Origin of the sequence: Streptomyces sp. NPDC005706, from assembly GCF_040631045.1 — a bacterium.
In the GTDB taxonomy this organism is placed as follows: Bacteria; Actinomycetota; Actinomycetes; order Streptomycetales; family Streptomycetaceae; genus Streptomyces.
Window position 1 is genome coordinate 57,672 of record NZ_JBEXYS010000003.1, and the last position, 115,034, is coordinate 172,705.

At 70.6% G+C, this 115,034-nt stretch carries 93 protein-coding genes, 1 tRNA gene and 6 pseudogenes (1 of these 100 only partly in view); 46 read left to right on the forward strand and 54 right to left on the reverse strand.

Annotated elements, in window-relative coordinates; translation table 11 throughout:
* A protein-coding gene (locus tag ABZ478_RS06820; protein ID WP_359545997.1) for a restriction endonuclease fold toxin-2 domain-containing protein crosses the window boundary here: on the forward strand, positions 1 to 234 show its 3' portion. It extends 1,407 nt beyond the left edge of the window; only the last 234 of its 1,641 coding nucleotides appear in the window; its start codon lies beyond the left edge, outside the window; its stop codon occupies positions 232 to 234.
* Between the two features lie 15 nt (positions 235 to 249).
* Positions 250 to 705 carry a hypothetical protein gene (locus ABZ478_RS06825; RefSeq protein WP_359545999.1) on the forward strand — a complete coding sequence of 152 codons (456 nt, stop codon included), beginning with the start codon at positions 250 to 252 and terminating at the stop codon, positions 703 to 705.
* Positions 706 to 843: 138 nt separating this feature from the next.
* Here ABZ478_RS06825 and ABZ478_RS06830 read toward each other — a convergent pair whose 3' ends face one another.
* On the reverse strand, positions 844 to 1,242 hold the full coding sequence (locus tag ABZ478_RS06830; protein ID WP_359546001.1) for a hypothetical protein: 399 nt from the start codon (positions 1,240 to 1,242) through the stop codon (positions 844 to 846).
* Between the two features lie 468 nt (positions 1,243 to 1,710).
* On the opposite strand from ABZ478_RS06830, the gene ABZ478_RS06835 reads away from it, so the two are divergent.
* The 3 genes and pseudogenes from ABZ478_RS06835 to ABZ478_RS06845 all read left to right on the forward strand — a co-directional run bounded on the left by ABZ478_RS06835 (position 1,711) and on the right by ABZ478_RS06845 (position 4,733).
* Positions 1,711 to 3,507 carry an AAA family ATPase gene (locus ABZ478_RS06835; protein WP_359546003.1) on the forward strand — a complete coding sequence of 599 codons (1,797 nt, stop codon included), beginning with the start codon at positions 1,711 to 1,713 and terminating at the stop codon, positions 3,505 to 3,507.
* A pseudogene (locus ABZ478_RS06840) lies at positions 3,500 to 4,072 on the forward strand (PE-PGRS family protein); the annotation flags it as partial. The gene ABZ478_RS06835 and the pseudogene ABZ478_RS06840, both read left to right, overlap by 8 nt.
* Positions 4,073 to 4,130: 58 nt before the next feature.
* On the forward strand, positions 4,131 to 4,733 hold the full coding sequence (locus tag ABZ478_RS06845) for a hypothetical protein (protein ID WP_359546005.1): 603 nt from the start codon (positions 4,131 to 4,133) through the stop codon (positions 4,731 to 4,733).
* Positions 4,734 to 4,784: 51 nt separating this feature from the next.
* On the opposite strand, the gene ABZ478_RS06850 is transcribed toward ABZ478_RS06845, so the two are convergent.
* Complete coding sequence (locus ABZ478_RS06850; RefSeq protein ID WP_359546007.1) at positions 4,785 to 5,351, reverse strand: tellurium resistance protein; 567 nt, start codon at positions 5,349 to 5,351, stop codon at positions 4,785 to 4,787.
* A 326-nt stretch (positions 5,352 to 5,677) separates the two neighbouring features.
* On the opposite strand from ABZ478_RS06850, the gene ABZ478_RS06855 reads away from it, so the two are divergent.
* From ABZ478_RS06855 to ABZ478_RS06890, 8 genes are all read left to right on the forward strand, one after another.
* Positions 5,678 to 7,168 carry a hypothetical protein gene (locus tag ABZ478_RS06855; RefSeq protein ID WP_359546009.1) on the forward strand — a complete coding sequence of 497 codons (1,491 nt, stop codon included), beginning with the start codon at positions 5,678 to 5,680 and terminating at the stop codon, positions 7,166 to 7,168.
* Positions 7,165 to 7,659 (forward strand): hypothetical protein, encoded by a 495-nt coding sequence (locus ABZ478_RS06860; protein WP_359546011.1) that lies wholly within the window; start codon positions 7,165 to 7,167, stop codon positions 7,657 to 7,659. The genes ABZ478_RS06855 and ABZ478_RS06860 overlap by 4 nt, the downstream gene beginning before the upstream one ends.
* Positions 7,660 to 7,704: 45 nt before the next feature.
* The gene (locus ABZ478_RS06865) at positions 7,705 to 8,370 is read left to right on the forward strand and encodes a VWA domain-containing protein (protein ID WP_359546013.1); all 666 of its coding nucleotides are present in this window, start codon (positions 7,705 to 7,707) and stop codon (positions 8,368 to 8,370) included.
* A 242-nt stretch (positions 8,371 to 8,612) separates the two neighbouring features.
* Positions 8,613 to 9,395 (forward strand): protein phosphatase 2C domain-containing protein, encoded by a 783-nt coding sequence (locus ABZ478_RS06870; protein ID WP_359546014.1) that lies wholly within the window; start codon positions 8,613 to 8,615, stop codon positions 9,393 to 9,395.
* Positions 9,392 to 10,345, forward strand: coding sequence for a hypothetical protein (locus ABZ478_RS06875; RefSeq protein ID WP_359546016.1), 954 nt, complete (start codon positions 9,392 to 9,394; stop codon positions 10,343 to 10,345). The genes ABZ478_RS06870 and ABZ478_RS06875 overlap by 4 nt, the downstream gene beginning before the upstream one ends.
* A 90-nt stretch (positions 10,346 to 10,435) precedes the next feature.
* Positions 10,436 to 12,253, forward strand: a complete 1,818-nt coding sequence (locus ABZ478_RS06880; protein ID WP_359546018.1) for a DUF4357 domain-containing protein — start codon at positions 10,436 to 10,438, stop codon at positions 12,251 to 12,253.
* Positions 12,250 to 13,461: a restriction endonuclease gene (locus tag ABZ478_RS06885; RefSeq protein WP_359546019.1), complete on the forward strand. Its 1,212-nt coding sequence runs from the start codon at positions 12,250 to 12,252 to the stop codon at positions 13,459 to 13,461. Before ABZ478_RS06880 ends, ABZ478_RS06885 begins: the two co-directional genes overlap by 4 nt.
* A 40-nt stretch (positions 13,462 to 13,501) precedes the next feature.
* On the forward strand, positions 13,502 to 15,637 hold the full coding sequence (locus ABZ478_RS06890; RefSeq protein WP_359546021.1) for a UvrD-helicase domain-containing protein: 2,136 nt from the start codon (positions 13,502 to 13,504) through the stop codon (positions 15,635 to 15,637).
* 14 nt (positions 15,638 to 15,651) lie between these two features.
* Here ABZ478_RS06890 and ABZ478_RS06895 read toward each other — a convergent pair whose 3' ends face one another.
* The 13 genes from ABZ478_RS06895 to ABZ478_RS06955 all read right to left on the reverse strand — a co-directional run bounded on the left by ABZ478_RS06895 (position 15,652) and on the right by ABZ478_RS06955 (position 35,378).
* Positions 15,652 to 17,331 (reverse strand): N-6 DNA methylase, encoded by a 1,680-nt coding sequence (locus tag ABZ478_RS06895; RefSeq protein WP_359546023.1) that lies wholly within the window; start codon positions 17,329 to 17,331, stop codon positions 15,652 to 15,654.
* A gap of 320 nt (positions 17,332 to 17,651) precedes the next feature.
* Positions 17,652 to 18,269 carry a hypothetical protein gene (locus ABZ478_RS06900; RefSeq protein ID WP_359546024.1) on the reverse strand — a complete coding sequence of 206 codons (618 nt, stop codon included), beginning with the start codon at positions 18,267 to 18,269 and terminating at the stop codon, positions 17,652 to 17,654.
* A 1,166-nt stretch (positions 18,270 to 19,435) separates the two neighbouring features.
* Positions 19,436 to 22,642 (reverse strand): RHS repeat-associated core domain-containing protein, encoded by a 3,207-nt coding sequence (locus ABZ478_RS06905; RefSeq protein WP_359546724.1) that lies wholly within the window; start codon positions 22,640 to 22,642, stop codon positions 19,436 to 19,438.
* Positions 22,643 to 23,237: 595 nt separating this feature from the next.
* Positions 23,238 to 23,669 (reverse strand): hypothetical protein, encoded by a 432-nt coding sequence (locus ABZ478_RS06910; RefSeq protein WP_359546755.1) that lies wholly within the window; start codon positions 23,667 to 23,669, stop codon positions 23,238 to 23,240.
* A complete protein-coding gene (locus ABZ478_RS06915) occupies positions 23,666 to 24,205 on the reverse strand; it encodes a hypothetical protein (RefSeq protein ID WP_359546026.1) in 540 nt (179 codons plus the stop codon). The genes ABZ478_RS06910 and ABZ478_RS06915 overlap by 4 nt, the downstream gene beginning before the upstream one ends.
* A complete protein-coding gene (locus ABZ478_RS06920; RefSeq protein ID WP_359546028.1) occupies positions 24,202 to 26,511 on the reverse strand; it encodes a DUF6571 family protein in 2,310 nt (769 codons plus the stop codon). Before ABZ478_RS06920 ends, ABZ478_RS06915 begins: the two co-directional genes overlap by 4 nt.
* Positions 26,512 to 26,522: 11 nt before the next feature.
* The gene (locus tag ABZ478_RS06925) at positions 26,523 to 26,981 is read right to left on the reverse strand and encodes a hypothetical protein (RefSeq protein WP_359546030.1); all 459 of its coding nucleotides are present in this window, start codon (positions 26,979 to 26,981) and stop codon (positions 26,523 to 26,525) included.
* Positions 26,982 to 27,270: 289 nt separating this feature from the next.
* The gene (locus ABZ478_RS06930) at positions 27,271 to 28,575 is read right to left on the reverse strand and encodes an Ig-like domain-containing protein (protein ID WP_359546032.1); all 1,305 of its coding nucleotides are present in this window, start codon (positions 28,573 to 28,575) and stop codon (positions 27,271 to 27,273) included.
* A 218-nt stretch (positions 28,576 to 28,793) separates the two neighbouring features.
* On the reverse strand, positions 28,794 to 30,671 hold the full coding sequence (locus ABZ478_RS06935) for a discoidin domain-containing protein (protein WP_359546034.1): 1,878 nt from the start codon (positions 30,669 to 30,671) through the stop codon (positions 28,794 to 28,796).
* A gap of 135 nt (positions 30,672 to 30,806) precedes the next feature.
* Positions 30,807 to 32,204 (reverse strand): GH1 family beta-glucosidase, encoded by a 1,398-nt coding sequence (locus ABZ478_RS06940; RefSeq protein WP_359546035.1) that lies wholly within the window; start codon positions 32,202 to 32,204, stop codon positions 30,807 to 30,809.
* The gene (locus ABZ478_RS06945) at positions 32,201 to 33,040 is read right to left on the reverse strand and encodes a carbohydrate ABC transporter permease (RefSeq protein ID WP_359546726.1); all 840 of its coding nucleotides are present in this window, start codon (positions 33,038 to 33,040) and stop codon (positions 32,201 to 32,203) included. Before ABZ478_RS06945 ends, ABZ478_RS06940 begins: the two co-directional genes overlap by 4 nt.
* Positions 33,041 to 33,068: 28 nt before the next feature.
* A complete protein-coding gene (locus ABZ478_RS06950) occupies positions 33,069 to 34,055 on the reverse strand; it encodes a sugar ABC transporter permease (RefSeq protein ID WP_359546037.1) in 987 nt (328 codons plus the stop codon).
* Between the two features lie 6 nt (positions 34,056 to 34,061).
* Positions 34,062 to 35,378: a sugar ABC transporter substrate-binding protein gene (locus tag ABZ478_RS06955; protein ID WP_359546039.1), complete on the reverse strand. Its 1,317-nt coding sequence runs from the start codon at positions 35,376 to 35,378 to the stop codon at positions 34,062 to 34,064.
* Positions 35,379 to 35,573: 195 nt separating this feature from the next.
* Here ABZ478_RS06955 and ABZ478_RS06960 point away from each other — a divergent pair, with 195 nt between their 5' ends.
* The gene (locus tag ABZ478_RS06960; protein WP_359546041.1) at positions 35,574 to 36,863 is read left to right on the forward strand and encodes an ROK family protein; all 1,290 of its coding nucleotides are present in this window, start codon (positions 35,574 to 35,576) and stop codon (positions 36,861 to 36,863) included.
* 139 nt (positions 36,864 to 37,002) lie between these two features.
* Here the strand turns inward: ABZ478_RS06960 and ABZ478_RS06965 are convergent, their stop codons facing one another.
* The 7 genes from ABZ478_RS06965 to ABZ478_RS06995 all read right to left on the reverse strand — a co-directional run bounded on the left by ABZ478_RS06965 (position 37,003) and on the right by ABZ478_RS06995 (position 44,649).
* On the reverse strand, positions 37,003 to 37,836 hold the full coding sequence (locus ABZ478_RS06965; protein ID WP_359546043.1) for a class II glutamine amidotransferase: 834 nt from the start codon (positions 37,834 to 37,836) through the stop codon (positions 37,003 to 37,005).
* Positions 37,837 to 38,233: 397 nt separating this feature from the next.
* Entirely contained in the window at positions 38,234 to 40,291 is a 2,058-nt protein-coding gene (gene fusA, locus ABZ478_RS06970) for an elongation factor G (protein WP_359546045.1), read from the reverse strand.
* Positions 40,292 to 40,789: 498 nt separating this feature from the next.
* Complete coding sequence (locus ABZ478_RS06975) at positions 40,790 to 41,119, reverse strand: deoxyxylulose-5-phosphate synthase (protein WP_359546047.1); 330 nt, start codon at positions 41,117 to 41,119, stop codon at positions 40,790 to 40,792.
* Between the two features lie 100 nt (positions 41,120 to 41,219).
* Positions 41,220 to 42,050, reverse strand: coding sequence for an SAM-dependent methyltransferase (locus ABZ478_RS06980; protein WP_359546049.1), 831 nt, complete (start codon positions 42,048 to 42,050; stop codon positions 41,220 to 41,222).
* Positions 42,051 to 42,194: 144 nt separating this feature from the next.
* Positions 42,195 to 42,986, reverse strand: a complete 792-nt coding sequence (locus ABZ478_RS06985; protein WP_359546051.1) for an ABC transporter permease — start codon at positions 42,984 to 42,986, stop codon at positions 42,195 to 42,197.
* Entirely contained in the window at positions 42,983 to 43,945 is a 963-nt protein-coding gene (locus tag ABZ478_RS06990; RefSeq protein WP_359546053.1) for an ATP-binding cassette domain-containing protein, read from the reverse strand. The genes ABZ478_RS06985 and ABZ478_RS06990 overlap by 4 nt, the downstream gene beginning before the upstream one ends.
* A 32-nt stretch (positions 43,946 to 43,977) precedes the next feature.
* A complete protein-coding gene (locus ABZ478_RS06995) occupies positions 43,978 to 44,649 on the reverse strand; it encodes a DUF4097 family beta strand repeat-containing protein (protein ID WP_359546054.1) in 672 nt (223 codons plus the stop codon).
* Positions 44,650 to 44,893: 244 nt separating this feature from the next.
* On the opposite strand from ABZ478_RS06995, the gene ABZ478_RS07000 reads away from it, so the two are divergent.
* Positions 44,894 to 45,646 carry a helix-turn-helix domain-containing protein gene (locus ABZ478_RS07000; RefSeq protein WP_359546056.1) on the forward strand — a complete coding sequence of 251 codons (753 nt, stop codon included), beginning with the start codon at positions 44,894 to 44,896 and terminating at the stop codon, positions 45,644 to 45,646.
* Between the two features lie 547 nt (positions 45,647 to 46,193).
* Here ABZ478_RS07000 and ABZ478_RS07005 read toward each other — a convergent pair.
* From ABZ478_RS07005 to ABZ478_RS07015, 3 genes and pseudogenes are all read right to left on the reverse strand, one after another.
* Positions 46,194 to 46,784, reverse strand: coding sequence for a DsbA family protein (locus tag ABZ478_RS07005; RefSeq protein ID WP_359546057.1), 591 nt, complete (start codon positions 46,782 to 46,784; stop codon positions 46,194 to 46,196).
* A 313-nt stretch (positions 46,785 to 47,097) separates the two neighbouring features.
* Positions 47,098 to 47,316: pseudogene (locus tag ABZ478_RS07010) on the reverse strand (DUF2267 domain-containing protein); the annotation flags it as partial.
* Positions 47,317 to 47,483: 167 nt separating this feature from the next.
* On the reverse strand, positions 47,484 to 47,696 hold the full coding sequence (locus ABZ478_RS07015; RefSeq protein ID WP_359546059.1) for a hypothetical protein: 213 nt from the start codon (positions 47,694 to 47,696) through the stop codon (positions 47,484 to 47,486).
* A 158-nt stretch (positions 47,697 to 47,854) separates the two neighbouring features.
* On the opposite strand from ABZ478_RS07015, the gene ABZ478_RS07020 reads away from it, so the two are divergent.
* Positions 47,855 to 48,109: a DUF2795 domain-containing protein gene (locus tag ABZ478_RS07020; protein ID WP_359546061.1), complete on the forward strand. Its 255-nt coding sequence runs from the start codon at positions 47,855 to 47,857 to the stop codon at positions 48,107 to 48,109.
* A gap of 90 nt (positions 48,110 to 48,199) precedes the next feature.
* A complete protein-coding gene (locus ABZ478_RS07025; RefSeq protein ID WP_359546063.1) occupies positions 48,200 to 48,766 on the forward strand; it encodes a hypothetical protein in 567 nt (188 codons plus the stop codon).
* A gap of 61 nt (positions 48,767 to 48,827) precedes the next feature.
* Here the strand turns inward: ABZ478_RS07025 and ABZ478_RS07030 are convergent, their stop codons facing one another.
* Complete coding sequence (locus tag ABZ478_RS07030; protein ID WP_359546064.1) at positions 48,828 to 49,526, reverse strand: HAD family hydrolase; 699 nt, start codon at positions 49,524 to 49,526, stop codon at positions 48,828 to 48,830.
* Between the two features lie 1,726 nt (positions 49,527 to 51,252).
* Between ABZ478_RS07030 and ABZ478_RS07035 the strand changes: the two genes are divergently transcribed.
* From ABZ478_RS07035 to ABZ478_RS07050, 4 genes are read left to right on the forward strand one after another with little or no spacing between them, the layout of a single operon-like run.
* Positions 51,253 to 53,178: an MFS transporter gene (locus ABZ478_RS07035; protein WP_359546066.1), complete on the forward strand. Its 1,926-nt coding sequence runs from the start codon at positions 51,253 to 51,255 to the stop codon at positions 53,176 to 53,178.
* A 15-nt stretch (positions 53,179 to 53,193) separates the two neighbouring features.
* Entirely contained in the window at positions 53,194 to 53,613 is a 420-nt protein-coding gene (locus tag ABZ478_RS07040; protein ID WP_359546068.1) for an aromatic acid exporter family protein, read from the forward strand.
* 27 nt (positions 53,614 to 53,640) lie between these two features.
* Positions 53,641 to 54,300, forward strand: a complete 660-nt coding sequence (locus ABZ478_RS07045; RefSeq protein ID WP_359546070.1) for a hypothetical protein — start codon at positions 53,641 to 53,643, stop codon at positions 54,298 to 54,300.
* 29 nt (positions 54,301 to 54,329) lie between these two features.
* On the forward strand, positions 54,330 to 54,692 hold the full coding sequence (locus ABZ478_RS07050) for a hypothetical protein (RefSeq protein ID WP_359546072.1): 363 nt from the start codon (positions 54,330 to 54,332) through the stop codon (positions 54,690 to 54,692).
* A gap of 219 nt (positions 54,693 to 54,911) precedes the next feature.
* On the opposite strand, the gene ABZ478_RS07055 is transcribed toward ABZ478_RS07050, so the two are convergent.
* Entirely contained in the window at positions 54,912 to 55,076 is a 165-nt protein-coding gene (locus ABZ478_RS07055; protein ID WP_359546074.1) for a hypothetical protein, read from the reverse strand.
* A 216-nt stretch (positions 55,077 to 55,292) separates the two neighbouring features.
* Here ABZ478_RS07055 and ABZ478_RS07060 point away from each other — a divergent pair, with 216 nt between their 5' ends.
* A complete protein-coding gene (locus tag ABZ478_RS07060) occupies positions 55,293 to 55,553 on the forward strand; it encodes a zinc ribbon domain-containing protein (RefSeq protein WP_359546728.1) in 261 nt (86 codons plus the stop codon).
* Positions 55,554 to 55,614: 61 nt separating this feature from the next.
* Here the strand turns inward: ABZ478_RS07060 and ABZ478_RS07065 are convergent.
* From ABZ478_RS07065 to sucC, 4 genes and pseudogenes are all read right to left on the reverse strand, one after another.
* Positions 55,615 to 55,699: transfer RNA gene (locus tag ABZ478_RS07065), tRNA-Leu, on the reverse strand.
* Between the two features lie 175 nt (positions 55,700 to 55,874).
* A complete protein-coding gene (locus ABZ478_RS07070) occupies positions 55,875 to 57,416 on the reverse strand; it encodes an aldehyde dehydrogenase family protein (protein WP_359546076.1) in 1,542 nt (513 codons plus the stop codon).
* A gap of 292 nt (positions 57,417 to 57,708) precedes the next feature.
* Positions 57,709 to 58,593: a succinate--CoA ligase subunit alpha gene (gene sucD, locus ABZ478_RS07075; RefSeq protein WP_359546078.1), complete on the reverse strand. Its 885-nt coding sequence runs from the start codon at positions 58,591 to 58,593 to the stop codon at positions 57,709 to 57,711.
* 11 nt (positions 58,594 to 58,604) lie between these two features.
* Positions 58,605 to 59,734: pseudogene (gene sucC / locus ABZ478_RS07080) on the reverse strand (ADP-forming succinate--CoA ligase subunit beta).
* 179 nt (positions 59,735 to 59,913) lie between these two features.
* Here sucC and ABZ478_RS07085 point away from each other — a divergent pair.
* The 5 genes from ABZ478_RS07085 (at position 59,914) to ABZ478_RS07105 (ending at position 67,922) form a co-directional block, all read left to right on the forward strand.
* Positions 59,914 to 61,596, forward strand: a complete 1,683-nt coding sequence (locus ABZ478_RS07085) for a thiamine pyrophosphate-binding protein (RefSeq protein ID WP_359546080.1) — start codon at positions 59,914 to 59,916, stop codon at positions 61,594 to 61,596.
* A gap of 10 nt (positions 61,597 to 61,606) precedes the next feature.
* Positions 61,607 to 62,839: a formyl-CoA transferase gene (gene frc, locus ABZ478_RS07090; protein ID WP_359546082.1), complete on the forward strand. Its 1,233-nt coding sequence runs from the start codon at positions 61,607 to 61,609 to the stop codon at positions 62,837 to 62,839.
* A gap of 4 nt (positions 62,840 to 62,843) precedes the next feature.
* On the forward strand, positions 62,844 to 64,976 hold the full coding sequence (locus ABZ478_RS07095) for an acetate--CoA ligase family protein (RefSeq protein WP_359546084.1): 2,133 nt from the start codon (positions 62,844 to 62,846) through the stop codon (positions 64,974 to 64,976).
* A gap of 161 nt (positions 64,977 to 65,137) precedes the next feature.
* Positions 65,138 to 66,508 (forward strand): MFS transporter, encoded by a 1,371-nt coding sequence (locus ABZ478_RS07100; RefSeq protein ID WP_359546085.1) that lies wholly within the window; start codon positions 65,138 to 65,140, stop codon positions 66,506 to 66,508.
* Between the two features lies 1 nt (position 66,509).
* A complete protein-coding gene (locus ABZ478_RS07105) occupies positions 66,510 to 67,922 on the forward strand; it encodes an OFA family MFS transporter (RefSeq protein WP_359546087.1) in 1,413 nt (470 codons plus the stop codon).
* 138 nt (positions 67,923 to 68,060) lie between these two features.
* Here the strand turns inward: ABZ478_RS07105 and ABZ478_RS07110 are convergent, their stop codons facing one another.
* The 4 genes from ABZ478_RS07110 to ABZ478_RS07125 form a co-directional block, all read right to left on the reverse strand.
* A complete protein-coding gene (locus ABZ478_RS07110) occupies positions 68,061 to 68,738 on the reverse strand; it encodes a GntR family transcriptional regulator (RefSeq protein WP_359546730.1) in 678 nt (225 codons plus the stop codon).
* A gap of 142 nt (positions 68,739 to 68,880) precedes the next feature.
* A complete protein-coding gene (locus tag ABZ478_RS07115) occupies positions 68,881 to 69,828 on the reverse strand; it encodes a beta-ketoacyl-ACP synthase III (RefSeq protein ID WP_359546089.1) in 948 nt (315 codons plus the stop codon).
* Between the two features lie 139 nt (positions 69,829 to 69,967).
* A complete protein-coding gene (locus ABZ478_RS07120) occupies positions 69,968 to 70,096 on the reverse strand; it encodes a hypothetical protein (RefSeq protein ID WP_358927917.1) in 129 nt (42 codons plus the stop codon).
* Positions 70,071 to 71,399 carry an OFA family MFS transporter gene (locus ABZ478_RS07125; RefSeq protein ID WP_358927915.1) on the reverse strand — a complete coding sequence of 443 codons (1,329 nt, stop codon included), beginning with the start codon at positions 71,397 to 71,399 and terminating at the stop codon, positions 70,071 to 70,073. The genes ABZ478_RS07120 and ABZ478_RS07125 overlap by 26 nt, the downstream gene beginning before the upstream one ends.
* Positions 71,400 to 71,630: 231 nt before the next feature.
* Between ABZ478_RS07125 and ABZ478_RS07130 the strand changes: the two genes are divergently transcribed.
* Genes ABZ478_RS07130 through fdhD form a run of 5 tightly spaced genes read left to right on the forward strand, consistent with a single transcriptional unit; the run spans position 71,631 to position 78,059 of the window.
* Positions 71,631 to 72,602 carry a 2-dehydropantoate 2-reductase gene (locus ABZ478_RS07130; RefSeq protein ID WP_359546091.1) on the forward strand — a complete coding sequence of 324 codons (972 nt, stop codon included), beginning with the start codon at positions 71,631 to 71,633 and terminating at the stop codon, positions 72,600 to 72,602.
* The gene (locus ABZ478_RS07135; RefSeq protein ID WP_359546093.1) at positions 72,599 to 74,518 is read left to right on the forward strand and encodes a molybdopterin-dependent oxidoreductase; all 1,920 of its coding nucleotides are present in this window, start codon (positions 72,599 to 72,601) and stop codon (positions 74,516 to 74,518) included. The genes ABZ478_RS07130 and ABZ478_RS07135 overlap by 4 nt, the downstream gene beginning before the upstream one ends.
* A gap of 4 nt (positions 74,519 to 74,522) precedes the next feature.
* Positions 74,523 to 76,346 (forward strand): NADH-ubiquinone oxidoreductase-F iron-sulfur binding region domain-containing protein, encoded by a 1,824-nt coding sequence (locus ABZ478_RS07140; RefSeq protein WP_359546095.1) that lies wholly within the window; start codon positions 74,523 to 74,525, stop codon positions 76,344 to 76,346.
* Entirely contained in the window at positions 76,343 to 77,203 is an 861-nt protein-coding gene (locus ABZ478_RS07145; RefSeq protein ID WP_359546096.1) for a 2Fe-2S iron-sulfur cluster-binding protein, read from the forward strand. The genes ABZ478_RS07140 and ABZ478_RS07145 overlap by 4 nt, the downstream gene beginning before the upstream one ends.
* Positions 77,204 to 77,210: 7 nt before the next feature.
* The gene (gene fdhD / locus ABZ478_RS07150; RefSeq protein WP_359546097.1) at positions 77,211 to 78,059 is read left to right on the forward strand and encodes a formate dehydrogenase accessory sulfurtransferase FdhD; all 849 of its coding nucleotides are present in this window, start codon (positions 77,211 to 77,213) and stop codon (positions 78,057 to 78,059) included.
* A gap of 228 nt (positions 78,060 to 78,287) precedes the next feature.
* Here the strand turns inward: fdhD and ABZ478_RS07155 are convergent, their stop codons facing one another.
* Positions 78,288 to 78,815: an isochorismatase family protein gene (locus ABZ478_RS07155; RefSeq protein ID WP_359546099.1), complete on the reverse strand. Its 528-nt coding sequence runs from the start codon at positions 78,813 to 78,815 to the stop codon at positions 78,288 to 78,290.
* A gap of 19 nt (positions 78,816 to 78,834) precedes the next feature.
* On the reverse strand, positions 78,835 to 79,272 hold the full coding sequence (locus ABZ478_RS07160; protein WP_359546101.1) for a MarR family transcriptional regulator: 438 nt from the start codon (positions 79,270 to 79,272) through the stop codon (positions 78,835 to 78,837).
* 123 nt (positions 79,273 to 79,395) lie between these two features.
* On the opposite strand from ABZ478_RS07160, the gene ABZ478_RS07165 reads away from it, so the two are divergent.
* Both ABZ478_RS07165 and ABZ478_RS07170 read left to right on the forward strand, forming a co-directional pair.
* Positions 79,396 to 80,313, forward strand: coding sequence for a zinc-binding dehydrogenase (locus tag ABZ478_RS07165; protein ID WP_359546102.1), 918 nt, complete (start codon positions 79,396 to 79,398; stop codon positions 80,311 to 80,313).
* 125 nt (positions 80,314 to 80,438) lie between these two features.
* Positions 80,439 to 82,337: a sialidase family protein gene (locus tag ABZ478_RS07170; RefSeq protein WP_359546103.1), complete on the forward strand. Its 1,899-nt coding sequence runs from the start codon at positions 80,439 to 80,441 to the stop codon at positions 82,335 to 82,337.
* Positions 82,338 to 82,477: 140 nt separating this feature from the next.
* Here the strand turns inward: ABZ478_RS07170 and ABZ478_RS07175 are convergent, their stop codons facing one another.
* The gene (locus tag ABZ478_RS07175; protein ID WP_359546732.1) at positions 82,478 to 83,485 is read right to left on the reverse strand and encodes a bile acid:sodium symporter family protein; all 1,008 of its coding nucleotides are present in this window, start codon (positions 83,483 to 83,485) and stop codon (positions 82,478 to 82,480) included.
* Positions 83,486 to 83,654: 169 nt separating this feature from the next.
* Here ABZ478_RS07175 and ABZ478_RS07180 point away from each other — a divergent pair, with 169 nt between their 5' ends.
* Positions 83,655 to 84,533 carry a LysR substrate-binding domain-containing protein gene (locus ABZ478_RS07180; protein ID WP_359546105.1) on the forward strand — a complete coding sequence of 293 codons (879 nt, stop codon included), beginning with the start codon at positions 83,655 to 83,657 and terminating at the stop codon, positions 84,531 to 84,533.
* Here the strand turns inward: ABZ478_RS07180 and ABZ478_RS07185 are convergent.
* A pseudogene (locus ABZ478_RS07185) lies at positions 84,515 to 85,036 on the reverse strand (Lrp/AsnC family transcriptional regulator); the annotation flags it as partial. The gene ABZ478_RS07180 and the pseudogene ABZ478_RS07185 sit on opposite strands and share 19 nt — an antisense overlap.
* A gap of 463 nt (positions 85,037 to 85,499) precedes the next feature.
* On the opposite strand from ABZ478_RS07185, the gene ABZ478_RS07190 reads away from it, so the two are divergent.
* Both ABZ478_RS07190 and ABZ478_RS07195 read left to right on the forward strand, forming a co-directional pair.
* Entirely contained in the window at positions 85,500 to 87,326 is a 1,827-nt protein-coding gene (locus ABZ478_RS07190; RefSeq protein WP_359546107.1) for an AMP-binding protein, read from the forward strand.
* 128 nt (positions 87,327 to 87,454) lie between these two features.
* The gene (locus ABZ478_RS07195; protein WP_359546109.1) at positions 87,455 to 88,291 is read left to right on the forward strand and encodes an aldo/keto reductase; all 837 of its coding nucleotides are present in this window, start codon (positions 87,455 to 87,457) and stop codon (positions 88,289 to 88,291) included.
* Positions 88,292 to 88,363: 72 nt separating this feature from the next.
* Here ABZ478_RS07195 and ABZ478_RS07200 read toward each other — a convergent pair whose 3' ends face one another.
* Positions 88,364 to 88,975: a hypothetical protein gene (locus ABZ478_RS07200; protein WP_359546111.1), complete on the reverse strand. Its 612-nt coding sequence runs from the start codon at positions 88,973 to 88,975 to the stop codon at positions 88,364 to 88,366.
* A 186-nt stretch (positions 88,976 to 89,161) separates the two neighbouring features.
* Between ABZ478_RS07200 and ABZ478_RS07205 the strand changes: the two genes are divergently transcribed.
* Positions 89,162 to 89,890 carry a glycoside hydrolase family 75 protein gene (locus ABZ478_RS07205; protein WP_359546113.1) on the forward strand — a complete coding sequence of 243 codons (729 nt, stop codon included), beginning with the start codon at positions 89,162 to 89,164 and terminating at the stop codon, positions 89,888 to 89,890.
* Positions 89,891 to 89,903: 13 nt separating this feature from the next.
* Here ABZ478_RS07205 and ABZ478_RS07210 read toward each other — a convergent pair whose 3' ends face one another.
* The 4 genes from ABZ478_RS07210 to ABZ478_RS07225 all read right to left on the reverse strand — a co-directional run bounded on the left by ABZ478_RS07210 (position 89,904) and on the right by ABZ478_RS07225 (position 95,032).
* Positions 89,904 to 90,605, reverse strand: coding sequence for an SDR family oxidoreductase (locus ABZ478_RS07210; RefSeq protein ID WP_359546114.1), 702 nt, complete (start codon positions 90,603 to 90,605; stop codon positions 89,904 to 89,906).
* A 90-nt stretch (positions 90,606 to 90,695) separates the two neighbouring features.
* Positions 90,696 to 91,592, reverse strand: a complete 897-nt coding sequence (locus ABZ478_RS07215) for a class I SAM-dependent methyltransferase (RefSeq protein ID WP_359546116.1) — start codon at positions 91,590 to 91,592, stop codon at positions 90,696 to 90,698.
* Positions 91,593 to 91,739: 147 nt separating this feature from the next.
* Positions 91,740 to 93,512 (reverse strand): glycoside hydrolase family 6 protein, encoded by a 1,773-nt coding sequence (locus ABZ478_RS07220; RefSeq protein WP_359546118.1) that lies wholly within the window; start codon positions 93,510 to 93,512, stop codon positions 91,740 to 91,742.
* Between the two features lie 29 nt (positions 93,513 to 93,541).
* Positions 93,542 to 95,032: a cellulase family glycosylhydrolase gene (locus tag ABZ478_RS07225; protein ID WP_359546120.1), complete on the reverse strand. Its 1,491-nt coding sequence runs from the start codon at positions 95,030 to 95,032 to the stop codon at positions 93,542 to 93,544.
* Between the two features lie 263 nt (positions 95,033 to 95,295).
* On the opposite strand from ABZ478_RS07225, the gene ABZ478_RS07230 reads away from it, so the two are divergent.
* The 4 genes and pseudogenes from ABZ478_RS07230 to ABZ478_RS07245 all read left to right on the forward strand — a co-directional run bounded on the left by ABZ478_RS07230 (position 95,296) and on the right by ABZ478_RS07245 (position 99,723).
* The gene (locus ABZ478_RS07230; protein WP_359546122.1) at positions 95,296 to 98,211 is read left to right on the forward strand and encodes a glycoside hydrolase family 48 protein; all 2,916 of its coding nucleotides are present in this window, start codon (positions 95,296 to 95,298) and stop codon (positions 98,209 to 98,211) included.
* Between the two features lie 143 nt (positions 98,212 to 98,354).
* Positions 98,355 to 98,722: pseudogene (locus ABZ478_RS07235) on the forward strand (xyloglucanase); the annotation flags it as partial.
* Between the two features lie 53 nt (positions 98,723 to 98,775).
* Positions 98,776 to 98,883 (forward strand): hypothetical protein, encoded by a 108-nt coding sequence (locus ABZ478_RS07240; RefSeq protein ID WP_359546734.1) that lies wholly within the window; start codon positions 98,776 to 98,778, stop codon positions 98,881 to 98,883.
* A 105-nt stretch (positions 98,884 to 98,988) separates the two neighbouring features.
* Positions 98,989 to 99,723 carry a ferritin-like domain-containing protein gene (locus ABZ478_RS07245; RefSeq protein WP_359546124.1) on the forward strand — a complete coding sequence of 245 codons (735 nt, stop codon included), beginning with the start codon at positions 98,989 to 98,991 and terminating at the stop codon, positions 99,721 to 99,723.
* Between the two features lie 22 nt (positions 99,724 to 99,745).
* Here ABZ478_RS07245 and ABZ478_RS07250 read toward each other — a convergent pair.
* From ABZ478_RS07250 to ABZ478_RS07260, 3 genes and pseudogenes are all read right to left on the reverse strand, one after another.
* Positions 99,746 to 101,534 (reverse strand): annotated as a pseudogene (locus tag ABZ478_RS07250) (rhamnogalacturonan lyase).
* A 181-nt stretch (positions 101,535 to 101,715) separates the two neighbouring features.
* Positions 101,716 to 102,465, reverse strand: coding sequence for a class I SAM-dependent methyltransferase (locus tag ABZ478_RS07255; RefSeq protein ID WP_359546126.1), 750 nt, complete (start codon positions 102,463 to 102,465; stop codon positions 101,716 to 101,718).
* Positions 102,466 to 102,469: 4 nt separating this feature from the next.
* Positions 102,470 to 102,775 (reverse strand): 4a-hydroxytetrahydrobiopterin dehydratase, encoded by a 306-nt coding sequence (locus ABZ478_RS07260; protein ID WP_359546127.1) that lies wholly within the window; start codon positions 102,773 to 102,775, stop codon positions 102,470 to 102,472.
* 236 nt (positions 102,776 to 103,011) lie between these two features.
* On the opposite strand from ABZ478_RS07260, the gene ABZ478_RS07265 reads away from it, so the two are divergent.
* Positions 103,012 to 103,845 carry a helix-turn-helix transcriptional regulator gene (locus ABZ478_RS07265; RefSeq protein WP_359546129.1) on the forward strand — a complete coding sequence of 278 codons (834 nt, stop codon included), beginning with the start codon at positions 103,012 to 103,014 and terminating at the stop codon, positions 103,843 to 103,845.
* A gap of 96 nt (positions 103,846 to 103,941) precedes the next feature.
* A complete protein-coding gene (locus tag ABZ478_RS07270; RefSeq protein ID WP_359546131.1) occupies positions 103,942 to 104,805 on the forward strand; it encodes a helix-turn-helix transcriptional regulator in 864 nt (287 codons plus the stop codon).
* Positions 104,806 to 104,820: 15 nt separating this feature from the next.
* Here the strand turns inward: ABZ478_RS07270 and dnaK are convergent, their stop codons facing one another.
* The 4 genes from dnaK to ABZ478_RS07290 form a co-directional block, all read right to left on the reverse strand.
* Positions 104,821 to 106,701: a molecular chaperone DnaK gene (dnaK, locus tag ABZ478_RS07275; RefSeq protein WP_359546133.1), complete on the reverse strand. Its 1,881-nt coding sequence runs from the start codon at positions 106,699 to 106,701 to the stop codon at positions 104,821 to 104,823.
* 178 nt (positions 106,702 to 106,879) lie between these two features.
* On the reverse strand, positions 106,880 to 107,305 hold the full coding sequence (locus ABZ478_RS07280; protein ID WP_358927860.1) for an OsmC family protein: 426 nt from the start codon (positions 107,303 to 107,305) through the stop codon (positions 106,880 to 106,882).
* Positions 107,306 to 107,410: 105 nt separating this feature from the next.
* Positions 107,411 to 109,489 carry a phage holin family protein gene (locus ABZ478_RS07285; RefSeq protein WP_359546135.1) on the reverse strand — a complete coding sequence of 693 codons (2,079 nt, stop codon included), beginning with the start codon at positions 109,487 to 109,489 and terminating at the stop codon, positions 107,411 to 107,413.
* Positions 109,490 to 109,608: 119 nt separating this feature from the next.
* Positions 109,609 to 110,040: a hypothetical protein gene (locus ABZ478_RS07290; RefSeq protein ID WP_359546137.1), complete on the reverse strand. Its 432-nt coding sequence runs from the start codon at positions 110,038 to 110,040 to the stop codon at positions 109,609 to 109,611.
* Positions 110,041 to 110,124: 84 nt separating this feature from the next.
* Between ABZ478_RS07290 and ABZ478_RS07295 the strand changes: the two genes are divergently transcribed.
* Complete coding sequence (locus ABZ478_RS07295; protein ID WP_359546736.1) at positions 110,125 to 110,898, forward strand: MBL fold metallo-hydrolase; 774 nt, start codon at positions 110,125 to 110,127, stop codon at positions 110,896 to 110,898.
* Complete coding sequence (locus ABZ478_RS07300) at positions 110,895 to 111,539, forward strand: VTT domain-containing protein (protein ID WP_359546139.1); 645 nt, start codon at positions 110,895 to 110,897, stop codon at positions 111,537 to 111,539. The genes ABZ478_RS07295 and ABZ478_RS07300 overlap by 4 nt, the downstream gene beginning before the upstream one ends.
* Positions 111,540 to 111,574: 35 nt before the next feature.
* Here ABZ478_RS07300 and ABZ478_RS07305 read toward each other — a convergent pair whose 3' ends face one another.
* The 3 genes from ABZ478_RS07305 to ABZ478_RS07315 all read right to left on the reverse strand — a co-directional run bounded on the left by ABZ478_RS07305 (position 111,575) and on the right by ABZ478_RS07315 (position 114,908).
* On the reverse strand, positions 111,575 to 112,735 hold the full coding sequence (locus ABZ478_RS07305) for an MBL fold metallo-hydrolase (RefSeq protein WP_359546141.1): 1,161 nt from the start codon (positions 112,733 to 112,735) through the stop codon (positions 111,575 to 111,577).
* Positions 112,732 to 113,988, reverse strand: a complete 1,257-nt coding sequence (locus ABZ478_RS07310) for an aminotransferase class I/II-fold pyridoxal phosphate-dependent enzyme (RefSeq protein ID WP_359546143.1) — start codon at positions 113,986 to 113,988, stop codon at positions 112,732 to 112,734. Before ABZ478_RS07310 ends, ABZ478_RS07305 begins: the two co-directional genes overlap by 4 nt.
* A 233-nt stretch (positions 113,989 to 114,221) precedes the next feature.
* On the reverse strand, positions 114,222 to 114,908 hold the full coding sequence (locus ABZ478_RS07315) for a hypothetical protein (RefSeq protein WP_359546145.1): 687 nt from the start codon (positions 114,906 to 114,908) through the stop codon (positions 114,222 to 114,224).
* Positions 114,909 to 115,034 lie beyond the last annotated feature (126 nt).

Below are 115,034 nucleotides of genomic sequence, written 5' to 3' on the forward strand. Positions count from 1 at the left end.
GCCAAGCCGGTGAAGGTCGACGACAAGGGGAGACTGAAGTTCGACCCGATGATCGACGGAATGTACGGCGGTGACGAGCGGGAGTTGCGCCGGTACAAGAGCGCAATGGCCAATCCCGCCAACTCGGAGATCCGTGGACTTGAGATCGTGACCAACGGCAAGGACAACGCCGTCTACTGGGAGTCGATGATCGCCATGAACGGTGTCAGCGGTTCCGCGCGATACGTACCCTGAGAGTGAAGGACTTCTGTGACAACCGAGTACAACCAGCGGTCGAACTTCGTCTTCGCTCCGCCCGCGGACAACCCGGCGGCCTGGCAGGCGAGCCTGGAAACCTTCCGTGACGCGCTGGAACGGGATTTCCCGGGCGCCTTCCTGGAGACGAATACCTCCGCCCTGCGCGACCTCCCGGTCCTGGACTTCGAGATCGAGGTGGCCCCGGAAATTTTCCTCACCGGTACGTCAGCAATGCCGACCGTCGACTACGCCTACATCAGCGTCATCGAGGCGACGCCCGAAGAAGCGGCTGCCTTTGCCGTGTGGCTCCGAGACTCATACGTCCCCTCACCTGCCAGTGTGCGTTTCATGAGCAGCTTCGTGATGGAGAACGGGGACGAGACGCCTTGGCGCCTGCCGGCGACAGGAGACACCACGGACATCGCTGATCTGATGCGCGAGCACCTGGCGGCCGCCGGAGCCGAGTGACCCGCGGCCCCACGGCGGGTGTGGCCCCTCAGCCAGTCACCGGCTCCCAGCGGTAGCCCTCGGACGTGAACTCACTGCTCGACGGGCGAGAGGTCTCGCGCCAGAGACCCGTCCCCCCGTCGCATCGGTCCCGTCGTCCTACAACCCCGCCCTCGCCAGCAGCACCGGCAATGCCTCGGGTTTCACCTTCTGCACCGACCTCACCTGCCCGAGTCCCAGTTCCGCCCGGCCGACCGGGCTGCCGCACAAGGCGTCGGTCGCCTCCGGCAGCAGGGTCACCTCGACCCGGTACGAGAAATCCGGGTCGTCGGGATCCTCGCGCGGCTTCTCGTCGACCTCGGCCAGCGCCGCCACGGCCGACTCCGGTTGGCTGAAGAAGAACCACAGGCGATCTCCGGGGCTCATACGGTTGCGTCGGCTGAGCCAGAGGTCGAGTTCGGGTTCTTCGTGGGCGAGGCGGCGGATGGTCTCCTTGGTGGAGGGTTCCCCGTCCAACGTGTCCTTGTTCGGGTTGAGGATGTAGATCCAGTCCTCCACGGCTCCCCCATCGCCTGAGTCGCTGACCTCCGCGGGTGCGGAGCTGGAGCTGCCTGCACTGCCTGCACCGGTCCATGGTGTCAGCCGACTCAGCCGGCCGCATACGAAGTACCAACACGGAACAGCGAGTTGTGGGCTTCCGGCATCATGGCGGCATGACAGGTGGGGTGGATGTGGGCACGGCGGCGGGCCAGTTCGATCGGACGGCCGTCGCGGAGATGGAGTCGGCCGCCGAGGCGGAGCGCGAACGGGTGCTCTCCCTCTTCCCTCCGGAGGGGTGGATGACGCTGCCGCTCGAGCGCTACGCCCTCGGGCAGCCCTCGCCCGCCGGGTCGGAACCGACGTACTGCCGGCTGCTCGAGTTCCTCACTCCGCACCTGGGCAGCATCAGGGGCGGCAGCGCCGCGAAGCACATCATGTTTCCGCCATCACTCGGGCGAGTGGCGCTTGGCAGCTCCTCTCCGTGGCATGGACCCGCAGGACGCCTGGAGGGAACTGCGGGCACAGTTCACGCAGGCTTTCGATGCTGTAGGGGCGGGCGACTTCGAGGCTCTGGACGACCTCGGCGCGCTGCGCTTCGGTCCGGCCTTGGTGACAAAGTCACTGGCGACCTACTTCCCTCAGCACTTCCTGCCCATCTACGCAGGAGAGCACCTACGCCGATTCATCATCCGGTTGGGCGGCTCCGCCCAGGGGGACGCACCGGCCTGGCGAAGCAATCGGCGCCTGCTCGAACTCGTTCGGTCCCGTGAGGAGTTCGAGGACTGGACGGGGCAGGAGGTGATGCACTTCCTGTACGAACGGTTCGACCCGCGACCCCGCAAGCCCATCGTCTGGAAGATCGCACCGGGTGAACGGGGCAGGCTGTGGGAGGAATGCCGGGAGGGCGGGTTCATCTGCGTCGGCTGGGATGAACTCGGGGACCTCGCCCTCTACCAGAGCGACACGGATCTGAAGCAGGCGCTGGACGCACATTGGCCTGGCAAGAGCGGGGGCAGTTTGACCCTGGCCCGTCGGCTGCTGGCCTTCCGTGACTTGGAAGAGGGCGACCGGATCGTGGCCAACAGAGGAGTCGACCAGGTCTTGGCCACGGGTACGGTCAACGGGAGTTACCGCTTTGAGGACTCGGGCACTCGCGAGGAGTTCCAGCACGTCGTTCCCGTCGACTGGGACGTCTCCCACGCGCAGAGGCTGTCCGAGCCTCAGCAGTGGCGGTCCACCTTCGCCAAGGTCAATCCCTCCCTCTTCGCAAGGATCATCAGCCACCGGGCTGACTCCGTGCCGGACAGGAATTCCGCGGAGTCAACCGCTCCCGTCGCCCTCCCCGAGGACGTTCAGGCAGTCCTGGACGCCCTCAAGCGCAAGGGGCAGGTCATCCTGCACGGGCCGCCCGGCACCGGCAAGACACGGCTCGCCCTCGGCGCAGCCCTCGCTCTGGCCGGCCGCGCCGACGTACTCGACGGTTCGGAACCGGAGCGACGTACGCAGGCGCAGGCCGAGGTGTTGAGTGGTGATCGGGTCCGGCTGGTCACCTTCCATCCTTCCTACGGATACGAGGACTTCGTCGAGGGCTTCAAGCCGGACCTCGACGCCAAGGGCTCCGGGTTGACCCTCGCCCTCTCGGACGGCTTGTTCCACACGCTCTGCAGCCGCGCCGCCGACCATCCCGACCAGGACTTTCTCCTCATCATCGATGAGATCAACCGCGGCGACCTGCCGAGGATCTTCGGCGAACTGATCACGCTCCTCGAACTCGACAAACGGAACTTGCCCGTCGACCTGCCGGTCAGCAAGCGCAGCTTCTCCGTGCCGCCGAACGTCCGGATCATCGGCACGATGAACACGGCCGACCGGAGCATCAGCCACCTGGACGCCGCGGTGCGCCGCCGCTTCGCCTTCCTGTCCGTGGGTCCCGACCCGGACGCCGTGTCGGGAACGGTCGGACCGCTCGACCTGGCGGCCTTCTTCGAGACTCTCAACAGCCGTATCGCGCACCACCTCGACTCCGATCACCAGATCGGGCACGCCTACCTGATGCGTGACGGGGAGCCGATCGCCACCGAGGAGGACCTGGCCGCCGCCTTCCACCACGAGGTGGTACCGCTCCTGGAGGACTACTGCCTCGGCCGCGCCGACCTGCTGCACCGCATCGTCGGCGGCCTGGTCGACCAGGACACCGGGCGCCCCGTGCTCATGTCCCCCCAGGACCTGGCCGACGCGCTGGCCACCGAGTTCACGAGCGACACGACGCGCCCTGATGCCTGACCGCCGCCCCGAGGTCCGGCTCGGCGAGTACAAGGCCGCTGAGCTGGGTCCTGACCAGCTCACCGCCCGGGATATCGACCGGCTGCACGCCCTGCAAGCACGCGGCTGCCTCACCCTGACCACGACCCGTGCGGGGTGGCGGCTCAAGGCCGAGGCCACCGTCGGCGTACTGCCCTTGGATCGGCTACGGCTCGTCCTCGAACCGAAGTTCGCCATCCCGGGCGAGCAGCTCATGACCTGGCTCGCCTACGCGCTCCACACTCCTGTCCCGACGTCGGTCAGACGCTGGTCCACCGCCCCTGACGGCTACGCCGACCTCCTGGCCGCCGCACTGCTGGAGGAGTGCGAGAGGCTCCTGCGGGAGGGGCTGCGTCGGGACTACGTCCGTCGCCAGAGCCTCGAGCCGGTGCTGCGGGGGCGCCTGGACATCGCCGCACAGGCCACCCGCCGCTTCGGGCAACTGGATCAGTTGCATGTCCGTACCTTCGACCGAGAGGCGGACGTCTGGGACAACCGCGCCCTGGGAACGGCACTGAAGGCCGCGCTCAGTCTGACGACCGACTCCGGACTCGCCCGCGGCCTGCACGACGTGGCCGACGCGTTCCGGCACGCCGGCCGCCGCGTTGCGCGCACTCGAGCGCACTCGGTACACGCGCCTCAATGCCCGCTACCGGCCTGCCCACACGTGGGCCCGCTTGCTGCTGCGCGGCGGAGGCGTGAGCGACCTGCTGACCGACGACGGCACTACGGCGGGCGGCCTCCTACTGGCCATGCCCGCGCTCTGGGAAGCCGTCGTCCGGCGGCTCGCCACCGAGGCAGCAGCCCCGTGCGGAGGCCGCCCGGTCCCCAGCAGCGGAGCGACCGGCATCACCGTGCGCGACGACCTCGGCAGCACCTCGACGTTCCGCCCCGACCTTCTGCTCAGCCTGCCCGACCCCGGCACGGACCAGCACACCCTGCTGCCCGTCGACGCCAAGTACAAGCGCTACGACCGCCACGGCGTGAGCGCGGGCGACATCCACCAGCTCCTGACCTATAGCGCTGGCTACACCCCCGCCGTCGCGCGTAGTGCGGTCATCGTGCATCCCCAGCCGGGAGGGTACGCCCAGCGCACCCTCCAGATCGGGAGCCCTCAGCGCGGCCTGGGCGTCATCCACGTGCTCGGCATCAACACACACGCCCCGCCGGAGCAAGCGGGTGCGTGGATGCGCGCGGCGCTGCGGTGAGCTGGGTGCTGCGACCGGATCGGTCAGAAGCCACACCGGACCGGCTCCAACTCACAACGGCGGCTTGCTCCCCGGCACCCACTCGAACCCGAAGCCGTACGCTTGGTCGATGAGCTGCTGGTTCGACAACCACGGCTGCGCGGTGAACCAGCGAACCTCGCGTCGGAGCTCGAGTGTGTCCTGCCCTGGGGTCAGCAGCGCGATGGCACACGCCGTGGCTCCGGCCGGGGAGTCGTCGAGGTGGATCCGCCAGGTGCTGCTCGGTGCGCTGACGGTGACGACGCCTCCGAGCTTTCGGAAGTCGGCCGAGCCCTCGTAGATGTACACATAGACGAGGAGCTTCCTGAACTTGCGGCGCTTCTCGAGGCTGATGCGAAGGGTCTCCCCGTCGGAGGTCTCGCCGGTCCGGTCGTCCTGGTCGATGCTGACATAGGGCCAGGCGTCCAGGCTTCCCCACTCCTGTCCGAGAGGCTGTACCGCGGTGCCCTTTCCACTGCGGGTGAGAACCATGCAGCCCAGATCGAGGTCGGCTTCCGCGGTGACCGACCAGTTGAGGTTCACCTGCAAGATACCCCGGCCGGTGATCTGGGCGTGCGGCGTCTGCTTGGTGAGGTCCACGGTGCGCGTCTGCGGTTCTCGTTCGCGTCGCGGCCCAAGCTCAGGTTGGACGGGCGCTGCTCCTCGGCCCAGCCGGATGACCCCCCGCTGCCTTCCGTCACCGCTCAACGCAGCCCTCCCCTTACATCACTGATCGATATCAATGGCTCTCAACACGCCACACCAGTCACGTGATTCTCGCCTATTGTTGCGCAAGCAGTGAAGAAGATGTGAACATTGTAGGCGCCATGTTTGTTACCACGCAGACGTGAGCATCGAGGCACCGCTGCGCTTGGTGTCACGTGGATCTGCACAGATGGCCCGGTATCGCCGGGCAGGGGTAGGGAATGTTCGCGGGGACTCAAATCGACAACGGGGTGGCGGCACGTCACCTCGACGACATGGCGCAGGAGCCGTTGCTCGCGCCGCGCGCCGACGAACTGCGCGCACTGGCCCAGGCACTGGACTCCAGTGACCCGGAGGCCCTCGACCCGTGGGCCGAACTGGATCTGATGGGGCATTTCGCACGGCCTGAGAGCATTGCCGAAACCTCGGAGGGGGGCCGCTGGGCGCGGTTCAACTCTTCGCTCGACTGGGCTCTCGGCGCCTTGGTCTTTCTGCCCCTGCTCTTCACGTGGTTCGGGCTCTGGCAGGCGTCGAGCGCCTACGGAGCACTCACCGGAGACGACCCCAAGGCGGCCGGCCGGCCGTTCCTCCAGCTGTGGCAGTCCGGGTTCGACGGGCACCTGGGCGACGTGTTCCGGTTCGGGCACGTCGCCGTGACCGGTTGCGTTGCACTGGGGATGTTGTTCGTCCTCACCGCGGTTCACGGCTACCGTCGCACCGCCACCGAACGTGGCGAGGAGCAGGCACGCAGTCGTGTCGAGGCGGTCCTCGCACGCCTGACCCCGGTTCTGACACGTGCGCAGCTCTGCCTCAACCGCCATCGTGTAGCTTCCCCTCAGCGCTTCGCGGTAGAGCTCAACTCGGCGGCGGGACGACTCCAGCGGATGCACTCCAAGGCCATCACCACGCAGGAGGAGCTCACTCGCGCCGCGGAACTCGTGAGCGAGGCCATGGACAAGGCGGAGCAGCGCCTCTCCCAGGCCGAGTCGTACGTGCGGCCGATCGAGCAAGTGGTGAGGCAGATCGAGGAAACCGTCCGGGACAGTGGTACGGCCATCCAAACCGCTGTTCGGAATCTCGCCGATCCGGTGACCCAGGCGGGACGACAGCTGGCCGACGCCGTCAGCGGGCAGACCAGCGTGCTCGACAAGGCGCTGGAAGACCTGCGAGCGGCCGGCGACGCGATGCGCGACGTCCTCGGTCGTGCCGCGGACCGGTTGGAGTCGGCGGTGGGTGACAACGGCGACCGTGTCCGCGGCGCACTGTCCGACGCGGCTCAGCAGGTCGAGGACTCCCTGACCGTGCTGGCCGCCTCTCAGCGTGGGTTCACCACGGGCATCGAGGTCGTCTCAGACGTCAACGGCCGGCTGCTCGACGACCTCGGCGCGGTCGCTGAGCGCTCCAGCGAAGCCGCGGAGGCCTCCCGGGAGGCGCTGCAAGGTATCGAGGCCCGCAGCCGTGCACTGCACGACGCTGCCGACCGCTTCGCGAGCGTCACCGACGCCTTGGCGCGGGCGCTCAGTGAGACGGAGACCGCACGAGCCGACGTGGCTTCGGCACGAGCGGACGCCGAGGCTGCGCGAGCCGAAGCGGAGGCAGCGCGAATCGGAGCCGAGGCAGCCCAGCGGCGCGCCGAGGATGAACTGCTGCTTGCGAAGGAAGAGCTGCAGCAAGCGAGGGAGCTGCAGGCCGGGATCGGATCGGCACGGTGAGCCCTCGCAAGCCGAGGTTCAGGTTCACCCCTCTGCACCTTGCCGGGTGGCTCTTCGCCGACATGCTGCTCGTCCTTGCGCTGGTGTCCATGGGCGACCGAGGGGATCCGCTGGCGGCCCGAGCCGCTGCGCTTCCTTCCCCGTCGGCCGACGCCAAGCCGTCGCCCAAGCCGAGCCCGACTCCGACGGGTCCGCGGTCGGTGGAGCGCAAGCCGGTCAAGCTCCATGTGACGGCCGCGACGGGTGACACCGCGCGGATGGTGAAGGAGCTGCGTGCCGCCACCGCTCGCTACAAGGAGCGCGACGCGGCCTTCGTGCTGACCTTCGGCCAGGCCCACGAACCCGCTGACGGTCAGGCGTACGCCCGCGATATCAACAAATCCCTGCACCAGGCGCGGCCGCGCATGTTCAGCGACGCCACGACACGGGACTTCTGGAACGGCGGCGCCTCCGGCGCGGCCGACCTGGAGATCTACTTCTACACCCGCTGACGGCCACGCCGTCACCACGCCGTCTTTTTGAGCTCAGGAGAGTCCATGCAGATCCTTCCCTTCTACATGGTGTGTGACGAATCCGGTTCCATGGCCGGAGGTGGCGTGGACGCCATCAACACAGCACTGCCCGAACTTCACCAGGAGATCAGCACAAATCCGAGTGTCGCGGACAAGACCCGATTCGCGCTGATCGGTTTTTCGACGCAGGCCTCGGTGCTTCAGCCGCTCGCCGACCTGAGCGAGCTGACACAACTGCCGTCCCTGTCGGCCGGCGGAGTCACCTCCTTCGGCTCCGCCTTCCGCCTGCTTAAGAGCACCATCGAGAAGGACGTTGCGAACCTGAAGGCCGAAGGCCACGACGTGTACCGGCCGGTGGTCTTCTTCCTGTCCGACGGCATCCCCACGGACGAGGGCTGGCAGACCGACCTGAAGGAACTGAATTCGTTCCGGTACGCCCCGAAGATCATCGCCTTCGGGATCAGCGACGCGGACACCGCGACCATCACGGAAGTGGCCAACTACAAAGCGTTCATTCAGCAGGACAATTCCATCTCCGCGGCCATGGCACTCCGCGAATTTGCCTCAAGTTTCACCCGGTCCATCGTCAACTCGGCCACCAGTATGGCTTCCAAAGGCGGCGAAGGCTTCGATCTCCAAGTGGACGACCACGTCCCCGGCTTCACCAGCCTCTCCCTGGACAAGCTGTGAGCGGCCCGGTGAGTCTCGAAAAGTCCGGCGACGCGGTGCAGGCAGATGAGTGGCCCGCACCCCAGGCTCCGGAGCGCCTTGTGACGACTCCGGATGTCAGGGCCGACACCCTACGCGGAGTACCCGATCACATCGGTATCCGTCCTCCCAGCTATCCGCCGCATCCCTTGTCACGCCCCTCCGTCCGGGACGGGGACGCGTTCGCGGCAGTCTCCCCTGCTGTCCTTCTGGATGGTGCCCGCGTGGGACCCATCACCGTGCGGGCCGCATCGGTGCGTGGTGACTCCCACAACTGGCAGGGAACCTGTCGCCAGGACGCCATGACCGTCACGCGGATCGGCCCACCGGATGCAGAGATGCTTCTACTGGCGGTCGCCGACGGGGTGGGCTCAGCGCGCTACTCGCATGTCGGGTCGCATCGGGCTACACGTCTCACAGCTGAATACCTGGACCACGAGGCCGAAAGCATCTACTCGGCGTTGTGTGCACAGAACGAGACCGAACTCTGCGGCCTCGCCAACAAAGTCATAACAGGGGTGGCTCACGCACTGCGAGCCGGCTGGCAGTCAGAGGCCCGTCGAGAAGATCGGATCCACAGTGACGCGGACTACGCCACCACCCTGCACGTTCTCCTCGTACCCACGGACCCTCGCGTCCGAGAGCGCGTCCTGTTCAGCGTGGGCGACGGTGGGCTTTTCGTCTTGGCGGAGGGCCGCTGGCACCACGTGACTCCAATGGATGACGGCGCCATTCTCCACACCCGCACCGAGGCGCTTCCGCATGCCTACAGCAGTGTGAAAGCGTCCCTGCTGCGCACCCTGCCGGGCGAAGTTCTCCTCCTCGGCACCGACGGCATCACCAACCCCCTGACCCAGAAGGATCCGGGGTTCGCCGACCACCTCGCCCACGCCTGGGGCGGCCCTGAGATTCCCTCGCTGTCCGACTTCCTTTGGCAGGCGCAGACACGAGCCAAGTCCTACGACGACGACCGGACAGTGATCTGCGTATGGGAGGAGGAAACGTGAGCGCGGAAGACGGCGCGGACGTCACACGCGCTTCGTTCATCCTGGGGGACCGGGTGGGCAGCGGCGGCCAGGGGGATGTGAGTGCTCTGGCCGACGGGTCCCTGCTCTACAAGGAGTACAAGGACCCGTCCAAGGTGAACGGCGGTGCCCTCGCCGATCTCGTCGCGTTCCGGCAGAGCCTAGGGCAGTCCGACTGCAGCCGCCTCGACTCCCTTGCCGCCTGGCCGCTGTGCCGGGTGGTCGAGGGTAACCGGGTACTCGGCTTCCTGATGCGGCGCGCCCCGGCCGACATGACGTGGCGCACCGCTGCCGGGACCATGAAGCTGATCGAGCTGCAGTACCTGATCAGGCCGCCCAAGGTGGCCTGGCAGGAAGTCCCGCAGCCAACACCGGAGCGGCGCAAAGCCCTGGCTCTGGCCTGCGCGGAAGCCATCGGTTGGTTCCACAGCGCCGGACTCGTGATCGGTGACATCTCCCAGGCCAACATCCTGTGGTCGCTCACACCGGAAGTCGCCGTTCACTTCCTGGACTGCGACGGCTTCCGCCGGGTGGGGCGTGCGGCGGTGCAGGCCCAGGCGGGCACTCCTGACTGGAATGATCCGCAGGTGCCGTCGACGGAGGCGTCCGTGGACACGGACGCCTACAAGACGGCCCTCGTGGCAGGGCGCATCCTCACCCAGGACCCCTACGTCACGCCCGGGACAGAGCTGAAGCTGATCGCCGGCTGCTTGAACGGCCGCCAAGAGGCCGCGGCTCGTAGGCTCTTCGCGCAGGCCGCCGGTGAGCGAGGCAGCCGTCCGCGGCCGAGCGAATGGCAGACCGCGCTGAGCGATCGAGGCACCATTACGCTGACCGCGGCCGCGCCGAGACCCCGGCCCGCCGTGGACCACTCGGTTCTGGACGGGGCACGTGTTCGGACGCCGATAAGCCTGCGCGCTCAGGGGCACTAGGGAGAGGCGTCCGCCGGGCCGGATGACGGAGTGTGTCGGTCGGAGGCATTACCTTGCATCCGGGTCCGGCTGTTGAGGGGAGCGATCGACGTGGACGATACGGACAAGGAGTACCCGGAGTTCCGCCTTCGGCTGCCCGGCGGGGGCCCTGAAGCCCGTGGGCGGTTGCTGACCGAGAAGGGGACCAACGGCAGCCAGAAGTTCGTCGTTCTGGCCGGGTCCCCCGCCCGTCCAGAGGTGGTCCCTTCCTTCCCTGTCCGGATGCCGTCGTCGTACCGACTGCGTCGGCGGCTGATCGACGAGGGCGTCATCACGGAGTCGGTCAGGTGGCCGGGCTGGCTGGAGGCTACGCGGGACGTCGAGTGCAACTCGCCGTCGGCCGCGGCCGAGATTCTCGTCGGCCGCAGCGCCAACGGATGGCTGGAGTGGAAGAGTGTCGACGGCCACCCGCTGTCAGACTATCTCGACCAGGTGTGGTGGGGGCCCAACCGGGCATGGCTGGTGCGGGGCTCCAATGTTTCAGGTCTCGACCTCGTCCGCCGGCTGTGGCTGCCCGAGGGACTGGTGACTTTGCAGGCCCGTCACCTGCGGCAGGTAGTCGATCAGGGCATCAGCAAGGACCGGCTACGGGCGGTCGTGGAGGAGGATTACGCCTCTACCGCCACGTACAACCAGAAGGTGCAGATGGTGGAGGAACTCCACATGTTCCTCTCCCGGATGAGGCCCGGGGACACCATGTGCACCATCTCCGGTGGGAGCCTCTACGTCGGCAAGATCACCGGCGAAGTCGAACGGACCGCCTCCGAGGGCGGGCGATCCGATCTGCGGCGGCCGGTGGACTGGGCGGAAGCGGGACATGCCTACGAGGACCTGCCCGAGACGCTCCAGCAGAAACTGTCCGCGCAGCACGATGTCGTCGACCTGACCAGTGTCAAGGATTTGATCGACGGTCTGGGTATCAGCGACGAGGATCTGATCGAGGAGGCCGAGGCCGCCGATCGAGATCCGACTCTGGAGCTTCCCGCCCTGACCGCCCGACGTGAACTCGAACTCCCCCAGCCGACCGAGGAGCTGGCCGCCGAGCTTCTCGTGCACGATGCGAGCTGGTTGCGCGAGGTGCGCGATCTGCTGTGGGACGAACGGCAGTTGGTGTTCTACGGGCCGCCCGGAACCGGAAAGACCTACCTCGCCCTCAAGCTCGCCGAGTTCCTCGGCGGCGGCCCCGAGCAGGTCAAGCTCGTGCAGTTCCATCCCTCCTACGCCTACGAGGACTTCTTCGAGGGATTCCGGCCCCAGGAGGACCCGCAGACTCGGGAGGTGGCATTCCGCCTCACCGCCGGGCCCCTGCGCGAGCTCGCCGACCTCGCCTCCCGTGAGGGCAACCGGCACATCCCGCATTTCCTGGTCATCGACGAGATCAACCGGGCCAACCTGGCGAAGGTCTTCGGCGAGCTGTACTTCCTGCTGGAGTACCGGAACAAGTCGGTCCGGCTGACCTACTCGGGCGACGACTTCGCACTTCCGCCGAACCTGTTCGTGATCGGCACGATGAACACGGCGGACAGATCCATCGCACTCGTCGACGCGGCCATGCGCCGGCGTTTCGCGTTCGTGGAGCTGTCGCCTCGTACCGAGCCGACGAGCGGGCTGCTGCGCCGATGGCTGGCCCGGGAGGGCAGGGGCGCCGAGCCCGCCGACCTCCTCGACGCCCTCAACGCGCGCGTCGCTGATGCCGACTTCCGCATCGGGCCTTCGTACTTGATGAAGAAGGGCGTCTACCGGGAAGGTGGCCTGGAGCGGACCTGGCGGACCAAGATCCTGCCGCTGCTGGAGGAACATCACTACGGCGAGGGCCTCGACGTCGAGAGGCGGTACGGGGTGGCCGCACTGCGGGAGTCGCTCGGGTGACACCGGTCGTCGAGGTCGTCGAGCACGCGCCGGCGGTCAGCTTCCCGCTGCCGGACGCCGTGGGCCGCGCGCTGGCCGCAGGTGACGTGCTGGACGCGGCCCCCGACCCGTACGCTGCGGGGCGCTGGTCGTTGCGGGCCGGCAGCAAGGTGGGCGCGGTGAGCGTCGCCGGGCCAGGCCTGGACGAGGCGTTCACCGTGCGGATCACCCCCAAGACGCCCGTCGCCCGGCTCTTCTTCCTGCTCGGTTACAGCCTCGACCCGGGCAGTGCCTGGCGAGACGGTGAAGTGGAGGTGGCCGAGCACCGAGACCTGCTGCCCGCGCTGGCCCACGTCGTGGAACGGCAGGTGGATCGGGCGCTGCGTCAGGGACCGCTGCAGGGTTACCGGGTCACGGAGGAGGCCGCCCTGGTCGTCCGGGGGCGGATCCGCGAGGCGGAGCAGATCCGGCGCCGTTTCGGTGCCACCCTGCCTGTGGAAGTGACGTACGACGAGTTCACCACCGACATCGCCGAGAACCGCATTCTGCGGGCGGCCGTCGAACGTCTGCTGCGGCTGCCCGGCCTGCCGCGTGATCTGCGCCGTAGGCTGCTGCACCAGAGGGGACGGCTGGCGGACGTGACCGCTCCTGTGCGAGGACGGCCGATCCCCGCATGGCGACCCACACGGCTCAACGCCCGCTATCACCCGGCCCTGCGGCTCGCCGGTGTGGTCCTGGACAACGCGTCCGCGGAGCACAGTCACGGAGGACTCGTCATTGACGGGTTCCTGTTCGACATGAACAAGCTCTTCGAGGACTTCGTGACCGTCGCCCTGAGGGAGGCTCTGCGCGGCTCGGGACGCACGTCACGACTACAGGACACGCATCATCTCGATGAGGCAGCCGCGGTCCGTATGCGTCCCGACTTCGTGCTGTACGGAGCGGACGGTGCTCCGGCAGCCGTCGCGGACGCCAAGTACAAGGTGGAGAGGAAGGGCGGCTTCCCTGAGGCCGACCTTTATCAAATGCTGGCCTACTGCACCGCGCTCGGGCTGCGTAAGGGCCACCTGGTGTATGCGAGGGGCAGCGCATCGCACGCGGCGCACCAGGTGCGGCACGCCGGAATTCTCATTCACCAACACGCACTGGACCTGGGCCAGCAGCCCGCCGGGCTGCTGGCGGACATCGCCACCATCGCCCGGCATATGGTTCCCGACCTGCGCGTATGATCATCGCGGAGGGGTCCGTTCAGGGGTGGGAGGGCGTCACGTGCCGCAGCTTGCGTTCACCAACGGTTTCTGGGAGAGCTACGACGTCCTGGAGAAGCCCGTCAAAGCAGGCGTTCGCAAAGCCATGGAGAAGTTCCAGCGGCTGACCGTGGCCGGCCTGCACGCGGACAAAGGGCTGCACCTGGAGTCCGTCGACAAGGCGCGCGATCCACGCATGCGCACCATCCGCATCAACGACTTCTGGCGGGGCGTCGTGCTGGCTCCCGACGATGGCAGCGATGTCTTCCTGCTGGTCAATGTCGTGCCCCACGACGACGCCTACACCTGGGCGGCCAAGCGGCTGTACACCACCAACTCCGCCACGCGCGGCCTCGAGGTACGCAACGTCGTCGCACTCGAACAGCTGACCCCGGCCCTGGAGAAGGCGGCCGCCACCGCCGAATCGCTCCTGTTCGCCAAGTACTCGGACACCGTCCTGCGTGAACTGGGCATCGACGAGCAGGTCCTGCGCGCGGTTCGGACCATCGTCGACAAGCCGCAGCTGCAGGCCTTCGAAACGCTTCTTCCGGAGGACCAGTGCGAGGTGCTCCAATACCTCGCCGAGGGATTCCCTCCCGAGGACGTGTACCGGGACGTGGTCGCGGTGCGCCGCCCGGTCGACGCGGGCCCCGACCCGGACGAGACTCTGGCCGTCGCCATCGCCAACACGACGAGCCGCATCACTCTGGTCACCGGACCGGAGGAGCTGGCGGACGTCCTGGAGAAGCCGTTCGCGGCCTGGCGCGTATTCCTGCACCCTTCGCAACGCAGAGTGGCCTATCGGGTGTCGTACGGCGGCCCGGTCCAGGTGACAGGCGGTCCGGGCACGGGCAAGACGGTGGCGGCCCTGCACCGTGTCAAGCATCTCCTCACCCGCTCCGGTGATGCCCGAGTTCTTCTGACCACGTACACCAACGCCCTCGCCGCCTCGCTGCGCGAGAACCTGTCGGTGCTGCTGGACGGAGATTCCTCGCTGCTCGACCGGGTCGACGTGACCACCGTGAACGCCTACGCACACGCCGTCGTGACGCGCCACGACGGCAAGGCTTCCTCGCCCCTCGGCGACCGCGACGAACGGCAGCTGTGGCAGAAGGTGGTGAAGCAGCTCGGACTGCCCTGGACGGAACAGTTCCTGGCGCAGGAGTACCGGCACGTGGTGCTGGCTCAGGACGTGCGCACCCTGGATGCCTATCGAGCCGTGTCCCGCCGTGGCCGCGGCTGCGCGCTGTCGCCCGCGGGACGGGAGCAACTGTGGCCGGCTGTAGAGCTGTTCGAGTCCCTACTGCGTGAGCGGAAGGCCACCACGCACCTCAAGATGTGCGCGCGTGCCGCTGATCTGCTGGCGGACTCCGCACCGACGCACGACCACGTGGTCGTCGATGAGGCGCAGGACCTGCACCCCGCTCAATGGCGGGTGCTGCGTCGGGCGGTGGCGGTCGGCAGCGACGACCTGTTCATCTCGGGCGACCCGCACCAGCGGATCTACGACGCGAAAGTCTCGCTAGGCTCCCTGGGCATACCGGTGACCGGCCGCACCCACCGGCTGCGGATCAACTACCGCAGCACAGAGGAGATCCTCGTCTGGTCGACGCGCATCCTCTCCCCGGTCTCCGTCGAGGATCTGGGCGGTGAGGGCAGCGACACCCTGGCGGGTTATCGCTCGCTTCTGCACGGCCGCAGACCGCACGTGGACGGGTACGGCTCGGAGCAGGCCGAGGTCGGGGCCCTGGTCGATCGTGTCCAGGACTGGATCGCTCAGGGCATAAGGCCGTCCGAGATCGGAGTCTGCGCCCGATTCAACGTGCTGCTGGACAAGGCCCACGACAGGCTGGTCGCGGCTGGTGTCCCTGTTGCCAGGGTCAAGGACCAGCCTGGGCCGGACGTGGAGGGCGTGCGGCTGGCCACTATGCACGCCATGAAGGGGTTGGAGTTCCGGTGCGTTGCGGTACTCGGTGTGACGGCCGGTGCGGTGCCCTTCGCCCGTGAGATCACGCCGGCGTCCGTGGACCCGCTTCAGCATGACTCCGACCTGCTGCGCGAGCGGTGTCTGCTGTTCGTGGCGTGCACGCGGGCGCGGGAGGCGCTGGCGGTGTCTTGGAGCGGGACGAGCAGCCCGTTCCTCTCACAGGAAGGCTGATCCGTGGGACGGGGCTACCTGGATTCGTCGTTACGTCCCCCCTCAGGTGCCAGCGCTCCGTTGCCAAGGCCGTCCCGGGCCAGTGCTGATATCTGCTTGCCAACCTCGGCCACGCGCAGCGACAGCTCCTCGAACTGCTGAAGGGCGCGAAACGCGGCCCCGTACCGTCGCTGTGCTGCGATGTCCATCTGCGGGATACGCGCACCCTTGCCGTCGAGCCGGAAGGTCCCGCTGGCGCTGGTGGATCGTCGGGCGTTCGCTGAGCTGCGCATGAATCCCTGGAGGAAGTCGGTGTCGAGCTGGTCGCTCACGGAGACCGGCTCCAGGTCGCTGTACTGGACCAGCCCGGCGCGCGAAAGGTCGGCGACGCTGACGGACGGCCCGTCAAGGGCACTGGCGCCCGCACCGGCGGTAAGGGTGGGTAGCAAGTCGGCAAGCCCTAGCGCCTGTTCGGCCAGCTCCTGGCTCAGGGCCCGATACTCCAATACGTAGTTCCTGTGTGATTCGCAGACACGGCGCCCCGGAGTGAGATCGACGACGTCGTCGAGCAGGTCGATGAGGGAGACCTCTGCCACCTGGTCGGGCTCCACTTCCAGTGACCCGTCGGGGTCGTTCGCCGTCAGATCAACCATGCGGACACTGGTGGCGGCGCCGCCGACGGAGGGCGGACGGCGCAGTTCCCAGAGGTGCACGGGGAGGGCGTGCGATGCCGCGACACCGGGCGGGAGGGCGGTTACCTGGGTCAGGATCCCACGCCGTACGAGCTCGGCTCGAATCCGCCGACCCGCTTTCCGGTACGCGACGGAGGCGGGCATGACCATGAGGACCCGGCCGCCGGGCGCCGCGTGCGCGTAGGCATGCTGCAGCCAGGCCAGCTCACTCTCGGCCCGCGACGGTGTGCCGAATTCCCAGCGAGAGTCGAGGAGCAGCTCCTCACGACCCCAGTCGGTCTCACTGACCGGCGGGTCACTGACGACGAGATCGGCCTTCAGGTGCGGCCACTGGTCGTGGCGCAAGGAGTCGCCGGTGACGACCTGCACATCCTGGCGACCTGAGAGGTCGGCCCGCAGCTGAGCGAAGCGCGCTCTGCGGCCGTCCGCTTCCTGGCCGCGTCTCGTGAGTCCATGCTGGGGTCCGACGGCGAGCAGCAGAGTGCCGATACCGCAGGCCGGGTCGAAGACGGTGGCTCCGGCTGTCACGTCGCGCGTGAAGTGCTGGACGGCACGAACGATGCGCGGGGAGGTGATCTGGTCCGATCCGGCCCGGCGGACGGCGTCGGTGAAACGTTCCGCTAGGGCATTCACCACCTCGCCGGCGTTCCCGCCGTCAGCCAGGGCCCGCGCCAGGCGCACGGCGTCCGCCGACAGCGCGTCGGACGCCTCATCCGGCACACCAGCGAGCAGCCGGGCGACATCGGCAAGACCACCGATCATGTCGTCACCATAGGCAGCGCGCATCGCCTGCCAGAGCTGAACCTCCCGCGAGACCTCCTGCCCCTTGCGCTGCCCGTCCAGCCAGGCCTGCACCTCGGCGAGGTCGAAAAGTGGGCTGTTCACCCCACCGCTGACCGGCGAGGGGAAGTCGTCGTATCGCCGCCGCCAGTTGGAAACCGCGGCACGGGTCACGCCCGCGATCCGGGCGATCTCGCTCCCGGTGACCAGGGCTCTCGCCGGCACCGCGGGTGTGTCTTCCATGACCGTCACCGTACACAGCGGCCCGTCGGCCTTCAATGAAGAGAGTCGTTGACAGGGTCAACGACATAACTCAGCGAACGGAGGGTCCTACGAGGTGTGACGGCCCGCCCGAGATGATCACGCCGGTTCGACCAGGATGCTGGTGTCCTTCATGGCAGAGCCGCGGCTGTTGATCAGCGACACCGCGGCGTGATCGGCATGCGCAGCAGTTGCCGTCGCTGGGCTTCTTTCCCTGAATCAACAGCCAGCTGCGCAGGATGGGCCACGCCGAGCCGTGGCCCTCCTGAACGAGAAGCGACAGCCGGTCACGGATCGGGCTCTCATCGCGGGCTGTACGACAGCACCGGGTCGGCCCACCCACCGAGGCGGCGGCAGAGGCCGAAGCGGGAGGGCAGCCACCGACGTCGCCGGACGTGAGACTCGGTGACCGCGGACCACGTCGGCCCGGAAAGGCTCTCCACACCCCACCATGTCTTCACGGCCTTGTTCCCGCCCAGTCTGAGCAGCGGCCACCGCGGCAAGTGCAGGCCGACGAAGAACATCGAGACGTCGTCCCCGCACTTGGTGGTGTAGAAATACCGCTCGACGTCCGTGTAACTGGCCCCCAGCCCGCTCTGCAGCCCCATCGCCCCGTCCAGCCACGACAGGGCCAGCTTCCCGCCGGCCGGAATCGACGGCACCAGTACCGGGTTGAACCACTCCTCGCCGTTGAGGCCCCGAGTAAGTCCGGTCCGCGCCGCCTGAGCCACGACGATGTTGGTCGCGGGCCCTGTCCCCACGTTGACGAGCCACCATTGGGACGCGCCCGAACTCCCCTGCGCGCTCTCCCACATGAACTGCAGCACAGGCATGTGGGAACGGCGACTGGACGCGTACGCGAGGGCCAGCGATCCCAGCGACACGAGAACCGCGAAGACCGAGACGGACATGGTCAGCATCGCCCCTCCTCTCCCCACGAGGAGCATGCCCCTCCCGTGCACGGGCAGGAAGACCGCCCCCGGCCGCCGGACAACGCGCTGGAGCCGTGAGACCCGGCTTCCGATTCGCACGGCGACCGTCGGTGCTCCTGCGTGGTGAGCGCCGGCGGTCGCGAGTCGCCGCCTCCTCTGACAGCCGATGCCGCCAACCCTGCGATACCGGAAGCGGCACGCTCCTGGGTATTACTCCCGGTACGCTCACCCACGCCGGGGCACCGGGCGTACCCGGCATTTCTCAGCCTTGGCGCGTCGGTCTGGACAAGTCGTCGGGGTCGACCGCGTCTTAGCCCGTGCCCTTGAGTCCGGCGGCGTGGCCGGCGGCAGACGGGGTTCGCCGGCCGCCGGTTCCCGTGCCGCGGTCACCTTCCCGCATACCGAAGGAAGTCGTTCCTATGGCTGCTTCTGCTCCCATGCCACCGCCTCCCTCTATCCCGCCGACTCCAGTCACAGGCCGTCGCGCTCCCTCGGTGGCCAGGGCTTCTACCGTGAACGGCGTCCGGCCTGGCCACACGAGAGCAACCGCTCTGACCATCATTCGACAGCGACAAGGCCTGTGGCTGCGAGGATGCCGACGATGATCACGAAGACTCAGATGATCAACGGGCCCATTCGCACGCCAGTCTTTCCCGCAGACGCATTCGCCCTGCCGAACACACTGTCCTGGCTCACCGCTGCGCGCGCGAACTTCCTACTATAAAGAACGAGGCCCAAGCCGGCGAGAATAGCGAAAATGGAAAGAAATACCCTCGTTGCAAGCCTCCTGTTCTTGGACAGCGTCTGTGCCCGCTCCTTCGCGGGAAGGGCACAGGCCGCGGCCACCAAGGGCGATCCCACCGCTCTCGGGCTGTGGCGCACCATGGCCTGGGAAGCAGCCACTCGCAACGTCGACCACTGCTGGTCGTCCCCGCAGCTCTCTTCATGTCCCAGGCGTCAGCAGGCCATTCTCACTTTCTACGCAAGCGCACGACGACCACCGCTAGAAGCAGCACGACGATCACCACGAGAAGCCATGTCGGAAGGGCCCCCGCCAGTGCTCCGCGAGCCATTTGGACAGAGTTCACGCTGTTCATCCAGTCTCCTACGGTAACGTCCGGGACGGCTCGGCGAGCCGTCCCGGACATCGGCTGTCACAAAGCCTTCAAGCCGGCCTTGGTGAGGTCCTTCAAATCCTTCGCGTCGCCCAGCCAGTTCAACGCCTCTCCCGCGTTCTGGTCGACGTAGTCACCGACTGCCTCCACCGCCACGTTCTGGGCACACCCCTCGCCGAATGCGGCCAGAGCTCCCACACCCGTCTCCGTCACGCCGGTAGCCAGGCCGATGAGCGTCGATTGGGCTCCGCCCTTGACGCACTCCATCCCGTACTTGCCCCAGTCGAGGAGCCCAGAGGGGTCGATGCGGTTGACGGGGTCGCCCTCGGCGTAGAGGTAAGGGTTCTGTTCCTGGCCGGAGGGGTCGGGCTGGGTGAAGCGGCCGACGTTGGCGTCGTAGTAGCGGGCCTTGAGGTGGTACAGGCCGGTCGGGTCCTGGTAGTTGCCGGCGAAGCGGTAGGGCTGGGCGACCGGTTCGGAGGACTGGGCCAGGATGCGCACACCGCGGGGGCTGTAGGTGTAGGTGTCGACCTTGTTGCCGTCGACGTCCACCAGACCGATCACCGAACCGATGGCGTCGGTGAGGTAGTAGTAGCTCTTGCCCCCGGTGGTCATGGAGTTCAGGGTGCCCCCGGGTTCACGGTTGAAGCCCATGTCCACACCGGCGGTCGACTTGGCGGACAGGCCCAGCGGGCCGTTGTGGAAGTAGGTGTCACCGAGCCGGATGCGCTCGCTCTGGTCGGTGGAACCGTACTGCCCGCTGTACGCCTTGCCGTTCACCGTGATCGACGACATCTGGGAGTAGTCGGTCCAGGTCTCGCCGGTACGGGTGTAGTCGTCGGTGGAGGCGCCGGCGGTCTCGTTGCCGATGGCGTCGTAGGACCAGCTTCCGCTGGTGCTGGACTTGGCGGTGAGCTCCTGGGCGTCGTTGTAGGTGTAGGTGGTGCCGCGCGGGCAGCCCTGGTCGGTGCCCTGGGAGGTGAGGTTGCCGGCCAGGTCGTAGCAGTACTGCCAGGAGTCGGCGATCGTGCCGTTCTTCTCCTCCTTGGCGTACGAGAAGCGGCCCGCGCCGTCGTAGGAGTAGGTGCGCTTCAGCCCGCTGACGCCGTCCGTGCTGGTGCGGATCTTGCTGCCGTCGGTGGCGGCGTTGGTGCCGTAGCCGTAGGAATAGCCGAGGTCGACCAGGGTGCCCTGGTCGGAGGTCACCTTGATGGCCTTGGGGCGGCTGGAGTCGTCGACGTCCACCTTCTGCACCGTGCCGCCGGGGTAGGTGGTGGAGGTGCGGACGTCGTTGTTGTTGTACGCGTACTTGGTCACCGCGCCCTGCGGGTCCTTCAGCTCGGTGAGCCTGTTGACCTCGTTCCAGGTGTAGTCGATCGTCCCGGCCGGGTCCTGGTAGTAGTCCACGTTGCCGGCCGCCGTGTAGGCGAGCAGGGTCTGGGAGCCGTCCTGGAGGTGGCGGACCGTCTCGCGCTGCAGCGGGTCGAAGTCGTACTTCACCGTCCCCGTGCCGTCCGAGCGCTGGGTCAGGTTGCCGTCGCCGTCGTACCAGTAGCGGACGGTGTCGTTGGTGGAGGAGACGGTCTTGATCCGGTCGCGGTTGTCGTAGACGTACACGGTCTTGATGCCACGCGCGTCGGTGACGGTCTCGGTGCGGCCGAGGAAGTCATAGGTGTAGGTCGTCCTGCCCAGCGGCGCCGGGGACTCGGCCCAGTCCAGGTTGCCCCTGGGGTCGTAGTGGAAGTCGGTGGTGACCGTCTTCGTCGACGTCATCTTCGTCTTCTGCGCGCAGCGCTGGCCCTCGAAGCCGCCGCAGTTGGGCGTGGCGGGGTTGTAGTCGTAGGAGACGTTGCCGCCGCCGGTGCCGGTCTGGGCGACCGAGGTGGTGTTGCCGGCCGTGTCGTAGCTGAAGCTCGTCTTCTCGCCGTCGGCGTTGGTGGAGTCCTTCGGGACGTCACCACCGGCGATGGTCTGCCAGGAGTTGACCGTCTTGCCGCCGGTCGGCATGGCGACGGTCTCGAGATTGTTGCGGGAGTTGAAACCGTAGTCGGTGACCTTGCCCGGGGTGGTGCCCGAGCCCATCGCGTCCGTGGCGGTGTCGATGTTGTGGTTGGCGTCGAACTTCGTCGACCGCTTGTGGCCCAGGGCGTCGGTCACGTCGGTGACCTGGCCGTCTCCGTCGTGCTCGTACTTCGTCGCGTGCAGTTCCGGGTCCTTGGCCGTGGTCGTCCCGGCGGCCGTCGGGGAGGTGGCGCTGTAGGTGTACGTCCAGGTCGGGCCTGTGTTCCCGGAGGCGTTGAAGCCGGTGGCGCGCAGCATCGAGGTGACGCGGTTGGCGTCGTCGTAGGTGAAAGCGGTGACGCGGCCCTCAGCGGTGGTGATCTTCTCGACGCGGCCCGAGTCGTCGTAGCCGAAGGTGACGGTCTTGCCCTCGGTGTCCGTGGTGGTGGCCAGGTTGCCGCCCGAGTCGAGGTTGTAGACGGCGGTGCGGCCGGTGTTGTCCTTGGCCTGCCACTGCGAGGCGGTGGTCTTGACGAGGTCGATCCAGCGGCCGGAGCGGGTCTCGGTGAGCTTGAAGCCCTTGTTCTCGCCGCTCTCGTCGTGCTGGGCGACGGTGATGCTGCCGTGGTTGCGGTCGGTGACCTTGATCAGGCTGCCGTTCGCGTCGTACGTCTCCTTGGTCCCCGACTTCCACTTCGTGAGCGTGTAGGTGCCGTCGGAGTTCTTCTTCAAGTCCTCCGAGTAGCCCTTCGGGGTGGCGAAGGTGCCGTCGCTGTTCTTGGTGAAGCGGACGGTCGCGCCGGACGCGTCGTACAGGATCACCTCATCGCTGAAGAAGGACAGGTAGCGCTCGTCCTGCTGCCACCAGCGCTGCGAGACCCCGCCCCAGGGGGCGTCCAGCGAGTTGTACGTCCGCGCCAGTCGCAGGCGCTGCCCGACGCCCGCGATGTCGAAGTCCGTCGCGGTCAGCATCAGATTGCCGGTGGAGTAGTCGATCTTCGCGTTCAGGGAGTCGGTGATGGCGAAGCCGGTGGAGCGGTGCCAGGGCACGGCACCCTGCCCTTCCGGGACGAAGACCATCAGCGACGCCTCCGAGGCGACACCGGCATGCTTCTTGCGGCTCGAAGCGGGGCCCTTGGCGTGGGCGCGCTGCTCGCGCAGCCACGAGTCGTACGCGGCACCGGTCGGTTTCTCCGTCGGCTCCGACTTCACCGGCCGGTTCGGGCCGACCTTCACCGGCGGCATCGTGAAGTCGGGACTGCTCTCGCCCCACTTCGACACCGGTTTCCCGTCGGCGGCGCTCGCGGTCGAGGCCGGCAGCACGGCCGCCGCCAGGGCCGCCACCGCCACCGCCGCCACCGCGGCGGCCGATCCTGATCTCTTCCGGGCAGGACGAAGAGACGTGCCGAGGGCACGTGTACGCATGGCTTTCCCCCACAAGAAGACAAGCGCCGACAGCCCCAACGGCCACCGGGCTCGCACAAGTTGTCAGAGAAAACGGGCAAAGATCGACACGGTTCCCGACGATTTCTTTCACATGCGGGCAGGAATCAGCCTCTCCGGTTCAGCCACCCAAACAGGGCGAAGTAGCTAGAACCACATCACGCCGACGAGCTGCAGGAGTCCACGGTGCGTTCGGCTCCCGAGACCAACGGCCGAAAATGACAGTTCCCCGCCGCCAAGACAGTGAGCCGCTCTCCAGAGGCGAACGAGCCTTAAAAGAGCGCATCGCTCGGGACGAATGGCCCCGCAGCGGGCTTCCCCGAGCCGACGTGGTCACCGTTCAGGAGTGCCCGCCTGCACGGTTTCTGTACTTCAGTGAGGCCGTAGGCCCCCTGAATCAGCCCTTCATCGCCGGCTCATTCAGACCTGCGGGCCTCAAAAATTTGACTAGGGTGGGGTGAGCGTAGGTATCTATCCGGCACAGTGCCGGATCGTCCTCGTCGGGTTCGGCCTGACTCCACTGCTTCAGTTCCACGACGACGTACGACGGCTCCCCCGTGTACGGATGCTCCGGGTTGAGGACACCGGCGTGCCACTGCGTAAACGGCTTCCCATTTTCCGGCAGCAGGGCCGCGACATCGGCTCCGGGAAGGGCGTCGTCGCAGACGCGCGCCGGCACCGCGACGTCGGCATCGTCCGACGGCCACAACTGCCACGCCACCACACAGGCCACGGCGAGCACTCCGACGGCCGCCGCAGTCGACCAGGGTCCGAACCGGCTGCCCCGTTTTGCCGGATCTCCCGCCCGGCCGCCGCGGTCGCCGTTCAAGAGGCCCGCTTGCACACATGCTGCTTCTTCAGCGATGCCGTGTATTCCTGGATCAGCACCTTCATCGCCGACTCATTCGGGCGAGCGGGCTTCAGCACCTTGACAAAGGTGCTGACGTCCTCTTCCTCGACATCGGCGCCACGGCACTGGATCACGGACACAGCCGCGTGATCGACATAGGCGATCGAGTTGCCATTCGCGGACTTCTGCTCCTGGACCAAGAGGCGGCTGCGCAGGATGTGCCGCGCCGAGTCACCGGCGTTGATACGTTCTCCGCTCACTTGCAGCACCGTGTCCTCGTCGACCTTGACACCGCACAGTGCGGAGCCGTCGTCGAGGCTTCCACGATGCTCCACAGTGAGCCGCTCACCTGATTCAGGCAGGAGCTGTGCCAGCGCACCGGCCGGTACGGATACCCCGCAGAGGGCCTTCGGAACGGTGAACTCCTGCCCCTGCATTTCCGAAGAACAGCCGACTACCGTCACCGCAGCGACGAGGAACAGGATGCCGAATTTGACATGCGACGAGGACCTCAATGCTTGCTACTCTCCGATTTCCACTGCGCGCCGTCGGAGTGGCTGAGACCCGCCGATGTGCGCGCGGCTCTTCTGAGATCGTCGGCGGTGTCGGGGTCGATGGTGTTGTTGTTCAGCAGAGCGTGATCGACGGCGGACCGGGCGGAGTCCAGAGCTGCCGCACGACCGTGGCTGTAATCCGAGCCGGCCTGCGCCTCAGCCTCGGTTGAAGTGTCCTTCTCGATGCTCTTCATGATGGATTCCTGGATGTCTTCCGAGGCCCATTCGAGAGCGGTGCCGGCGATGGGGACGCGCTCACCGACCTTCTCCAGGCCCATGCCCAGAATGCGGTTCACCCACTTCTGCTTCTCGGCCGCAGCCTCGTTGAAGTCCGTGTCGGAAGCAGTGTGGTACTGGTAGATCGCATGGGCCCGGGCATCGCTCATGATGCCGGCGATGGCCGAACCGGGGGCGACCGCGGCACCCACGCGCCCGTCCAGCGACGTTGTCGAGTGGGTGGGGTCGTTGATGACGTGGTCCACGACGTCGGTCGTGTACGTCTGCTGTGCGGTGGTGATGGCGGAATAGGCGTCGGGGTCCTGACCCACCTCACCCAGGAAGCGGACGACGTTGTTCGCGTCGAGGTCGGCCGAGGCGCCGAACGACGGGAAGAGATCGCTGCTGGGGTCCTCGTCGTACATGGCTCGCTGGAAGTCGCCCATGTACTCGGCGGTGATGTCACCGAGGCTTCCGCGCATCCCGTACAGCGGACCGGTCTCCTCTCCGTCCAGATCTCCGTTCTCGTTGTGCCGGATGAGTTCCGGGTCGCCTCCGAACTTGTTGACGATGTCGCTGACCAGATGCGCTTGCGCCTCGGTGTGCTGAACTGCAGCGGCAGAAGCGTCGCTGTCGTACGGCCGACCGGTGGTCGCCGCCTCCAGTGCGTGGCCGAGGGCCTCAGGACCGAAGGTCAGGGCCGTCTTGGTCTTGCCCTCGTCGGCCAGGACGTTCGTCGCGTTCGTATCGACCGTCCACTCGAAATCTTTGTCGGTGAAGAGATCGAGGTACGAGGTGAAGCCGGGGTCGCCGCCCTTCTTCACCGTCCCGTCTTCGTTGTACGCAGTCGGCGTTCCGGTGAAGAACTTCTCCGCGGCCTCCGGACTGTGGCCCAGCGACTCCAGGACACTGTTCAGCGGGTCGTTACCCGAGCCCAGCTTCCCGGAGGGATTGAATCCGTACGTGTCCGGGCTGCCCGCAGGCTTGCTGGAGAGGAAGAAGTGCGGGTCCTTCTTGTGGAGCTGGGTGATGTGCTCCGCGATGGGGTTGATGAAGCGGGAGTCGTAGTTCCCGTAGCGCAGCAGGCCGCCGAGGACCTGGTAGCCGTACGGCTTGTTCCACTGGCCGCGTTCCCAGGCGATCTGCTGGGTGCCCAGGCGCCGGAACTGCGCGCCCCAGTCGCCGGACAGGTGTTGCTTGTGGTCGGGGTCCGTGGCGTTGGCGAGGGTGTACCCCATGACCTTCTGCAGGTCCTGTACCGCGTCGAGCCGGGTCTTGCTCGCGTCGCCGCCGGTACCGTCGATCGACATCGCGGCGTAGAACTGGAGGGTCTTCTCCGGTCCGCCCAGTCCCTCGTAGAACTCGGTGGCGAACTCACCATCCTTTTCGGCGGAGTTGAAGCGCAGAAGGTCGTTGAGCTCGCGCAGCTCCGCGTCGGACATCTTGTCGCCCTTGCGGGCCAGTTCGACGGCGCGCTCGACCTCGGCGTCGTTGAGGGACTCGTACTTGCTGTGGCCCGCGTCGTACGGGTCGTTGCCGTGGCTCCTGGCGAGAGCACGAGCGACCGAGGCATCGATCTCGGCGGCATGAGCGAGGATCCGGTTGATCCGGTCTTCCAGTTCCTGCCGTTGGTCGAGTTGGTCCTGGGTGCGCTCGTCGGTGTCCCCTCGCACGTGCGGGAAGAAGCAGCGGGCCCTGCCGCCGCCGATGTCCTCGACCCGGATCCCGAGCTTCGCGGCGTCGTCGTGGACGGCGGTCTTCATCTGCTTCTGCAGCGACTCGAGCTCGGTGTGGCCGTCTTCGAGAACCTGGTAGATGCTGTTGGCCTCGGTGTGCAGGTCGGAGATCTCCTTGGCCGTCTTGGCCACGAACTCCCTCGTCACCGTGGCGTTCACGCCGGCCCAGCGCGCGGAGTCCGACTTGCCCTGCATCCCCGTACGAGCGTTCTCCGCCGACTTCTTCAAGCCCTCGACGGCCTTCTTCCAGTCCGAGACAGCGTTCGCGAGCTTGCCGAGGTCGACCTCGACGAGGTCAGCGAAGGTGAGAGCCATCAGCGGTCCCCCTACTTGAAGTACTCGTCGAGCTGGGACACGGACGCGGCCGAGCCGTCACTGCCGCGCAGCACGGCACCGATCTTGGCGTCGTCCTCCGCGTGCCGCTTCTTGGTGTAGTCCAAGTGGTCGGAGATGTGCGCGCAAGCCTGCAGTACGGCCTTGACCTGCGAGGTCCACATCTCGACGGTCGTCTCCAGAGCACCGCCGGTCTGGAACCCGTGCGACTTCAAGGTGGCGGCGGCCTGCGCCGTCGAGCCGTTGCCGGTCCCGGCGATGTCGGCCTGGCTCTTCACGTCGTCGTAGAGGATGTTGGCCTCATGACCCACGGCGCCCAGATCGTCCTGGTACACCACCAGGTCCCCGTTACCTCCGCCACCCCCGTCCGGCGGCACGTGGTTGAGCCGCATGTGGGCCTGCCCCCGCCCGGCCGACTGAGCCTTGAGCTGCTCCCACTCGTCCCATGCCATGACGGGATCCCCTTCCCCCTTGCGGACGATCCGGTGCCTGGCCAAATTACCAAGCTCAGCCGCACCGAGTTTGCGCTACGCCCGTTGCGCCTTACTTGTCGGCCGTGAAGATTTCCGGCGGGCCGTTACGGCGCCGGGCCGACCGGCAGCGAACGGCGCGGGCGTCGGGCACGAGGAGTCGAGCCCTTCCTCGGGGGGAGAGATCAGGGCCCGGCCGCCGAACGCGGCGTGACCGGCGCGGGGCGGTACCGCGCCGGTCACGTTCAGGCGTGTGGAGTACGCCCTCGCGTCAGTTGACCGCGCCGCCCGCGGTCCACTCGCTCCACGGCACGTTCCAGTCGCTGAGGCCGTTGTCCGGGGCCAGCGTGGTCTTGTCGTCGGAGTTCTTGACGATCACGACGTCACCGATCAGCGAGCGGTCGAAGAACCAGGCCGCGGGCTTCGTGCTGTCGCCGCCGCCCTTGACGTCCTTCAGGCCCACGCAGCCGTGGCTGGTGTTGACCTTGCCGAAGACAGAGTCGGCACCCCAGTAGTTGCCGTGGATGAACGTGCCCGAGTCGGACAGGCGCATGGCGTGCGGCACGGCCGCGATGTCGTACGAGGGCTTGCCGTCCTTCTCCGTGAGGTTCACGCTCGCGGCGTTCATACGGATGTGCCGGAACTTCTCGGAGATGACCATCTGGCCGTTGTACGTCGGGTGCTCGGCGCTGCCGGACGAGATCGGGATGGTCTTGATCTTCTTGCCGTCCCGCACGACGGTCATCTGCTTGGTCTTGGCGTCGACCGTGCTGACCTGGCTCCGGCCGATCTTGAACGTGACCGTCTTCTGGACGCCGCCGACGTTCATGTCGACGGTGACGGTCGAGCCGGCCTTCCAGTACGTCTCCGGTCGGAAGTCCAGACGGCCGTCGTTGAGCCAGTGGCCGACGACCTGCTGCCCGCTGCTGGAGCGGACCTGGATCTCCGACTGCACGGCGGCCTTGTCGGTGACCGCCTTGTTGAAGGTGACCGACACCGGCATGCCCACGCCGACGGTCGAGCCGTTCAGGGGGGAGAGGTGCCCGATGAAGTCGTTGGCCGGGGAGACCGTGGCGATCGTGGCGTTCTCGGCGGCGGAGCGGCCCTGGGTGTCCTGGGCCTCCGCGGCGATCTGGTACCTGGTCTCCGGCTTCAGCGAGCCGTTCGGCTTCCAGGACGTACCGTCCGCGGACAGGGCTCCCCGAACCTCGGCACCGGTCGCGACGGCGGTCATGGTCACCTTGGTGAGCTTGCCGTCACTGACGGTTACCTTGACGGGATCGGTGACCCCGACGTTGTGGGCGCCTTGTCCGGGCGTGATCTTGATTCGGGCGTCGGAGGCGTCCTGGGTGGCCGTGGGATCCGCCGGAGTCGCGGATGCCGCCGGAGTCGCGGGTGCCGTCGGAGCCGCAGACGCCGTCGGAGCCGCCGGAGCCTGGGTTTGCTGCTGGTCACCGGCGCCGTTGCCGCCGGTGGCGGCATGACTGGTACCGCCCAAGGCCGTGACTGCGAGCACACCGCCGAGTACGCCGGCCGCAGCCACCAGCCTGGTGCGTCGTATTCGTACCGCGGTCAAACTCTTCTCCCATGCCGTTGATCTCGGATTCTCCGGGACTGGTTGCCGAGGAGCACAACCGCCCTTCGATCCACTTATACACATTCGCCTGCCCTTATCGGGCAAATTGTGCTGAAGGCCACCCGTCGCCGGACGGGGGCGCAGCGCCCCAGGGACATGGGGCCGAGGCGGCAGCCCGTGAACTGCCCGACTGCCGCCGCCCAGGGGTGTGGCCGGTGTCACCCCTTCTGTTCCACCCGCACCCAGTCCACCTCGGCGTGCACTTCCCCGCCCGCGATCCGGTCCACGCTGGACTGCGGCAGGCCCCAGTAGGGGCTGGTCACCTTGTTCCAGCCGGCCGGGTAGGCGCCGCCCAGGGCGAGGTTGAGGATGACGTACTGGTTGTGGTCGTAGACCCACTGGCCGCGGGTCGACTCCAGCTTGTTGCGGGTCGTCTCCTGGACCAGGCGGTCGTCGACGTAGAAGCGCATGGCCGTTGGGGTCCATTCGACGGCGTAGGTGTGCCACTGGTCCGCCGTGCCGCCGCCGGCGTACGTCTGGCGCGCGCCGATGTTGCCGTCCGCCGAGTAGCCGGGGCCGTGCATGGCCGAGCTGGTCCAGTCGCCGTAGCCGATGTTCTCCATGATGTCGGTCTCGCCGGAGGCCGGCCAGGAGACGGACGGGTTGTCGACGTTGCTGCCGAGCAGCCAGAAGGCCGGCCAGAAGCCGTCGCCCACCGGGAGTTTCATACGGGCGCTGACCTTGCCGTACGTGAAGTCGAAGTGGGTGTTGGTGTCGATGCGGCCCGAGGTGAAGTCGTAGGTACCGCCGCCCGCCTTGGTGCAGCCCTTGCAGTACTTGGCCTTCAGGATCAGGCTGCCGTCGCGGGTCTGGATGTTGTCCGCGGAGTCCACGTAGGCCTGGGACTCTCCGTTCACCGGGCCCATTTCGGTGCCCGTGCGCACGACGCGCCACTTGGAGCGGTCCAGTGCGGCGCCGGTGAAGTCGTCGAAGAAGGTGGTGCGGTAGCCGCCGGGCTGGTCGGCCGGGAGTGCCGGGTACGTGGCTGAGGCGGAGCCGCCGGTGCCCCAGACCTGGAACTCGTAGAGGGAGTAGCCGAACTGGGCCGTCGCGGGAGCCGGGTTGTAGAAGGAGCGGCGCTCCTTGCCGAGCATGCGGACGTAACGGCCGGTGACCGGGGACGGCAGCTTCACCGTGTCGTGCAGGCCCGTCGCCTCCGACGGGGACTTCACGTTCGCGCGGCGGGCGGCGATGTCCGCGGCCGACGGCTCGTAGACCGTGCGCCAGGTGCGGTTGTCGTCCGAGACCTGTAGGAGGTAGTCGACCGCGTAGGCGGACTCCCAGTACAGGTCCACCGTGTCGATCGTCGACCGGGCGCCGAGGTCCACCGACACCCAGCGGTCCGCGTTCCAGTCGCTGGACCAGCGCGTGCTGTCGGATTTCAGGTCGGCCGGCCAGCCGCCGTCCGTGACGAACGCCGGAGAATTGCCCGCGTGCTGGTAGTAGTCGGAGTAGGCCGGGTGGTTCAGGGCGAGGTTGGTGCGGGTCGTTGAGGCGGGAGCCGGTTCGCCGCCGTAGATCTTGAAGTTCCAGAGGGAGTAGCCGTAGGGCGTGGCGCGCTGGAGGCCGCGCAGCCGGACGTAGCGGCCGGTGACCTCCTGCGGGTAGGTGTGGGCCGTGACCGAGCCTCCCGTGCCCTCGGTCTCCGTGTAGAAGGGCGTCCAGTCCGTGCCGTTCCTGGAGACCTCCAGGACGTAGCGCTTGCCGTAGGCGGCCTCCCAGTCCAGGACCACGCGGTCGACGCGGATGGTGGTACCGAGGTCGACGCGGATCCAGGCGTCGTCGGCGAAGTTGCTGGACCAGCGGGTGGCGCCGTTGCCGTCGAGGGCGAGACCGGGGGCGGTGCCGGCGTTCTCGCTGCCGGAGGCGGTGACGGCGGCGGGGTTCACGGCGTACGCGGCGGCCGCTCGGTCGGTGTCCCAGGTGGCGGCGGCCGGGGCGGCGTGCGCGGGGGCGGCCAGGAGCGGGCCGGAGGTCAGCAGGGCCATGGTGGACAGGGCGGCGGCGAGCAGGGTACGCGGGATTCGGGATGGCATGCGGCTCTCCTCAGTGGGGGTGGGGATCCGGCGGTGCGGTTTATGACGCGTACATGACAGTCCAGGGAAACGGGCGGTGCGTATCCGGTGGGCGCGGGCTCACGCACCCGCGCCCACCGGTCGTCCGGGCCGGACTCAGGCGGCCCGGCGGTGCTGGCCGCGGTGCACGCGGACGATGTCCGCGTACCGGTGCCCGCTGCCCTTGATCGTGCGCACCTGGGTGCGGTAGTCGACGTGGACCAGGCCGAAGCGCTTGTCGTAGCCGTACGCCCACTCGAAGTTGTCCAGCAGCGACCAGGCGAAGTAGCCGGCCAGCGGTGCGCCCTTGCGGGCGGCGGAGGCGCAGGCGGCGAGGTGCCGCTCCAGGTACTCCTGGCGCTCCGGATCGTCCACGGTGCCGTCGGGGCGGACCACGTCCGGGTAGGCCGAGCCGTTCTCGGTGACGTAGATCTTGCGGGCGCCGTACTCCTCGGTGAGGCGCAGCAGCAGGGTCTCGATGCCGCTCGCGTCGATCTCCCAGTCCATGCCGGTGCGCGGGACGTCGGGCCGGCGGACCGAACGGACGCGCGGCGCCGGGCCGTCGGGGTCGTCGGCGACGTAGGCCGGGAAGTAGTAGTTCAGGCCCAGCCAGTCCAGCGGGGCCGCGATGGTCTCCATGTCGCCCGGCTGCTCGGGGAGTTCGACGCCGTAGGTCTCGAGCATGTCGGCGGGGAAGCCGCGGCCGTGCAGCGGATCGAGCCACCAGCGGTTGACGTGGCCGTCGTGGCGGCGGGCGGCCGCCAGGTCCTCGGGGCGGTCGGTCGCGGGGAAGACGGTGGAGAGGTTGTTGACGATGCCGACCTGTGCGTCGGGGACGGCGGCGCGGATCGCGCGGGTGGCGAGGCCGTGGCCGAGGAGCAGGTGGTAGGAGGCCCGGACGGCTGCGCTCAGGTCGGTCCAGCCGGGGGCCATGGTGCCCTCCAGGTGTCCGATCCAGGCCGAGCAGGAGGGCTCGTTGAGGGTGGCCCAGAGCTTGACGCGGTCGCCGAGGCGCTCGGCGACGGTGGAGGCGTACTCGGCGAACGCCAGGGCGGTCGCGCGCTCCGGCCAGCCCCCGCGGTCCTGAAGCGCCTGGGGCAGGTCCCAGTGGTAGAGGGTGACGGCCGGGGTGATGCCCGCCTCCAGCAGGGCGTCCACCAACTCGTCGTAGAAGGCTAGGCCCTTGGGGTTCACGGCGCCCGCCCCGTCGGGGATCACCCGTGGCCAGGCGATCGACAACCGGTAGGCATTGGTGCCCAGTTGCCGCATCAGGCCGATGTCCTCGCGCCAGCGGTGGTAGTGGTCGCACGCGACGTCGCCGTTGTCGTCGTTCGCGATCTTCCCGGGGGTGTGCGAGAAGGTGTCCCAGATGGAGGGCGAACGGCCGTCCTCGTCGACGGCCCCCTCGATCTGGTACGCCGCTGTGGCCGTGCCCCACAGGAAGTCGTGCGGGAGTGCGGCGAGGTCGATGCGTTCGGACACGGAAGTCCCTTCGGGGTACGGGAAGGTGGTCATTTGACGGCGCCGGCCGTCAGACCGGTGACGAGATAGCGCTGCAGGAGGAGGAAGCCGGCCACCACGGGCACGCTGACGACCAGCGAGGCGGCCATGATCTGGTTCCAGTAGACGTCGTTGAGGGTGGAGTAGCCCTGGAGGCCGACGGCGAGGGTGCGGGTGGTGTCGTTGGTCATGACGGAGGCGAAGAGGACCTCTCCCCAGGCGGTCATGAACGCGTAGACGGCGACCGCGACGATGCCGGGGATGGCGGCCGGCACCACGATCCTGAGCAGCGCCTTCAGCGGGCCGCAGCCGTCGACCAGCGCGGCCTCGTCCAGGTCGCGCGGCACCGAGTCGAAGTACCCGATCAGCATCCAGATGGAGAACGGCAGGGAGAAGGTGAGGTACGTCAGGATCAGGCCGCCGCGCGAGCCGAACAGGGCGATGCCGGTGGCGTTGCCGATGTTGACGTAGATCAGGAACAGCGGGAGGAGGAAGAGGATGCCGGGGAACATCTGCGTCGACAGGACGGTGACCGTGAAGACGCGCTTGCCGCGGAATTCGTAGCGGCTGACCGCGTAGGCCGCGAACACCGCGATGACCACCGAGCAGACGGTCGCCGCGCCCGCCACGATCAGGGAGTTCACGAAGTACTTCGCGAGCGGGACTGTGGACCAGATGTCGATGTACGGGCGGATGGTCAGCCCGCTGGGCAGCCAGCGGAACTTGCCGGTGACGTCGGCGAGCGGCTTCAGCGAGCTGGAGACCATCACGTACACCGGCACCAGCACGAAGCCGGTGAGCAGGGTGAGGAAGATCCGCCGCGCCCAGAGGAAGGAACGGGGCGGCGCCATGGGCGAGTTGGGCATCACAGTGCCGGGGCTAGGCATCGGCGGCCCTCCGTCCGCGTGAGGTGAACAGCAGGTACGCGCCGGTCACGACCAGCAGGAAGAGCAGCAGCAGGACCGACATGGCGGAGCCGGTGCCGAAGTTCCAGGTGACGAACGAGGCCTGGTAGATGTGGACGGAGATCAGGTCGGCGGCCTCCGGGGCGGCCTTGCCGAACAGCACGTACGGCGTGTTGAAGTCGTTGAACGTCCACAGGAACAGCACCAGGACCAGCACCTGGTTGACCGGTCGCAGCGACGGCAGAGTGATGCGGCGGATCTGCTGCCACATCCCGGCGCCGTCCAGCGCGGCCGCCTCGTACAGCTCCTTGGGGATGTTCTGGAGGCCGGCCATCACGATGAGGAAGGCGAACGGCCAGCCCTTCCACACCGAGACGGTGAGCAGGGCGTAGAAGCTGTTGTCGCCGATGAGCCAGAAGGACGGCTTGTCGGTGAGGTGGAGCTGGTCGTGCAGTACGTGGTTCACCAGGCCGTTGTCGTGCTGGAACATGAACACCCAGGTGATGACGGCCGCGTAGACGGGCAGCGCGTACGGCACCAGAAACAGGGCGCGCAGCAGTCCTCGGCCGCGAAAGGTGTCCTGCATGAAGACCGCGGCGGCGGTGCCGATCAGCCAGCACAGGCCGACCGAGAGCAGGGTGAAGGCGACGGTGACGAAGAACGAGTGCAGCAGTGCCTCGCCGACGGGCGCGTCGAAGTCGACCGACACCTTGTAGTTGTTGAGGCCGGACCAGGGGGCGCTGCCCCAGTCGCGGATGTAGAACTGGGTGAGTTCCTTGAAGCTCATCACGGTGCCGATGACCATCGGCACCAGGTGAACGAGGAGTTCGAGCAGCAGGGCGGGCAGGAGCAGCAGGTACGGTAGGCCGATGCGGCGGATCCGCCCGGTGCGGCGGCGAGGTTCGCGCGCCGCACCGGGGGACGTCCGGCGCACCGGCTCCTTGAGAGCGGTGGAGGTCATGTCGGGTCACGCAGCCGGCATCTGCTGCTGGGCCTTCTCCAGCTTGGCCTTGACGGAGTCGGTGGTCACCGCGCGGCCGGCGGCGGCGTCGGCGAACAGATCCTTGACGGCCGTGCCGACCGTCGTCTCGAACTGCGACTCCGAGGCGACCTGCGGCAGTGCCGCCGCGCTGACGGCGAGGGTGCTCTTGAGCACCACGTTGGACGGCGAGGTGAAGGCGGGGTCGGTCTGGGCGCCCTTGACCGGCGGGATGGAGGTGTAGGCCTTGTTGAGGATCTTCTGCTCGTCGTCGCTGGTCATGAACTTCACGAACTTCGTGGCGCCGTCGAGGTTGTGGCTGTTCTTGAAGACGGCGATGTTGATGCCGGCGACCATGGAGTTGGTCTGCGTGCCGGTGCCGGGGGTGCCGGACCGGACGGGGACCGGCGCGATGCCGTAGGTGTCCTCGCTCATGCCCTGCGACTTGAGGTTGGAGGCCGCGGACTGCCACAGCAGCATGGCCTGCTTGCCCTTGGCGAAGTCGCTGACGGACTGGTTCTGCGCGTACTCGGCGTCACCGGTGGGGATGACCTTGTCCTTGGCCATCAGGTCGACGTACTGCTTGACCGCCTCGACCACCTTGGGGTTGGTGAAGTCCGGCTTGCCGTCGGCGGTGAAGAAGTCGGCGCCGTGCTGCTTGGCGAAGACGAAGACGTGGTGGATGTTCTCCGAGACGTTGGCGCCCTCCGCGCCGAGTACGGACTTGCCCTTCGCCTTGATCTTCTTGCCGTCGGCGACCAGCTCGTCCCAGGTGGCCGGCGGCTTGGAGATGCCGGCGTCGGCGAATATCTCCTTGTTGTAGTAGAGGGCGTACGCCATCGAGTACAGCGGCACCGCGGCCGGGTCCTTGCTCTGTGCGCCGGTCGAGCCGAGCGCGGAGTCGACGAACCGGTCCTTGCCGCCGATCTTGCCGAAGTTCTCGGCGTCCCACGGCAGCAGCGCGCCGGTCGCCTGCAGGGAGGCGCTCCAGGTGTTGCCGATGTTCAGCGCGTCCGGGCCCTGGCCGGAGGTGGTGGCGGTGAGGATCCGGTTGAGCAGGTCGGACCAGGGCACGACCTCCAGCTTCACCTTGATGCCGGTCTGCTTCTGGAACTTGTCGAGTTCGGGCTGCAGGACCTTCTTGTCGATCGCGATGCTGGCGCCCTGGTTGGAGGCCCAGTAAGTGAGCGTCTTCGGCGAGTCGTTGGACCCCCCGCCGCTCGACGAACCCCCTCCGCAGGCCGTAGCCGCGAGGGCGAGAGACATGGTGACGGCGCCGACGGCCGCGGCTCGGATGCTGCGCATGGCTCCTGGTGTCCCTTTCCGGGAGTCGATACCCCTCGGGGCTGATCGCGAAGGCCGACACCCCGTTCGGCTTCTGAAGCCCCTCATGGCTTAATTTAGGATGTGAGTTAAACCTCAAGAGAAACGCTCGTCAAGGGATCCGGCAGCGATATCCGGTCCCGCGGGCCGGAATTGCGCGCGAACCAGGGAGGTCGGGTGGCAGGGCTGAGCGGCCGTACGGTGCGTGACCTGCGGCGGGAGAGCCGGGGTGCCGTTCTGCAACGGTTGTATTTCGATGGGCCGACGAGCCGGCAGGCGCTGGTCCCGGCGACCGGACTGAGTTCGGGCTCCGTCAGCAACGTCGTGGCCGAGCTGCTGGCCGACGGGCTGGTCGAGGAGGCGGGCAGCGTCGGCTCCGACGCGGGCCGGCCGCGACGGCTGCTGCGGATACGGCCGGACAGCGGGTGCCTGATCGGGGTCGACGTCGGCGAGACCCGGGTACGGGTGGAGCTGTTCGATCTGGCACTGCGCGAACTGGCGCGGGCCGAGCGGCCGTTGGGGCCACGAGGCTACGACGTCGACGCCGTCGTCGGCCATGTCCACGAAGGCGTCGCCGAGGTGCTCGGCGCGGGCCGGCCGCCCACCGGTGACCTGCTCGGCGTGGGCATCGGCGTGCCCGGCATCATCGAGGAGGCGGAGGGAGCGGTCGTCCACGGGCAGACGATCGGCTGGGACGCCGTCCCGCTGGAACGGCTGCTCCGACGGTCCGATGCCGGTCAACTCCCGCCGGAGGTGCCCTACTTCATCGACAACGGTGCGAAGACCCTCGGGCAGGCCGAGATGTGGTTCGGGGCCGGGCGCGGGGCCCGTAACGCGGTGGTGGTGCTGTTCGGCTCGGGTGTCGGCGCGTGCGTCGTCACGGAGGAGGCGGCCCAGGGACGGGCGGTGGAGTGGGGGCATCTGACGGTACGGGTCGGCGGGCGCCGGTGCCGGTGCGGCGCCCGGGGCTGCCTGGAGGCGTACGCGGGCGCGGAGGCGCTGGTGGCGCGGTGGCGGGAGGCGGGCGGACGCCCCTCGGCCGGGGCGGACGAGGAGACCGCGCTGACCGAACTGCTCGCCGCGGCCCGCCCCGCCGGCGGCCGCGCACCCGACCCGGTCGCCGCGGCCGTGCTCGCCGAGACCGCCGAGTACCTGGGTGCGGGCCTGTCCGATCTGATCAACCTCTTCCAGCCGGAGCGGCTGCTGATCGGCGGCTGGGCGGGGCTGCAACTGGGGGGCGCGTTCCTGGACCAGGTCCGCGAGCACGCCCTCGCGCGGGCCCTGCGGTTTCCGGCGGGCCGGGTCGGCATCGAACTGGGCCTGCTCGGCCCGGACGCGGTCACCGTGGGCGCCGCGGTCCTGCCGCTGGCCGCGTTCTTCACCCGCGGCGGCGGGCGGCCACGGCCCGCCGCCCGGCCTGTGCCGTCGCCGGCCTGGCGGGTGGCGCTGGACGGGCGGCTGGTGTGAGGGGAGGAGGGGTGTGCGCGCAGGTGCGAGGAGGGGAAGGGTGCGTGCTGGTGGGAGGAGGGGTGTGCGCGCTGGTGGGAGACGGAAGGGGTGCGCGGCTGGGTGGGAGGCGGTGCGGGGTGGTCGCCGCGGCCTGCGGTCAGGGAATCGCGGGCTGGAAGTCCCGGAGGCGGTCGTGGCCCTCCTGGACGACTCCGTAACTGTTCGCCGGTACCTCGTTCCAGGCACCGGGCAGATCACCCAGGGGCTCCGACACCACCAGCCGGGTCTCGTCGGACACACCTCGCAGGAAGTCGGTGTCCGGGTGCAGCGCCCGCATGTCCTCCACCCTGCTGCTGTAGTAGAGCGACCTGGGTGTGCCGGAGCTGGCGTACCTGAAGGCCAGGAGCTGGTCTCCGTCGGCGACCGCGATCGTCATCTGCAACGGCGGCGCCAGCTCGTGTTCCCGGGCGAGCCGTTCCACGAAGCCGGCCATACGGGCGACACCACCGGCCGGGTCGTCGGCCAGCCCGAACGTGAGGGCCAGGTAGAACATCACCTCCGAGTCCGTGCTGCCCTCGATCGACGGGAAGAGCGCCGGGTCGACGGCGAGGAGGAGGTCCCGGCGCAGCAGGTGGAAGCCGGCGATGGCGCCGTTGTGCATCCAGATCCAGCGGTCGTGACGGAACGGGTGGCAGTTGGTCTGCTGGACGGGCGTGCCGGTGGAGGCCCGGACGTGGGCGAAGAACAGGGGGGCGCGGACATGCCCCGCGATCTCCCTCAGGTTCCGGTTGCTCCAGGCCGGGCCGACGTCGTGGAACACGGCCGGCGTTCGCGCGTGCTCCTCGTACCAGCCGATGCCGAAGCCGTCGCCGTTGGTCGTCTCGACGCCCATCTTGGCGTGCAGACTCTGGTCGATCAGCGAGTGCTTCGGCCGGTACAGGACCTCTTCGAGGACCAGGGGCGTTCCCGAATAGGCAAGCCAGCGGCACATGGGTCACGCCCTCCGTACGGCGTAGCGGCCGTGACGCGTCATGGTTCGTGTCCGGCCTCGTGACGTGCGTTGTGTCGTGCTTCGTGACGTGCGTCGCGCCGCGTCTCGTGTCGTGCCTCGGCTCGTGTCCTCGGTCATCCTCGTCTCACGCCTTCCCTTCCGGGCAGCCGGGCCAGGGGTGTCCGTCGTCCACCTCATCCGGCTCGGCGGGCGACCGCATCGCCCGGCAAGGGTGATTTTCCGCTCTGCCGAGTCCCTGAACAGGTCGACTTCCGGGTCCCCGGACGCGGGCGGGCCACACCACGCCTTGAGGCCATGCGTGATGCGGCCCGCTTGTGGCCTGCGTACGATCCGCGAGCGGCCCGCGTGCGGCCGGTGCACCCGGCCGCCCTGGCCCCTACCGGACCAGGGCCTTCACCGGTGCCGGGACGTAACCGGCCGCCCGCGTGGTGAAGGTGCCCCGCCCCTGGGTACGGCTGCGCAGACGGGTCGCGTAGCCGAACAGTTCGGCCAGCGGCACGGTGGCCGTCAGCACCGCCGCGCCGCCCCGCGTCCCGGAGCCGGTGACCCGGCCGCGCCGGGCGGCGAGGTCGCCGAGGACACCGCCGACCGCTTCCTCCGGCACGGTGACCGTGACCTCGGCGACCGGCTCCAGCAGGGTCATCGCGCACACGCTCAGCGCCGCGCGCAGTCCCAGCCGGCCGGCGGTGCGGAACGCCATGTCGGAGGAGTCCTTCACATGGGTCGAGCCGTCGGTCAGCGTGACCCGCAGACCCGTCACCGGGTGACCGCCGAGCGGCCCCTCGGTCAGGGCGTCCCGGCAGCCGGCCTCCACCGCGCGCACGTACTCCTGCGGCACCCGCCCGCCGACGACGACGGACCGGAACTCGAAGCCGGTGGCCTCGACTTCGGTTCCGAGGGGCTCGACGTCGAGGACGACATGGGCGAACTGGCCCGCGCCGCCGTCCTGTTTGACGTGCCGGTGGACATGACCGCTCACGCCGCGCACTACGGTCTCCCGGTGCGCGACCCTCGGACGGCCCACCGTGACCTCGGGTCCGCCGTCACGCCGGATCTTCTCCACCGCGACCTCCAGATGCAGTTCCCCCATCCCGGACAGCACCGTCTGCCCGGTCTCGCCGTCGGTGCGCACCACCAGCGAGGGGTCCTCCTCCGCCAGCCGCGCCAGCGCCGTGGCCAGCTTCCCGGTGTCCGTGGCGCGCCGCGCCTCCACGGCCACGGAGACCACGGGCTCGGCGGCCACGGGCGGTTCCAGCAGCAGCGGGGCGTGGGGATCGCACAGGGTCGAGCCGGGCCGCGCCGACTTCAGGCCCGCCAGCGCGACGATGTCACCGGCGACCGCCCGGTCCAGCTGGACGTGCCGGTCCGCCATGACCCTGAGGATCCGTGCCACCCGCTCGGTGCGGCCGGTGCCCGGGTCCCACACGGTGTCTCCCTTCTCGACGGCGCCCGAGTAGACGCGTACGTAGGTGAGGCGTCCGGTGCTGCCCGCGTTCACCTTGAACGCGAGGGCGGCGAACGGCGCTTCGGGGTCGGCGGCCCGCCGCTGCTCGGTGTCCTCGTGCACACCGCGTACGGCGGGCACGTCCAGCGGCGACGGCAGGTAGGCCACCACCGCGTCCAGCAGTGGTTCGATGCCGCGGTTGCGGTAGGCGGAGCCGCACAGGACGACCACGCCGTCGCCGGTGCGGGTGAGGTCGCGCAGCGTGGCGGCGAGGGTGCCGGCGGAGAGGGTCTCGTTCTCGCAGAACTCCTCCAGGGCGGCGGGGTGCAGTTCCGCGACCGCCTCCTCCAGCGCCCGGCGCCGTCGCAGCGCCTCCTCGTGCAGCGCTTCCGGCACCGGCCCCTCCACGGCCGTACCCTCGCCGTCGGCCCAGACCAGGGAGCGCATCCGCACCAGGTCCACCACGCCGGTGAAGCCGTCCTCGGCGCCGATCGGCAACTGGACGACCAGCGGGGCCGGATGCAGCCGTTCCCGGATCGAGTCGACGGCCCGGTCGAGGTCGGCGCCCGCGCGGTCGAGTTTGTTGACGAAGGCGATCCTGGGAACGCCGTGCCGGTCGGCCTGCCGCCACACCGACTCGCTCTGCGGCTCGACCCCGGCGACGGCGTCGAACACGGCTATCGCCCCGTCGAGGACGCGCAGCGAGCGCTCGACCTCGTCGGCGAAGTCGACGTGGCCCGGGGTGTCGATGAGGTTGATGCGGTGACCGTCCCAGGCACAGCTCACGGCGGCGGCGAAGATGGTGATGCCACGGTCGCGTTCCTGCGGGTCGAAGTCGGTGACGGTGGTGCCGTCGTGCACCTCGCCACGCTTGTGCGTGGTGCCCGTCGCATACAGGACGCGCTCGGTGACGGTGGTCTTCCCGGCGTCGACGTGGGCGAGGATGCCGAGGTTGCGGACGACGGCGAGGGTGCTGAGGTTGGTGCGCACGGCCCGTGGCCTTTCTGCGGTTCAACGAAAGGGGCAGCGCGATTTCCCGGACGAGAAGACACGGGGAACCCTGAAAAGGCTCTGTCGGCCTACGAGTCGATGAACCGGGTCAGTGGGTCGTCACGGGCATCCGGTGCCGGCCGCGCAGCGGGCACCGGACGGACGAGGACACGAGGATCACCTCGGACCGCGACGGGGGGACGACGACGGCGGTACGGTCACGCACGGCCGGGCTCCCCTCGGTGATCACGGTTCGGTGGACGCACTGAGCACGCCGCCGATGTGTGGGTGCGGCGCGCGGTGCATGCCGAGTCTAGGAAAGAGACCGGGCGGCGAGTAGCGAATATTCGGAGCGGCACGGCGGGCGGGGTCGAGGCCCGGGGGGCGACGCCGAGTGGGGCAGGCCGACGACCTTGCGGCGCTGCCCCGTCCGAGCGGCTAGGAGCGGGGGCCGGGTCGGTCCTCGACCACGGCCGCCGGCCTTGAGCCGCGTCGACGTCACGGTACTTCGTACCGCACGAGTGCCTTGGCGAACGGCTCGCCGCTGCGCCGGGCGTACGTCATCCGCTCGCGGACCTCGCTCAGGCTGCGGGGACGGTAACCAGGCCCGCAGCAGCAGCTCTTGTGGAACCGGACACCGGCGTGCAGCAGCACCGACAGCGTCCGCCAGGCGGCGGTGTCCCGGCGGCGCGGTACGGCGAACGCGGAGCCGACGTGGATCAGTGGCTGGGCGCAGCGGGGGCAGATCCGCTGCCTGTCCGGGTCGTAGGACTGCTTGTAGGAGGCCCGGCAGGGCAGGCAGACGTAGGAGGTCTTCGCGTGGGCCATGCGGCCAGGGTAGGTGGCCGACAAAGAGGCGTCTCGGTCATTTCCAGGGCGTGACCGCCGGCAGGTCGGCCGCCCGAGGCCCGGGGCCGGCCTGCCGCGCCTAACCGGACTTCCGCGCCAGCCCGGCGGCGATGAGCCGCTCCCAGACGGTGAGGTCCTTTTCGCCGCCGCTCCGCCTCGGGCCGCCTGCCGCCTCCGGGCGCCACAGCGGCGCCGGAACGATGCCGGGGTCGAGAATCTCCAGGCCGTCCAGCAGGGCTTCGATCTCCTCTTCGGTGCGCCACCGGCCACGACCGAAGGTCTGCTGGAGGACCCGTTCGGCTTCCGTGGTCTCCGGGTTGTCGCCGGAACGGAAGTGGCTGAGGAAGAAGTAGCTGCCCGGGGGCACCTGGTCGCGCCAGTAGCGGACGATGCCGGCCGGGTCCTCCTCGTCGTTCACGTGGTGGAGGACGGCGCTGAGGATGACGGCGACGGGGCGGTCGAAGTCGATCAGTTCCAGGGTCTCCGGGTGGGTGCGGACGTCCTCGGGGTCGCGTACATCGCCCGCGACGACCCGGGTCCGCTCGTTCTCCTCCAGCAACGCGCGTCCGTGGAGCAGTACTTGGGGGTCGATGTCGGCGTACACGACCCGCGACTCCGGAGCGTGCCGTTGTGCGATCTGGTGGACGTTGTCGGCGGTCGGCAGACCACTGCCGAGGTCGATGAACTGCCGCACGCCGGTCGTCGTCACGATCTCCGCGACGGCCCGGATCAGCGCCGCGCGGTTGGCGAAGGCGATCGCCACCGAACCGGGGAGGTCGCGCTTGAACACGTCACCGACCTCCCGGTCCACGGCGTAGTTGTCCGTGCCGCCGAGCAGGTAGTCGTAGACGCGGGCGATGCTCGGCCTTGTGCGGTCGATGGAGGGGCCTTCATCCGTCATGGCGGTCATCCTCCCTCGTCCGCGAAGTCGCGTGTGTGAAAAGGCGGAAGTGTCCGGCACGCAGACGAACGGGGCGGCGTACCTCGACGGTTGTCGGTGTACGCCGCCCTGGGGTGGGGCGGGTCGCGGGGACGGCCCGCGTGGTCATGGCGGTTACCTGGGGTCCTGGTTGAACTTGGAGGCGGACCAGAGGTAGCCGAGGACTGCGAGGGCCAGGCACCAGGCGATGGCGAGCCAGCCGTTGTTGCCGATCCCGGTGCCGAGGAGCAGTCCGCGCAGGGTTTCGATGGCGGGGGTGAACGGCTGGTACTGGGCGATGGGCTGGAACCAGCCGGGCATGGCGTCGATGGGGACGAAGGTGCTGGACAGCAGCGGCAACAGGATCAAGGGCATGGCGTTGTTGCCGGCGGCCTCGGCGTTCGGGCTGATCAGGCCCATGCCGACGGCGATCCAGGTGAGCGCGGTGGAGAAGAGCACCAGCAGCCCGAACGCCGCGAGCCATTCCCAGAGGGTGGCGTCGGTGGAGCGGAAGCCGATGGCCACGGCGACGGCGCCGACGAGGACGACGCTGATGACGGACTGCAGGACGCTGCCGATGACGTGACCGATGATCACCGAGCCGCGGTGGATCGCCATGGTGCGGAAGCGGGCGATGATGCCCTCGGTCATGTCGTTGCAGACGGAGACCGCGGTGCCGACCACGGTGCTGCCGATGGTCATCAGCAGCAGGCCGGGGACGACGAAGGCGATGTAGGCGGAGCGGTCCGGTCTGCCGCCGCCGATGCCGGCGCTCATGGTGTCGCCGAAGATGTAGACGAACAGGAGCAGCAGCATGATCGGGGTGAGCAGGAGGTTGAGGGTGAGGGAGGGGTAGCGCCGGGCGTGCAGGAGGTTGCGGCGCAGCATGGTGGAGGAGTCGCGCAGGGCGAGGGCGAGGGTGCTCATCGGGCGTTCTCCTTGGGCTGGTTCGGGATGCCGGCGCCGCCGGTGAGGGCGAAGAAGACGTCGTCGAGGTCGGGGGTGTGCACGGTCAGTTCGTCGGCCTCGATGCCGGCCGTGTCCAACCGGTCGAGGATGAGGCGCAGTTCGCGCTGGCTGCCGTCGCTGGGGATGTGCAGGGCGAGGGCCTGGTCGTCCCGGGTGACCTCGTGCAGGGCGGTGGCGGCGCTCTGGTAGGCGGCGGGGTCGGTGAAGCGGAGCCGGACGTGTCCGCCGGGGACGATGCGCTTGAGTTCGTCGGCGGTGCCCTGGGCGGCGATCCTCCCGCCGTGGAGGACTGCGATGCGGTCGGCGAGTTCGTCGGCCTCCTCCAGGTACTGGGTGGTGAGGAAGACGGTGACGCCGCCGGTGACGAGTTCGCGGATGATCTGCCACATGTTGTGCCGGGAGCGCGGGTCGAGGCCGGTGGTCGGCTCGTCGAGGAAGATGATGCGGGGGCTGCCGACCAGGGTCATGGCGATGTCGAGGCGGCGCTTCATGCCGCCGGAGTAGGTGGACGCCGGCTTTTTCGCGGCGTCGGTGAGGTCGAAGCGCTCCAGCAGTTCGGCACTCACCCGGCGCCCTTCGCGCCGGGTGAGGTGGTTGAGGTCGGCCATGAGGAGCATGTTCTCCTCACCGGTGATCAGGCCGTCGACGGCGGAGAACTGCCCGGTGACGCCGATCGCGGCGCGCACGGCCTGCCCTTCGGTGCCGAGGTCGTGACCGCCGACGCGGACGGAACCGCTGTCGGGGTCGGGCGAGATGAGGGTGGAGAGGATGTTGACGGCCGTGGTCTTGCCGGCGCCGTTCGGGCCGAGCAGGGAGAAGATCGTTCCCTCCGGTACGGCCAGGTCGACGCCGTCCAGGACGGTCTTGTCGCCGTAGGACTTGCGCAGTCCGTTCGCCGCGATGGCCAGGTCGGTCATGAGAGGTGCCCCCTTGGTTGCTGTCTGCGGATTCAGAGGCTGCGGGCGGTGATGTCGCCGTAGGCGGTGGTGGCGTGGATGGTCAGGCCGGCGGCGGCGCCGTCGGCGTTCTTCAGCGCGTTGTGGATCCGGCCGTAGCCGGTACCGGCGTCCAGTGAGGCGGAGACTCCGCGGGCGGCGCCGACGGTGATCTCGCCGTGCTGGGTGCGCAGGGTGACCTCGCCGCGCTGGGCCTCGGCGACGCTGATGTCGCCCTTGTGGGTGCTGATCTCGGCGGGGCCGCCCAGGCGGCCGACCGCGACGTCGCCGGCCTGGAGGGCGAGGCGTGCGCCCGCGGTCTCGTCGAGCTTGACCGAGCCCTGCGCGCCCTCGAAGTCGACGTCGCCCAGGCGCCCGACGCCCCGGAGTTCGGCGAGGGCCGCCTTCGCCTCGACGCGGGAGCCGGCGGGCAACTGGACGGTCACCTCGACGGATCCGGACGAGCCGAGGATCCGGTTCGACGCCGCGGGGGCCTCGATCCGCAGGACGCCATCGGCGTAGGTGACCTCGATCCTCTCCGCCGCCTTCACGTCGCGGCCCTTGGAGGCGTCGGCGGGCAGTACCTCGACCGTGGTGTCGGCCCGGTCGGCGGCGATGAACCGGATGTGTCCCGCGGGGATGTCCAGGACGGCGGAGACCGGGGCGGGGGTGTCGAACGTCTGCATGGTGTGCTCCCTCTTCCGTGTCGTCGGGCCGTGCGACCCATTGTTTCCGACAAGGGAAAAGCTACGTTGCGTTCATGATTTCGGCAACGCGCATGTTGCGTTGCAGAAGAATCAGTGCAGGTAGAGGCGCCCATTTCGTTGCAACGGTTGACACGGCAACGCAACAGCACCAGAAGGGTGCGTTGCAATGGAGTGAGAGTGAACGCTATAGTGGGACCCACCACGCACCATGAAGGAGACCGCGATGCCGGGAGGCCGACTCACCCAGCAGGAACGCCAGCAGATCTCGCTGGGGCTGGCCGACGGCCTCGCCTACGCGGAGATCGCCAGGCGTCTCGACCGTCCGACCTCGACCGTCACCCGCGAGGTGATGCGCAACGGCGGCCCCACCGCCTACCGCGCCGACCTGGCCCATCGCGCGACCGAACACCGCGCCCACCGCCGCAGGCAGACCACCCCCCGCGACACGACGGCCGCGCCGCAGGCCCACGGCCGCGACGCCGAGGCCGTGCGCGAGTACGAGGAGGCGTTCACCACCCTCCTGATGCGGCAGGGCCTGCCGAAGATGATGTCCCGGGTGCTGACCTGCCTCTACACCGACGACACGGGCAGCCTCACCGCGTCGGAACTGGCCCGGCACCTCCAGGTCAGCCCGGCGTCGATCTCCAAGGCCATCACCCAGCTCGAGAGCCAGGGCCTCATCCGCCGGGAACGCGACGAACGCCGCCGCGAGCGCTACATAGTCGACAACGACGTCTGGTACCAGGGAATGATCGCCGCCGCCCGGTCCAACGCCGAACTCGCCCAGACCGCCCGCCGGGGCGTCGCCCTCCTCGGCCCCGACACCCCCGCCGCCGCCCGCCTGGAAAACATCGCCCGCTTCGTCGACTTCGTCGGCGAGAGCCTCGCCCGTGCCGCGGAACAGGCCCGCGACATCCTGTACGCGCAGCCCGAAACCCCCGAGGCCGGCACCGCCAGGCCGGACGAGACCCGCTGAGCGGCTGACGCGGCCGCGTACACATACGAAACGAGGGCCCCGACCGTAAAGGTCCGATCTTGCTGGTCTTTGGTCATCCGTCACCGGATCGCAGGAACCTCGACCTGCTACCTCGGAGGTCAGCACTCCTTCGTGACGGCACCGGCTTTCTTCGCCCGCCCGGCGCCGCCGCATCGTGTGAAACGCCGTCGGCGGCTGCCACGACTTGGCAGGATGTGGCCGGTAGCACCAGTACGGCGGTTTCCTCGACGAATTGCGAAACAGGCCGAACTTCCCCGGCAATGGGCAGGCGATCCGGCAAGTGCATCGGTCGCATTGGCGAGCGTGGACGCAGTGAGAAAACATAGGCCAACGCTCACCTTGCTTCTTGAATGCGGCATCAGCCGCACCCACAGATGCAACACAGGAAGAAGTAAGCGGCGATCAACGTCGGTTGACGACGTGCCAGGAGGGGATATCTCCATGTCCTTCGCCAAGATCACGCCGGCCAAGAAGGCCAAGAAAAAGGAATTTCACGCCGGACACGGTCCACGGCTGACCGGGCGCCTCATCCTCCGACACCGGCGAGGGCGGCACGGACCGCGGCGAGGATGGTCCGGGGGTTGGCCGGTACCGGGACCCCCTGGACCGCCACGGTCGGCGTTCCGCCCACGCCCCGCTGGGCGGCCATCGCCGTCACGTAAGAGCTCCAGTCCAGGTAGACGCCCTGCCGGACGCACGCGGCGAACGACCTGTCCGCCAGTCCGACCGCGCGGCCGAGCTCGACCAGTTCGTCATCGGACAGGCCCGGCCCGCCCTCGGGGGGCTGGTTGGCGAACAGCGCGTACAGGTACTCCATGAAGTGGCCGCCATCGGACGCGCAGCCCGACGCCGCCGAGGCACGGGAGGAGTACCGGGTGGTGGACAAGTCGTCGAGAAAGCCCATCGGGTGGTAGACGAGACTGATCGCCTCGTCGGCCACCAGCTCGTCAAGGAGTGGCCCGCTCTTCCCCTCGAACTGCTTGCAGAACGGGCACAGAAAGTCGATGAAGGCATCCACCTGTACCGGGCCGGCTCCGACGACGATGCCGTCCCCGGTCGGCGAGGCACTGGCCGGAACCCGGGAGGGCGAGCTGATGTGGGGCGTCGGAGTACTCATGCCCGGTCCCCTGTCGTGACGTCGATGGAGTTCGTGTCATAACACGCGACAGGCGTGGCAAGCCGGCCACGCGCCAAAAGCCGGCCACGTGCGCCGGGCCCTCGAATGCGGCACCGGAAAGGCGCACATGCCGCGCCACCGCTTCTTCCAGCCTCCCACCGGCCCGGTGGATGTCAAACAAGCGCTTGCGAGCGATTCTCATGGCGTGCGCGCAGCCGTGTTCCGGGCCCCTGGACGTCCGACGCCAGACGTTCTGGAACTTGTTCGGCGATTGCGACATCAGATCCTGGAGCTCCGTGCCGGGGACGGCTTCTGCCAGAGTCATGAAAACCGCCGCAACGTCCCTGCGCGCCACGGTCTCATCGACGCCCGCCCGCTCACTCGCTCGCCGGACGAACTCGGCAACGCCGAAATTCTGGGCGACATCCTCCGGTGGGAGCAGGAGCGGGGCGAGCTCGGCGATCTCGGCGGGCAGGACGCCGACCAGGTGCCTGGCCTCGCCGCCGGTGATCCGCTCGGCCGGCGTCAGCATCGTGGCCCGGGTCAGCTCCCTGGCCCGCTACTCGGGCACGTGGGCCCGCCGGCTGACCTGTCCATGGCGCCTGCTATCCGGCAACGCATCACGGTACTGCGCATGCACTGCCCCAAACGGTGATCGAAACGCCGGCGCGAATCTGCGGCCGGTGCCGAAAGCGCCGGTCACCGCCCGCCCTCTTCGCCCTCCTCGGTAAGGGGGCGCACCGCGTCCAGCAGGGCCCTCAACGCACCGGTGAGCGTCCCGACCTCGGCGACGCACTGGGCGGACGGGTCCTGCGGGTACTGCCGCTCGGCCTGCTCGGCGGCGTTCGCCAGGGTCTGCTCGGCGGCCTGAACCGCGGCGCGCAGGGCGGCACGTTCGATATTGCCGGGCATGTGATCTCCCTCGGATTCGCCGCCGGGCACAGGATTCCCCGGAATGCTTAGACGTCCCCATCAGCCGGTTTTGCCGGGAACGCCACGGGTAGCACGGCCGGTACGAAGTGCCCCGGACAATAACTGAGAGGAGGAGGCATCCCACAAGCGTACGGGACGTGCTGGACGCGCCGCAGGACGTCGACTTCCCTGCGGGCAAGGAGGAACTGGTCCAGGCCGCCGAGAATGCATGCCGGAGAGGCGCTTCGCGCCATTCCCTCGGAATTCCCTCGGACGAGTACGGCAGCCGGGATGAGGTGGCCAGGTCGGTGCGCCTCGACCCTGCATCCGAACTGGACCTGAGCGCGGCGCAGCGCGTGGAGCAGGACCGGCGTGGCGGCCGCCCCGGCGGCCGGTCGCCGCACCTTGCGTGACCTCCCCAGCCGGAGGTGTGTAAGCAACCTCCCACCGGGTACACCGATATGTCCAAAATACGGATGTGTAAATCGTGGAGGTGAGTTCTGATGGCAGTCACCGTTGAAGCGGTCATCCCGCTGCTGCGCGACGTCCGCGATGCCGAGGAGGCGGTAGCCGGCCAGTTGCGGGCGGATCTGGCCGCCGAACCCGCGAGGGACCACCGGCAGACCCTGGAGGACCACATCCAGGAGGTCGATGACCACATCCACGAGCTCAATCGCCGCCTGGAGCAGCTGACCACCCAAGGACCGTTGTCCGAGGCCTTCATCACCCTGGGCGGTCAGGCCGTGAGCACCGGCCGCGTGCTGTTGCGGATGATGTCGGGGCTGCCGTCAGCCGTGCGGGCCGGGCACGACGGTCACACTCCGCAACGCCTCCTGAAGGACATCGAGGAGGAGTTCGCCGTCGCGGCCAAGGCGGCGGCGGCCGCCCGCGCGGCAGAGCGTTTCGCCGATGAGATCGGCGACAGCCTCGACGCCGACATGCTCCGGGGCATCCGCATCGACGACGAGCGGTTCCTCAACAACCTGGACCACAGCCTGGAAGAGGCGGCAGACGTGGTGGTCCGCGTCAAGACCAGCGAGGCCGGCGGCGAAACCGCACAGGCCTCCTGAGCAGTGCCGCCATCCTCACCGTCCCCGGGTGCCGGACCGCCCGGGGACGGATATGTCGCGCTCAGGCGCCGTGCGCGTCCCGGACGCCGAGTTCGTCGATGTGCCCCAGCAGGTCGAGGGGGTCGGCGTACACCCGGAACGCCTGGGCCCGCTCCAGTTCGTCCTGCCCATACCCTCCGGACAGCAGCGCCACTCCGAGTGCTTCCGCCCGCCGCGCAGCCAGCAGATCCCACACACTGTCTCCGACGACGACACAGTCGCGGGCGGGGATGCCGAGCCGCGCCGCGCCCGCCAGGAACAGATCCGGGTCGGGTTTGGCGCGGCTGACTTCCTCGCGGGTGACCGTCGGCACGTCAGACGGCACGGCGAGTCCGGCGAGCATGGGTGCGGCGTCGTCCCGGCGGGCGCTGGTGGCGATCGTCCAGGGGACGCCGCAGTCCGTCAGCGTCCGGAGAAGCTCGGCGGCTCCGGGCAGCGGCCGGATGGCGTTCGTCCAGCCTTCGAAGTGGCGGTGATGGGCGTTCTGCAGTTCCTCGGCCTCCTTCGGCGTCAGCCGTACGCCGGTCTCGCGCAGCAGGGAGTGCACGAGCAGGCCGCCGCTCATCCCGATCCTCCGGTGGATCCGCCAGATCGCCAGGGCGATGCCCATCTCGCTCAACGCCTGCTGCCAGGCGATGACGTGCTGGTACACGCTGTCGACGAGCGTCCCGTCCAGGTCGAAGACGAACGCCGCGGGCCGGGTGGGCGTACCGTCGGACATCTTCCACACCCCTCCCGTCAGCCGCCGGCCCGGGCCGGCGGGGCATAGGCACTGGAGGACAGCCGCTGCGCCCGGGACTCCTCGACCGCGTCCTTCAGGGCGGTGCGGAAGCGGCCAGGACCCCAGGAGCGCCCCTGACGGCCTGTTCAAGCGTCTGCCGGCCGAGCGGCCCTATCGTTCGAGTGCCGCCGCCTCCTCGTCGATCTCCTCGTTGTGCGACCGGCCGACCATGGCGGCGGTGCGGCTGGTCGGACCACCGTCATGCTGCGCGCCGGTTATGCAGTCGGCATCGGTCCACGGTGACCAAATCGCGCGGTCGGAATCGATCCAGCGGGCTGAGACACCGCGGACGAGTGGGCGGTTCTCACAGGTCGGCAATGCACGGCGCATGGGTCAGGAATCCGGCCTCTCGCAAGACGGCACCGGAGCGGTCGGGTGAGGTGTTCGAGCTGTCGACGCTCGCCACTTCGATGTTCGAGTCGCCGGGGAGCGTCGCCCTCGGAGCGTCCTGCCTGCTGTCCACGGGCTGCCGCCTGGCCGTTGCCGCACATGTGCTGCGCGACGGAGCCCTGGTCAGGCGCGGTTCCTCGCCGACGGCGCCCGTCCCGACGACAGCGCCGTGGCCGCCGGGATGCCGGCGCTGCAGGGCCGCGACGGCAGGCTGAGCCTGCCCGGCGGGGGCAGTACCTGGGCGTTCGCGCTGCGCCACCGTGACCGCTGCCCGGGGTACCGCACCATCCGCTCGGTGGTACTGCCGTCGGCGCAGGACTTCTTCCTGGCCGCGATGCTGGCACGACAGACCGGTGCCGCGTCGGCCCACGCCTTGTTGCGGGACGAGCGCGCCGAGACGGTCCGGCTGCGCCGGGTACCCTTGCGCCCGGGCCACAACCACCTTCCCGAACCGCCACAGCCGGACGGCACGAACTCCGCTCCGGCCGACCGGAGTCAACCGCACATGAGAACGGTCTGCGGACCGACCGAGCGCCGCGCCACTGTTCAGAAAGGCGCCGAGTGCCGTGCCGTGGGGGGCGCTCGCATTCCTTCGGTCGTCAGCGGTTGGTCCGTGCGTCAGGGCACGGACCGCTCGCCGTCACCGTGCCGACGACGTGCGGACAGGCGGAGGCGTGTTGTGTCGCGTGTTCACGGTGTCGAGCATTTCGTCCGGGCGCTTCCGCCTGCAGGATCAAATGGCGACTTCGCTTCTTGTACTGGACGGACGAAGGGAGATACCGGCAGCGGAATGCCCACCGAGCCGCGCAAAATGTCATAAAATGGAAGATGCCGTCACCCCGCGCCGTTTGACCAGAGATCGAGGTGACGCCATGAATGCCGTTGCACAGGACATCGCCTCAAGGCGCCGAGGGTCTGTCACCGGGTGCCGAACCTGCTCTCCTGGCCCGTGCCAGCCGCACGGCACGCAACAGGCGCAAGGGGAAGAGCCCCACCAACGGTGCCCGTCTCCCGAGGTCCTCGGCGTCCTCATGGTCGAACGCCCGCGCATAACGCTCCGCGTCCTCGGCGCTCGGATACCGCTTGCTGCCGTGCGCCCCGCAACCGCGCTCGCAGCGCCAGCGCATGGTGGCGCCCTCGCTCTGGAAGCGGAACCGGTGTCCGACAAGACGGCAGCGCAGCACAAGGAGGGACGTTACGCCGGACACGGGGCGCGAGCCCGGTCGATCGCCCGTACGGCGGATCGGCCGTGTCCCGAGGCGGAAGGGGCGGCGGCATGACCACCACCCCCGAACTCCGTGTCATCACCACGAAGGTCCCAGCCCGCCTCGACCGGCTGCCGTGGTCCCGGTTCCACTGGCGGATCGTCATCGGCCTCGGCACCGTCTGGATTCTCGACGGGCTCGAAGTGACCGTCGTCGGCGCGGTCGCCTCACGCATGACCGAACCGAACAGCGGCATCCACCTCACCAGCGCCGACATCGGCACGGCCGCCGCGATCTACGTGGCGGGCGCATGCGTCGGTGCCCTGCTCTTCGGCCGGCTCACCGACCGCTACGGGCGCAAGAAGCTGTTCATGCTGACGCTCGGCATCTACATCCTCGCCACGGTCGCGACCGCCTTCGCCCACGACGCCTGGTACCTCTATCTCGCCCGGTTCTTCACCGGCATGGGCATCGGCGGGGAGTACGCGGCGATCAACTCGGCCATCGACGAACTGATCCCCGCCCGCAACCGGGGGCAGGTGGATCTGGCCATCAACGGCAGCTACTGGGTGGGAGCCGCCCTCGGCAGCCTGGCCGCCCTGGTGCTCCTCGACGAGAACCTGCTCCCGGCCGGCCTCGGCTGGCGGCTGGCCTTCGGCCTCGGCGGCATCCTCGGTCTCGGCATCATGATGGTCCGCCGCCATGTACCGGAGAGCCCGCGCTGGCTGTTCATTCACGGTCACGAGGACGAGGCCGAACGCATTGTCGACCAGATCGAGGCCGAGGTACGCCGGGAGACCGGTCGGGACCTGCCCGAGCCGGCCGAGGCCGTCACCGTCCGGCAACGTGACGTGATCCCGTTCACCGAGATCGGCCGAGTGGCCCTGCAGCGGTACCCGCGACGCGCCCTCCTCGGCCTTGCCCTCTTCGTCGGCCAGGCCTTCCTGTACAACGCGACTGTCTTCGACCTGGGCACGCTCCTGAGCGGGTTCTTCGGCGTGGGCTCCAGCTCGGTGCCGTACTTCCTCATCATCTTCGCGATCGCCAACTTCCTCGGCCCGCTGTTGCTCGGTCGGCTGTTCGACACCGTGGGCCGCAAGCCGATGATCGCGGGCACCTACTTCGGCTCGGCCGCCGTGGCGGTGGTCCTCGCCGTCCTGCTGGTCAACGGCTCGCTGACGGCCTGGTCGTTCTTCCTTCTGGTCTCGTTGACCTTCTTCGTCGCGTCCGCCGGAGCGAGCTCCGCCTACCTGACCGTCAGCGAGGTCTTCCCCATGGAGACCCGAGCCCTGTCCATCTCCCTGTTCTTCGCCGTCGGCACCGCCGTGGGCGGCATCACCGGGCCGCTGCTGTTCGGACACTTCATTCACAGCGGCAACACCACCCTCGTGGCCACCGGCTTCTTCATCGGAGCGGCGGCCATGGCCCTCGGCGGGCTGGCCGAGGTCGCCTTCGGAGTGAAGGCCGAACAGCAGTCCCTGGAGAACATCGCCAGGCCGCTGACCGCCGAGGAAGCCGACGCGGCCTGGCGCGGTGAGCGGGCGCCCCAGGACGAACGGGACCGCCTCCGCCCCGCGGACGTACGGCAGGCCGCACGCGAGCGGGACCAGCGGATCGCCGACCGCACGGCCGGCCGCCGGGTGCGAGAAGGCACCGGGGCGCGGCGGTACCGTCCGGGCGCCGGCGCGGGCAGCTCTTTCTACTCGCCGGGGATGGCCGGAACCACAGGCGCCGCGAGCCGCACCACCGCCATGGCCGAGCAGCGCCTCGACGAGGAGATCGAAGAACTGGTCCGGGCCCTCGAAGAGAGCGGGCCCGCCACCCGCGAAGGGCTCGAGCAGGCCGTACACGGCCGGTCGTGGGGACCCGGGCGCTTCGCAGGCGCCTTGCGGGAGGCCGTCGGGGAGTCCCGCGCCCGACACCTGCCGGACGACCGTTACGCGCCGCCGGACAAGCCGGGCGGAGCGTCCGGCTCCCGACGGAACCGCGGCGCGTGAGCTCTGGCCGGTAACGTGCTCACTCCCCCGGCCCCGGTGGTGGACCTGGTCAGGCGGCGCAGGGAATCCGTCGTCGTCCGGACGCTGCGGTCGACCGCCGCCGCGGCCCTCGCCCACCTCGCCGGTCTGTGGCTGTCCGGCAATGCGCAGCCCCTGCCGGCTCCGGTGACGGCCGTGCGCGTCGTGCAGGTCACGCTGTACGCGACCTTGACCCTCGGTATCCAGCGCGTCGCCGGCGTGGTCGCCGGCGTGCTGATCGCCGTCGGCTTCGCGAACGCCGTGGGACTGACCTGGTGGAGCCGAGCCCGGCGCCGACACGACCGGACCACGCTGGGAGGTCTGCTGCGTTCGCTGCGGTCCGGCGAACTGCGGGGGTGGTGGGGCGGTCGCATGGATCCGAGCAGGAGCTGGTCGTTCGGCCGCTCCGGACGATGAAGAACACATCACGAGCCGGGAGGAACAATGCGGAACCGGACACTGAGCAAGATCGGTACACGGCTGTTGCGTCTGCGCCATGACTCGTCGCAGAGCTCACAGGACCGGGCGGCGCCGGCCGACTACGGACTGGACCACGGGCAGGTCGCCGAATTCGTCGCCGGCACGCTGGACGCGGAGAGCGAGGCGGCGCTCGCCCATCAGGTGGCGCGGCTGCTGCCCTTCCACTGGACCTGGCCCAACCGGGTCGCGGAGGCGATGTCGCAGATCATGGACCACTTCGGTGATCAGCGTGAGCTGATGGCCTGGCTGGATCGACACCCCGGCCTGCCACGGCTGGTGGCACGCCTGTACGTCTTCATGGGCCTCCTCGACTGGTACAGCGCGGTGCCCGCGGTCGTGACCGCGATGCGTGAGTACCGGGAGCGGACACCGTATCCGCCGGGCCTGGAGCCCTACTTGGTGCCTGCCACCGATGACGACACACTCGCGAGCATTGCTTTCAAGGTCGAGAAACTGCTCAGCGAGGAGCGTAACCAGGAGGCCGTCGAACTGGCCCTGGCCACTGCGGCATGGCTGCAGCAGATCGCGCCGCGGGCGCGGGAACTCTCTCCTGAGGTCCGCGACTTGGACGAGCTGATGGGGCACGCTCAGCAAGATATCCGGGCGGCAGCAGCCGACATTTGAACACGACAGTCGATGCGGCGGTGAACGGCATGACGGTGAAACTGAACGCGAGGGCGTTCAACCACGCAAAGAAACTGACCGAAGAGGACCGGATCGTCCTGGACGACCGGGACGAGTGGAGCGAGCACCGGCCTTCGGCAGCGGACGAGAACGCCTACCTCGAGGAGCACGGATTCAATGAGTACGCCAGGTGGTACCTGGGCATCGACGACGAGATGGGAGAGGAGACCAAGGGCCGGTACAAGTTCCCCTACGGCGATTTCGAGCGCGTCCACCGCTGCGGTGTGCTCTCCGCCGAGGTACGCGCCGGACAGCAGAAATACGCGGACATCGAGAACGCCGCCGCGCATCTGCACGGAATGCTGGACGGCAGGCGGGCCGGGAACCGGTGACAGCGCCGAAACTGCATCCTCACCCGGCCCCCGGCGAAGGATCGTCCAGTGGTGCCAGGGTCTTTCGTTTGGGATCAGGCCGGATCAGGGAGCCGGGTCCGGTGCCGTGCATCGCAAGGCGGAGGAGGGCACCATGGCGGCGCCATGGCAACCGACGACAACGCGGCGAGGCGCGGTGCCAGACCCCGCGAGCCCGGCATGATCCAAACGAGAGGCCCTCTAGGCGTCGCCGCCCCGCTCGCCCTCCGCCTGGGACGGCTCGCTCCGGGGGACGTCCGGGTGCTGTTCCGTTGCGGTACGCTCGCCCGTCTCGTCCCGCTCGCCCTCGGCCTGCGAGGGTGTGCGCGAGTACCAGGCGTCGTAATCAGGGGCTCCGGATTTCATGACGGGCCTCCTTCGTCGCTCACGTCCATCCTTCCCTCTCAGGCTGTGGCGGAACGTCTGCGGCCGCACCGTGCGAACGGCAATCCAGCGTCGTCCAGAGAGGCTATCCGCTTCGAGGCCGCCGACCGGGCCCCCAGACAACGCGCCCGCGCCTACCAGCGGCAGGAACGCCCCAACCGGCGAAGCAGCCACCGCGCCTACGTCCTGTGCGGACGGGTGAGGTGCACGCTGTGCGGACGGAAGATGCAGCCCTCCCCGATCCGCGACCGCGTCTACTACCGGTGCGGTACAAGGAACAGGAAGCCGCCCTTCACCCGGGCTCGACCACCCGCGGACCATCAACCCGCGCGAAGACATCCTGTGCGGGCCACTGGACACGTGGACCGCCCGCGCCTTCGCCCCGGAGCGGGTCTCCAGACCGCCGACACCGAAGAAGGAGCCCCTCCACGAAGCGCTGGGCATCACGATCACGTATGACAACGCAACGAGGACCACGACCGTCAGGTCGAGGCCCTCGATTCCGTATCGCTATAAGGAGTGTCCGAGGGGGGACTTGAACCCCCACGCCCGATAAAGGGCACTAGCACCTCAAGCTAGCGCGTCTGCCATTCCGCCACCCGGACAAGGTGTCCGCCGCCCGGCCGGGGGTGTTCCCCGCGGCGACATGGACAACAATACCAAGACTTCGGAGTGCGTTTCACCTGCGTATCCGTGTGATGGGCGGCGGACGGGGAGCCTTGTGGCATCCGCCCGCCGCCCCGTACGGACAGTGACCGTACGGCTACGCGAGACGCGGCGTCAGGGCATCAGTCGGTACCCCGGGAAGTTGCCGGGCGGCCGCTCACTCGCGGGGCCCTGGGTCACGGCGCGGACCAGTAGTTCGCCGCCGACGAAGGCGCCGCGCCAGGAGGCGCCGAAGCCACCGAAGAGTTCGTCGCGGTCGCCGCGGGAGCGGGGTGTGCCGTGGCCGGTCTTGAAGGCGCGGATCTGCGGGGCCAGCCGTTCGAAGGTGGCCCGGTCGTCCGTGGCGAGGGTGGCGACGAGGGCGCCGTTGGACGCGTTCATCGCGGCCAGCAGCTCCGCCTCGGTGTCGACCAGGACGATCGTGTCGACCGGGCCGAAGGGTTCGGCGTGGTGGAGCGGGGAGGAACGGGGCGGGTTGAGCAGGGTGACCGGGTGGACGTAGGCCGAGGTGTCCTGGCCGGGGAGGAAGCGGGCGTCGGCCTCCTTGCCGCGGTACAGGGGAACGGCGCCGCGGTCGACGGCCTCCGTGACCTGGTCGCGCAGTTCCTTCGCCTTGGCCGCGTTGATCAGCGGGCCGAAGTCGAGGTCCGGGCAGGGGTCGTCCTCCCGCTCCACCGCCAGGGGGTGGCCCACCCGCACCCTGCGGACGGCCGGCAGGTACGCCGCGAGGAAGGCGTCGAAGGAGTCGCGCTGGACCACGAAGCGCGGGTAGGCCGTGCAGCGCTGTTTGCCGTAGTCGAAGAGTTTCGGGACGACGGCCGCGAGCGCGTCCCAGTCCGAGTAGTTCCAGATGCCCCAGGTGTTCAGGCCCTCCTGTTCGAGGATGTGCCGTTTGCCGAGGTCGGCTACGGCCGTGGCGACGGCGGCGCCGGTGTCGCGGCCGCCGACGAAGGAGACGCAGCCGATCTCGGGTGCCCGGACGAGGGCCTCGGAGAGCTCTCCCCCGCTGCCGCTGACCAAGGTGACGGGGAGCCCTTCGCGGGCGGCGAGCGCGCAGGCCAGGGTGAGGCAGGCGACCCCGCCGTCGGTGGGGGTCTTGGCGATGACGGCGTTGCCCGCGAGCGCCTGGACGAGCAGGGCGTGCACGAGGACGCTCATCGGGTAGTTCCAGCTCGCGATGTTGGAGACCGGGCCGTCCAGCGGGGCCCGGCCGGCGAGCATCGGCTCGATGCCGTCGACGTACCAGCGGACCCCGTCGATGGCGCGGTCCACGTCCGCCTGGGCGAGCCGCCAGGGCTTGCCGATCTCCCAGACGAGGAGGAGGGCGAGGAGTTCGCGGTGCTCGGTGAGCGCGTCGAGGGTGGCGGCGACCCGCGCCCGGCGTTCGGTCAGGGGGACGTGCCGCCAGGCGCGGTGCTGGTCGAGGGAGGCGGCCACGGCCCGGCGGGCGGTGGCCCGGTCCAGCCGGGGCGGCCCGGCGACGGGGGTGCCGTCGACCGGGCTGATGGCGGGCAGTGCCCGGCCGTCGGCGTGCCAGGCGGCGTTCCAGAGATTGAGGACGCGGTCGTCCCGGAACGCCTCGGGGGCGGCGGTGAGACAGCGCCGCCAGGCCTCGGTCCAGGAGGTGCCGTTCTTGAGGGTGAGGGTGGGTGCCATTCGGTTGCTCCGCTTCCGGTGCACGGTCGGGGGCGGGAGGTGCGTGGCTGTCCGGCTCCGCCGGGGCGCGGGAGGTACGTGACTGGTCCGGGTCCGCCGGGGCGCGGCCGGTGAGGGCCGCGCCCCGGCGGACGCCCGGCCGGTCGGGCCGCACGGCTCGCGCCGCCGTGCGGGCATGACGTGGTACGGCGCCGGGGCGTCCGGCGGAACACCGCGCGGGCCGGGGCGCAGCAAGGAAGTTACTGCCGCGGCAACATGTGCGACAGTGACCGCGTCTACACTATGAGTGACCTCACGTGCCGTCGCGCAGCAGGGTGAGCGCGAGCCGGGCCGTCTCGGTCGGGGTGGTGCCCACGCGGACGCCGGCCGCCTCCAGCGCCGCCTTCTTCGCCCGGGCCGTACCGGCCGAGCCGGAGACGATGGCGCCCGCGTGGCCCATGGTGCGGCCCTCGGGGGCGGTGAATCCGGCGACGTAGCCGACGACGGGCTTGGTGACGTGGTCGCGGATGTACGTGGCGGCGCGTTCTTCAGCGTCGCCGCCGATCTCCCCTATGAGCACGACGAGTTCGGTGTCGGGATCGTCCTGGAAGGCGGCCAGGCAGTCGATGTGGCCGGTGCCGATGACGGGGTCGCCACCGATGCCTACGCAGGTGGAGAAGCCGGTGTCGCGCAGTTCGTGCATCAACTGGTAGGTGAGGGTGCCCGACTTGGAGACCAGGCCGATGGGGCCGGGCTTGGTGATGTCGGCGGGGATGATGCCCGCGTCGCACTGGCCGGGGGTGATCAGGCCGGGGCAGTTGGGGCCGATGACGCGGGTGCCGCGCTGTGCGGCGTGGGTGGTGAAGGCGACGGTGTCGTGGACCGGGACGCCCTCGGTGATGACGACGGCGAGCGGGATGCGGGCGTCGGCGGCCTCGGTGACGGCCGCCCTGACGAAGGCGGGTGGGACGAAGACGACGGTGACGTCGGCTCCGGTGGCCCGGATGCCGTCGGCGACCGATCCGAAGACGGGGACCGCCTGTCCGTCGAAGTCGGCGGAGCGGCCCGCCTTGCGCGGGTTGACCCCGCCGACGACGTTCGTGCCGGCGGCGAGCATGCGCCGGGTGTGCTTCATGCCCTCGCCGCCGGTCATGCCCTGGACGAGGATCTTGCTCTCCTTCGTGAGGTAGATGGCCATGTTCCCTCTCCTCAGGCGGTGCGGGCGAGTTCGGCGGCCCGGCGGGCGGCGCCGTCCATGGTGGTGGCCTGCTCGACCAGCGGGTGGGCGCGCGCCTGGAGGACCGCCCGGCCCCGGGCCGCGTTGTTGCCGTCGAGCCGGACCACCAGCGGCCTGGTGGGCCGGATGCCGTCCACGGCGGCGACGTGCCCTCGGCGACGGCGTCGCAGGCGGTGATCCCGCCGAAGACGTTGACGAGGACGGACTTCACGGCCGGGTCGGAGAGGATCACCGACAGCCCGTCTGCCATGACCCGGGCGGAGGCGCCGCCGCCGATGTCCAGGAAGTTGGCGGGCCGCGCGCCGCTGCCGGCGACCACGTCCAGGGTCGACATGACCAGACCCGCGCCGTTGCCGATGACGCCGACCTCGCCGTCGAGTCTGACGTAGTCGAGGCCACGGGCGGCGGCCGCCGCCTCCAGCGGGTCGTGGTGCTCTTCCGGCTCGGCTCCCCAACGGGTCTGCCGGAAGCGGGCGTTGTCGTCGAGGGTGACCTTGCCGTCGAGGGCGAGGACCCGGCCGTCGGTGGTCGTCACGAGCGGGTTGACCTCGACGAGGAGCGCGTCCTGGCGGGTCAGTACCTGCCAGAGCCTGACGAGTACGTCCGCGGTGCGCGGGGGCAGGCCTGCCGCGTCGGCGATCTCGGCCGCCTTCGCGGAGGTGACGCCCCGTGCGGGATCGACGGGGATACGAGCCACCGCCTGCGGCCTGGTCGCGGCGATCTCCTCGATCTCCGTGCCACCCTCCGCCGAGGCGATCGCGAGGAAACCGCCCGCCGCGCGGTCGAGGACGTAGGAGACGTAGAACTCCCGCTCGATGTCGACGGGTTCGGCCACCATGATCTTGCCGACCCGGTGCCCCTTGATGTCCATGCCGAGGATCTGGCGTGCCGTGAGTTCCGCGGCTGCCGGGTCCGCGGCGAGTTTGACGCCGCCCGCCTTCCCGCGCCCGCCGGTCTTCACCTGCGCCTTGACGACGACCCGTCCGCCGAGCCTGCGGGCGATCTCCCGGGCCTGCTCGGACGAGTCGGTGACCTCCGCCTTCGGCACCACGATGCCGTGTTCTTCGAAGAGTTCCCTTGCCTGGTGCTCGTACAGGTCCATTCCGGCTCCTGTCTCGAAAGTGCCGCACGCCCCCTGGACACCACCCATCGGATGCGGGATAACAAGGTTCATACAGTATTCGTCGACTGTATGCAATCGACAGTCGACCGTATGCAGCGAACCCGTGGACGTGCCGCATCCGCGCGTCCCCTCCCCTCCCGAAGGGACAGGACTTCGCCATGCCCGACGACACCCAGGACGTCATCTCCGGTGGTCATCTCGTTGCCAAGGCGCTGAAGGCGGAAGGGGTCGACCGCATCTACACCCTCTGCGGCGGCCACATCATCGACATCTACGACGGCTGCGTCGACGAGGGCATAGAAGTCGTCGACGTCCGGCACGAACAGGTCGCCGCGCACGCCGCCGACGGCTACGCCCGGATCACCGGCAAACCCGGCTGCGCGGTGGTCACCGCGGGACCGGGCACGACGGACGCCGTCACGGGAGTGGCCAACGCCTTCCGCGCGGAGTCGCCGATGCTGTTGATCGGCGGCCAGGGCGCGCACACCCAGCACAAGATGGGGTCCCTGCAGGACCTGCCGCACGTCGACATGATGACGCCCATCACCAAGTTCGCGGCGACGGTGCCGGACACCGCGCGGGCGGCGGACATGGTGTCGATGGCGTTCCGCGAGTGCTACCACGGCGCGCCCGGCCCGTCCTTCCTGGAGATCCCGAGGGACGTCCTCGACGCGAAGGTGCCGGCGTCGAAGGCGCGCGTTCCGAGGCCCGGCGCCTACCGCGCATCGGCCCGGTCGGCCGGCGACCCGGAGGCCGTCGAGACCCTCGCCGACCTGCTGGTGCACGCGGAGAAGCCGGCGATCCTGCTCGGCAGCCAGGTGTGGACCACCCGCGGCACCGCGGCGGCCGTCGATCTCGTACGGGCGCTCGACATCCCCGCCTACATGAACGGCGCAGGGCGCGGCACGCTGCCGCCCGGCGACCCGCACCACTTCCAGCTCTCACGCCGGTACGCGTTCTCGAACGCCGATGTGATCGTGATCGTCGGCACCCCGTTCGACTTCCGCATGGGCTACGGCAAGCGCCTCTCCCCCGACGCCACCGTCGTGCAGATCGACCTGGACTACCGCACCGTCGGCAAGAACCGGGACATCGGCCTCGGCATCGTCGGCGACGCCGGACTCGTGCTGAAGTCCGTCGCCGAGGCCGCCTCCGGCCGTCTCGACGGCGGTGCGTCCCGGCGCAAGGAGTGGCTGGACGAGCTGCGGGCGGCCGAGCAGGCGGCGATCGCGAAGCGGCTGCCGCAACTGCGCTCGGACGCCTCCCCCATCCACCCCTACCGGCTGGTGAGCGAGATCAACGACTTCCTCACCGAGGACTCCGTCTACATCGGCGACGGCGGTGACATCGTCACCTTCTCCGGCCAGGTCGTACAGCCCAAGTCGCCCGGCCACTGGATGGATCCGGGCCCGCTCGGCACCCTCGGCGTCGGCGTCCCCTTCGTGCTCGCCGCCAAGCAGGCCCGCCCCGACAAGGAGGTGGTGGCCCTCTTCGGCGACGGCGCGTTCTCGCTCACCGGCTGGGACTTCGAGACGCTGGTCCGCTACGACCTGCCGTTCGTCGGCATCGTCGGCAACAACTCCTCGATGAACCAGATCCGTTACGGCCAGGCCGCCAAGTACGGCAAGGAGCGCGAGCGGGTCGGCAACACCCTCGGCGACGTGCCCTACGACCAGTTCGCGCGGATGCTCGGCGGCCACGGCGAGGAGGTCCGCGACCCCGCCGACATCGGCCCCGCCCTGCGCCGGGCCCGCGAGTCGGGCAAGCCGTCGCTGGTCAACGTCTGGGTCGACCCGGACGCGTACGCCCCCGGAACCATGAACCAGACGATGTACAAGTGAGGTGACTGCGGTGACCACCAAGGCACTGACCGGCATCCGCGTCCTCGACATGACCCATGTGCAGTCCGGGCCCTCCGCCACGCAGTTGCTGGCCTGGCTCGGCGCCGATGTCGTCAAGCTGGAGGCGCCGTCCGGGGACATCACCCGGGGGCAGCTGCGGGACCTGCCGGACGTCGACTCCCTCTACTTCACGATGCTCAACTGCAACAAGCGGAGCATCACCCTCAACACCAAGTCCGAGCGCGGCAAGGAGATCCTGACCGAGCTGATCCGCCGCTCGGACGTCATGGTCGAGAACTTCGGGCCGGGCGCGATCGACCGGATGGGGTTCACCTGGGACCGCATCCAGGAGATCAACCCGCGGATCGTCTACGCCTCGATCAAGGGCTTCGGGGAGGGCCCGTACACCGCCTTCAAGGCGTACGAGGTCGTCGCGCAGGCGATGGGCGGGTCGATGTCGACCACCGGCTTCGAGGACGGGCCGCCGCTCGCGACCGGCGCCCAGATCGGCGACTCGGGGACGGGTGTGCACGCCGTCGCGGGGATACTCGCGGCGCTGTTCCAGCGCGAGAGCACCGGACGCGGCCAGCGGGTCAACGTGGCCATGCAGCACGCCGTGCTCAACCTGTGCCGGGTGAAACTGCGCGACCAGCAGCGCCTGGCGCACGGACCGCTCGCCGAGTACCCCAACGAGGACTTCGGCGACGAGGTGCCCCGCTCGGGCAACGCCTCCGGCGGCGGCCAGCCCGGCTGGGCGGTCAAGTGCGCGCCGGGCGGACCCAACGACTACGTGTACGTCATCGTGCAGCCCGTCGGCTGGCAGCCGCTCAGCACCCTCATCGGCCGGCCGGAGCTGGCCGACGACCCCGAGTGGGCGACGCCGGAGGCCCGGCTGCCGAAGCTGAACAAGATGTTCCAGCTCATCGAGGAGTGGTCGTCGACGCTGCCCAAGTGGGAGGTGCTGGAGCGGCTGAACGCGCACAACATCCCGTGCGGGCCGATCCTGTCCACCAAGGAGATCATCGAGGACGACTCACTCGCCGCCAACGAGATGGTGGTGCGCGTCCCGCACCCCGAGCGCGGCGAGTTCGTCACGGTCGGCAGCCCGCTGAAGCTCTCCGACTCCCCCGTCGAGGTGAGCGCGTCACCGCTGCTCGGGGAGCACAACGAAGAGGTGTACGTCGGCGAACTCGGTCTCGGTGACGCGGAGTTGAGCCTGCTGAAGACGGACGGGGTGATCTGACGTGATGGCGGAGGACCGGAAGCTGCGGGTGCGGTCGCTGCTCGGCTCCGTGCGGGCGGAGGGCCGTACGGCGCTGACGGCGCCCGAGGGCAAGGTGGTCGCCGACGCGTACGGGATCGCCGTACCGGGCGAGGCGCTGGCCCGGGACGTGGACGAGGCGGTGGCCGCCGCCGCGCGGTTCGGCGGGCCGGTGGTGCTGAAGATCGTCTCGCCGGACATCCTGCACAAGACCGACGCCGGTGGTGTCGTCGTCGGCGTGGAGGGCGCGGCGGACGTGCGGGCCGCGTTCTGCCGGATCATCCAGAACGCACGGGCGTACGACGCGCAAGCGCGGATCGACGGCGTGCAGGTGCAGGAGCTGGTGCCAGAGGGGCAGGAGGTCATCGTCGGCGCGGTCACCGATCCCACGTTCGGGAAGGTGGTGGCGTTCGGGCTCGGCGGGGTGCTGGTCGAGGTGCTGAAGGACGTGACCTTCCGGCTGGCTCCCGTGGACGCCGGCGAGGCCCTGTCGATGCTGGACTCCATCCGGTCGGCGGAGATCCTGCGCGGGGTGCGCGGCCGGGCCGCAGTGGACCGGTGGGCGCTCGCCGAGCAGATCCGGCGGGTGTCCGAACTGGTCGCGGACTTCCCGGAGATCGCCGAGGTCGACCTCAACCCGGTGATCGCGACCCCCGACGGCGCGACGGCGGCCGACATCCGGGTGATCCTTGCCGAGTCACCGGCGCCGCCGCGCCGGCGGTACACCCGCGACGAGATCCTGACCTCGATGCGCCGGCTGATGCAGCCCTCCTCCGTCGCCGTCATCGGCGCCTCGAACGAGCAGGGCAAGATCGGCAATTCGGTGATGCGCAACCTCGTGGACGGCGGCTTCGCCGGGGAGATCCATCCGGTGAACCCCAGGGCCGATGACATCCTCGGCCGCAAGGCGTACAAGAGTGTCACGGACGTTCCCGGTGAGGTGGATGTGGCCGTCTTCGCCATTCCCGCCAAGTTCGTGGCCGCGGCTCTGGAGGAGGTGGGACGGAAGAAGATCCCCAACGCCGTCCTCATCCCCTCCGGATTCGCGGAGACCGGCGAGCACGAACTCCAGGCGGAGATCGTGGCGATCGCCGAGCGGCACGGCGTCCGCCTGCTGGGCCCGAACATCTACGGCTACTACTCGACCTGGCAGGACCTGTGCGCCACGTTCTGCACGCCGTACGACGTCAAGGGCGGGGTGGCGCTGACCTCGCAGTCCGGGGGCATCGGCATGGCCGTCCTGGGCTTCGCCCGCACCACCAGGACGGGTGTGTCGGCGATCGTCGGCCTCGGCAACAAGTCCGACCTGGACGAGGACGACCTGCTCACCTGGTTCGGTGAGGACCCGCACACCGAGTGCATCGCCATGCACCTGGAGGACCTCAAGGACGGGCGGGCCTTCGTGGAGGCGGCCCGCGCCACCGTGCCGAGGAAGCCGGTGGTGGTGCTCAAGGCCGGGCGTACGGCGGCGGGCGCCCGGGCGGCCGGCTCGCACACCGGCGCGCTCGCCGGCGACGACGCGGTGTACGACGACATCCTGCGGCAGGCGGGGGTGATCCGGGCGCCCGGCCTGAACGACATGCTGGAGTACGCCCGGGCCCTTCCCGTCCTGCCCGCCCCGAAGGGCGACAACGTCGTGATCATCACCGGCGCGGGCGGCAGCGGGGTGCTGCTGTCGGACGCGGTGACGGACAACGGCCTGTCCCTGATGGAGATCCCGCCCGACCTGGACGAGGCGTTCCGCCGGTTCATCCCGCCGTTCGGCGCGGCGGGCAACCCGGTCGACATCACGGGCGGTGAACCGCCGTCCACGTACGAGGCGACGATCCGGCTGGGCCTGGAGGACCCGCGCGTCCACGCGCTGGTGCTCGGCTACTGGCACACGATCGTCACCCCGCCGATGGTGTTCGCCGAGCTGACCGCGCGTGTGGTCGCCGAGGCCCGGGAGCGCGGCATCGAGAAGCCGGTCGTGGCGTCCCTCGCGGGTGACGTGGAGGTCGAGGAGGCCTGCCAGTACCTGTACGAGCGGGGTGTGGTGGCGTACCCGTACACCACCGAGCGCCCGGTGGCCGTCCTCGGCGCGAAGTACAAGTGGGCGCGGGCCGCGGGGCTGCTGTGAGAGCGCGGGGCCAAGTGGCGGTCGGGGGGCGGTTCATGAGGTGAGTGATGTGGGGCCGGCCGGCGGTGCGCGTCGGCCGGCCCCGGGACCCGTGCGCGCACGAAAGGCATTGGACAGGGGGCGCTGGCCAGAACTTTCGACGCAAGGGGTGCAGCCGCAGCATGGAAACCACCGATCCATCCGCCTCCCTCCTGTGCAGGGAGGTGAGGGACCGCAGGGGCCGCGTGTACCGGGTCGGCGAGAGCGCCGCCGAGCTGACGGGCCGCGGCCGGATCTGGATGGCCGTCCTGCCCTGGGTGGGCACGACGGGCATCGCCTGCGCCGCTTACGTGTTCGTCGCGGCACAGAACTCCTCGGCCGGAGGCCGCCGTTGGGACACCGGTCTCCTGTGGCCGGCGGCCCTGTGGGCGTTGTCCCAGATGGCCGTCGCCCTCCCGGCCGGACGACTGCGGGAGAGCGGCCGGCTCTCCGCCCGCGCGGCCGTGACGGCGGGAGCGTCCGGCGCGTCGGCCGGGTGTCTCACGCTCGCCCTCGCGCCGGGCCCGGCGGCCGCGCGGCTCGCGTCCGCCGTGCTCGGCGGTGCCGGTGCCGGGCTGGTGCACGCGACCTGTCTGACGCTGCCGGGCAAGTGGTACCCGGAGCGCCGGGGCGGTCCGACCGGCTTCGTGGCCAGTGGGCTCGCGTTCGGCGCCGTACCGCTTCTCCCCGGTCTCGGGTCGCTCGGCGCACGGGCGGACCGGTCTGCCGTACCGGCCCTGACGGGCGCCGCGGTGTGTCTGGTCGTGGCGGCGGCCGGCCGGCTCCTCCGGGACCCGCCGCGTGACTGGTGGCCGCCGCATGCCGACCCGCTCACGGTGCCCGCCGATCCGGTCGCCCGGCGTGTACGGGAGAAGAACCCGCCCGCCGTACGTCAGTACTCGCCTCAAGAGGCGGCCCGCACACCGGTGTTGTGGCTGATGTGGCTGTGCCTGCTGGGCGCGGCCGGGGTGACCGTGCTCGGCCTCCGCCTGCTCACGTCGTACGGCCGGGTGCCGGGGCAGGGCGACGGGATCTGGTACGCGGTCGTCGCCGGCGGTGTGGTCTCGGCGGGTGCCGGGGCGCTGTCCGACCGTCTGGGGCGGCGCGCCACGCTGAGCGCGGTCTGTCTGCTGCTGGGCCTCGCGCAGTTCGGGGCGGTGCTCGCGGGCCGGACGGGCAGCGGTCCGCTGCTCCTCGGCTGCGCGGCGGCCACCGGGCTGGCCGGCGGGTCGGCCCTGGCGCTGGTCACCGCGCTGGCCGCGGACCACTTCGGTGAGAACCACAGTGCGGGCGTCCATGGACTGCTCGCCGTCTCCTGGCTCCTCCCGGTTCTGGCCTGCTTCGGCACGAGTGCCGCCGCGGCCGCCGCCCGGGACCCCCACGGGGCCTTCCTCGTGGCGGGCTGCACCGCGCTCGCCTGCGCCGTACTGGCGCTGTTCCTCAAGGCTCCGGGCCGTCCCAGTGCCCGGCGCATCGTCCCCAATCCCCACCCGCTCGGCGAGGAGATGGCCTGAGATGACGGCTGATCCGATGGCAACAAGGAACACGCCGGCCGATCCCGGCGCGGCGCACCGCTCGTACCGTGAAGTCACCGACTCCCGGGGGCGGGTCTACCGCGTCGGCGAGACGGACCGCGACATACTCGGCCACTCGCGCAGGCTGATGGTGTACCTGCCGTGGATATCGATGATGGCCATCAGCGTCTCGGAGTACGCCTACGGCTCCGCCGAGGACACCCTGTCCGCGGCGCACGGCTGGACGCAGAGCAACACGTTCTGGATCCTCAGCGTCTGGGTCTTCTTCCAGGCGGGCATCGCGTTCCCGGCCGGGTGGCTGCGCGAGCGGGGGATCCTCACCGCGCGCCGGGCGATGTACACCGGGGCGGCGATGTGCCTGCTCGGCTTCCTGGCGCTCTCCCACTTCGACGACGTCGCCCTCGCCATCACCGGCTTCGGCGTGGTGGGCGGTCTCGGCTCGGGGCTGATCTACGCGACCTGTATCAACATGGTCGGCAAGTGGTTCCCGGAACGGCGCGGAGCGAAGACCGGTTTCGTCAACGGCGGCTTCGCCTACGGCTCGCTGCCGTTCATCTTCATCTTCAACTACGCCTTCGACACCGGGAACTTCGACGAGGTGCTCGACCTGATCGGCGTCTATGTGCTGATGGTGGTGGCGGTCTGCGCGTTCTTCTTCAAGGACCCGCCGAAGAACTGGTGGCCGGCCGACGTCGACCCGCTGTCGCACTCCGGTAACGGCAGAAGCGCCGCGAGCCTGGCCAAGAACCCGCCGGCGGTACGGCAGTTCACGCCGAAGGAGGCCATCAGGACCGGCATGCTGCCGCTGATGTGGATCACGATCGTGATGACCGGCGGCGTCTCGATCTTCGGTATCTCGTTCCAGGTCGACTTCGCCAAGGAGATCGGCTTCGGCCCGCTGGTCGCGGCCTCCTCGATGGGTGTCATGGCCGTCATCAACGGAGTGGGACGTGCCGTGGTCGGCTGGCTGTCGGACCTGTGGGGCCGCAAGAGGGCCCTGATCTTCGTCATCGTCGTGCTGGGCCTCGCCCAGTTCGGCGTCATCTGGGCCGGTGACATCAAGAACGAGTGGCTGTTCCTGTTCTTCGCCTTCCTCTCCGGCTTCGGCGGCGGTGCCTTCTACCCGATGTTCGCCGCGCTGACCCCGGACTACTTCGGCGAGAACTACAACGCCACCAACTACGGCCTTGTCTACAGCGGCAAGCTGATCAGCGGCCTGTTCGGCGGCGGACTCGGCTCGATGGTGGTGGGCGCCTGGGGCTACAACGGCGCCTACGCGCTGGCCGGCGGCGTGTCGATGGTGGCCGCCGCGATCGCCCTGCTGCTGCGGCAGCCGGGCCGGGACGGCGGGCCGGAACCGGCACCGGCAGCGGAGCCGCGGCCGGCCGCCTGACGGCCGGGCCGCGGCGCCGGGTGCGGGTGACGGTCCACGGGGCCGTCGCCCGCATCCCTGTCACGCGCCCCGGCGAGGGCCTGCCGCCGGGGCGCGGACGCCGGAAGCCGTACGCCGAGGCTTCCGCACCCGGCCCGGTCAGGCCGTCTCGCGCTCGTGGTAGGAGCGGCGGGTGTGTTCGGTGTGTTCCCGCATCAGGTCGGCGGCGCGCGGCGCGTCGTGGGCCGTGATGGCGGTGATCAGCTCGCGGTGCTCGATCCAGGACTGGCTGCCGCGCCGGCGGGCCACCGGGGTGTAGTACCAGCGCACCCGGCGGTCGACCTGGGCGGCGAGTTCGGCGAGGACCGCGTTGCCGGCCAGGTCCATGATCTTGGCGTGGAAGGCGGCGTTCAGGGCGACCGCGCGGTCCACGTCGTCGTCGGTGACCGCCCGCTCGCCCTGGGCGCACAGCTCCTCCAGGGCTTCGGTGCCCTTCCGGTCGGCGTTCAGGGCGGCGAGCCGGGCCGCCTCCGCTTCCAGGAGCGTACGGACCGTCAGGAGCTGGTCGGCCTCCTCCTCGGTCGGCTCGTGCACGAACGCGCCCTGGGCGGGCCGCAGATCGACCCAGCCCTCGGTGTTCAGCCGTTGCAGCGCCTCGCGCACCGGCTGGCGGGAGACGCCCAGGTGCCCGGCGAGTTCGCTCTCCACCAGGTGCTGGCCGGGCCGCAGGGCGCGGGTGGTGATGAGTTCCAGCAGGGCCTCGTAGACGCGGTCGCGCAGCGGTCCGGGCCGTTCGAGTCTGGGTACGGCTCCCTGCGGCAGTCCGGTCGACAACATCACGGTCCCCCTCCTCGGCAGGCCGGTGCACAGCCGTGCGCCAATGGAGCCAGTATCAATTGTCTATCGTCTACAGTCTACTGCGCACAAAAGGCCAGGGGCAGGGGACGACGAACGCGTCACACACCGGTGCGCGCCGGCGTCAGGGGCAGCGGACGACCTGTCCCGCGTACGACAGGTTGCCGCCGAAGCCGAACAGCAGGGCCGCGTCGCCGCTGCGGACCGCGCCCTGCTCGAGCAGCTTGGACAGGGCGAGCGGGATGCTGGCCGCCGAGGTGTTGCCGGACTCGGTGACATCGCGCGCGACGACGGCGTTCACCGCGCCCAGCTTCCGCGCGAGCGGCTCGATGATGCGCAGGTTGGCCTGGTGCAGGACGACCGCGGCGAGGTCGGCTGGGTCGAGTCCGGCTCTCTCACAGGCGCGCCGGGCGATGGGCGGGAGCTGGGTGGTGGCCCAGCGGTAGACGCTCTGCCCCTCCTGCGCGAACCGGGGCGGGGTGCCCTCGATGCGGACCGCGTTGCCCATCTCCGGCACCGATCCCCACAGCACCGGACCGATCCCGGGCTCCTGGCCCGGCGCGCACGCCTCGACCACGGCGGCCCCGGCCCCGTCGCCGACCAGGACGCAGGTGCTGCGGTCGCTCCAGTCGGTGACCTCGGACATCTTGTCGGCGCCGATGACCAGCGCCCGGGTCGCCGCGCCCGCCCGTACCGTGTGGTCGGCGGTGGCGAGGGCGTGGGTGAACCCGGCGCAGACGACGTTGACGTCCATCGCGGCGGGGCGCGGGATGCCGAGGCGGGCGGCCACCCGGGCCGCGGTGTTCGGGGAGCGGTCGATGGCGGTGGAGGTGGCCACCAGCACCAGGTCGATGTCAGCGGGCGTGAGCCCGGCGGCGGCGAGTGCCTTGGCGGCCGCGTGCGCGGCGAGTTCGTCGACCGGCTCGTCGGGGCCCGCGATGTGCCGGGTCCGGATGCCCACCCGGCCGCGGATCCACTCGTCGCTGGTGTCGACCATGCCGGCCAGGTCCTCGTTGGTGAGCACCCTGGCGGGCTGGTAGTGGCCGATGGCCGCGATGCGCGAGCCGTGCATGTCGGGGGTCCCCCTCGTTGCCGTGGGTAGCGGGAGCCACCAGTCTGGTCAGTGACTCGCGAGTACGGCGGCAGGCGAGGGCACAGGAATCGGGCATCCGAGTTGTCGGCTTCCGTCACACCCTCGGACGCCCGAACATTCACCCTGTGAACAACTGCGTGGCCTTCCGTACCAGCTCGTACAACCCGTAGGCGAGCGGCGCGCCCACCCACAGCCAGGCGAGAAGGATCAGTCCCGGCCGGCTAGGCGGGCTGCTGTCGCTGGGCATCTGCTGCCTCCCTCGGGGCGGGGACGTGGTGGCGTACGTGCACGGGACGGACGAACTCGTTGGCGACGAAACCGACGACCAGCAGGCCGATCATGATGCCGAAGGACAGCCCGTACAGCGACGCTCCGTGCTTCCCGGCCTCCTCCTGCCGGTCGGCGATCCAGTTGACGATGAGGGGTCCGAGCACACCGGCCGTGGACCAGGCGGTGAGCAGCCGGCCGTGGATGGCGCCGACCTGGTAGGTGCCGAAGAGGTCCTTCAGATAGGCGGGGATCGTCGCGAAGCCGCCGCCGTAGAAGGAGAGGATCACCAGCGCGCACAGCACGAACAGCGGCTTCGAGGCGTCCCCGAACAGTGCGATCAGCAGGTACATCACGGCACCGGCGCCGAGGTAGACGCGATAGATGTTCTTGCGGCCGATCCGGTCGGAGGCGGAGGACCAGCCGATCCGGCCGGCCATGTTGGCGGCCGACAGCAGCGCGACGAACCCGGCGGCCGCCGAGGCCGACACCGGGGTGGAGCTGTCGGCGAAGAAGTCCGTGATCATCGGCGCGGCCTTCTCCAGGATGCCGATGCCCGCGGTCACGTTCATGCACAGCACCACCCACAGGCACCAGAACTGCGGGGTGCGCACGGCGCCGCGGGCGGAGACGCGTACGCCGGTGTCGGCGGCCGGTCCGCCCTCGGCCGGCCTCTCGGCGCGCGGCACGCGCACGAGCAGCACGCCGAGCGTCATGAAGACGGCGTACGTCAGTCCGTGCACGAGGAAGGCGAGCGCGATCCCGGAGTGGCCGGTGCCGAAGGACTCCAGCATCTGCGCCGACCACGGCGAGGCGATCAGCGCGCCGCCGCCGAAGCCCATGATGGCGATACCGGTGGCCATGCCGGGCCGGTCCGGGAACCACTTGATCAGGGTGGACACGGGCGAGATGTAGCCGATGCCGAGGCCGATCCCGCCGACGAAGCCGTAGCCGAGGACGATCAGCCAGTACTGCCGTGTCTCGGCACCGAGCGCGGAGAGCAGGAAGCCGGAGGAGAAGCAGACGAGGGCCACGGTCATCGCCCAGCGGGGCCCGTTGCGCTCGACCAGCGTGCCGCCGAACGCGGCCGACAGGCCGAGCATCACGATCGCGAGCTGGAAGGGCAGCGCGCTGCGGGTGCCGTCGAGATGCAGTGCGGACTCGAGCGGCGGCTTGAACACGCTCCAGGCGTAGGCCTGGCCGATGGACAGGTGGACGGACAGGGCGGCGGGCGGGACCAGCCAGCGGCTCCAGCCCGGGGGTGCGACAGGGGGGCTGCTCATGACGCCGAACGGTAGGACCGGTTCCGGAAGTTGAGAAGACGCGCCGTCGACCGTATGCGGTGAACGGTATGCGAATGGCGCTCAACGGTCGCCGCGCGAACCCTTGCCGGGCTCCCCTCCATACTGTAGACAATATTTCGTCGACAGGATTCGGCCTGATCCGAGTCACGGGCCGAAGGCCCTCAAGCCCCCCACCTCCGCGGTATCCCTCGACCGAACGGAGTGCTCCCTGTGAAAGTCGCAGTCCTCGGCGCCGGTGCGATCGGCGCCTACGTCGGTGCCGCGCTCCACCGCGCCGGCGCCGATGTGCACCTCATAGCCCGTGGACCGCATCTCGCGGCCATGAGGCGGTACGGAGTACGGGTGGTCAGTCCGCGCGGTGACTTCACCGCGCACCCCGGCGCCACCGGCGACCCCGCCGAAGTGGGCCCGGCCGACGTGGTGTTCCTGGGCCTGAAGGCCAACGCGTACGCGGCGTGCGGGCCGCTGATCGAGCCGCTGCTGCACGAGCGCACCGCGGTGGTGGCCGCCCAGAACGGCATCCCCTGGTGGTACTTCCACCGGCACGGCGGCCCGCACGACGGCCGGCGGATCGAGAGCGTCGACCCGGGCGGCGCGGTCAGCGCCGTCCTCGCGCCCGAACGGGCCGTGGGCTGCGTCGTCTACGCGGCGACCGAACTCCAGGCGCCGGGCGTCGTACGCCACCTGGAGGGCACCCGGTTCGCCATCGGCGAGCCCGGCCGCGGCCTGTCGGCCCGCTGCCTGGACTTCAGCGAGGCGATGCGGGCCGGCGGCCTGAAGTGCCCGGTGGAGCGGGACCTGCGCGGTGACATCTGGGTCAAACTGCTCGGCAACATCTCCTTCAACCCGATCAGCGCCCTGTCCCGGGCCACGATGCGGCAGATGTGCCTGCACGGCGGCACCCGCCGGGTCATCGAGACCATGATGCGCGAGACCCTGGCCGTCGCCGAGGCACTGGGCTGCGAGGTCGGCGTCTCCGTCGAACGGCGGCTCGCGGGCGCGGAACGCGTCGGCGACCACCGCACCTCCACGCTCCAGGACCTGGAGCGCGGCAGACCGCTGGAGCTCGACGTGCTGCTCGCGGCCGTCGTCGAACTCGCGGAGATCACCGGTGTGCCCGTGCCCACCCTGCGCACCGTGCACGCCATCTCGGACCTGCTCGCGCTGAGGAGCGCCGCATGAGGAACCGGCAGCCCAGGACGTACACCCGGCTCACCCATCCGCTGGTGCGCGACTCGCGCGACGAGCCGCTGAGGCGCGCGAGCTGGGAGGAGGCACTGGACCGCGCCGCCCGGGGCCTCGAACGCAACCGGGGCGCGTTCGGGATGTTCTCCTGTTCGCGCGCCACCAACGAGATGAACTACGTGGCCCAGAAGTTCGCCCGGGTGGTGATGGGCACCCACAACGTCGACTCCTGCAACCGGACCTGTCACGCGCCCAGCGTCGCCGGGCTGTCGGCCGCGTTCGGATCCGGCGGCGGCACCTCGTCGTACGAGGAGGTCGAGCACACCGACGTCGTCGTGATGTGGGGCTCCAACGCCCGTTTCGCGCACCCGATCTTCTTCCAGCACGTGCTGAAGGGGATCCGCGACGGCGCCCGGATGTACGCGGTCGACCCGCGGCGGACGTCCACCGCCGAGTGGGCGGAGAGCTGGCTGGGGCTGAACGTGGGCACCGACATCCCGATGGCGCACGCGATCGGCCGGGAGATCATCCACGCCGGCCTGGCCAACGAGACGTTCATCGAGCGGGCCACCTCCGGCTTCGAGGAGTACGCGAGGCTGGTCGAGCCGTGGACGCTGTCGCTCGCCGAGAAGGTGACGGGTGTGCCGGCCCCCGCCATCAGGGAGCTGGCGCACGCCTACGCCCGCGCCGAGCGGGCCCAGTTGTGCTGGACGCTCGGCATCACCGAGCACCACAACGGCACCGACAACGTGCGCGCGCTGATCAACCTGTCCCTGCTCACCGGCCACGTCGGCCGCTACGGCTCGGGGCTGCAGCCGCTGCGCGGGCAGAACAACGTGCAGGGCGGCGGCGACATGGGGGCGATCCCCAACCGGCTGCCGGGCTTCCAGGACGTCCTCGACCCGGACGTGCGGCGGAAGTTCGAGTCCGCCTGGGGCACCGTCATCGAGCCGCGGCACGGACTGAACCTGACGGAGATGTTCGAGGCGATGGAGCGGGGCTCGCTGCGGGCGGTGTACTGCGTCGGGGAGAACCCGGCGCAGTCGGAGGCCGACAGCGAACAGGCCGTACGGCGGCTGTCCGGGCTGGACTTCCTGGTGGTGCAGGACATATTCCTCACGAGGACGGCCGAGCTGGCGGACGTGGTGCTGCCGGCGACCGCCGGGTGGGCGGAGACGGAGGGCACCACCACCAACAGCGAGCGCCGGGTGCAGCGGGTGCGCCGGGCGGTGACCCCGCCCGGTGAGGCCCGCGAGGACATCGACATCATCTGCGAGCTGGCCTCCCGGCTCGGCCACGACTGGAAGTACGCCGACGCGGAGGCCGTCTGGAACGAGCTGCGGTCGGTCTCACCGGACCACTACGGGATGACGTACGAGCGGCTGGCCGAGCACCAGGGCATCCAGTGGCCGTGCCCGAGCACCGAACGGATCGAACCGGTCTATCTGCACGGCCGGCTGTGGGAGGCGGACCCCGAACGGCGCGGTCTCGCGGCGCCGTTCGGGCTGGTCCAGCACGATCCGCCGGTGGACCTCACGGACGAGGAGTACCCGATCCGGCTCACCACCGGACGGCGCCTGGACTCGTACAACACCGGTGTGCAGAGTGGGGGTTTCGCCTCTCCGCTGCGGCGCGGCGAGTACGTCGAGCTGTGCCCGGAGGACGCCGAGCGGTACGGCGTCGTGGTCGGCGAGCAGGTGCGGGTGGCCTCGCGGCGCGGGTCGGTGCTGGCGCCGGTGTGGATCGACACCGCGCTGCGGCCCGGCCTCGCCTTCATGACCATGCACTTTCCCGACGAGGTGGACACCAACCGGCTGACGATCGAGGCGAACTGCCCGATCGCGGGGACGGCGGAGTTCAAGGCGTCGGCGATCCGGATCGAGAAGCTCCCGGCCACGACGTACGTGAGGTGAGGGTGTGGATCTGCACTTCGGTGACAGCAAGCCGACGGACGAGGAACGCGCGGCGGTCGACGCGCTGCTGGGTCCACCGGAGTCCTCCTGGGAGGGGGCCGACCGCACCGACGCCGATCTGCGGTGGGCGCGCGGCGGCCGGGCGGCCCGGGACCGGCGCGATCTGCTGCTGCCGGGGCTGCACGCGATCAACGACCGGATCGGCTGGATCAGCGAGGGCGCGCTCGGCTACCTGTGCCGGCGGCTGACCGTGCCGCCGGCGGAGGCCTACGGCGTGGCCAGTTTCTACGCCATGTTCTCGCTGCGGCCGCGCCCGGCGACCGTGCTGCACGTCTGCACGGACCTGGCCTGTACGGCCGCCGGGGCGGGCGAGCTGTGCGCGGGGGTGGAGGCGCGGCTCGGCCCCGGCAGCGGGGTGAGCGTCGAGCGCGCCCCGTGTCTCGGCCTGTGCGAGCGCGCCCCGGCGGCGCTCGCGATCCGGGCAGGCGACCCGGTGCGCACCGCCGTGGCGGCACCGGCCACCGTCGGGGCGGCCGTGGACGCGGCGGCCGGGCCCGACGCGGCGCCCGAGGAGCCGCCGGCCGTCCTGGCCGTGCCGCAGGCCGGGCAGGAGGACCTGCTCCTGCTGCGCCGGGTCGGCGTCGTCGACCCCTCCTCGCTGGACGACTACCGGGCGCACGGCGGCTACACGGCCCTGCGCCGGGCCTTCGAACTGGGCCCCGCCGGGGTGATCAGGGAGGTCACCGACTCGGGTCTGGTGGGGCGGGGCGGCGCCGCGTTCCCCACCGGCCGCAAGTGGCAGGCCACGGCGTCGCAGCCGGACCGTCCGCACTACCTGGTGTGCAACGCCGACGAGTCCGAGCCCGGCACCTTCAAGGACCGGGTGCTGCTGGAGGGCGACCCGTACGCGCTGGTGGAGGCGATCACGATCGCGTCGTACGCGATCTCCGCGCACCGGGCCTTCGTCTACGTCCGCGGCGAGTACCCGAGGGCCCTGCACCGGCTTCGGCACGCGATCGGGCAGGCCCGGATCCGCGGGCTGCTCGGCGACGACATCCTCGGCCAGGGCTATGCCCTGGACATCGAGATCCGGCGCGGCGCCGGCGCCTACATCTGCGGCGAGGAGACGGCGCTGTTCAACTCGATCGAGGGCCACCGGGGCGAACCCCGCTCCAAGCCGCCGTTCCCGGTGGAGAAGGGCCTGTTCGGCAGGCCGACGGTCGAGAACAATGTGGAGACGCTGGTCAACGTGCTTGCGGTGCTGGAGCTGGGGGCGCCGGCGTACGCCGCGATCGGCACCGGCGCCTCCACCGGACCCAAGCTGTTCTGCGTCTCGGGCAGTGTGGAGCGGCCCGGCGTGTACGAGCTTCCGTTCGGCGCGACCCTCGGCGAGCTGCTGCGGCGTGCCGGGGTGCGGGAGGGGCTGCGGGCGGTGCTGCTGGGCGGCGCGGCCGGCGGCTTCGTACGGCCGGACGAACTAGGCCTCCCGCTCACCTTCGAGGGCACCCGGAAGGCCGGGACCACGCTCGGTTCCGGTGTGGTGATGGCCTTCGACGCCACCGTCCCGCTGCCCCGGCTGCTGCTGCGCATCGCCGAGTTCTTCCGTGACGAGTCCTGCGGGCAGTGCGTGCCGTGCCGGGTGGGGACGGTACGGCAGGAGGAGGCGCTGCGCCGGATCGTGGACCGCACCGGGGCCGGGGCGGCCGACGACATCGCCCTGCTGCGCGAGGTGGGCCGGGCGATGCGGGACGCCTCGATCTGCGGTCTCGGCCAGACCGCCTGGAACGCCGTGGAATCCGCGATCGACCGTCTGGGGGCGTACGAATGACCGTCACACCGCTGGGGATCCCGCGCCGCCTGCTGGAGTTCACCGTCGACGGCGAGCCGGTGCGGGTGCCGGAGGGCTCCACCGTCCTGGACGGGTGCCGGGCGGCGGGCAAGGACGTCCCGACCCTGTGCCAGGGCGACACGCTGCGGCCGCGGAACGCCTGCCGGGTGTGCGTGGTGGAGGTGGAGGGGTCGCGGACGCTGGTCCCGGCCTGTTCCCGCCGGGCCGAGCCCGGGATGGAGGTCCGGACCGGCACGGAGCGGGCCCGGCACAGCCGCAGGATCGTCCTGGAGCTGCTCGCCTCCTCGGTCGACCTGTCGACGACCCCCGGAGCGGCCGAGTGGCTCAAGGAGTACGAGGCGAAGCCGGACCGGTTCGGCCCGGACGCCGCGCGGCTGAACGAGGAGCCGAGGGTCGACAACGAGCTGTACGTGCGCGACTACGACAAGTGCGTGCTGTGCTACAAGTGCGTCGACGCCTGCGGGGAGCAGTGGCAGAACACTTTCGCCATCGCGGTCGCCGGCCGGGGGTTCGACGCGCGGATCGCCGTCGAGCACGACGGGCCGCTGACCGACTCGGCCTGTGTGTACTGCGGGAACTGCGTCGAGGTGTGCCCGACCGGGGCGCTGTCGTTCAAGTCGGAGTTCGACATGCGGGCGGCGGGTATCTGGGACGAGTCCGGGCAGACGGAGACGACGACGGTGTGCGCGTACTGCGGAGTGGGCTGCAACCTCACACTCCATGTGCAGGACAATGAGATCGTCAAGGTCACCTCACCGCACGACAATCCGGTGACCCACGGCAACCTCTGCATCAAGGGCCGTTTCGGCTACCAGCACGTACAGAACCGGGGCTGATCAGGACATGGGACGAGTCACGGAACGCCGCAAGGTCCTCCGCATCCGGGAGGGGGCGGTCTCCACCCGGCCGGACACGCTCGTCGCCGAGGAACCACTGGAGATCCGGCTGAACGGCAAGCCCCTCGCGATCACCATGCGCACACCGGGCGACGACTTCGCGCTGGCGGCCGGGTTCCTGGTGAGCGAGGGCGTGCTGGGCACCGGGGCCGATCTGCTGAACATCGTCTACTGCGCGGGGGCGACCGCGGACGGCTCCAACACGTACAACGTGGTCGACGTGAAGACCGCGCCGGGCGTGGCGCTGCCCGACTTCAGCCTGGAGCGGAACGTGTACACGTCCTCCTCGTGCGGCCTGTGCGGCAAGGCCAGCCTGGACGCCGTCCGCACCACCACGCGCTGGCCCATCGCCGACACTCCCCCGGTCCGGGTCACCCCCGAGCTGCTGGCGGCCCTGCCCGACCGGCTGCGGGCCGCCCAGCGGGTCTTCGACCGCACCGGGGGTCTGCACGCGGCGGCCCTGTTCGGCGAGGACGGGGAGCTGCTGGACGTGCGGGAGGACGTGGGCCGGCACAACGCGGTCGACAAACTGGTCGGACGTGCGCTGCAGAACGGCGACCTGCCGTTGTCCCGCACGATCCTGCTGGTCTCGGGCCGTGCCTCGTTCGAGCTGGCGCAGAAGGCCGTGATGGCGGGCATCCCGGTGCTCGCGGCCGTGTCGGCGCCCTCGTCGCTGGCCGTCGACCTGGCCGCCGAGACGGGCCTGACCCTGGTGGGCTTCCTGCGGGGCAGCTCGATGAACGTGTACGCGGGCGAGGACCGCGTCGCCCTGCCGGCCACGGCCGCGCAGGGCTGACCGGTTCCCCGCGGCACGGTGGCGGGGCCCCTGCCGGCGGGGAGCGCCCCCTGCGCCGCGGGGGCCCCGCTGATCGACCGGCCGGTCGGGGCCGGTCAGCCGCGCGTGCTGCGCGCGGTCGGTCAGGCCCTCCGCCGGACGTGAGTCGCGGTCGACCGGCCTCTCACCGCACGTGAGTCGCGGTCGACCGGCCTCTCCACCGCACCTGAGCCGCGGTCGACCGCCCGCTCAGCCGCGCGTCAGGCGCAGGTCGCGCGCCTTGACCACCGTGCCCAGCCGCGGGAAGTCGAGCCGGACCGACGCCTCGTGCTCGGGGGCGGTGAGCGCGGCCATGGCGTCCTCGACGAAGACCAGGTCGTAGCCGAGGTCGGCGGCGGCGCGGGCGGTGGACTCGACACCGAGGTTGGTGGCGATGCCACCGAACACCAGCGTGCGGACGCCGCGTTCGCGCAGCCGCTCGTCGAGGCCGGTGCCCTGGAAGCCGCCGATGGTGCGCTTGACCACCTCCACGTCGCCGTCCCGGCGCAGCCCGGCCACAAGACCGCTGCCGGGCGGCTGTTCGGCGACCGTGGGGCGTTCGACCCGGATCAGCACGACGAGCGCCCCGGCCGCGCGGAACGCGGTGGCCAGCTCCTCGGCGGTGGTGAGCACGTCGGTGCCCTTGCGGGGTTCCAGGGGCAGCGCGACGACGCGGTCCATCAGGTCGACGAGGACGAGGGCGGTGCGCCGGGGGTCGAGCGCGGGGGCTGCGGTCATGACGGAACGTTAACCGCCGTCAGCCGACGGTGCCGGAAATCCGGATCAACAGGCCCATGAACTGATCGCGTTCAGTCGTCGACAGCGGGGCGAGCAGTTCGTCGTTGGCTTCGCGGGCCGCCTTCTCGCAGCGGACGAGCAGACGGGCGCCGTCCTCGGTGAGGGACACGGCGTTCTTGCGCCGGTCCTTCGGGTCGGGGGCACGCAGGACGAAGCCGGCGGACTGCAGGTCGTTGAGGACGCCGACCAGGTCCTTGGCGTCGAGACCGACCCCGCGGCCGAGGTCGGCCTGGGCGACGGGCGCCAGGTCGCGGACGGCGGAGAGGACCACGTGGTGCCACATCCTCATACCCTCGGCGGCGAGGGCGTCGGCGACCAGGGCGCGGCCACGGGCGGCGGCCCGGCCGAGGACCCAGCTGGGCAGGGCACGGATGGCGGGGAGGGGTGCTTCGGCCATGACCGCAGCCTAGCCAGAAATCCTTGGACTTCCCAACGAATCTTCATTACCGTTGGGGCCACCAACGAATTCATGGGTGTTCCCCACGACTCGCCGGGCGGTGTCCGGCGTCCGGAGGCTGCGATGCGCCGTGTCCGCTACGAGTCCACCGGCGGTCCGCTGTTCGTGGAGGAGGCCGCCGTTCCCGAGCCGGGCGCCGGTGAGCTGCTGGTGCGCTGCGAGGCGGTCGGCGTCACGCTGCCCGTCGTCCGCAAGGTGACCGAGTCCGCCGAGCCGGTGCCGCTGGGCGGTGAGATCGCCGGCGTGGCGGTGGCCGCCGGCGAGGGCGTGACCCGCTTCCGGGCCGGCGACCGGGTGACCGGGCTGTGCTTCGGCCACGGCTACGCCGACTTCGCCCTGCTGCACGAGGCGATGGCCTCTCCCGTCCCCGACGGCGCGACCTGTGTCGACGCGGTCGCGCTGGTGCGCAGCGGGCTGGTGGCCCTCGGCGCGCTGCACGCGGCGGGTCCGGTGCGCGGTGAGACGGTGCTCGTCACGGCCGCGGCGAGCGGGGTCGGGCAGCTCGCGGTGCGGCTGGCGCGCGTGCGGGGTGCGCGGCGGGTGGTGGGCGCCGTCTCCGACCCGGCGAAAGCCGGCTTCGTCCGCTCGCTCGGCGCGGACGACTGCGTCCGGTACGGCGACGGAGAGTGGGGAGAGCCTTACGACTGCGTACTGGACGCGGTCGGCGGCGATCTGCTCACCCCCGCTCTCGCCGCGCTCGCGCCGCACGGCCGGCTGGTCGCCTACAGTTCCGGCGGCGGCACGATCCGGGCGTACGACCTGCTGGTCGGCGCCAAGTCGGTGATCGGTTTCCAGATGGCACTGATCGCCCGCGGCCAGCCGGAGCTGTACGAGCGGTGGCGGCGGGAGCTGTGGCGGCTGTTCTCCGACGGCACCCTGAAGCCCGCCGTGCACGGCGAGTTCGCGCTGGAGGACGCCGCGAAGGCGCACGAGGCGATCGCCGCACGGGCCAATCTCGGCAAGGTCGTCCTGCGGCCGTAGCGGCGCGGCGGACTTCCGGTGCCGCACGCTTCTTGTGAGGCGTGGGGGCCCCAACTACCTTCGATAAGGCGCACGTTGGACATGGGATGTCCGAATGTCCGGCCGACGAAGGGCAGGCCCCACCGATGCCGTCAGGTCCCCGCGCCCGTCTCAGAACTCTGCTTCGCGCACGCTTCCGAGGTGCGCTGATCCTCACCGTCGCCACGGCCGCGCTGCTCGTGGTGCCGGCCCGGCCCCACCCGGCCCACGCCCAGCCCGTCGGCCAGGCGGCCGGGTTCGAGCAGCGGATCCTCTTCAAGGCCGCCCAGGACCCCGGTTACGCCTGCTTCCGCATCCCGGCGGTCGTGCGCACGGCCGACGGCTCGCTGCTGGCCTTCGCCGAGGGCCGCGTCCTCAACTGCGGGGACGCGGCCGACATCGACATCGTGCTCAAGCGTTCCACCGACGGCGGCCGCACCTGGGGCCCGCTGACGGTGGTCAACGAGGGCGCCGGCGACACCCACGGCAACCCGGCGCCGGTCGTGGACCGGGACACCGGCCGGGTGTGGCTGGCGGAGACGTACAACACCGGCCGCGCCGACGGCGCCGGGTGTGCCGTGCCCTGCGACCGCACCCCGCACCTGCAGTACAGCGACGACGACGGCCTCACCTGGTCCGAGCCGCGTGACCTGAGCCCCGAGATCCTGCCCGCCGACTGGAACTCCTGGTACGCGACCGGGCCGGTGCACGGTGTCCAGCTGACCCGCGGCCGGTACGCGGGCCGGCTGGTGTTCGGCGTCAACACCGAGACCTGGGACGGCAGCCGGGTCACCGCCAACCACGCGGCGCTCGTCGTCAGCGACGACCACGGCGGCCACTGGCGCGTCGGCGCCACCGACACCTGGCCGATCGCCGCCGACGGCACCTTCCGGCAGAAGCCCTCCGAGCTCACCCTCACCGAGCGCACGGACGGATCCGTGCTGGTCAGCGGCCGGGAACAGGACGGCACCGACCTCGGCCACCGCACCCAGACCGTCAGCCGGGACGGCGGCGGCAGCTTCGCCGCGCCCTTCCACGGCCTGCCGGACCTCTACACGCCGCAGGTGCAGGGCGCCGTGCTGCGACTGGGCGACCGCCTCCTGCTCTCCTGCCCCGCCGACCCAGACCGCCGCCGCACGATGATGATCCGTTCCTCCTACGACGGCGGCCGGACCTGGGACAGCGTGGACCGCGGCACCGTCGTCACCACGGACTGGTCCGGCTACTCGGACCTGGTGCGGGCCGGCCGCGACACGGTGGGTCTGCTGTACGAGGGCGGGACGGCCGACGCGCGCGACGAGATCCGCTTCGCCCGCTTCACCGAGGACTGGCTCGCCCCGCGCCGCGGCCCCGATCCGCACACCGCCGACCTGGCCCCGCACGCCCGCCCCGCCGCGGTGCTCGGCGGCGCCGCGCGTACGGACGGCGTGTCCGGCGGCGCGCTCCGGTTCGACGGCACCGACGACGCCGTACGCCTGCCCTTCCGCACCGGGCTTCCGCTCGGCGCCGGGGACTTCACCGCGTCGCTGTGGTTCCGCTACACGGCGGCCGCCGGGGAGCAGCCGCTGCTGTGGATGGGCGGCATCGGCACCAGCCAGCCCCAGGTGTGGCTGCGCGGCGAGCCGGCGAACGGCAGGGTGCAGGGCCTCATCACGGTGCGGGACGGCGCGGCCGCGCCGCGTACCGCGTACGTGCGCACCGCTACCGCGTACAACGACGGCGAGTGGCACCACGCGGTGCTGCGCCGGGGCGGCGGCAGGCTGGCGCTGTCCGTCGACGGTACCGAGGCGGCCACCGCCGACGTGCCGGGCTCGGTCAGCCGCAACTCCCCCTTCGGGGTGCACCTCGGCGAGCGCATGGACAGCCGCGCCCACTTCACCGGAGCGATCGACGAGGTGCGCGTCTGGGACCGCGCCCTGTCCGACCCGGAGCTGTCCGATCCGAAGGTGCTGCGGTCCCCGAAGGACACCGTGCTGTGGCTGCCGCTGGACCGGGTCGGCGGCTGAGAGCGGGCACCGGGGCCACGGCTGACGGCGGGCACCGGGCCCGCTGCCGGCGACGGACCCGGATCGGCGGCCGGAGACGGACCCGGATCGGCGGCCGGAGACGGACCCGGATCGGCGGCCGGCGGTCGACCGGGCGGGCCTCAGCGGGAGCCGGTGCCGACCGTGGTGCGTGACGCCGCGGCCGGCCCGGCCGGTGCCTCGACGGCCTCCGGGTCGTGGGCGCGCCGCTTGGCGATGACCGCGCACACCATGAGCTGCATCTGGTGGAAGAGCATCAGCGGCAGCACGGCCAGGGAGGCGTGGGCGCCGAACAGGACGCTCGCCATGGGCAGCCCGGAGGCGAGGGACTTCTTCGAACCGGCGAACTGGATCGCGATCCGGTCCGCCCGGCCGAACCCGAGCGCCCGGGCGCCGTACCACGTCAGCAGCAGCATCACGGTCAGGAGCACGCCCTCGACGGCGAGCAGCGCTCCCAGCCGGACGGCGCTCACCTGGTGCCAGATGCCCTGGGTCATGCCCTCGCTGAACGCGGTGTAGACGACCAGCAGGATCGAACCGCGGTCGACCAGGCCGAGCACCTTCTTGTGCCGGGCGACGAAACCGCCGATCCACCGGCGCAGCACCTGCCCCGCGACGAACGGCACCAGCAGCTGCAGCACGATCTTCACCAGCGAGTCGGCGGAGAACCCGCCGCCGCCGCTGCCCAGCAGAGCGGCCGCCAGCAACGGGGTCGCGACGATGCCCACCAGGGAGGAGAACGAGCCGGCGCAGATGGCGGCGGGCACGTTGCCGCGGGCGATCGAGGTGAACGCGATCGACGACTGGATCGTGGACGGCACCAGCGTCAGGAACAGCAGCCCCTGGTACAGCGGCTGGGTCAGCAGCACCGGGACCAGTCCGCGGGCGGCCAGGCCCAGCACCGGGAAGACCACGAAGGTGCAGGCCAGCACCGTGCCGTGCAGACGCCAGTGGCGCAGGCCGTCCAGCGCCTCGCGGGTGGAGAGCCGGGCGCCGTAGAGGAAGAACAGGAAGGCGATCGCCGCCGTGGACGCCCCGGAGGCCACGTCCGCGCCCGTGCCGTGGGCCGGGAGGAGCGCCGCGAGCCCCACCGTGCCGATCAGCAGCACGATGTACGGGTCGATCGGCATCCAGCTCGGCCAGTGCGGGCGTTTCACGGTGCTCCACTCGCTGTTCGTCGGGTACGTCCACGGGCCCGGAGGGGCCCTCTCCATCGTCCTCCTTCCCTCGCCGATCGGGAATCCGGCATACCACTCTGACTGTCATCGCAATCCGCGATGACCACGCTAGGCTGCCGGTGTGTACGACCCCACCCAGCTGCGCACCTTCCTGGCGGTCGCCCAGACGCTGAGCTTCACGCAGGCCGCCCGGCGTCTGGGGCTGCGCCAGTCGACGGTCAGCCAGCACGTGCGGCGGCTGGAGGACGCCACCGGCCGCCAGCTCTTCGCCCGGGACACCCACTCGGTGGAGCTGACCGAGGACGGCGAGGCCATGCTGGGCTTCGCCCGCCGGCTGCTGGAGGTGCACGAGCAGGCGACGGCGTTCTTCACCGGCACCCGGGTGCGCGGGCGGCTGCGCTTCGGCGCCTCGGAGGACTTCGTCCTCACCCGGCTGCCGGAGATCCTGGAGCGCTTCCGCCAGGACCATCCCGAGGTCGACCTGGAGCTGACCGTCGAGCTGTCCGGCACCCTGCACGAGCGTCTCGCGGCGGGCAAGCTGGACCTGGTGCTGGCCAAGCGGCGGCCCGAGGATCCGCGCGGCGAGCTGGTGTGGCGCGACGACCTGGTGTGGATCGGCTCCGAGAACCTGCGCCTGGACCCCGACCGCCCGGTCCCGCTCATCGTGTATCCCCCGCCGGGCATCACCCGGGCCCGCGCGCTGGAGGCGCTGGAGGCCCAGGGCCGCGAGTGGCGGATCGTGTGCACCAGCGGCAGCCTCAACGGCCTCGTCGCCGCGGCCCGCGCCGGGCTGGGTGTCATGGCCCACTCCAGGCGCCTGATCCCGCCGGGCCTGTTCCGGCTGCCGGAGCGTCCGTCACTGCCGGAGCTGGGCAAGGTCGACTTCGTCCTGGTGCACGGCAGGCGTCGGGGCGCCGCGGACGCCGCCGCGAACGCGCTGGCGGCGGCGATCCTGACGGGCGGCGACCGGCTGCACGGACGTCAGCGTGGCGGGCGCTGATACGTGAGCTGCTTCACCCGCCGCAGGAACGGAGTGGTCTCCACGTGCTGGACTCCCGCCAGCCGGCCGAGTGGGCCGCTGAGGTAGGCGTACAGGCCGGCGGTGTCGCGGACCACGGCGGTGGCGACGATGTGGGACGGGCCCGCGGTCGCGGCGGCGAAGGCGATCTCGTCGTGGCCGGCGAGGGCCTGGCCGACGGTGTGCAGGGCGGCGGGGGCGGTCGTGATCCACAGCTCGACCGGCCGGGGGTGTCCGAGGATCGCCGCGTCGTACTCCACGTCGACGTACACCGCCTTGGAGGCGAGCAGCACGGCGAGACGGCGTTTGACGGCGGACTCGGAGCGGCCGGTGGCGCGTTGCAGTTCGGGGTAGCCGGCCCGGCCGTCGCGGTGCAGGACGGCGGGGAGCGGTTCGTCCTCCGGTTCGATGCGAGCCGGTCCGGCGGGAGCCGGGAGCGCGGGACGCAGGGCGTCGATCTGCTCGTCGCTGAGCGGGCCTGAACGGGACGCTGGTGGCCGCTGGGTTCGTGGGGCTCGTCGCGGGCGCCGCGGTGCCGGTCCTGGTGCGCACACCCCGGGCCGGGTCCGGGGCCGGAACGGCGGCGCAGGCCGCCGCGGCGCCACGGAAGGCGGTCGCTCCGCGCGGGTGACGGACGCGGACCCGGCGTGCGCGGAGGGCCGTCCCCGTGGCCCGGGGGACCGCCCTCACGGTCGTCGGGCCAGGTCCGCTAGGGGTAAGCGCGTCGTACAGATTCGGTGGAGATTACGGTCCCGAAAGTTACTGACCCGTCAGTATTGTGTCCGGCCCTTACCCATGTGAGGGCATTTTCCACTCGACGGCGGGCAGGAAGGTGAGGTTTGCTCGATTTCCGCCCCCCTCCCGCCGGGCTGACGGGTGGGGTAGCTTTCACGGCGCTGTGCGGAGCATCGCGCGCGTGACCGAAAAGTAAGGACGGGGAGCGAGGGATTGCACGAGTTCACCACCCCTCCGTTGACGTCGGCGCCGCCCGTGGGCGGACTGGCCGACGCCGTCTTCGAGCGTGCCCGGACCGACCCCCTGCACGTGGCGCTGGGCCGCAAGGACGAGTCCGGGCAGTGGCGGGACGTGACCTCCGCCGAGTTCCGGGACGAGGTCCTCGCCCTGGCCAAGGGCCTGCTCGCCCGGGGCATCCGGTTCGGCGACCGGATCGCCGTCATGTCCCGCACGCGCTACGAGTGGACCCTGTTCGACTTCGCGCTGTGGACGATCGGCGCGCAGGTGGTCCCCGTCTATCCGACGTCCTCGGCGGAGCAGTGCTTCTGGATGCTGTACGACGCCGAGGTGACGGCGGCGATCGTGGAGCACGAGGACCACGCGATGACCATCGCCACCGTGATCGACCGGCTGCCGCAACTGCGTGAGCTGTGGCAGCTCGACTCGGGCTGTGTGCAGGAGCTGTACGACGCCGGGGCCTACCTGGACGACGAGGTGGTGCACCGGCACCGGCAGGCGGTCACCCCGGAGTCGGTCGCGACGATCATCTACACCTCGGGCACGACCGGCCGCCCCAAGGGCTGTGTGCTGTCCCACGGCAACCTCATGTACGAGGCGGACACGGTCATCCGGCGCTGGGATCCGGTGTTCCACACCAAGAAGGGCGACGAGGCCTCCACCCTGCTGTTCCTGCCGCTCGCGCACGTCTTCGGCCGGATGGTCGAGGTCGCCACGATCCGCGGCGGGGTCCGTCTCGGCCACCAGCCGCAGTTGCACGCGGCCGCCCTGCTGCCCGACCTGCAGGCCTTCCGGCCGACGTTCATCCTCGCGGTGCCGTACATCTTCGAGAAGGTGTTCAACTCGGCCCGGCGCAAGGCGGAGAAGGAGGGCCGGGACGGGCCCTTCGAGAAGGCCGTCGACATCGCGGTGAGGTACGCGGACGCCGTCGAGGCCAAGGCATGGGGCACCGGCCCCGGCCCGTCGGCCGGTCTGCGGATGCAGCACCAGCTCTTCGACAAGCTCGTGTACTCCAAGGTGCGTGCGGCGATGGGCGGCCGCATCCGCAACGCCATGTCCGGCGGCTCCGCGATGGACCGGCGGCTCGGCCTGTTCTTCGCCGGCGCCGGGGTGCAGATCTACGAGGGCTACGGCCTGACCGAGTCCTCGGCGGCCGCCACCGCCAACCCGCCCGAGCGCACCCGCTACGGCACCGTGGGGCAGCCCATCCCGGGTGTCACCGTGCACATCGCCGACGACGGCGAGGTCTGGCTGCACGGCGGCAACGTGTTCCAGGGCTACCTCAACAACCAGAAGGCCACCGACGGGACCCTGCACGACGGCTGGCTCGCCACCGGTGACCTCGGCGCGCTGGACGAGGACGGCTATCTGACGATCACCGGCCGCAAGAAGGAGATCCTGGTGACCTCCGGCGGCAAGAGCGTCTCCCCGGGGGTGCTGGAGGAGCGGGTGCGCGAGCACCCGCTGATCAACCAGTGCATCGTCGTCGGCAACGACCGGCCGTACATCGCCGCCCTGGTCACCCTCGACCAGGAGGCCGTCGAGCACTGGCTGCAGATGCGCGGCAAGCCCCGGCTAAGTCCCGCGCAGCTGGTACGCGACCCGGATCTGGAGACGGAGGTGCGGCGGGCCGTGGTCGCCGCCAACACCCTGGTCTCCCAGGCCGAGTCGATCCGCACCTTCCGCATCCTGGCGCAGCCGTTCACCGAGGAGCACGGCCTGCTCACCCCGTCGCTGAAACTGAAGCGCAAGGCCATCGAGAAGGCCTACGTGGGCGAGGTCGAGGCGCTGTACCAGGCCTGAGGGCGCGCCGCGGGCCGGCGGCACCGGCAGGATTTCCCGGCGCGGATCGCGCCGTCAGGAATGCATCGGGGCCCGTGATCGTTGACGATGGTGTACCACCTGTCGACAACCGAAGGATCAACGAGCTCGTGAGCAGCAAGGTCCCCCCGATCATCCTCAACAACGGCGTCGAGATGCCCCAGCTGGGCTTCGGCGTCTGGCAGGTGCCGGACGACGAGGCCGAGCGGGCCGTCGCCACGGCCCTCGAGGCCGGGTACCGCAGCATCGACACAGCGGCGATCTACGGCAACGAAGAGGGCACCGGCAAGGCCATCGCCGCCTCCGGCCTGCCGCGCGAGGACATCTTCGTCACCACCAAGCTCTGGAACAGCGACCAGGGGTACGACTCCACGCTGCGCGCGTTCGACGCGTCGCTGGAGAAGCTGGGTCTCGACTATCTGGACCTGTACCTCATCCACTGGCCGCTGCCGTCCCGGGACACCTACGTCGACACCTACAAGGCGTTCGAGAAGCTGTACGCCGACGGCCGGGTGAAGGCGATCGGCGTCTCCAACTTCCTTCCCGAACACCTGCGCCGGCTCATCGCCGAGACCTCGGTCGTGCCGGCCGTCAACCAGATCGAGCTGCACCCGCACCTGCAGCAGCACCAGCCCCGCGAGCTCCACGCGGAGCAGGGCATCGCCACCGAGGCCTGGTCGCCGCTCGGCCAGGGCAAGGGCCTGCTGGAGGTGCCGGCGATCGTCGCCATCGCGCGGAAGCACGGCCGTACTCCGGCCCAGGTCGTGCTGCGCTGGCACGTCCAGCTCGGCAACGTCGTGATCCCGAAGTCCGTGACGCCGTCGCGGATCAAGGAGAACATCCAGGTGTTCGACTTCAGCCTGGACGACGAGGACCTCGCGGCCATCGGCGCGCTGAACGAGGACCGGCGTCTCGGCCCGGACCCGGCCACGTTCGACCTGGGCTGACCCCCGCACGGTGAACGGCCGTCCGTACCGCCGCACGGGCGGGGCGGACGGCCGTTTCCCGGACCCGCGTATTCAGCCGAGGCGCACGTCCGCGTGCACGACCTCGAACTCCTCCAGACTCACGACGCTCACCCGCGCCTTCGCCACGCCCTCGTGGCGGGCCGCCGCCTGGCCGGCCCGGGAGGCGGCCATCGAGGCGCGGTCGACGAAGAGGGTGCCGACCTGGCCCCGGCCCCGCTCCCGGTCGACGAGCAGGGCGGCCCGCGCGAGGCCCGGCAGGGTCTCCAGGCGCGGGAGGACGGTCGAGCGGAAGGTGTCCACGAACAGGCCGGCGTCCGCGGGATCGAACTCCACCCGGGAGACGCGCAGCCCGCCACCCATGCGCGGCACCTGCAGCGAGCGGTGGACGGCCGCCTCGAGGTTCTCCACCGCCAGGGTGCCGGCGAACGGCTCCAGGAGCGATTCCCTGTGCCGCCGCATCACGGTGTCGCTGTTGTCGCGCGCCTCCTCGGAGGACCACCAGCTCACCGCCAGCAGCTTGCCCAGTTCGTGGTCGGTGAAGACGCCGGCCCCGAGGTAGCCGGGGCGTTCCTCGAGCAGTTCCCGTCCCTCGGTGTTCAGGGCCCGGACCGCCGTGTCGATCTTCGCCGGGTCGCCGGTCACGTAGACGGTGCGCACGAACATGACATCTCGCCTCCGCGTGCCCTGTGGCCTCTCGCTTCGACATGAACCAGTCTTCCGTGTGAGGCAAAGCCCCGCAAAACCGAACACAACGCCGACTCTCGCACAGAGACTTGACGATGGCATGCGCATGCGCGACCTTGTATGGACCCGGTAAGGAAACTTTCCTAACAGAAGGGTCCCCCCACAGTGCGCCTGCGTTCACTGACCCTCGTCGCGGCCTCCGGGGCCGCTCTCCTCGCCGCCGGAGTGCTTCCCGCCCACGCCTCCGGCCCCACCCCCGTCGACCCGGACGGCACCGGCCCCGGCGCCCCGCCGGCCTCCGTCCAGGAGGGCACGGTCAGCGCGGCCGACCTGCTCGCGAAGGTGACGTCCTGTTCCCAGATCTCGAACGGCAAGTACCGCACCGACGAGGAGGCCTCGGCGACGGTCCCGGTGTGCGGCAAGAACGGCGCGGTGTTCTGGAAGGCCGACATGGACATCGACTGCGACGGGCAGCGGACCACCAACTGCAACGAGGACCGCGATCCCTGGTACCAGGACGACACCGCGTTCCACCAGTCCGACGGCAAGCCCCTGAAGGCCGAAACCCTGCCCTATGTGGTCGTCCCCAGCTCCAGCAGCGTCTGGAACTACTCCGGCGCCGGCATCAAGGGCGGCGGCGTGGTCGCCGTCGTCTACAACGGCAAGGTCGAGTACGCCGTCGTCGGGGACACCGGCCCCACGGCGATCATCGGCGAGGCGTCGTACGCCACCGCCAAGGCGCTCGGCATCGACCCCGACCCGGCCACCGGCGGGGTCGACTCCGGCGTGACGTACATCCTGTTCAAGAACTCCAAGGTCTCCCCCATCGAGAGCCACAGCGCGGCCGTCTCCCTCGGTGACCAGCTGGCCAGGCAGTTCCTGCAGAACAACTGAGCGTCACGGTAAGTCAGTTGGGCTGCCCCAGCGGACGTACGACGACGGTGTTGACGTCGACCCCGGCCGGCTGCCGGATCGCCCAGACGATGGAGCCGGCGATCTGCTCCGCGGTCAGCAGACGCCCCGGGGGCAGGCTGCCGTAGCTGTCCCAGAAGGGCGTCTCGACCCGGCCGGGGGCGACCAGCGTGACCCCGATGCCGAACTCCGTGACCTGGCGCCGGGTGTTCTCGGCGAGCCCGGTGACCGCCCACTTGGTGGCGCCGTAGAGGTTGCCGGGCGTGGGCACGAAACCGGCGACGCTGCCGACGAGGACGATCCGGCCGCCGGTCTCCTTCAGCGCGTCGACGGAGGCGCGGATGAGGAGGGCGGGGCCGAGGACGTTGGTGAGGACCATCTCGGTCCAGCCGGCCGGGTCACCGTCGGCGACGGAGTCATGAGTGGCGAAGCCGGCGTTGGAGACGACCGTGTCCAGCCGGCCGAACTCCTCGACCGTGCGGTCGACCGCGCCGCGCACGTCGTCGTAGGAGGCCGCGTCGCCGGCGACCGTCAGCAGCCCGGCGGGGTCGCCCAGGCTTTCGGCGAAGTCCCGCAGCTTCCGCTCGCCCCGCCCGGTGACGGTGACCCGGTGCCCGGCGTCCAGCAACTGCCGGGCCACCGCGGCGCCGATGCCGCTGCCACCGCCGGTTATGAGCGCGACCGGAGAGTCGTTCATGGTTTCCCCCTGGGATGTCGGTGAACACGGGGAGTCCATCACTTGGAGCGCTCTCCAGGTCAAGTCCCGTCACCGCGGGGCGTGCCGGGGCTACACGGGCCGGACCGCGCGGTGCACCGTGTGGGCCGCCAGGACGAACACGTCCGGGCGGTGGTGGACGCTGCGGTCGTCGGCCGGGTCGAGGAGGCGGTCGAGGGTGGCCCGGTCGTCGGCGTCGAGGGCGTCCGCGTGGATGTCACGGCTCCTGGTCAGGACGTCGACGACATGGGCGCGGACCCGGTCCGGCACCGGGGCCGGCAGGTCGAGCAGGAAGCTGCGGGTGCCGGTGTGCTTCAGACCGGCGGCGGCCAGCAGGGCGGGCCAGTCCTCGGTCTCGGCGACGGCGCCCGGCAGTTCGGCCCGCATGGTGGCGAACCGGTTCTGCTGCACGACGTCGAGACGTGCCTGCAGTCCGGGGCGGCCGAAGCCGATGTCGCGGGGCAGGTAGCGGGGGGCCAGGCCGCCCTCGAGGATGGCCAGGGTGCCGCCGGGCGCGAGCCGTTCCGCGAACGCGGTGAGCGCGGCCCGCTGGTCGCCGAGGTGGTGCACGCTGCGGCTCGCCCACAGCAGGTCCGCCGGGTACTCCAGGTCCCGCAGCACGCCGGGCAGCTCACCGGCGAGGGTGCCGAAGCGGTCGCCGTAGCCGAGACGGGCGGCGCGGGCCCGGGCGTGCTCCAGCAGCGGCTCGGAGCTGTCGGCGGCGATCACCCGGGCGCCGGGGAAGGTCTCCGCGAAGAGGCCGGAGAGCACCCCGGGCCCGCTGCCCGCGTCGACCACGAGGCCGGGTTCGGTCACCTCCTTGCTCAGCCAGGCCAGCGCCCGGGAGTACGCCGGTGTGGACACCTGGGCCTCCGTCTCCAGCATCGCGGCCATCGCACCCCAGTCGACGTCTCCGCCGTGGTGGTGGCCCTGGTGCGGGTGGTGGTGGCTGTGGTGTTCGTGAGCCATGGGTTCGGCCTCCTGGGCGCTCTCGTCCGGATGCGGACAGCCTGCGCCGGGACGCGGGGCCGGGGCCAGTTCTGTTGCCGGTGCCGCAAAAAGGGATCCGCCGGGTCGCGGCCGGTGAGGGCCGCGCCCCGGCGGACGCTCAGCCGGTCAGGAGAGCGGCGGGTAGGCGTTCTGCATCAGCTGCTGGAACTGGGCGGAGAACCAGTGCCCGGACAGCGGCGCGTTCGGCAAGGCGCCGGAGAGGCTGTTGCCGTTGCGGGCGTTGCCCGTGTAGGTCGGGTCGCACATGCGGTCGAAGCCCTTGCCCTCGTCGTTGCTGACGGCGGAGCTGGCGCCGTCGGACTCCCCCGGCGGCTTGACCCAGACGTAGGCGTCGATGCCGGCGGCAGGAGCCGCGGTGGGCCGCTCGCCGAGTCCTGCCCCGCTCTGGTTGCACCAGTTGCCGGCGTGGATGCGCCGGTCGATCCGGCTGCCGTTGACGTAGTCGTCCACGGAGGTCAGCGGGCCGGACTTGGTGGGCCGGGCGGTGCCGCCCCAGCCGTTGCGTGAGGTGTCGATCAGCATCCCGAGGCCGGAGTTGAACCCGGACGCGACCAGCTTGTCCCGCAGCGCCTGCGCGAACGACTGCTCGTCGACGTACTGGTTCCAGTCCACCCACTTCGACTGGCGCACGGTCTGGCCGTTCACCGAGTCGGTGACCTTGAAGTACGGCTCCTTGGTGGCGCTGTAGTTGGCGGTGTTGACGATGAACCCGGCCACGTCGTTCACGCCGGCGCCGTTGCTGGTGGCGACCTTGTAGAACTCCTGGACCGTGGGACCGAGGTTGGAGTCCCAGCCGAGCCAGGCGTGGTGGCCGGCGTCGATGTAGTTGTAGACGTTCGCGATGGCGCCCAGCTTGTCGAGGGCGTAGCTGACGCCCTTCTCGTAGTTGCCGTTGGCCTTCATGGTCGCGCAGGCGTCGGTGCTGCCCGCGGTACCACCCGCGTTGGTGACCAGGTTGGGCAGCGAGTCGGGCTCGATGACCGTGGCGATCCGCAGACCCGCGTACTTCGAGTCGGACAGGATGGAGGCGATCGGGTCGATGTACTGGCTCTTGTACTTGTCGAGGTCGTTCGGCCCGAGTTCACCGTTGGAGGCCAGGGCGGAGCAGTCACGGCCCGGCAGGTCGTAGATGACCAGCTGCACGACGAGGTCGCCGGAGCCCTTCTGCTTCAGGGCCGCGTCCAGATGGGCGCGCAGGCCCATGCCGCCGTTCACCCCGTTGATGGCGGCGATCCGGTCCAGCCAGACGGCGGTGGGCTGGTTGGAGATGCGGCTGCCGCCCGGTTCGGCGGCGGCGAGGGCGGACCACTCGGGGTTCACGTACCCCTTGGCCCCGGTGTAGGGGTTGTCGACGCGGCTGCCGGTGCCGCCGCCCGTGTCGCCGCCGGTGCCACCTCCTGTGTCGCCACCCGTGCCCCCGCCGGTGTCGCCGCCGGTTCCGCCACCCGAGCTGCCGCCGTCGTCGACGTTGCAGGTGACCCCGTCGAGAGTGAAGGTCGCCGGCACGGCGTTGGTGCCGCTGTAGGTGCCCTGAAAGCCGAAGCTGACGGAACCGCCGTTGACGAGCGCACCGTTGTAGCTCTCATTGGCGGCGGTGACGGCGGCACCGCTCTGGGTGACCTTCGCGTTCCACGCACTGGTGACCTTCTGGTTGCCGGCGTACGACCATTTCACCGACCAGCCCGACTTGGCGGCCCCGTTGTTGGTGACGGTGACGTTGGCGGTGAAGCCGGTGTCCCATTGGTTCTGTATCTGGTAGGCGACGGTGCACGGGACCGAGGTGGCCGCGGCGCCGGCCGGTCCGGCGACGAGCGCCGTCCCGGAGGCGACGGCGACCAGCGCCAGGGCGGCGAGCAGCGAGGTTCTGGTAGGACTCATGAGTGCGGGTTCCTTCTTCCGTGGTGCCGTTACGGGTTGAGGGCGCGCAGGTGGTCGCGCAGGCCGGCGCCGTACGCGGTGGGTGTGCCGTCGTAGCCGGAGATCAGGGACGGTCCGGAGGAGCAGTCCCAGGTGTTCCAGGTCCAGCCGAGGTAGGACAGGTTCCGGTCGTCGAACCACTTCATGACCTGGTCGGTGAAGGCGTGCGAGCAGGTGTTCTCCCCGATCTCACCGGCGATCAGCGGCACCTGGGCCGCGACCGGGGCGAGGGTGGAGTTCCAGCAGCTCTCGCTCGCGCAGGTGTTGAAGTTGTACACGTGGTACGCGGCGGCGAGATTGCCCGCCGGGTCGTCGGGCCTGTGGGTCAGCCACTGGCTGAGGTCGTTGGAGTAGGCGAGCCCGCCGGCCAGGATGACGTTCTTCGCGCCGGCGCCCCGGATGCTGTCCACCATGTCCTGCATTCCGGCCACCTCGTAGGAGATGCCGGGGCAGGTGCCGCCGTCCCGCCAGCACTTCCAGGCGTCCGTGGTGCCGGCGGTCGCCCGGTCCGGGTACGGCTCGTTGAACAGGTCGAACACGGCCGCCTTGTCGTCCTTGAAGGTACTGGCGACCGAGGCCCAGAAGGACGGTGCGTAACTCATGTCGGGCATCGGCTTCTGGCAGGTGGCGTGCACGTCGGAGCAGCCCGCCGAGTTGCCGGTGTACTGACCGTAGGACCAGTGCATCTCGACGATCGGCGTCATGCCGTGCGCCTCGACGCGGGCCACCAGGTCCTTGACGGCGTTGATGTAGTTGGCGCCGCCGTACTCGGGCTTGACGTCGGAAAGGCCCAGCCAGCACTCCTCGTTGAGCGGGATGCGGACCGCGTCGGCCTTCCAGTCGGCGATCGCCTTGATCGCCGCGTCGTCCACCGGACCGTCCCAGATGCCGTAGCCCTGCACGCACATGAACTCGCCGCCGGAGCGGTTCACGCCGAGCAGTCTGCGGGTCCTGCCGGCCGCGTCCACCAGCTTGTTGCCCGCGACGTGCAGGGCGGGCGCGGTGCCGTCGGACGGCGGTGGATCGGTCGGGGGCGGATCGGTCGGCGGGGGTGTGGTCGGTTCGGAGTCCACGTTGCAGGTGGTGCCGTTGAGCTCGAACGCCGTCGGCACGGCGTTGCCGCCGGACCAGGAGGCCAGGAACCCGGCGCTGACGCTCGCGCCGGAGCCTAGGCCGCCGTTCCAGCTCTCGTTGGACGCGGTCACGGTGGTGCCGGACTGGGACCACTTGGCGTTCCAGCCCTGGGTGACCTTCTGGCCGGCCGCGAAGTCGAAGGTGAGCTTCCAACTGCTCGTCGCGGCCTGATTGTTCGTGATCTTCACGGAGCCCTGGAAGCCGTTGTCCCACTGCCCGGTGACGGCGTACTCCACCGTGCACGCGGGTGTGGCTCCCTCGGCCGTGACCACCGGGACGAGCACGCCGCCGAGCAGCGCGGTCGCGCCGACGATGGCTAAAAGTACTGAACGCGGGGGGTGTCGCATGAGCGACTCCTTGCAGTTTGGCGCGCCGTGACGGACGCGTCGACTGAATGGAATCGCTCCCACTGGTGCGAAGGAAGTTAGCGGCAAGTGACGTGATTGCACAGAGGAGTTGAGGAATTTTTCCGCCGGAGATCTGTCGAATCATTTCGACTCTTCAAGCACCTTGACCGCTCACGGGCCCGTCCCCACTATGGGAGCGCTCCCACTGGTTCAAGCCTTGACATCCCCCCTCGAGCCGCAAGCCGCAAGGAGGAACCAGCACCATGGATCCCGGACGCAAGAGCAGAGCCGCGCGGCGATGGTGGACCGCCGCCCTCGCGGCGCTCGCACTGCCCCTGACGATGCTCGCCACCGGCACCACAGCCGCGCACGCGGCGGGCGTCCAGTGCAGCGTCGACTACAAGACCAACGACTGGGGCTCCGGTTTCACCGCCGACCTCACCCTCACCAACCGCGGCACGTCCGCGATCGACGGCTGGACCCTGACCTACGGCTACTCGGGCAACCAGAAGCTGAGCAACGGCTGGAACGGCAGCTGGTCCCAGTCCGGCCAGACGGTCACCGTGAAGAACGCCTCGTACAACGGCACCATCGCCGCCGGGGCCGCGGTCTCCACGGGCGCCCAGTTCACTTACAGCGGGACCAACACGGCGCCCGTCTCCTTCGCGGTCAACGGCACCACCTGCGCCGGCGCGCACCAGCCGCCGGTCACCGTGCTGACCAGTCCCACCGCGGGCGCTACCTACTCGCAGGGGACCGCGGTGCCGCTCGCCGCGACCGCCGCGGCGGCCGACAACGCGACGATCGCCAAGGTGGAGTTCTACGACGACACCACGCTGCTGGGCACGGACACCAGCGCGCCGTACTCGCTCTCGGCGTCAAGCTTGACCGTGGGCAGTCATTCGCTGGTGGCGAAGGCGTACGACAGCCTCGGCGCGTCCGCCGAGTCCACGCCGGTCGGCATCACGGTCGCCTCGGGGCCGGCCGTCGTCGCCTCGCCCACGCAACTCGGCGTCCAGCAGGGCAGGACGGGCACCTTCGACGTGAAGCTCTCCACGCAGCCGAGCGCGAACGTGACGGTGGGCGTCGCCCGCACGGACGGCAACACGGGTCTGTCGGTCAGCGGCGGTTCCTCGCTGACCTTCACGCCGGCCAACTGGAACACGGCGCAGAAGGTGACCGTCACCGCCGACTCCTCCGGCACCGGCAGCGCCACCTTCACCGCCTCGGCGACCGGCCACAGCAAGGCGACGGTCACCGTGACGGAGCTGGCCGCGTCGAAGGCGTACGACGCCCGGTTCCTGGACCTGTACGGGAAGATCACCAATCCGGCGAACGGCTACTTCTCCCCCGAGGGCATCCCGTACCACTCGGTGGAGACGCTGATCGTCGAGGCGCCCGACTACGGTCACGAGACCACGTCCGAGGCCTACAGCTACCTTCTCTGGCTGCAGGCCATGTACGGGAAGGTGACCGGCGACTGGTCCAAGTTCAACGGTGCCTGGGAGATCATGGAGAAGTACATGATCCCCACGCACGCCGACCAGCCGACGAACTCCTTCTACAACGCCTCGAAGCCGGCCACGTACGCGCCCGAGCAGGACACCCCGAACGAGTACCCGGCGAAGCTCGACACGGGCGTGTCGGTGGGCCCGGACCCGATCGCCGGTGAGCTGAAGAGCGCGTACGGCACGGACGACGTGTACGGCATGCACTGGATCCAGGACGTCGACAACGTCTACGGCTACGGCGACGAGCCCGGCAAGTGCGAGGCCGGACCGACGGCCACCGGACCGTCGTACATCAACACCTTCCAGCGCGGCCCGCAGGAGTCCGTCTGGGAGACGGTCCCGCAGCCGACCTGCGACGCCTTCAAGTACGGCGGCACCAACGGCTATCTGGACCTGTTCACCGGCGACTCCTCCTACGCCAAGCAGTGGAAGTACACGGACGCCCCGGACGCGGACGCGCGCGCGGTGCAGGCCGCCTACTGGGCCGACGTGTGGGCGAAGGCGCAGGGCAAGGGCGGTGACGTCTCCGTGACCGTCGCCAAGGCCGCGAAGATGGGCGACTATCTGCGGTACGCGATGTACGACAAGTACTTCAAGAAGATCGGCAACTGCGTCGGTCCGTCCGCCTGCGCGGCCGGCACCGGCAAGGACGCCTCGCACTACCTGCTGTCCTGGTACTACGCCTGGGGCGGTGCCGCCGACACCAGCGCGGGCTGGGCCTGGCGGATCGGCTCCAGCCATGTGCACGGCGGCTACCAGAACCCGCTCGCCGCGTACGCCCTGAGCAACTACGCCGACCTGAAGCCGAAGTCGGCGACGGGCGCGGCCGACTGGGGCAAGTCGCTCTCCCGGCAGCTCGAGTTCTACCAATGGCTGCAGTCGTCCGAGGGCGCGATCGCGGGCGGCGCGACCAACAGCTGGCAGGGCCGGTACGCCACCCCGCCGGCGGGCACGCCGACGTTCTACGGCATGTACTACGACTGGCAGCCGGTCTACCACGACCCGCCGTCCAACCAGTGGTTCGGTTTCCAGGCGTGGTCGATGGAACGGGTCGCCGAGTACTACCAGCAGACCGGCGACGCGAAGGCCAAGGCGGTCCTCGACAAGTGGGTCAAGTGGGCGCTGTCCAAGACCACGGTCAACCCGGACGGCACCTACCGGATCCCCTCCACCCTCCAGTGGACCGGTCAGCCCGACACGTGGAACGCGCCGAGCCCCGGCACCAACAGCGGACTCCATGTGACGGTCGCCGACTACACCGACGACGTCGGCGTGGCGGCCGCGTACGCCAAGACGCTCACCTACTACGCCGCCAAGTCCGGTGACACGGCGGCGAAGTCGACGGCGAAGGCGCTGCTGGACGGCATGTGGGGCAACTACCAGGACAGCCTCGGCATCGCCGTCCCCGAGACCCGCAGCGACTACAGCCGGTTCAGCGACAGCGTGTACGTGCCGAGCGGCTGGAGCGGCAAGATGCCGAACGGCGACACCGTCAACTCGTCCTCGACGTTCTCCTCGATCCGGTCCTTCTACAAGAACGACCCGGCCTGGTCGAAGATCGAGGCCTACCTCAAGGGCGGCGCCGCGCCCGTCTTCACGTACCACCGTTTCTGGGCCGAGGCGGACATCGCCCTGGCCATGGGCTCGTACGCGGAGCTGCTCGAATAGGTCCCCGCTGATGCTCCGCGTGCACGGCCCCGTCACAGGACGACGGGGCCACCGGGCCGGGCGGTCCCCCTTCGCGAAAGGGGGCCGCCCGGCCGTCACATTCCCAGGTCCTGCACCCCCTCCCCCGCGAGAGGACCCCCACCGTGCGCAGAACCCGCATCCTCACGGCCGTGCTGGCGCCGGCCGCAGGCCTGCTCGCCGGCACTCCGCCCGCACTGGCCGCCGCCACCCCGAAGACGGCACTCGCCGCGGACACGTACACCTGGAGCAACGCCCGGATCGACGGGGGCGGTTTCGTCCCCGGGATCGTGTTCAACCGGTCCGAGAGGAACCTGGTCTACGCCCGTACCGACATCGGCGGCGCCTACCGCCGGCAGCAGTCGACGAAGACCTGGACCCCGCTGCTGGACTCGGTCGGCTGGGACGACTGGGGCACACGGGCGTGGTCGGCCTGGCCTCGGACGCCGTGGACCCGGACAGGGTCTACGCGGCCGTCGGCACCTACACCAACGGACCCAGTCGGGCACCTCGGTGACCGCGAGGAACGTGAGCTGGAACGGCACGGTGGCGGCGGGCTCGTCGGTGAGCTTCGGCTTCACCGGAAGCTGGTCGGGGACCAACACGGAACCGGCGTCGTTCAAGCTGGGTGACCAGAGTTGCACGGTGACCTGACGGGACCGGCGCCACCCGCCCGAGGACGGCGATGCAACGTTTCGCCGTCCCCGGGCGTCGTCCCTGTCCAGGGCACGACGGTCGTGTCCGGGGAGGAGAGACCGGGTGCGAGGGGACGAGTTCGCCAAGTGGGTACGGGATTTCGAGGACGAGCGGGAGCGCCGGGCCGCCCAGGGTGACCCCGACTGGGGGCGGGGCGCGACACTGCATCCCGCTGTGTGGGCCGGTATCCAGCGCTTCCAGGTCGGGGAGGACGGCGACGGCGCCAACCTCGTGGCGAAGGCCGACCAGGCGGGCGACGCCGACTACGCGCGGGCGGTCCGGCTGTTCGTCGCCGAGGAGCAGAACCACGCCAGGATGCTCGCCCGCCTGCTGGCCGCGGGCGGGATGCCGCTGCTGAGCGGCCACTGGAGCGACACGGTCTTCGTACGGCTGCGGCGGCTGATGGGCCTGCGCCTCGAACTGCTGGTGCTGATGATCGCCGAGGTGGTGGCACTGCGGTACTACCGCGCGCTGCGCGACGGCGCCGGGGACCCGCTGACCTCGGAGGTGGCGGGCCGCGTCCTCGCCGACGAGGAACGCCATGTGCCCTTCCACTGCGCCCGGCTGCACGCCTCCTTCATGGAGCTGCCCCGCGTCGTACGCCGCCCGGTGCTGGCCGGGTGGCGGCTGCTGCTGCTCGCGGTCTGCGCCGTCGTCGCCGTCGACCACGGCCGGGCCCTGCGCCGGCTCGGCGTCACACGCCGGCGCTTCCTGGCCGACGTCATGGCCTTGTCCGGCCCGGTGGTCGGCGGGATCCTGACCCCGCGGCCCGACGCCTGGTCGGGCCACAGGGGCTGACGGCCCCTGGCACGCCGGACGGTCAGCGCGTGTACACGCTCGGCCTCGGGGCCGTGGGCATGCCGGCGCCGATGAGGAAGCTCGGGTGCGGGGGCTGGTTGTAGGCGGTGTTCTGCCAGGCCAGGGCCGTGCGGTACTGGGTGTCGTGGAGCAGGGTGGTGATCCTGGTCGTCGTGTCGAAGGGGGTTGAGTAGATCCGCAGGGCCGGGCCGTGTTGTCCGTGGTCGGCCAGACGACCTCCTCGCGCCAGTCGCCGAGGATGTCGCCGGACAGGGACGGGGTCGCCTTCGTGCCGTTGTTCGAGTGGACCCCGGAACCGGTCAGCAGGCGGGTGTCGGACGAGGTGCCGTACTTGTCGATGCGGGTGGAGTCCAGGAGTTCCCGGACGGTGTCGCCGTCCCACCAGGACAGGAAGTTGGTGCTCGACGGCTTGCGGCTCGCCACCACCGTGCCCTTGGGGCCGCGGATGCCGCTCTCGGCCGACGACCAGGACTCGGCGCCCGCGCTGCCGGACCAGATGTCGCCGGAGACACCGCGGCCGTTGTCCCCGTTGGCGGGGGTGGACCACAGGACCTGGCCGGTGCGCGCGTCGGCCATCCAGGAGGACGGCTTGGAGGAGTCCTCGTCGACCTTGAACTCCTCCAGGCCGGCCCGGGACGGGTCGAGGTCGCCCACGTGCATCGCGTCGCCGTGGCCGTTCTTCGTGGTCCACAGGGCGTTTCCGTCGTCGTCGACGGCCATCGAGCCGTAGACGATCTCGTCCCTGCCGTCGCCGTCGACGTCCGCGACGGACAACTGGTGATTGCCCTGGCCGTCGTAGCCCTTGCCGCTGTTGGTGGAGGAGCTGGTGTCGAAGGTCCAGCGGCGGGTGAACCGGCCGTCCCGCCAGTCCCACGCCGCGATCACCGTGCGGGTGTAGTAGCCGCGCGCCGTGATCAGGGAGGGGCGGGCACCGTCGAGGTAGGCGGTGCCGGCCAGGAAGCGGTCGACGCGGTTGCCGTAGGAGTCGCCCCAGGAGGAGACCGTGCCGCGGGCCGGGACGTAGTCGACGGACTGCATCGCCCTGCCGGTCCGCCCGTCGAACATGGTCAGGTACTCGGGGCCGGCCAGCACGTAGCCGCTGGAGTTGCTTGGTGCCGTCGGCGGTCTTCATGGCCACCTCGGCCCTGCCGTCGCCGTCGTAGTCGTACACCTGGAACTGGGTGTAGTGCGCCCCGGAGCGGATGTTACGGCTCAGGCCGACGCGCCACAGCCGGGTGCCGTCGAGCTTCACGCCGTCGACGAAGGTGTCGCCGGTGTATCCGGACTGGGAGTTGTCCTTGGCGTTGGTGGGCTGCCACTTGAGGACGAACTCGAGCTGCCCGTCGCCGTCGAGGTCGCCCACGGAGGCGTCGTTGGCCTCGTAGGTGTACGCGACGCCGTCGGGGGTGGTGCCGCCGGCGGGCGGGCTGACGGGGACGTCCTTGTAGCCGGAGCGGAACTGGATCGCGTGCTCGGAGTCGGCCTGTTCGGTTCCGTTCACGATCGCGCGGACGGTGTAGTCGGCCTGGGCGGGGGCGCCGGCGTGGAAGAACGTGGTGGAGCCGGTGACCGGGAGCCGCGTTGACCTTGGTGCCGGCGCGGTACACGTTGAAGGAGACGTTGTCGGGGTCGGTGCCCAGCCAGCGCCAGCCGACCAGGTTGCCGCTGTCGGTGTGGACGCTGACCACGCCCAGGTCGAGCTTCTCGACCTGCCGTGCGGTGGCCGCCTGCGCGGAGCCGGTCGACAGTGCGGTCAGGCCGGCGCCGATCAGGGCGGCCGTGGCGGTCACGGCGGCGAGGGCGGCACCGCGGCTTCTGCGGTGGGGGTGCGGGTGCTTCACGGGGGCGTACCTCCCGGGTGGGCGGACGGGTTCGCCTCTCAGTCGCCGCCGCGCGCGCGGGAGTTGCCGCCCGCTCGGGAGTGGGCGCCCGCTCGGGAGTTGCCGCCCGCTCGGGAGTGGCCGCCCGGAGTCAGGTGGCGGGCGGCTTGCGGAAGGCGCGCAGCGAGAACACCGGGTCCGGGCGGCGGCGGTCCTGGTCCGGCAGGCGGGCGAGCCGGGCGGCGAACTCCTCGGTGCGGGGGTCGTCCGGGGGCAGCAGGGTGAACCAGCCACGCCTGAGGTCCGTCACGGTGGTACGCGGGCTGCGGCCCTGGCCGAGGCCGGGGAAGGCCGCCCGCCCGGCCGGGACGAGTCCCTCGGCGGCGGCGTACCCGGTGACGGCGTCCGCGGCGTCCTGGGCGGGGCGGCGGGGGCGGGTGACGAGGACGGCGTCGATGTCGCTGCCGACGTCGTGCGCCTCGGCCTTGTCGACGGTGGTGACCCAGACCCCGCCGGGCCTGAGGACCCGCGCGCACTCGGCGACGACCGCTCGCACGTCGCCGGGGCCGGACAGCAGGTGCAGCAGCCAGACGCCGGTGACCGCGTCGAAGGTGGCGTCGGCGAAGGGCAGGCGGCGGCAGTCGGTCCGCACGACGGTGCCGGGCAGGCGGCGGGCCGCCCGGCGGGCCATGGCGGTGGAGAGGTCGGCGCCCGTCACCCGCAGCCCGGACCGGGCGGCGGCGAGGCGCCGGGTGACGATGCCGGTGCCGCAGGCGAGGTCCAGGAGCCGGCCCGGCCGGTCGGGTATCAGGCCGAGGACGGCCCCGGCCGCCGCCTCGGCGCGCGGTTCGCCGCCGCGCGAGGCGTCGTAGGCGTCCGCTTCCTCGTCGTAGTCGAGCACATCGTCAGTGTGTTCCGTGGCCGGGTGCGATGTCCTCCACCCTGCGGGCGAGGTCGAAGTCCTTCTCCGTGACGACGCCGCCGGCGCTGTGCGTGTTCACGCTCAGGTGGACGGTGTTGTAGCCGAGGGTGAGGTCGGAGTGGTGGTCGAGCTCGTCCTGGATCCCGGCGATGTGCACGACCAGTGCCGTCGCCGCGAAGTGCGAGGCCAGCCGGTAGGAGCGGGTGAGCCGGTCGCCGTCCAGCGACCAGCCGGGCAGCTCGGCCAGCCGGTCCTCGATCTCCTTCTGCGACAGCGGTTCCACGGCCATGGACGGTCTCCCTCCGGAGGGTGCGGGTACGCGTTCAGCCTGCCACGTCCGCCCGTCCGTGCACCCGGTCCGGTGCGCCGCGCACTCCGTTCGGCCGCGCGGGCACTCCGTTCGGCTCCCTGCCACTCCCCCCTGAACCCGCCCTCCCCCTGGACCTGCCCCTCCCCCTGGCCGGGCGGGGCCGGCTTCCTGACGGGACGCGTCATCGGGCGCGCCGCTCGGCTACGGTCGACGGCATGACCATTGTCGCGACCGGTTCCGCCGCCTCCGCCGCCACGAACGCCGACAAGGGCCAGGCGGGCCGGCTGCTGCGCTCCTGGCGGGAGCGGCGCCGGGTGTCCCAGCTCGAACTGGCGCTGCGCGCCGACTCCTCCGCCCGGCACATCAGTTTCATCGAGACCGGCCGGTCCCGGCCCAGCGAAGAGATGGTGCTGCGGCTGGCGGAGCACCTCCAGGTGCCGGTGCGGGAGCGCAACGCGCTGCTGCTGGCGGCCGGTTACGCCCCGCGCTACCCGGAGACCCCGCTGGACGACCCGGCGCTCGACGCGCTGCGCGACGGCATGGAACGGCTCATCCAGGGTTACGAGCCCTACCCGGCGCTGGTGGTCGACGCCGGGTACACGGTGGTCGCCGCCAACCGGGGCATCGCCCTGCTGCTGGAGGGAGTTGCCGAGGAGTTGATGACGCCGGCGCCGAACGCGATGCGGCTGACCCTGCACCCCGACGGCCTCGCGCCGCGCATCCGCAATCTGCGCGAGTGGCGCGGGCATCTGCTGGCGCAGATGGAGCGGCAGATCGCCCTGGACCGCTCGGACCAGCTACGGGCTCTGTACGAGGAGGTCGCCGGGTACCCGGTGCCCGAGGACGCGCCCGGTGACGAACCGGCCGGGCCGGTGCCGTACTTCGCGCTGCCGCTGCGCATCGAGCACGACGGGCGCATCCTGTCGTTCGTGTCGTCGATCTCCACCTTCAACACGCCGATGGACGTCACGGTCGCCGAACTCGCCATCGAGACCTTCCTGCCCGCCGACCCGGCGACGGGCAAGTACCTGCACACACTGGCCGGTTGACGCCTCCGCCCGGCGCCGGATCCGCTCGACCGCGTGTGTGACGAGGGCGCGCGTGACAGACTGCCGCCGTACTTCGGGCCGGGGGGAGGACGGGCTGTGAGCGAGCGGCGGGCGGCTCCCACCGTGGGTCAGGTGGTGCTGGGCAAGCGGTTGCAGGAACTGCGGGAGGCGGCCGGGCTCAGCCGCGAGGAGGCCGCCCGGGTGCTCCGGGTGGCGTCGGCGACCGTACGGCGGATGGAGATGGCCGAGGTCGCGCTGAAGATCCCTTACGTGCAGGTGCTGCTGGCCACCTACGGGGCGGCCGGGGAGGAGCAGGCCGCGTTCGTCCGGCTGGCCGAGGAGGCCAACCAGCCGGGCTGGTGGCAGCGGTTCCACGATGTGCTGCCGGACTGGTTCAGTCTGTACGTGAGCCTGGAGGGCGCCGCCCGGATCGTCCGCTCCTACGAGCCGCACTTCGTGCCCGGCCTGCTGCAGACCGAGGCGTACGCGCGCGCGGTGCTGGAGGCCGGGACGATCGGGCAGACCGGACCGGAGACGATAGAACGGCATGTCTCGCTGCGCATGGCGCGGCAGCGGCTGCTGGAGCGGGAGGACCCGCCCCACCTGTGGGTGATCATGGACGAGACGGTGCTGCGGCGCCCGGTGAGCGTCGACGCCGCGGTGATGCGCGACCAGCTCGACCGGCTGCTGGAGTACGCCGGCCGGGACCGGGTCACCCTCCAGCTCGCCGAGTTCGCGGCCGGCCCGCACCCGGGGACCTACGCGCCGTTCACGCTGTTCCGGTTCGCCGAACCGGAGCTGCCCGACATGGTGTTCACCGAGTATCTGACCGGCGCCCTGTATCTGGACTCCCGCCAGGAGGTCTCCACGCATCTGGAGGTCCTGGACCACATGACCGCGCGGGCCTCCTCCGCGCGGCGCACCCGGCAACTGCTGCGGGAGTACCGCGAGGCCCTGTGACGCCCGGCCGCCGGCTCAGGCCGCGCCGCCCTTCGTGTCCCGCTCGTCGTCGACGATCTCCGCGTCCACCACACCGTCGTCCTCCCCGGACGCGCTCCGCTCACCGGCGGAACCCGCCGAATCGGTGGCACCGGCCGAACCGGCGGAGGCGGCGGCATACATGGCCTGGCCCATCCGCTGGCTGACCGTGGCGAGTTTCTCGACTCCCGCGCGCAGGGCCGCCGTCTCGGCGTTCTCGGCGAGCAGGGTCTTCAGCCCGGTCACCGCCTCCTCGACCTCGGTGCGGGTCTCGGCGGGCACGCGGTCCGTGTTGTCCTGGAGGAACCGCTCGGTCTGGTAGACGAGTTGCTCGGCCTGGTTGCGGGTCTCGGCGGTCTCCCGGCGTTTGCGGTCCTCCTCGGCGTACTCCTCGGCCTCCCGCATCATGCGGTCGATGTCGTCCTTGGGCAGGGCCGAACCGCCGGTGACGGTCATCTTCTGCTCCCGGCCGGTGGCGAGGTCCTTCGCAGAGACGTGCATGATCCCGTTGGCGTCGATGTCGAACGCGACCTCCACCTGCGGGACCCCGCGCGGCGCGGGCGGCAGTCCGGTGAGGTCGAAGACGCCCAGCTTCTTGTTGTACGCGGCGATCTCGCGTTCACCCTGGTAGACCTGGATGCCGACCGAGGGCTGGTTGTCGGTGGCGGTGGTGAAGATCTCCGAACGGCGGGTCGGGATCGTGGTGTTGCGCTCGATCATCTTCGTCATGATGCCGCCCTTGGTCTCGATGCCCAGGGACAGCGGGGTGACGTCCAGCAGCAGGACGTCCTTGACGTCGCCGCGCAGGACGCCCGCCTGGAGCGCGGCGCCGACCGCGACGACCTCGTCGGGGTTGACACCCTTGTGCGGGTCCTTGCCGGTGAGTTCCTTCACCAGACCGGTGACGGCGGGCATCCGGGTGGAGCCGCCGACCAGGATGACGTGGTCGATCGCGGACAGTTGCACGCCCGCGTCCGCGACCGCCTGGTGGAAGGGCTTCTTGCAGCGGTCCAGCAGATCCTCGGTCAGCTCCTGGAACTGGGCGCGCGTCAGCGTCTCCTCCAGGTGCAGCGGGCCCTCGGCGGAGGCGGTGATGTAGGGCAGGTTGATCGAGGTCTCCGAGGACGAGGACAGTTCGATCTTGGCCTTCTCCGCGGCCTCCCGCAGCCGTTGCACGGCCATCTTGTCGGCCCCGAGGTCGATGCCGTTGTGCCCCTTGAACCGTTTGACGAGGTACTCGACGATCCGCTGGTCCCAGTCGTCACCGCCGAGGTGGGTGTCGCCGTTGGTGGCCTTCACCTCGATGACGCCGTCGCCGATGTCCAGCAGGGACACGTCGAAGGTGCCGCCGCCGAGGTCGAAGACGAGCACGGTCTGCTCCTCGCCGCGGTCCAGGCCGTAGGCGAGGGCGGCGGCCGTCGGCTCGTTGATGATCCGCAGCACCTTCAGGCCGGCGATCTCCCCGGCCTCCTTGGTCGCCTGGCGCTGGGTGTCGTCGAAGTAGGCGGGTACGGTGATCACCGCGTCCGTGACGTCCTCGCCGAGGTAGGCCTCGGCGTCCCGCTTCAGCTTCTGCAGCACCCGCGCGGACAGTTCCTGCGCGCGCAGCCGGCTGCCGTCGACGGAGCCCTGCTCCGGGAAGCGCCAGTGCGCGTCCCCCATGTGCCGCTTCACCGAGCGGGCGGTGCGCTCCACGTTGGTGACGGCCTGCCGCTTGGCCACCTCGCCGACCAGTACGTCGCCGTTCTTCGCGAACGCCACCACCGATGGGGTGGTGCGCGCGCCCTCCGCGTTGGCGACGACGGCCGGCTCGCCGCCCTCCAGGACGGCCACCACCGAGTTCGTCGTCCCGAGATCGATCCCGACCGCACGTGTCATGGTCCGTCCCCTTCCGCCAGGTGGTTCCGCCAGGAGGTTCCGCCGGGACGCATCCGCGAGGACGCCTGCCGCCCTCCCAGCACAGAACGCGGGTGCGCGCTTGTCAATGCACGGGTGCCCAGGAAACGTCGATGCCGCGCACCCGGTGGGCGCGCGGCATCGACGGGGCGTACGGGCGTCAGGCCAGCTCGGCCGTCAGGGTGATGGTCGTACCGGTCAGGGCCTGGCTGACCGGGCAGTTCTTCTTGGCGTCCTCGGCCGCGGAGCGGAAGCCGTCCTCGTCCACGCCCGGCACCTCGCCGCGGACGGTGAGGTGGATGCCGGTGATGCCCTCGCCGGGCTGGAAGGTGACGTCGGCCTTGGTCTCCAGACGGGTGGGCGGAGTACCGGCGCCGGCCAGGCCGTGCGAGAGGGCCATGGAGAAGCAGCTGGAGTGGGCGGCGGCGATCAGCTCCTCGGGGCTGGTCCTGCCGTTCGCCTGCTCGGCGCGCGACGGCCACGACACCGGCTGCTGGCCGATGCCGGAGGAGTCGAAGGTGACGACGCCGTTGCCCTCGAGCAGGTTGCCTTCCCAGACGGTGTGTGCGGTGCGCGTGGTTGCCACGGCTCTTCCTTTCCATGGGGGTCCGAGTTGTTCGTGTACCGCGTCCCATCCGATCACACTCGGGGGCGCCGCACCCCGCGGACGCACCCCGCGGACACCGCCTACCTAGGCGGCCCGTTCCTCCTCGGCCCGCGTGGTGAGCGGCACCTGCGGGCCGTCCACCTCCAGCAGCCAGCGCCGCAGTACGCGGTGCACGTGCTCGGCTCCGGCCGGCTCCTCGCCGTCGGCGGCCGGCGCGGACAGGGTGAGCGGGGAGAGCAGGAAGGGCCGGGACTGGGCGCCGCCGAGGCCGCCGTGGGAGCCGATCTGCTCCTCGAAGGCGAGGACTTCGCCGTCGGCGGGGTCGTGGAAGGAGTTGACCATGATGTCGGCGGTGTGCGGGAAGGAGTGGGTGCGGCGTACGGCGTCCGCGGCGCCCGGGCCGAAGCCGGCCAGCGGGCCGGGCTCCTCGTCCAGACGGGCCAGCGGGATCTCGGTGCCGTACGGGCCGAGCACCAGGCCGTCGTGCTCCTCGCTGCGCACCAGCAGGAAGCCGATGCCGGGGTGGTTGGCGAGGGTGGTGAGCAGGCCGGGGTGGCGGGCGTCGATCTCCTCCCGGCTCATGCGGTGCGGCACGTCCGGGAACGACACCAGGCCCAGGTTTCCCGAGGCCAGTACGACGGGTTCGGTGCCCCGGGCCGGGCGGTGCCCGTCGCCGTTGGCCTCCTCGGGCCTGCCCAGGGCGGCCCGGACCGCGGCGCGGGCCTCGGCGCCGCTGCGGGTCCGCTCGGCGTGGCGCGGCACGGGCAGTCCGCAGCCGGCCCGGACCAGGTCGCCGAGGGTGAGGCCGTAGCGGGAGCGGAAGGTCTCGCCCGGGCTCTGGCCGTGGTCGGACAGGACGACGACGCGGTAGGGGCGCGGCGCGTGCTCGGCGGCCTTCGCGATGAGGGCGAGGGACCGGTCGAGCCGCTGCAGCACCTTCTCGGCGTCCCGGCCGCGCGGCCCGGAGTGGTGGGCGACCTCGTCGTAGGCGACGAGGTCGGCGTAGACGGCGGTGCGGCCGGCGAGCATGTCGCCGAGCACGGCGGCGACCACGACGTCGCGCTCGACGACGGTGGCGAAGGCCCGCACGAAGGGGTAGAGGCCGCCGCGGCCGACCCGGGGCCGCTGCTTGCGGACGCGGGCCCGGGTGGACTGGACGATCTCGCGGACCACCTCGGCGACGAAGGACAGGGCCGTGCGCACGGCGTTGGCGGGGTCGGAGAAGTAGGCGAAGTAGCCGGCGCGGGAACGGTTCTCCCGGCCCCGGCGGCGGATGGCGATGGACAGGACGAGGGCCTGTTCGCCGGCGCCGCCGCTGAACAGGTTGCCGCGGCTGGCGCCGTCCACGGCGAGCAGTCCCCCGTCGCCCGTGCGCTTCACGGCACGGCGCTGGAGTTCCGCGGCGCTGGTCGGGCGGTTGCACACCATCACCTCGCCGCGCTCCTTCTCGTACCAGCGGAAGGCGGGCACGTCGAAGGTGCTGCCGTGCAGGATGCCGAGCTGGCTGGCGCCGGTCTGGCTGGACCAGTCGGTGCGCCAGGGGGTGAGCCGGTGGGTGGGCCGCATGCCGTCGGCGGTCGCCAGCCAGCCGGCGACGGTCGGCATCAGGCCCCTGCGGACGGCGTCGGTGAGCACGTCGTGGCCGACTCCGTCGAGCTGGACGCAGACCAGGCCGGGGGTGTCCGCGCAGGGCGGCCCGGCTCTTCGGCGGCGGTCGGCGAGGCGCAGCAGACGGCGGCGGTAGGCGTCGTCGTCGCGTACGGCGAGGGCCGCGCCGGTGGCCGAGGCCACGGCGGACATCACGGCGGCCACCACGACGGCGGTCTCCGGGGCGGCCTCGGGACGGCCGGAGGGGTTGAGGCGCAGGGCGAGCAGCAGCAGCGAGCCGTTGAGGAAGAAGACCAGCAGGCCGAGGACGAGGGCGGGCACGAGCAGCAGCAGCCGTACCAGGAGCGGCCACACCAGAACGGAGAGCAGACCGAAGGCGCCGGCGCCGCAGGCGGCGGTGATGGCTATGTGGGTGGCGCTGTCGCCGTCGGGGGACTGGAGCCTGAAGTCGGGCAGCAGTCCGGCGAGCACGAGCATGGTGAGCGTGGAGACCGCCCACACCGTGGCGCTCCGTCCGATCTGACTGGCCGCCCTCCGCCACCGCACGTCCCGCACACCTCACGTCCCGCCCCGCTCGACCGACCGACCGGGCCCCGGCTCCCACCTTGTCACACCGGGCCGGGCGCTTCCGGACGGGGCGCCGCACCGCGAGAACGGTGCCGGCGCCGGTGCCGTCAGCGTCCGTCGTAGCCGGCCGTCGGCATCGACAGCCTGCGGTGCACCCGTGCCTTCATCTGCGCGTCGTACGACGGCTCGGCCCGCCCCACCGTCTCCACGCGCACCCCGCGCCGCGCGCACTCGGCGGTGAACTCCTCCACGGAGGACAGGGCGCGCTCCAGTACGCGCCTGCTGGGCGCGACGAACACGTCCACCCCGGACCGCACTCCGTCCCACAGCGCGCAATGGTCGAAACGCAGCCCGCCGACGAGAAGTTCCCGCGCGACGACGTAGCCGCGTTCCGCGGCCCAGCGGGCGCACATCGCGTACTGGCTGCGCGAGTCCACCAGGAAGGGGTCGGCCTCCAGTTCCTCCAGAGGCGTCAGGCTCGCGATGGCGGTGACCCGCACCGGCGCGAGCCCGCCGGAGGCACCCCGTAACTGTCCCATGGCGTCCCCCTCACCTCCGGGTTTCGCCAGCGACCCTACTCCTGCCCGTAGGCTTCGGGGAGTCGCGTGAAGGAGGCGAAGGAGGTGCCGGTGGAGATCACCTGGTGGGGGCACGCCACCTGCACACTCGAGGACGCGAACATACGCGTGATCACCGATCCGCTGTTCGCCACCCGGCTCGCGCATCTGCGCCGCCGCCGGGGCGCGGTGCCGCCCGCCGAGGCCCGCCGCGCGGACCTGGCGCTGGTGTCCCATCTGCACGCCGACCACCTGCATCCGCCCTCGCTGGCCGCCCTCCCCCCGGGCACGCGCCTGCTCGTGCCCCGGGGCGCACCACGGGCGGTACCCGCACTGCGCCGGCTGCGGCGGCTGCGGATCACCGAGGTGGCGCCCGGCGACGAGGTGCGGATCGGAGACCTGCTGGTCCGGGTGGTCCCGGCGCGGCACGACGGGCGCCGGCTGCCGGTCGGCCCGCACCGCTCGCCGGCGCTCGGATACGTCCTCACGGGCGAGGCACGGACCTACTTCGCCGGGGACACCGGGCTGTTCGACGACATGGCCGAGCAGGTGGGGCCGGTGGACACGGCGCTGCTGCCGGTGGGCGGCTGGGGCCCCTTCCTCGGGCCGGGGCACCTGGACGCGGGGCGGGCGGCGCAGGCGCTGGCCCGGCTGGCGCCCCGTGCCGCGGTGCCGGTGCACTACGGGACGTACTGGCCGATCGGCATGGACGCCGTGCGCCCGCACGAATTCCACGCGCCGGGTGACGAGTTCGTGCGCCTGGCGGCCGCGGCCGCGCCGGAGGTGACGGTGCACAAGCTGGGGCACGGCGAGCGGGTGCGGCCGGAGGTCGCACGGTGAGATGGCTGCCGGACGCGGTGACACTGGCCGCCGCGTCGGCACGGTCCGTGCCGCCGGAGTCGACGCAGCAGGCGCTCGGCTATCCGTCACTGTTCCTGCTCGTGCTGATCGGGGCGCTGGTCCCGGTGGTGCCGACCGGTGCCCTGGTGAGCACGGCGGCGGTGGTGGCGTTCCATCAGACGGCGCCGTTCTCGCTGCTGCTGGTGTTCGTCACGGCCTCCACGGCGGCCTTCCTGGGGGACGCGACGCTGTACTGGCTGGGGCGGCGCGGGCTGCGGTCGAAGAACGGCTCGCGCTGGCTGGAGGCGATCCGGTCGCGGGCGCCGGAGGAGCGACTGGAGCAGGCGCAGGAGAAGCTGGCCGGGCACGGGGTCGCGGTGCTCGTGCTGTCCCGGCTCGTGCCCGCGGGGCGCATACCGGTGATGCTGGCCTGTCTGCTGGCCGAGTGGCCGCTGCGGCGGTTCTCCCGGGGCAACCTGCCGGCCTGTCTGGCCTGGGCGCTGACGTACCAGGTGATCGGCATCCTGGGTGGCTCCCTGTTCCCGGAGCCCTGGGAGGGGGTGGCCGCGGCGGTGGCGCTGACCGTGCTGGTCAGTGCCATGCCGAGTGCCGTGCGGCGCCTTCGGGGGATCGAGCGGTAGCTTCGAGCGGGCGACGGCTGCGGGGAGCCCCCGGTTCACTCGAGCACGCGCGAGCCTCCCACCGGGAGGTCCCACAGGTCCTCGCGCTCCAGGCCCGCCTTCTCCCAGGCCGTGCGCACCCGGGTCAGCGGCTCCAGGACCGGCTCGGCCGACAGCACGAACGTGCCCCAGTGCATCGGGGCCATTCTGCGCGCCCCCACGTCCAGGGTGGCCCGTACCGCCTCCTCCGGGTCGCAGTGGACGTCGCTGAGCCACCAGCGGGGGTCGTAGGCGCCGATGGGCATGAGCGCGAGGTCGATCCCCGGGTAGCGGCGGCCTATGCGGGAGAACCAGTGGCCGTAGCCGGTGTCCCCGGCGAAGTAGAGGCGCTGTCCGTCCGGGTCGGTGAGGACCCAGCCGCCCCAGAGGCTGTGGCAGGTGTCGGTGAGGGTGCGCTTGGACCAGTGGTGGGCGGGCACGAAGTCGAAGCGGACGCCGGACAGTTCGGCGCCCTCCCACCAGTCCAGCTCGGTGACGCGGGTGAACCGGCGCCGCTGGAACCAGCGGCCGAGGCCGGCGGGTACGAACACCGGGGTGTCGCGCGGGAGCCGGCTCAGGGTGGGGGCGTCCAGGTGGTCGTAGTGGTTGTGGCTGATGACGACCGCGTCGACGCCCCGCAAATTCTCCCAGGGGACGCCGACGGGGGTGATGCGGGCCGGGGTGCCCAGGATGCGGCGGGACCAGACGGGGTCGGTGAGGACGGTCAGTCCGCCGGCCCGGACGATCCAGCTCGCGTGTCCCGCCCAGGTGACGGCGATGGTGCCGGTGCCCACGGTCGGCAGCGGGCCGGGGGCGTACGGGACCCGCGGGATGCCGGCGAGGCCCGCCGGGCCCGGGCGTACGGCGCCCTCGCGGGCGAAGCGGGCGAGGGCCTTGAGGCCGGGCAGGGGGGCGGTGAGCCGGTCGTGGAAGGTACGTGGCCACACCCGGTGCTCGCCCAGCGGGCGGGGCTCGGCGAGCGGCGGGAACGGGGGCGCGAGGGCGGCCCGGGGCGTGCGGACGCCGGCCGCGCCGTCCTCCGGGTCCGGCGTGGGCGTGGAGGCCGGCGTGGGCGTGGAGGCCGGCGTGGGCGTGGAGGCCGGCGTGGTCGTGGAGGTCGTGGAGGTCGTCAGGGACGTCGTGGCGGTGGACCCGGGCTCATGCGTCTGCTGCGTCATCGAGGAGGCTCCCGTCGCTGAGCGTCGTCGCGGAGGCCGTCGAAGGCCGACCTCAAGGAGATCAACGCGCGGTGCACGTGTGGCAGTTCCAACGGTGAGGGTGACGTGAGGGATTCCGTGCGTTCCTCGTCCGTGCCGCCCAGCAGGGGCCCCGTGGCGAGCCGTACCCGCAGCTCCCCGAGGCCGTCGCCGAAGCGGTGGCCGCCGGGCGCGGGCATGCCGAGCCGGGCGGTGAGGAAGTCCTCGAGTTCCTGCGCGTCCGTCACGCCCTGGCGGGCGAGCGCCCCGTCCAGCGGCCCGAGGTCGGCGTACAGGTGGCGACCGGCCTGCGGCGGCCGGGCGAGCGCGCCGGACGCGACGACCGCGGAGTGCGCGGCGGCGGCCACGCGCGCGTGCAGGCGTACGGCGGCCTCGCGGCGCTCGGCGACGGGCGTGGGCTCGTCGAGGGCGTATCCGGCGACGGCGGCGACGGGCGCGGCGACCCGCGCGTCGAGGGCGGTGAGGATGTCGAGTACGCGCGCGTGGAGCCGCTCCCCCGCCGCTCCGGACGGCACGCGGGCGACGGCGGCGGGCCAGCCGGGCGGCAGCAGGGTGCCGGCCAGGTCGGTGACCACGGTGACCCGGTCGGGCAGCATCTCGGCGGGGCTGAGCAGGACGGTCCCGTGCGGGTCGTGCAGGGTGTCGCGCCAGGTCTCGTCGCTGACCAGGTGCAGTCCCTCGGCGACGGCGGCCTCGACGGTCTCGTGCAGCAGTTCGGGCGGGGCGACGGTGGCGGTGGGGTCGTCGGCCACGGACAGCACCAGCAGCCGGGGGGCGCCGCCCTCGGCGCGGACCCGGCGCACGGTCTCCAGCAGGGCGTACGGGTCGGGGACGCCGCCGCTCTCGGCCGGGGTCGGCACATGGAACACGGGCCTGCCGAGCAGCCGGGCGTAGGGCGCCCACCAGGCGGCGCAGGGGCGGGGCACCAGCACGTCGCCGCCGTCCCCGGCGAGCGCGGCGGTCACGGCGAGCAGCAGGGCGGGGGCGCCGGGCCCCGCGGCCACCCGGTCCGGGACGCAGGACAGTCCGCGCCGGGTCCAGTAGCCGCAGGCCGCCTCCAGCAGGGCGGGGGAACCGCCGACCGGCTGGGCCTCGGCCCGGCCCGCGGCGGCGGCGAGGACGGCGGCGAGTTCCGGCAGGACGGGCAGACCGTCGCCGGGCAGCGGGGGCCCGTAGCGGACGGGGCCGTGTCCCTCCGGGTCCGTCCGCCGCATGTCCGCCTCCGCGCTGTCATGGTCCGTCCGCCGTCCCACCAGGTGGGTGCTTCCCTCCGCACGCCGTCACCACTGGTCTCCCCGCGGCTCCCGCGGCTTCGGTGGTGCGGGCTGTGCGGCTGGTGCGTCCGGTGCCCACGGATGGTGCCCTCGGGTAGGTGTGTACCCGCCGGGCGGCCCGCCATGGCCGGTGATCGCGGCCGGTCCCGGCACCGTGCCGGACCGGACCGGCGTCAGCCGCCCGTGGTCCGTCGGCGGCCGAGCAGCCGGTAGCCCGCTCCGGCGCAGGCGGCGGCGATCAGCACACCGCCGGCGACCAGGGCGGGGACCGAGTCGTCGAAGGTGCCTCCCCGTCCCGCCTCCACCCCGTGCTCCATGGGCGCGGGCGTGCAGTCGTCGTCCCCGCCGGACGCGCGGCAGCCGTCACCGCCGCCGCCCTCGCAGGAATCGCCCTCCTCACATCCCTGTCCCTGACCTTGGCTCTGGTTCTGGTTCTGGTTCTGCCCCGGGCTCTGGCTCTGGCTCTGCCCCTGCCCCGCCCCCTGCTCCTGTCCCTGCCACAGCCCGTCTCCCTCGTCCTGCCCCTGTTGCTGGTCCAACTGCTCCTGTCCCTCCCCCTGGGTGTCCCCCTGCTCCTCCCCCTCCCCCGGTTCCTGCGTCTGCCCCAACCCCTGCTGCGGCGCCGGGGTTTGCCGCCCCTGTCCCGAAGCGCACACGCCGCCGGGGACGGCACCCGTGCCGGTGCCGCCGTCGCAGGGCACGGGCACCGTCACCGGACCGGGCACGGTGGCCGGGGACTCGGGCACCACGGCGCCGGGGCTCTCCACGGCGCCGGGGTCCGCGGACGCGACGGGCCCGGGCATGACGAGCGCGGCGCCGGCCAGGACGGCGACGGACAGGGCACGGGCGGTGCGTCGCATGGGAAAGGCTCCTCGGCGAAACGACGGTCGACGGTCGGCGGGGCACGGCTGGTGCCCTCCACTGCCATGAGAGCCCGCCGGGCGCCGTACCGCGCGCGGCCGGACCCCATTCGCGGGACACGGACC

Excerpts from the sequence above, each read along its gene's own strand:
- ABZ478_RS07045 (WP_359546070.1), top strand. The coding sequence starts at position 53,641 with ATGCGGAACCGGACACTGAGCAAGATCGGTACACGGCTGTTGCGTCTG.
- ABZ478_RS07310 (WP_359546143.1), bottom strand. The coding sequence starts at position 113,988 with ATGCGGCGGACGGACCCGGAGGGACACGGCCCCGTCCGCTACGGGCCC.
- ABZ478_RS07110 (WP_359546730.1), bottom strand. The coding sequence starts at position 68,738 with ATGTTGTCGACCGGACTGCCGCAGGGAGCCGTACCCAGACTCGAACGG.
- ABZ478_RS06945 (WP_359546726.1), bottom strand. The coding sequence starts at position 33,040 with ATGGCGCCGCCCCGTTCCTTCCTCTGGGCGCGGCGGATCTTCCTCACC.
- ABZ478_RS07105 (WP_359546087.1), top strand. The coding sequence starts at position 66,510 with ATGACGGCTGATCCGATGGCAACAAGGAACACGCCGGCCGATCCCGGC.
- ABZ478_RS06925 (WP_359546030.1), bottom strand. The coding sequence starts at position 26,981 with ATGGCATGGGACGAGTGGGAGCAGCTCAAGGCTCAGTCGGCCGGGCGG.
- ABZ478_RS07215 (WP_359546116.1), bottom strand. The coding sequence starts at position 91,592 with ATGGCTCACGAACACCACAGCCACCACCACCCGCACCAGGGCCACCAC.
- ABZ478_RS07035 (WP_359546066.1), top strand. The coding sequence starts at position 51,253 with ATGACCACCACCCCCGAACTCCGTGTCATCACCACGAAGGTCCCAGCC.
- sucD (WP_359546078.1), bottom strand. The coding sequence starts at position 58,593 with ATGGCCATCTACCTCACGAAGGAGAGCAAGATCCTCGTCCAGGGCATG.
- ABZ478_RS06940 (WP_359546035.1), bottom strand. The coding sequence starts at position 32,204 with ATGACCACCTTCCCGTACCCCGAAGGGACTTCCGTGTCCGAACGCATC.
- ABZ478_RS07305 (WP_359546141.1), bottom strand. The coding sequence starts at position 112,735 with ATGACGCAGCAGACGCATGAGCCCGGGTCCACCGCCACGACGTCCCTG.
- ABZ478_RS06985 (WP_359546051.1), bottom strand. The coding sequence starts at position 42,986 with ATGAGCACCCTCGCCCTCGCCCTGCGCGACTCCTCCACCATGCTGCGC.
- ABZ478_RS07170 (WP_359546103.1), top strand. The coding sequence starts at position 80,439 with ATGCCGTCAGGTCCCCGCGCCCGTCTCAGAACTCTGCTTCGCGCACGC.
- ABZ478_RS07165 (WP_359546102.1), top strand. The coding sequence starts at position 79,396 with ATGCGCCGTGTCCGCTACGAGTCCACCGGCGGTCCGCTGTTCGTGGAG.
- ABZ478_RS07155 (WP_359546099.1), bottom strand. The coding sequence starts at position 78,815 with ATGACCGCAGCCCCCGCGCTCGACCCCCGGCGCACCGCCCTCGTCCTC.
- ABZ478_RS07175 (WP_359546732.1), bottom strand. The coding sequence starts at position 83,485 with ATGCCGATCGACCCGTACATCGTGCTGCTGATCGGCACGGTGGGGCTC.
- dnaK (WP_359546133.1), bottom strand. The coding sequence starts at position 106,701 with ATGACACGTGCGGTCGGGATCGATCTCGGGACGACGAACTCGGTGGTG.
- ABZ478_RS07260 (WP_359546127.1), bottom strand. The coding sequence starts at position 102,775 with ATGGCCGTGGAACCGCTGTCGCAGAAGGAGATCGAGGACCGGCTGGCC.
- ABZ478_RS07210 (WP_359546114.1), bottom strand. The coding sequence starts at position 90,605 with ATGAACGACTCTCCGGTCGCGCTCATAACCGGCGGTGGCAGCGGCATC.
- fdhD (WP_359546097.1), top strand. The coding sequence starts at position 77,211 with ATGGGACGAGTCACGGAACGCCGCAAGGTCCTCCGCATCCGGGAGGGG.
- ABZ478_RS06935 (WP_359546034.1), bottom strand. The coding sequence starts at position 30,671 with ATGCCATCCCGAATCCCGCGTACCCTGCTCGCCGCCGCCCTGTCCACC.
- ABZ478_RS06965 (WP_359546043.1), bottom strand. The coding sequence starts at position 37,836 with ATGTGCCGCTGGCTTGCCTATTCGGGAACGCCCCTGGTCCTCGAAGAG.
- ABZ478_RS07230 (WP_359546122.1), top strand. The coding sequence starts at position 95,296 with ATGGATCCCGGACGCAAGAGCAGAGCCGCGCGGCGATGGTGGACCGCC.
- ABZ478_RS07265 (WP_359546129.1), top strand. The coding sequence starts at position 103,012 with ATGACCATTGTCGCGACCGGTTCCGCCGCCTCCGCCGCCACGAACGCC.
- ABZ478_RS06855 (WP_359546009.1), top strand. The coding sequence starts at position 5,678 with ATGTTCGCGGGGACTCAAATCGACAACGGGGTGGCGGCACGTCACCTC.
- ABZ478_RS06950 (WP_359546037.1), bottom strand. The coding sequence starts at position 34,055 with ATGACCTCCACCGCTCTCAAGGAGCCGGTGCGCCGGACGTCCCCCGGT.
- ABZ478_RS07050 (WP_359546072.1), top strand. The coding sequence starts at position 54,330 with ATGACGGTGAAACTGAACGCGAGGGCGTTCAACCACGCAAAGAAACTG.
- ABZ478_RS06990 (WP_359546053.1), bottom strand. The coding sequence starts at position 43,945 with ATGACCGACCTGGCCATCGCGGCGAACGGACTGCGCAAGTCCTACGGC.
- ABZ478_RS07200 (WP_359546111.1), bottom strand. The coding sequence starts at position 88,975 with ATGTTCGTGCGCACCGTCTACGTGACCGGCGACCCGGCGAAGATCGAC.
- ABZ478_RS06905 (WP_359546724.1), bottom strand. The coding sequence starts at position 22,642 with ATGCCGCCGGTGAAGGTCGGCCCGAACCGGCCGGTGAAGTCGGAGCCG.
- ABZ478_RS07125 (WP_358927915.1), bottom strand. The coding sequence starts at position 71,399 with ATGAGCAGCCCCCCTGTCGCACCCCCGGGCTGGAGCCGCTGGCTGGTC.
- ABZ478_RS07315 (WP_359546145.1), bottom strand. The coding sequence starts at position 114,908 with ATGCGACGCACCGCCCGTGCCCTGTCCGTCGCCGTCCTGGCCGGCGCC.
- ABZ478_RS07115 (WP_359546089.1), bottom strand. The coding sequence starts at position 69,828 with ATGCACGGCTCGCGCATCGCGGCCATCGGCCACTACCAGCCCGCCAGG.
- ABZ478_RS07290 (WP_359546137.1), bottom strand. The coding sequence starts at position 110,040 with ATGGGACAGTTACGGGGTGCCTCCGGCGGGCTCGCGCCGGTGCGGGTC.
- ABZ478_RS07055 (WP_359546074.1), bottom strand. The coding sequence starts at position 55,076 with ATGAAATCCGGAGCCCCTGATTACGACGCCTGGTACTCGCGCACACCC.
- ABZ478_RS07025 (WP_359546063.1), top strand. The coding sequence starts at position 48,200 with ATGGCAGTCACCGTTGAAGCGGTCATCCCGCTGCTGCGCGACGTCCGC.
- ABZ478_RS06995 (WP_359546054.1), bottom strand. The coding sequence starts at position 44,649 with ATGCAGACGTTCGACACCCCCGCCCCGGTCTCCGCCGTCCTGGACATC.
- ABZ478_RS06835 (WP_359546003.1), top strand. The coding sequence starts at position 1,711 with ATGGACCCGCAGGACGCCTGGAGGGAACTGCGGGCACAGTTCACGCAG.
- ABZ478_RS07120 (WP_358927917.1), bottom strand. The coding sequence starts at position 70,096 with ATGCCCAGCGACAGCAGCCCGCCTAGCCGGCCGGGACTGATCCTTCTC.
- ABZ478_RS07145 (WP_359546096.1), top strand. The coding sequence starts at position 76,343 with ATGACCGTCACACCGCTGGGGATCCCGCGCCGCCTGCTGGAGTTCACC.
- ABZ478_RS07100 (WP_359546085.1), top strand. The coding sequence starts at position 65,138 with ATGGAAACCACCGATCCATCCGCCTCCCTCCTGTGCAGGGAGGTGAGG.
- ABZ478_RS07000 (WP_359546056.1), top strand. The coding sequence starts at position 44,894 with ATGCCGGGAGGCCGACTCACCCAGCAGGAACGCCAGCAGATCTCGCTG.
- ABZ478_RS06980 (WP_359546049.1), bottom strand. The coding sequence starts at position 42,050 with ATGACCGCCATGACGGATGAAGGCCCCTCCATCGACCGCACAAGGCCG.
- ABZ478_RS07225 (WP_359546120.1), bottom strand. The coding sequence starts at position 95,032 with ATGCGACACCCCCCGCGTTCAGTACTTTTAGCCATCGTCGGCGCGACC.
- ABZ478_RS07015 (WP_359546059.1), bottom strand. The coding sequence starts at position 47,696 with ATGCCCGGCAATATCGAACGTGCCGCCCTGCGCGCCGCGGTTCAGGCC.
- ABZ478_RS06895 (WP_359546023.1), bottom strand. The coding sequence starts at position 17,331 with ATGGAAGACACACCCGCGGTGCCGGCGAGAGCCCTGGTCACCGGGAGC.
- ABZ478_RS06865 (WP_359546013.1), top strand. The coding sequence starts at position 7,705 with ATGCAGATCCTTCCCTTCTACATGGTGTGTGACGAATCCGGTTCCATG.
- ABZ478_RS07160 (WP_359546101.1), bottom strand. The coding sequence starts at position 79,272 with ATGGCCGAAGCACCCCTCCCCGCCATCCGTGCCCTGCCCAGCTGGGTC.
- ABZ478_RS07070 (WP_359546076.1), bottom strand. The coding sequence starts at position 57,416 with ATGGCACCCACCCTCACCCTCAAGAACGGCACCTCCTGGACCGAGGCC.
- ABZ478_RS06920 (WP_359546028.1), bottom strand. The coding sequence starts at position 26,511 with ATGGCTCTCACCTTCGCTGACCTCGTCGAGGTCGACCTCGGCAAGCTC.
- ABZ478_RS07135 (WP_359546093.1), top strand. The coding sequence starts at position 72,599 with ATGAGGAACCGGCAGCCCAGGACGTACACCCGGCTCACCCATCCGCTG.
- ABZ478_RS06900 (WP_359546024.1), bottom strand. The coding sequence starts at position 18,269 with ATGCTGACCATGTCCGTCTCGGTCTTCGCGGTTCTCGTGTCGCTGGGA.
- ABZ478_RS07005 (WP_359546057.1), bottom strand. The coding sequence starts at position 46,784 with ATGAGTACTCCGACGCCCCACATCAGCTCGCCCTCCCGGGTTCCGGCC.
- ABZ478_RS06955 (WP_359546039.1), bottom strand. The coding sequence starts at position 35,378 with ATGCGCAGCATCCGAGCCGCGGCCGTCGGCGCCGTCACCATGTCTCTC.
- ABZ478_RS06975 (WP_359546047.1), bottom strand. The coding sequence starts at position 41,119 with ATGGCCCACGCGAAGACCTCCTACGTCTGCCTGCCCTGCCGGGCCTCC.
- ABZ478_RS07030 (WP_359546064.1), bottom strand. The coding sequence starts at position 49,526 with ATGTCCGACGGTACGCCCACCCGGCCCGCGGCGTTCGTCTTCGACCTG.
- ABZ478_RS07085 (WP_359546080.1), top strand. The coding sequence starts at position 59,914 with ATGCCCGACGACACCCAGGACGTCATCTCCGGTGGTCATCTCGTTGCC.
- ABZ478_RS07095 (WP_359546084.1), top strand. The coding sequence starts at position 62,844 with ATGGCGGAGGACCGGAAGCTGCGGGTGCGGTCGCTGCTCGGCTCCGTG.
- ABZ478_RS07220 (WP_359546118.1), bottom strand. The coding sequence starts at position 93,512 with ATGAGTCCTACCAGAACCTCGCTGCTCGCCGCCCTGGCGCTGGTCGCC.